The organism is Roseobacter litoralis Och 149 (genome assembly GCF_000154785.2).
Lineage (GTDB): Bacteria > Pseudomonadota > Alphaproteobacteria > Rhodobacterales > Rhodobacteraceae > Roseobacter > Roseobacter litoralis.
This window is the reverse complement of sequence record NC_015730.1, coordinates 2,007,495-2,119,990: the sequence shown is the minus strand read 5'-3', so window position 1 is coordinate 2,119,990 and position 112,496 is coordinate 2,007,495. Positions and strand designations below refer to the sequence as shown.

Here is a 112,496-nt window from a genome sequence, read left to right as displayed (position 1 = left end):
GTTGATCTCGCTGACGAAACGCTCGATTGAGGGGAAATAGCGGTCAAGTGCCTGCGCAATCATGCTGAAAACGCCAGAAACCGTTGCATGACCAAGTCACGTCAACCGGTCGTATGCTTCGCCCCGAAGTGCAGTATTTGCGCCCCGGTCGTTGGCGAAACGCCCTTCTATGCCGAAACGTCGCAGCAAGGCTTGGTCGATCATCGCCGCGAAATACCCACTGGTTTGTGCCTATCTAAAACACAGGCTAGTTCCTCGCGAAGCGGGCACTCAGGTGCTTTAACTTCGGGGAATTATTTCCATTCGATTATCAACGGATCTTTTTTGAATCTGATATTAACAGACGAGTATATTTTTCCATTCACATTTACTGTCAAAGAGGTCGTCAAAAGGGGCGGTTTTTGTAATCATTGGATTTTTCGTCTTTTTCTCGTGCACGCTACGGTCTGAAACTATTGGTAAGCAACACGATTCATCGAGTTGCGAGACTGAAGTGCAACATGAACTGAAGTTGCCAACAAAATAACTGGCCAAAGGACAAACTGGGCGACGGAAAACGATACTCCAACTGAAATGAGACTTTAATTCAGCCAGATTGATCGTTGTCTTTGGGTGCGGATGCCATGGTGCAGCACAATCCGATGCCTGTTAACTTGCTGATGACGTGAATGCGCAAGATGTCGTTTGCTCTATTCGCCCTTTCCAGGCGGTGAACTACCACTTGTTCCTTGGTGTCGCAGCTTCGCGAAGCATCGATCCGTTGCCATGAAGCGTTCAACCATCGGTACGATCAGTTTTGCCGGTTCTGCAATCGTCCGGCCGTTTTGTCGCTCCAGCACTTTCGCGTAGGCGACAAGGTCGCGGTGGATTTGAGCAGGCAATGCCACTGTCACTTTCACCGGTTTGTCGTCCGGCAACGCGTCCAGTTTCAATTTGGTCATCAGTGGCCTCCTTGCGGTTCAAGGATCAGATCGCGGGTCACGATCACGCGCACAGGAAACCCCGGCCGGATCGTGAGTGTTGGCGGAATATCAATCTGACGACGCACGATCTCGCGACCCGCGTCGCCTATGGTGTCCTGCGCGCCATCGCGGATGGCGCTGGCGATCGGATCGTCATCGTCGGCCCCCAGTTCGGCACCGATGTTGAGCAGTGTAGAAAGAAGCGCCGCCCTCAATACACCGCCCCAATGGTGATCGACACCGTCCTCGAGTCCTGCATAGCCTGTGCTATCCGCTCCGGGCTGTCTTTCCAGGACAATGGATTGGCCATCGGGCAGGATGATCCGCGTCCAGACCAGCAGGATGCGACGTAGGCCGAAACCCACGCCATTGTCATATTCGCCGATGAGGCGGGATCCTTGCGGCAGCAGGAGATAGCGCTCCGAGGGGCTGTCATAGATGTTCTGGGTCACTTGAGCCACGATCTGGCCGGGGAGGTCAGAGCGAATGCCAGTGACGAGGGCGGCGGGAATGATGGACCCGGCCTAAAGGACATAAGGCGAGGCAGGCTGTGTGACCCTGTCGGGCGCGAAGATGCGTCGGTTGACGGCGGCATTGAAGAAAGCGAGTTGGCTGTCTTGGTCCGTCTGTGCGCCACCGCCGGATTGTGGCGTGATGAAGCGACCTGGAGCTGCGAGACTTGGTGCAGCGAAGCCCGATGGAACGGTCGGTGTTTGTGTTGCGAAGAGCACTTAGCTTGTGCGGGCGGCCTCTTCTTCGGCCATGCGGCGCGGCTCGTCGGCCGTGGGGCGGTTTTCCGTGGTGAAGAGCTCGCCAGGGCCGCCCCGGGCCGGGCGATCTTGCAAGGCAAAGATCAGCGCGCCGCCGATGCCGATAGCCGTGATGACGGCGAGGACTTTGCAGGACATGATACCGGACAAGCTCGTTGGCGATACTAGCTACGGATCAGCAGCGATCTTGGGTTGGTTGGTAGAAGAGCGCGGCATCGCCCCACACATTCAGGTCTGGGACAAACCCAAGCGTACCGATGGCACATTCTCACGCGAAGACTTCGTCTACGACCCCGCAGCCGATAGCTACACATGCCCCGGCAAGAAGGTACTGTGGACATACTGCCGGAACTTCTCCAAACCGCGAAAACCCAACGGCGGTAAAGACGGGTTCACCCGATACCGCGCATCAAAACATGACTGCGATTCTTACACGCTAAAGCCGCAATGCTGCCCCGGGGACCCTGGCCGACGCGTGATGCGATCAGTTCACGAAGCGGCTCGGGACGTCGCCCGCGATATCCGCAAAACGGATGCTTACATGACTTCATTCATTCAGAGATGGAAAGTCGAAATGCTGTTTGCTCACCTGAAGCGATACATCGGCCTGCCGATGATGCGGTTCCGAGGACCAAAAGGCGCATATGAACAGTTCCAGCTCGCAGCCACAGCCCTGAACCTCAGAAAACTTGCAAAACCGGTTCCGCAATCGGAACCAACAGGCTGACAGAAACAGCCCAGCTAATCTGGGCTTCACCCATCGGCAGCTCCAATGCCGACTTTTTCAACACTATCCGGACTCTCCCGACATACGTTTTCACGCCTTTGCTGACGCGGCATATGCATGCTGCTGGATCCAACTCATCATTGAACGCAGTGCCCCGGTTGGCAGTTTCTTTCAGCCGTCGTCACCCCGTGGAGGTCGGTCGCCATCCGGCGGGGGCCGATCGCCATCTCGCAACGGCCGATCGCCGCGCCCCCCGATAAAGTCGCTCGACACCGAGCCTTTGAAACAGCGTGGAAAGAACGGGTAGGTATCGGTTACGAAATAGGCATACTGCCCATCGCGCACTGCGCCGTTGCATTCATCCAAAGTTCCGGAGCCCGCAACGAATTCGTAATCCTGCACGTAGGTGCCATCATGTGCGCCACCTGGACCAGACTCGCGCTCCCCGCTTTTCAGTTGCCAGGATGATTGCGCTTGGTCGCCCACGTAGTGGATTTCGAACCCATCTGCAGCAAAGCCAAAGAGGGTACTTTCCAGCGCGTCTGTTACTGCAAAGGGAATGCCGTGATAGTGGTACATGCCCTGACCGTCCACATGGGCATTCTGTGCGTCCATAACGAGCCCGCCCATGCCTTCAACATTCCATCCTGAGGACCGGTCGCGGGAATAGCCGCGCTCTGACGTGGGATCATAGTATTCCGCGGTGCCCGGACGCAGTGGAATCCCGGTCAGCGTAATACCCGAGATACGAGCGCGCCGGGTGATGGTATCCGTAAGCTCGGGCGTTGCATCCATACAAAACCTATGGTTCTGCTCTTCCACCGTCGCCCCGGCTCGCCATGGGCCGGTTTCGTGATCGGGCACGCCATCGGATGCGATACAGCGCTGATCCCCATCCACAGTAATAGTCACATGTGCCTGAGCCGCACCGGCGGTCAAAAGCGTCAGCGCGAGCGTGGTACTAAGTGTTTTCATGATACCCTCCAGATGCTTGGATAAAAGTTTAACGGGCACCAACGGAGTTTCCGTCGTTCTTTTTATCGGAGGGTATGGGCGCGCAATCAATCTCATGGACCATATGCCACCTTAAGCCCCTGCCGATTGACCAAAATACATTCTAGGCTGGCATCCACCTCACGGAAGCTGGCATTCCTCGCTCAACGGAAAATTGGCGGCGTGTGTTCGGAATACTCTAGGGGAAAGTTTTGCGCTTGCGCACTATGTCGCTCGCTTCTGCGGAAACCAGCCATCCGCGCTGTCAAGCTCATCCAATCCTCCAAAGCAGAATGTACTGTTGACGAATTCCAAAAACAGTTGCGCAACAAAGGCTTTGAACTGGTTTCGCTTAGGTACTCGCCGGCGCGAAAAACCACCGCCATCAGGCGAGGCCCGCACCGTACTGAACAAACCGACTCCGCAGTTCGACGGAAAGTCATACTTCTAACGTTTAATGAACCAAATGACGAAAGGGTGCTTCCACTGATGCGTATGTTCTTAACGCTTATTACTGCCGTCGGGATCTTGATGGGAGCTTACGTTTTAACGTTCGGCATACCTGCGCTTGCCACAGCGCTATTTGGCGTTGAGGTAGAAAATAGTGATGCTGCGGACGCGCTTCGGGGTGATGCGCTCGGGGCAGGAAGAGGCCGACGCGGCAGTACCTCGACCACCGTCGTGACCGCACCGCTAACCATGATGCCCTACGAGAGCACCTTAAACGCGGTCGGTAGCGCAGAGGCCCTGCGTAGTGTGAGCGTGCTTTCAGATGCAGCGGGAGAAGTGATCGAAGCGCATTTGCCCTCCAATGGCGAGATCGAGGCAGGCGACGTTCTTGTGACCCTTGATGCGCGTACCGAAACGCTGAACTTGGAAATTGCGCAGGCCGAACTCGAGCAGGCCCGCGATACCGTCAACCGCTATGCGCGTTTGCAGGCAAACGGGAATTCAACAATCACGGCTGTGACACTTTCGGATGCCGTTGTCGCACAGCGATTGGCGCAAGCAAACGTTGGGCTGATGGAAGTGGCACTTGATGACCGTACGATCCGCGCCCCAATTTCAGGACGGCTGGGCTTAAGCGATGTCGAGGTCGGCGACGTTTTGGCGGCGGGAGCAGAGATCGTGACGATTGATGATGCCGACGCATTGTTGGTTTCATTTGAGTTACCGGAACGTGCGATTGGCATGTTGTCTGAGGTCGATACCGTTTTGGCGAGCACACCTTCGTTCACAGGGCGGGTTTTTGATGGCAATATCGTCGCGTTTGACAGCCGCCTTGATAGTGTGACCCGCAGCGTGACCGTCGAAGCGCGTATCGAAAACCCCGGCGGCGTGCTTTGGCCGGGCATGACGTTTGAGGTGCGTATCATTCACGAAAGCGCACCGATGGCTGCCGTACCCTCAACGGCGATAACATGGTCTCGCGAGGGATCGAAGGTTTGGATTGACGCTGACGGGATCGCCGAACCGGTTCCCGTCACGATCCTGTTTCGACGTGATGAGTTGGTCTGGATCGACGCTGATGTCGCTGAAGGCACGCTCGTTGTGACCGAAGGAGCGCAGAAATTGCGTGAAGGCGCTCGGATCGCAACAGTGGGTGACGATGCCCCAAAAAGGTCGCGAGACGGCGAAGAGGACGGTGGTGGCGCACCCGGGCGTAGTCCTGCGGCAGATGCGAATTCTGAAACCGAGCAAAGTCAGGCACCAACATGACCACCCCTCAGACGGCTCCCCTGAACCGAAAAACCGGCTTTGCTGATCTATTTGTTGCCCGCCCCGTTTTCGGGCTTGTTATCAACCTCTTAATTTTGATCGCAGGGCTCGCGGCGATCGCGGCTGTAGATGTGCGTGAAATGCCGGACGTGGACCAGCCGGTTTTATCGGTACGGACTGACTATGAAGGGGCGGTGCCAGCGACGGTTGAACAAGGAATCACACGGCCGCTTGAAGACGCACTGAGCGCCCTGGAGGGGCTTTCGTACATCGAATCCAGTTCGGAAACGGGTTCAAGCCGCATCACGATTGACCTGTCCGAAGGCACCGATGTTGATGTTGCAGCAAACGAGGCCCGCGAGATTGTATCGGCCACCCTCCGTCAGCTTCCAGATGATCTGGACGACGACCCGAGCGTGTCGAAAAGTGATAGCAACGCCGATGCCATCATCCGTTTGGCGATCTTGGGTGACGCCAGTTTTGACGAACTGACGGAGCTTGCTGAAGGCGTCATATATGACCGTTTGATGCTGATTGACGGTATCGCCGAGGTCACGGTGCGCGGCAATCGCGCAAATGAATTTCGCGTGACGCTTGATATGCCATCGCTGCTGAGCCGGGGATTGACGGTGTTTGATGTGTCGGACGCATTGGCTGCCTTGCGGGATGACACGCCACTTGGATCGCTGGAGACGTCGGCGCAATCGATTGCGCTTCGAGTTGGCAACGCCAACGTGACTACCGATACGGTTGGCCAGCTCTTGATTGATGAGACGACGCGGGTGTCTGATGTGGCCTTTGTGCAGTTAACACCGGAGGACAGCTCCGTTTTTGCCCGGGTCAATGGCGAAACTGCGGTTGGGCTGGACATCAGCCGGCAATCCGTTGGGAACACGCTCAAAATTTCCAGAGAGGTTGGCGTAGCGGTTGCTGATTTACAGGAGTATTTGCCGGAAGGCGTGTCGCTTCTCATTGTGTCTGACGATGGGGTGTTCATCGAAGGATCTATCAATGAGGTCGTAAAATCCATTGGACTTGCGACGATCATTGTCATTGTGGTCATCTTCGCTTTCCTGCGGTCGCCGCGCGCAACGATCATCCCTGCGGTCACGATACCGGTCGCGTTGGTTGGTACAGTTGGTGCGATCTGGTTGACGGATTTTTCTGTTAACACCATCAGCCTTTTGGCGTTGGTTTTGGCGACCGGAATGGTCGTAGATGACGCCATTGTTGTGATCGAAAACATCGTTCGCAAGCGCAAGCAGGGTATGGGCGCCTTTGCCGCTGCTGCCGCCGGGACCAACGAGGTTTTTTTTGCTGTCATTTCGACCACCGCTACGCTGGCTGCGGTGTTCATTCCGATCTCGTTTTTACCTGGCCAAGCGGGCGGCGTGTTTAGCGAATTCGGATTTGTCCTGGCCTTTGCCGTGACCCTGTCATCGATGACCGCTTTGACCTTGACGCCGGTGCTGGCCGCATTTTTGGACCCCGGAAAACCAAAAGCGGAAAGCGCGCCAGACACACCAGGCCGGCTTGTACGCACATTCGACTTCGTCATGGACCACGCAATCCGTGCACCTCTGATCGTATTGGCGATTGCGGGTGGGTTTGCAATAATTGCTGCCGGTGCTGCGAGCACCTTGTCGTCCAGCATCACACCCGAGGAAGATAGAGGCTTTTTCCTAATTCAAGCCCGGGGCGCGACCGATACGACGGTTGATTATCTCGAAACGCAGGTGGTCTTGGTTGAAGACATTCTCACACCCTACCGCGCAACCGGTCAGATTGAGGTGGTGCAAAGTATCATCGGTGTTGGGGGAGGGAACGATGCTTTTATCATTGTGCGCTTGCCCGACTGGGCAGAGCGCGATTGGTCGCAGTCTGATCTGATCGCTGATTTGACGGACGAGCTTGCGTCTGTGCCCGGTGTTCAGGTCAGTACGCGGTTTACCAATAGCTTGAATATTCGTGGTGCAGGGCGCGGATTACAGTTTGCTGTGACCGGTACGAACCTTGAGGAAATTACCGCTGCTGCTGAAGATGTGATTGAGGTCATGTCAGCAGACAGCGTCTTTACCACACCGCAACTGTCTGGTGAAAGCGCCGAGGTTCAGTTTGAGGTGAAGGTCGATCCAGACATGGCCCGCGTTTTTGGACTGACGGAAGCAGAGATTACAGAGACGGTCAGTGCAATGGTGCAGGGGAACGTTGCCGTCACGGTCTTTGAAGATGACACGGAAACCGAGGTCATTGTGGTGCCCGGAGGGCGCCCGATCGATGATCCCTCCGACATCGACTCTATTTATCTACGATTGCCTGGTGGAGCTTACGTTCCGCTTTCCTCTGCTGCGACGCTTGAAGCGGTGGTCAGTCAATCCGTCATTGAACGTCAAGCCGGATCGCTTGCGGTTTCGGTCCAGAGCAATCTCAACGAAGGCGTTGATCTTGGCACGGCGATGACACGTCTGACCGAAATCGCGGACGAGACCTTGCCCAATGGTATGGGCATCACATTCACCGGTGAGGCCGCAACCCTGACAAACAGTCAGACGGGAATGTATTTGGTCTTTGGCGTAGCGTTTTTTATCGTATTCCTCGTGCTCGCGGCCCAATTCGAGAGCTTTGCCAGCGCGGTGGTCATCATGTTGACCGTGCCGTTTGGATTGGCGGCGGCGTTGTTTGCGATCTCGCTGACAGGGGGATCGTTAAACTACTACAGCCAGATCGGTCTGGTGATGCTGATTGGTGTCATGGCAAAGAACGGAATCCTAATTGTCGAATTCGCAAACCAGTTGCGCGAGGCAGGCCAAGACATCGATACCGCAATCCGTGATGCGCTGCGCCTGCGGATCAGGCCCGTGATGATGACCATGGTATCGACCGTGTTTGGTGGTATACCGTTGGTTCTCACGTCTGGGGCAGGTGCCGAGGCGCGCATCGCAGTGGGATGGGTGATTGTTGGCGGCTTGGGCTTTGCCACGGTTTTCACACTCTTCCTTACCCCTGTTTTCTATCGATTGATTGCGGCTTGGGGGGCGGCACCGGGCATGGCATCAAAGCGGTTGCATCGCGAAAATACGCAGCAAATAGTGGGGGCCGAGTAACAATCGACTACTCTATTCAGTACGAGCGTCGATCTTGACGCTTTGTTGTTTGTTCCGTTGAGATCATTAAGCGCCAAAACCTGCGGCTGAAGTAGAAAGGGGGCAAGTTTGGCCAAGCCCGCGACTTGATTGTTGCTTGTGCTCGAAGCGAATGGACGGTTCGGAACTACACGCTTCTGCCCCCATGAACGTCCGGTCAGGCAAAATCCGCAGAGCTACAAAACAAGCGACCCTGCGTTTGCGATGAAATGCTCCGTCAGCAATGGCCGCTGCTGTCGCGGAAGTCAGGTTTGTCATGCGACACGTGCATTGCCTGCTCCAACTTCGCTGCAAACAACATCAATGGCCGGTTGTCCCTCCGCACAGCGGCATCGCTTTTCGAGCATGTGCAGCGATTTTCTTGCTGCGCGCGCTCGCAGCTAAAAAAGTGAATTCACAGGTTGGGCTCTCAGCGGCCATCGTATGCGGCGCAGCATCTGTCAAATCACGGCCTGGACCCATGTCACAGACGGCCCTCACCAGCCATTTATCGTGCCAGACTACACCGCAATGCAGCTTCACCTAACCTGCCATTCGCTGCTCCCGCGAGATTGTGGCGTTGCCCGAGGTCGGCAGTGCGGGACTTTGCGTCATTTCGCTGGAGCTGCGCCCACGTCTGCTGGAGAGGGTTCAAAACGCACTAGCGCCGAGGAAATTGCGCAAGAAGCTTTATCGTTTTCTTTATTATTGAGAAACTCTCTTGGCTACGCCGAGTTCGTCCCAATCCTTCCACGTGGCGTACGCAATCGAATTGGTTGTAGGAATCGCCCGCAGCCGATCAATCAAGCTCTGTTTATGGCCTTCTAAACGAAGTTTATTCGTCTCTGCACTGTCCGTGGCATATCCATGCCCTTGAACGCTATCTGCCAGAAATGGAGGAAGAACGGAAAACCCCATGTAATGAAGGGAATACTGGGTCGACCAAAAGATCTGCTCAATGGTTCCACCCCGACCACCAGGTTGCATCACGATAGCAGGCGCGCCAATCGTCGCGGCGCACATTGCAACCTTGCCGCTGAAGTGACCCCGATCATACCGTTTGGTGCTGGTGTAAAGGCCGCCGCTCACAAACACACGATCGATCCACCCTTTCATCATTGCAGGAACGCTGTGCCACCAGATTGGGAACTGCAACAGCACAAAGTCGGCCTCTTCCAAAAGCGCTATTTGACGCTCCACATCCGTTGAAAGCCGACCAGTCTGAAATGCGTGCCGTTGCTCTCCCAGAACCGAAAATTCATCTGGATTTTCGCGGTGCAAAAAGTGCTTCTCAGACTCGACCGGGTCAAAGCCTTCTTGGTACAGATCGGTTATTCTCACTGTGTAGCCTTGCGCTTCGAGCGTTGCTTTCGCCAGTTTTGCCAGCGCGCCATTGAAAGAGTTACGCTCTGGGTGGCAAAGGACGATCAGGGCTTTCATCAAAGTGATCCATTCGAAAGTTGCTTTCAAACAGAGATATCATGTACGTTTGTGACGTGGTTAGGAAAAATATTGGCGAGTTGACTTACAAAAATGTACAATCGACTATCTTGGGACGACATATGCCTTATCCATGCAATTCGCTCGACAGAAACGTTAAGTGGCGCAGCACGTGCTTTAGGCGTTAGCCACCCAACCATTTACAGAAAACTCAATTTCATCGAAGACAAACTCGGCGCGGTGTTCTTTCAGCGGTCAAGGACAGGCTACACGCCAACTGCCGCGGCCATCGAAATTTGCGACTTGTTTGATAAGCTGCGGCACGAAGTCGATATCACGGAACGGCAGATAACCGGACAGGATTTTCGCCCTTTTGGCAGCGTACGGTTGACGACAACAGATTCACTGCTGTTCGGCTGGCTCAGCCCAGTTCTTGCCAGCTTCGGCAAGAAGTACCCCGATATCGATCTGTCAGTTGTGGTTTCGAACGACTTTCTAAACCTGACGAGACGAGAGGCAGACCTCGCGATAAGACCTTCAAGTACGTCCCCAAATTCAATGTCTGTTAAGAAAGTTGGAGTGATCAAGCAGGCCGTGTATGCGTCACAAGACAAAGTGTCTCCCAACCTTGGCGATGTAGATCTTTCCCGTCTGGCGTGGATCGGACCCGATGACAGCATTCACTACCCCACGTTGCAGAACTGGATGCGTATCAATGGCTACGACCAGTTATGCCGGTATCGGAGCAATTCTGTTCTGGACATGTTTTGGGCGACGAAGTGGGGAGTTGGCGTATCAGTATTGCCATGCTAGCTGAACCGTCCGGGCCCGTCTTTGAGCGACCATGCCGCTTCCGGGTCGGTCTCCGAGATATACTTGGGCGGTTTCTTCTTCGGGCCGGATTGTACCGTGCCTTCAGCGTCGGCCAACTTTTCCAGATATTCAGCCACCGGGTGCTGCACCTGTTCCTGGCGCGACCAGATTTTCTGAACCGCTTCCGGCACATTCTTGCGGTCCCGGTTGGCATCCGCCTCGATGGTGCTGCCGTCGATAGCCGCATCCGTGCCGCCGACAATGCCGAAGCCGATGCACTTCTCGACCACGCTTTCGAACAGGCGACGCAGCACATCGCCATCGGCAAAGCGCCCGTGGCGGTTCTTGGAAAAGGTCGAACGATCCGGCACTCGACCTTCCAAACCCAGTTTGCAGAACCACCGGTATGCCAGATTGAGATGCACCTCCTCGACAAGCCGTCGTTCCGAGCGGATGCCGTACAAATAGCCAATCAGCAGCATGCGCAGCATCAACTCGGGATCGATAGACGGGCGGCCTGTATGGCTGTAGAGCGCAGCCAGCTCCTGGCGGATCGCGTCGAAGTCCAACAGCCGGTCAATCCGACGCAAAAGGTGGTCCTGCGGGACATGATCCTCGATCCGAAACCGGTAAAACAGGTTCTCCTGCGTCTCCAGCCGTCCCATCATCGTCTGATCCTCCCCCGTGATAAGGCAAGTGAATCAGGCGGCTGGGCCTCGATCAAGGCCGGAGTTTTTCCATCAGCATCGGCAGTTTTAAGCACATAAGTTGTGGCAGGAGGTGTGTCCGCAGTGCGGGACAAAACTGCCGTTGCCACAGACTAGCTTTCAGCCGAGAAAGGCTAGCCAAAAGCATTATCGAGAGGCGTAAGATGGCAGAGATTCAGATTAGGGCATTCATTGCATCGCTAGTCGCTATCCGCAGGGGGCGAGGATTTCCCAGAGGAACACTGGGGCAAGCGGGTCTTTACACTGGCTTGCGTGTACAACGGTGACGCAGCTGAAGGTGAAACGCTTCTGCAGCCCCTTCGCGAGCTGGGCGAAATGTCGACCGATTTTTCCGGGCGAATGAATTACTGCGATGTGCAACAACTTTTCGATAGTCTTATGCCTGCTGGAGATTTTCGCTGCTACTGGAAAGCCCGCTATCTGACAGACCTTACAGTTAAGATGATTGAACTTGCCATGGCAAACGCGTTGGCGGCGCCTTCGGACAACTCACTCTCATCGCTTTGGAACTTTGGTGGAGCGACCGCCAAGGTTGCAGCGGACGCCACCGCTTTTGGCGACCGATCCATGGGGTGGATGTATTCACTGGATGGTGTCTGGACCGATCCCGCTGACGATGATGCAAACATTGCCTGGTCCCGCGAAGGTTGGTCCAATTCTGAACGCTTTGGCCATCATGGGCGCGCCTACCTGAATTTTGCGGGACATGGTGAGGACAATGCGGCGCTGACACAGACAAGTTTCGGACGAAACTATGAACGGCTTGTCGAGATAAAGACCAAATACGATCCGCAAAACCGGTTTTGCTTCAATCAGAACATTGCCGCTGAAGCGTAAGACCCACGATCCATTTTTCCAGAGATACACAGCAATATCATCGACAGGAGCGTAAAATGTCCCAGCCGACACCCCGATTGCCACACCAAACGGACGAGATTTTTCTCACCGATGGCGGAACGGAAACCTGGCTTATGTATAAACGTGGCTTTGCGCTGCCGGAATTCAGCGCCTTTCACCTACTAAATAATGACTGGTCAGCCGAGGCATTGCGGGAATACTACACCGCCTTTGCTGATATCGCCGTAAAGCTTGGAACGCCTTTCATCTTTGACAGCCTGACCTATCGCGCAAGTCGGGACTGGGGGGCATTGCTTGGATATTCTCCGGAAGGCCTCGCTGAAATGAACCACAAGTGTTTTGAACTTTACCGAGAATGTGCTGCTGACGCTGGGTTGACGGCCGAAAAAACGGTGATCAGCGGCTGCATCGGACCGAAAGGTGATGCCTATCAAACCAATCAAGACTTAACCGCCGAAAGTGCCAGAGCCTACCACGCAGAGCAGATTGATACGTTCAAAGCTGCCGGTGCTGATATCGTTACAGCACTGACCTTGAATACAACCGCCGAGGCAATTGGCATCGCAAGGGCCTCAGCCGAAGCAGGTTTGCTGTCGGTTATCTCGTTTACGGTTGAAAAAGACCGCAAACTTCGCAGTGGCGAGACGTTGAGGCAGGCCATAGAGACGGTTGATGCTGCGACGTCCAGCGCACCCGCCTATTACATGATCAATTGCTCTCATCCCGTTGATTTCGGTCCTGCACTTGCGACCGAACCCTGGGCAAATCGCATCCAAGGACTTCGGGCCAACGCGTCCTCTTTGGACCATGGCACCTTGTGCCAGTTGGGTCATCTCGAAGAGGGCGACCCCGATGAATTGGCGAGCCAATACGTTGATCTGCGGGTGGCCCATCCGAATATGAATGTCTTTGGCGGATGTTGCGGCACGGACTATGTGCATGTCGAGAAAATCGGTCGTGCCCTGTTGGCTGCTGCATAAGAGGCCCGCACCAACCGATTTGAGACAAATAGCTGCTATTCGTGCATGGCGCAGCACTAAACAAAGTAGCTCGGACGCCTCATTCGCTGCTGTCAGCGTAAAGGTCCGGTTTTGGTAATTGACCATGAGTCGAACGCCCGGGCCCGATGGAGGATCGGATCGACTCCGTAGCAAACTGAGGCAGGTAGGGCGGACCGATGTGCGAACCGTGTGCAATGCGATCTGCCAAGAGACTTACGATTTCACAGATACTTAGCCATGATCGGTATCCAGTGGCTTCGATGGATCTGGTTTCTTGCGGTGCGCCCTCGATCCTGTTTTGCGCGCTGCGGCGAACCCGCGGTCCGTGGCCATGAAGCGATCGAGCATCCCAGACCTGCTCCTGCCGCGCGTGATCGGGATTGACCGTGAAGGCCATGAGCTGGTCGAGGGTCATCTCTTCCTCGGCATAGGCGTCGAGCAGCGAGGGCGCCACGGCGGCGAGCTTCAGCCGCTGTTTGACCACGCTGGCTGAGACGAAGAAGGCCGCGGCGATCTCCTCCTCAGTGCGACCCTTCTCGCGCATCGCCTGAAACGCGCGGAACTGGTCGAGCGGATGCAGCGGCGCGCGCTGGACGTTCTCGGCCAGGCTGTCCTCCTCGGCGAGCCCGTCGGTGCGCACGATGCAGGGCACAAGTGCAGTCTTGTTCATGCGCTTCTGTTTCACAAGCAGTTCCAGCGCCCGGAACCGCCGCCCGCCGGCGGGGATCGTGTACATGCCGGTCTCGGCACCACTGTCGTCCAGCACCGGCCGCACCGTGATGGAGCTGAGCAGCGTCCGCCGCGCGATGTCCTCGGCCAGCTCCTCGATCGACACGCCGGCCTTGACGTGGCGCACGTTCGACTGGCTGAGCATCAGCTTATTGAAGGGGATGTCGCGCGAGGCGCTGAGGGTGATTTTCTGTTGCTTGGTCATCGGGATATCTCCGTGACAGGCCAGCCGGGAGCCTCTCTCCCGACCTCCAAACCCGTCACGGAAAACCCGGCCCCCCTCTTACTCTGGAGACACCGACTAGGCCATATGGACTTGCAATGCAATCCATATGGCCTTATATCATCAGTCAAGCTAGGAAGGAGCGTCAACACATGGAAAACGTTGTTCTGGAACGTCCTGCGCCGGATCGGCAGGGTGTCGCTCTTAAGGCCTTCGCCCGGATCGCGGACGCCTGGTCGCTCACCCTGCGGGAGGCGGCGGCGCTGGCGGATATGTCGGACTCGACCTGGAAGCGGGCGAAGAAGCCCGATTTTGCGGGGGATTTGACGCGAGACCAGATGCTGCGCCTGAGCGCGCTGATCGGCCTCTACAAGTCGCTCGAGCTCTATTTCAATGAGCCGATCTCGCGGGACTGGGTGAAGCTGCCTAACCGGGGTCCGGAGTTCGACGGCGCGCGGCCCGTGGACGCGATGATCGAAGGGGGATTGCCCAAGATCCTGCGCGTGCGGGGCTATGTCGATGCGCTGCGGGGCGGGGTTTGAGGATCACGTCGGTCAACGATCGCGCCCTTGTCCGGCTGATCTCCGAGACCCATCACAAGCCCCCAGTGCTGCGGGGGCTGGTCGACAGTGACGAGGAGGCCGCGATTCTCGCCGAGATCGAAGGCGAGACCAGCGCCCGCCTGATCGCCGAAGCGCAGGGCAGTCCCGCGCTTGACCGTCGCGAACTCGCTTTCGCTCGGCGGTCGCATGACCTGTCCCTTTACGGTCAGAGCCATATCAACGCGGCCTTCACCTACACGCGACCTTCGGGCAACCGGTTCAACACCGGCGACCGCGGTGCGTGGTACTGCGCCTGGGACATGCTGACGAGCGCGCAAGAGGTCGGGTTTCACCGGACCCGTGAATTGGGCTTCATCGGCCGCTACGAGGACGAGGCTCGCTACGTGGAACTGCTGGCGGACTTCATCGGGGATTTCCCCGATCTGAACGGGGAAGCGCATCCCGCGCTCGATCCGGTCCCCGAGCGGGGCTATCCGGCCGGGCAGCGTCTCGCCGCGGACTTGAGGGCAGAGGGGCATCGCGGGCTGATCTACCCATCCGTGCGTCACCCGGGCGGGCGGTGCTTCGTCGCTTTCGATCCCGGCATCATCCAGAATGTCCGCCCGGGCGCGAGCTGGAAGCTGGTCTGGCAAGGTGTGCCCGAGTTCACGATCGAGGGGCTATAACGCCCCTCGACATCTTCATTCAGTACTTGAGATTATCCCGATAGGACGTTGATCGGAATTCATATTCAACGCATTTAGGCTTTCTCCAACAACGCTTTCGCCTTGCCCTCCATCACCAGCCGCGCATCCTGCTGCGGCTTGGACCGGGCCACCGCGGTGATCCCCTGCACGAAGTCGAAGACGCTCTCGGGCGGGCGGCCTTCCTCGGCCAGGACCGTCTCGACGATCCGCCCCGTCTCCGCCTTCGAGAACCCGCGCTTGCGGAGGAAATCCTGACGGTCCTCGTCCGTTCGCGCGACGATTTTCTCCCGCGCCGCGCGGATGCCGTCGATGAAGGGCGCGGGTGAGGATTCGGCAAAGCGGCTGAGCGCAGGCGCGGCCTCGTGGGCGAAACGGGAGGCCGCGTATTTCGAGTGCCGGATGGTGATCTCCTGGAAATCTTCGACGCCCCAGAGGTTGCGGTTCTGGCAGACCGCCCGCAGGTAGAAGCTGGCGATGCCGAGCGTCTTGGCGCCCACCTCGGAATTCCAGCAGTAGAACCCACGGAAAAAAGGTCGGGCGAGCCATCGGGCAACAGCCCCGCCTCGATGGGGTTCATGTCATCGACGAGGAACAGGAACACGTCGCGGTCCGATGCGTAGAGCGTCGTCGTTTCCTTCGTCACGTCCACGCGCGGATTGTAGATGCCGGTCGACCAGTCGAGCACGCCGGGGACCTTCCAGCACGTGTCGCCCGTGCCGTTGCCCGCGATGCGCTGCACGGCGGAGACCAACTCAAAGTCGTAGATGCGCCCGTAGTCGGGGCCGGTCACGGCGCGCAGTTCCGTGCGACCATCCGCGACCTCCATGGTCTTGATCTGCTCGACCCGGTGGTTGGTAAGGCCGTACTGAAGGTTAATGCCCGCCAGCGGCGCGGGCAGTTGGCGCAGATAGGCTGCAGGCGCGCCGACGAGGCTCGAGAGCTGGCCAAAGGACCAATGTGTCGGCGCGATGGGTTCGTCCGCGCCGGGCAGGACCAGCCCCAGCTTTTCCGGGTTGTCGCGATGCGCCTCGACCCGGATCGCCGCGCTTTCCACAGTGCGCGTCCGGCTCCGCTCCGCCCGACCTTTTACGGATGAAAAGAGATCGTCGAGGGACAGATACCGCTCGTCATCCGGCCGCGAGAACCATTCGGACGAAACGCGGTCCACGTTCGTGCCGCGCGACACGTCCACCTTGTAGCCGCCGCTTGTGTCACGCCCGGCATCGATAATCTCGGTATTCATGGGTTTTCTCCCGCGACGGGCGGCCGAAAGCCTCTCTCTCGACCTCCAAACCCGTCACGGGCCGGGACGGCACCCCTCTGACTCTCCGGTCACTCGGCTGCGCGGGTCTCGAGCGGGGAAGGGGCGCGCGACGCGGCAAGCCGGTGCAGCGTTTCCGGGCGGATATGCGTGTACCGGCGCAGCATTTTCCAATCCTTGTGGCCAGTGACCAGCGAGACCTGTTCAATGGCGAAGCCGGCCTCGAACAGGCGGCTTGTGCCCTCATGGCGTAGATCGTGGAAATGCAGGTCCTTCACGCTGACCTCGACGCAGGCGCGCCGGAAGGCCGTTCCGACCGATTTCGAGTTGTAGGGAAAGATCCGGCCCCTTGCGTGCCCGAGTTCCTTGGCCTGTTCGGTGACCAATGCCCAGGCATCGAACCCCGTGGCAGCGAAGAGTGGGATCCGCTGGTCGTTCCCGGTCTTGTTGCGCGGGTCCTTCCTATCGCGGATCATGAGCATCCGGCGGTCGACGTCGAGATCGGTCCATGCGACGCGGCAGATCTCATCGAGCCGCATCGCCGTGGCCACCGCGAACTTCACGATCCGTGTCATCGGCAGGGTCAGGCGTTCGTTGTCATCGAAGCAACGGAAGAGGCGGTTCAGCTCGTCCGTGGTGGGGCGGCGGTCCCGCTCGGTGCCTTTGCCGATGAGGCCGAGCCGCTTGAGCGCGACACGTGCCAGATCAACGGGTTCGGGAGAAATGTCGAGCCCGTGTACGGCTGCCGCATGGGTGATGATCATCTTGATCACGCCGATATCGATGCTGAGGGTCACCGGACCGGCGCCTTGATCAGCGCGCATCTTGCCGTAGTCGATCAGCTTTTGCCGGTCGAGGTGCCCGATCTTCTCCTTGCCCAGATCGCGCTTGAGCGTCTTGAGCGTGGCGGCCTTGCTGCGACGCGGCGGTTTGCCTACCTCGCACATATCGATTATGTGGAGATCGATGAGATCGCCGAAGGTGGTCAGGCGGGAAACGGACGACTTGTTCGGCGCCAACCCCTGATCCACCCGGGTCTCCGCTTGGCGGGCCCAGCGATGGGCATCGTCGCGACGGAGAAACGTCTCGCTCGCGTAGCGGCCCTTTCGTCTGATCTGAACCCGGTAGGCACCGGAGGGGAGTTTGGTGATGGAGGCCATTTTCGTGTGCGCTGTGTGTGCAATGAGTCGTCGTAGAGGGGCAAATTCGGGGATATTGGGGCGTATTCCAGCGTAGCAGCATCCGCCGCCAACAGTTTGAAGATACACAAAAAATGCAAATAAATCAACACGCTAGATTGTCTACTGCGCCTATGATGGATTGGACCGACCGCCATTGCCGCATGCTGCACCGCCAATTGACGCGTCAAACGTTGCTTTACACGGAAATGGTGACATCTGCGGCTTTGGTGCGGGGGGGGGCTTTGCACTTACTGGAGTTTTCGCCGGATGAGCATCCGGTCGCGCTTCAGCTGGGGGGCTCTGACCCAAAGGAACTTGCTCAGGCTGCCGTGCTTGGGCAAACCGCTGGCTATGATGAGATCAATCTTAACGTGGGCTGCCCGTCTGATCGGGTCCAATCGGGCTGTTTTGGCGCGGTACTCATGGAAAGCCCGGCGCTGGTTGCAGATTGCGTTGCAGCCATGCGCGACGCGGTCGAGGTGCCGGTCACCGTAAAATGCCGCATCGGTGTTGATGACCAAAACCCCGAAGAGGTCTTGCCAGAGTTTCTCGCGCGCATCGTTGCCGCGGGGTGCGAACGGGTCGCGATCCATGCGCGCAAAGCCTGGCTGCAAGGACTAAGCCCAAAGGAAAACCGGGATATTCCCCCGTTGGATTACCCTTTGGTATTGCGGATGAAAGAGTATTTTCCAAATCTTCATATTTCGGTCAATGGAGGGATCACATCGCTGGACGAGGCGCGCGCTTTTCTTGAGGCCGGGCTTGATGGCGTGATGATCGGACGCGCGGCATACCATACGCCGACGGACATTTTGGCCGCCGTCGATCCTGTCATCTTTGGCACAGGCGAAGTTGTGGCCGCCGAAGATGCCGTTCATGCGATGCTGCCCTATATCGAAGGGCACGTCACCGGCGGCGGTCGGTTGGGGCAGATCACACGCCACATGCTGGGCCTGTTTGCGGGGCGTCCGGGTGCGCGGGTGTGGCGACGCATGTTATCAGAAGGTGCGCATCTACCAAATGCGGGGTCCTCGCTGGTGTTGGAGGCATTGACGCAGGTGGCGCAGCAGCAGGAAATGGCGCGACAATGTGAGTAACAAATCGTGCGGGGTGATGCTTTTTGTGCCGTCGTTGCGTCTGCATTCGCCTTTACTGCGCTGTTGCGGTCTTGAGAATCTCAGCGTCTGCAATACTGTCAGGCAGCGCGCAAAGTGCGTTTGGTGGGTCAGGTCATGAATACTGAGTTCTTTGAAAAAGGCTGGGCGGTGTTTGCCCCCGAAACCGCTACGCTTGAGTGGGCTCAAGACGCCCAGACGGACGCCATGCATGCGCTGAAAAACCCGGACTACAGTCAGTGGTATCAATGTGAAAACACGTGGTTTGTCGGGCTTGACGTGCTGAACAACGACGCGCGTGGCTGTATTTCGGGATCGGCGCAGCTTTCAGGTGCTGCGGTGGATTTCATCACACAGACCTGCGGTGGCTGGCCAGCATTGCACCGGGGCCAGCTTTCAGGGGTTTTTCCCGGCTATCCCCGTCCGCGCGCGGGCGAAACGGAGGCAGGGTTCAGGTATCGCGCACGTCGTGATGCAGCACACGTGGATGGTGTTCTGGGTGTTGGGACGCCCAAACGTCGGTTTGTGCAGGAGCCACATGCTTTTATCCTTGGGCTGCCGCTGACCCGCGCCGACCGGGGTGCAGCCCCGCTTGTGGTGTGGGAGGGCAGCCACGAGATCATGAAGGACGCATTTCGCGTCGCATTTGCACAGACGCAGACGACAGATATGCCCCGCACAGACGTCACTGAGGTCTATAAGGCGGCCCGGCGCGAGGTATTTGAGACCTGTCCGCGCGTTGTTGTGCATGCAGCACCGGGGGCGGCCATTGTCGTACACCGTCTGGCGCTGCACGGAGTTGCCCCTTGGTCGGATGGGGCCACGGCTGATCCCGAAGGCAGGTTGATTGCGTATTTCCGACCGCCAATCGCGGGTGGCGTGCGGGCGTGGATCGACATGCCTTAGGGTCAGAACGAAGATATGGAAACGAATGCAGCGACGGCGCGCAAAGTCCTCTTGGCAAGAGGGCGATCTGCAACTATACGCGCATCCTTATCTCCCGAAGGAACAAGAACATGGTTGGCAGCGCAAATCTCAATATCATGATGAAAGCCGCGCGGCGGGCGGGTCGATCATTGGTCAAGGACTTCCGCGAGGTGGAAAACCTTCAGGTGTCCATGAAAGGTGCGGGCGATTTCGTCAGCCGCGCTGATCTCAATTCCGAGAAAGTCCTCAAAGAAGACCTGATGGGCGCGCGTCCGACATATGGTTGGCTCGCTGAGGAGAGTGGCGAGGAAGAGGGGCAGGACCCGACCCGCCGCTGGATTGTTGATCCGCTCGATGGCTCTACGAATTTTCTGCACGGGCTCCCGCATTGGGCTGTTTCAATCGCGCTTGAGCACAAAGGTCAGGTGGTCGCTGGCGTTGTCTATGATCCGGCCAAGGATGAATTGTTCTTTGCTGAAAAAGGGGCAGGGGCGTGGATGAACGACAGCCGGTTGCGCGTGTCAGGGCGCAGCCAGATGATCGAAAGCATTTTCGCAACCGGGCTTCCTTTTGGAGGCAGCACGGATCTGCCTGACACGCTGCGCGATCTGGGCCGTGTTTTGCCCGGATGCGCCGGAGTGCGGCGGTGGGGGGCGGCGTCCCTTGATCTGTCTTATGTCGCAGCGGGCAGATATGATGGCTTTTGGGAGCGTCGCCTCAAGGCGTGGGATATTGCAGCTGGTTTGATCATCGTGCGTGAGGCAGGCGGGTTTTTGGAACCCTTCGATCCACGCGGTGATATTCTGGGATCGGGCTCGCTGATTTGCACGAATGAAAAGCTGTTTTCACCCTTTGCCAAATTGGTACGCGGCTAACGGTTCCCGTTTCGCCAGGCTTGCGCGCTCTGCCTAGCGCCGCGTTACTTTGGGAATGCGGCTCGGGGCGATGCGATAGGTGGCCTCCGGATGGGGCGGGTGGCCATCTGTGCGTTGCCAGAACGCCGGGCCGCCCTGCCGCAGCCAGAACGGAAGCAACAGGATCAAACCTGCGATAAACCCACCCGCATGCGCCCAATAGGCCACGCCCGCTTCGTCTGAGCTTGAGCCGATGCCGCCAATAACCTGCATGCCCAGCCAAAGCATCAGCATAATCCACGACGGAATGGGTAGAATGCGGAAGATCACAATCAGGATGATCAGAATATCCACCTTTGCCTTGGGAAAAAGCAGCAAATAGCCCCCCATCACACCGGCAATGGCCCCGGATGCACCCACCGTCGGGATCATCGCCATCGGGTCAACGGCGTATTGCGCGAGGGAGGCGATGACCCCGCAGCACAGATAGAACAAAATGAACTTGCCATGCCCCAACTCGTCTTCAATATTGTCGCCGAAAATCCATAAAAACAGCATGTTTCCTGCCAGGTGGAAAAAGCCGCCATGCAAAAACATGGATGAAATCAGCGTGTAATACCCATCCCCTTGCGACAGCCGGGCAGGGATCATGGCCCATTGCAGCCAGAATGCATTCATCGCGCGCACGTCTTCCATAATCCCGAAATAACTCAGGAAAATGCCAATGTTGGCGGCCATCAGCATATAGGTCACATAGGGGATGCGCCCGGAGGGATTGTGATCTCGGATTGGAAACATGGCGATAAGCTGTGCGATTGTACCGCACAGGTCAAGGCGTTGTTTTTGCCCAGTGTTAACGCATTATGTTACGCCGCCGCCCCCAGAAGAGCAGCATTCCCGCCCGAAGCCGTCGTATCCACGCAGACGTGCCGTTCTGCCAGCACCCGCGCAACATCCGGTGCGCCGGGTATCAGGGGGATGATGGGACCTGTGCGCGCGGCGAGCGCGACCTCAATGGCACGCCCGGTCGCCGCATCCCCCCACCACAGGACGCCACCATATTCAGGCCCATGGCTCAAAGCGGCGGGGGCAATCTGACCTTGCGCCTCGATTGCAATGCCTCCGAATGCGCGGACGAGACGCGCCTGCTCTCGGCTTGCCTCCGTACCGGGGCCCATGCACAACAGGGCCTGGCGCGGCAGCGTGCTGAGGCGATTGGATTCCCCTGTTGGGCCCGGCAAGCTCAGCGAGCTTCGGGGCGCGTCCAAGGGCGGGGGCGCAAGCGGCGCCAGCGTTTCCTGTGGCTTTGGCCATTGTGCTGTGACCTGTTGGCGATCAGGTTGTGAAAAGCGCGTCATGTAATGCGGCCCGCCCGCTTTGGGTCCGGTCCCTGACAGCCCTTCGCCGCCAAAGGGCTGGCTGCCGACAATAGCACCAATCTGATTGCGGTTGATATAGACGTTACCCGCTGCGATGCGTTCGCAGACATGTTGAACGCGATCATCAATACGCGTGTGCAGGCCAAAGGTCAGACCGTAACCTGTCGCGTTTATGTCATCGATCACCGCATCAAGCTGATGCGCCTTGAAGGTGGCCAAATGCAGCACCGGGCCAAAGATTTCCCGCTCCAACGCAGCAATGCCGGGCACGGAAATCAGGGTCGGGGCGATAAAGGTGCCGGTTGTAGGCGCGGTGGTTTCGGCAATAACGCGCCCCTCGGCGCGCGCCTGCGCGATGTGTTGTGCGATGCCGTCGCGGGCCGCTTGGTCGATCACCGGACCGACGTCGGTTGACAGGTGCCACGGGTCCGCCACGCTCAGGCATTGCATGGCGCCCACCAGCATTTTGGTGAATTCGGGCGCGATATCCTCCTGAACGTACAGGCATCGCAGGGCAGAACACCGCTGCCCCGCAGATTGAAAGGCGCTTTCGACAATTGCCTGAACGGCTTGTTCGGGCAGGGCGGTACTGTCTACGATCATCGCGTTCAATCCCCCCGTTTCCGCGATCAGCGGAGTGCCGGGGCGGCAATTTTCAGCCATGGCGCTGCGGATGCGCAGGGCGGTTGCGGTCGAGCCGGTAAAGGCCACGCCGCCAACCCGAGCATCGCAGGTCACAAGCGCCCCGATGTCCCCGGCGCCCGGCAACAGCTGCACCGCGCCGCGCGGCACGCCTGCTTCGTACATGAGGCTGATCGCGCGGTGAGCGATCAAAGGGGTCTGCTGGGCTGGCTTGGCCAGAACGGCGTTCCCTGCGGCCAACGCTGCGCTGATCTGCCCCAGAAAGATCGCCAGCGGAAAGTTCCACGGGGAAATGCAGGTAAAGATGCCCGCGGGCGGCGTATCTGTGGCGCGGTTTGCGTAATAGCGCAGAAAATCCACCGCCTCCCGCAGTTCTGCGACGCAGTCGGGCAGGCTTTTACCCGCTTCACGCGTGAGGAGGGTAAAGAGTTGCGCATAATCAGCTTCCAACAGATCAGCCGCATGCAACAGGATGCGGCATCGTTCCGTATCAGGGGCTGCCCATGGCGTTGCGTTGCTGAAAGCGTTTTCGACATCGCCGGGCGTGGCCCAAACGACTGCGCCAACCCTATCTGACGGATCGGCCGGGTTGGTTATAACGGCGCGCGGCGCGTCATCGGCTGCAGTACTGGCGCTCAGCAGCGGTGTGGCCTGCCACTGATGTTTGGCAAAGGCATCACGGGCGTCGAACAACGCCTCCAGCGTTTGGCTATGCGTCAGATCGAACCCGCGCGCATTGACGCGTTCCAGCGCAAAGAGTTCCGGGCCGGTCGGGATCTGTGTCGCAGGGTCTGTCAGCACCTTTTCAAAAGGGTCAGCGGCGACCACCTCAGCCGGGACATCCTCATCCACGATCTGATTCACAAAGCTTGAATTGGCCCCGTTTTCCAACAGCCTGCGCACCAGATAGGCCAAGAGGTCGCGATGCGCACCGACAGGGGCATAAATCCGGCATCGTGTCTTGTTTTGCTGCAAAACCAACGTGTGCAGCGTTTCGCCCATCCCATGCAGACGCTGGAACTCATAGGCCTGCGGATCATCTGCCATATGCAGGATAGCCGCGACTGTATGCGCGTTGTGGGTCGCGAATTGCGGATAGATGCGATCTGTCATGCCGAGCAGTTTGCGGGCGTTGCAAATGTAGGACACATCGGTCTGTGCTTTTTGCGTGAAAACCGGAAAGCCCTCGACGCCCTCGACCTGTGCGCGTTTGATCTCGGTGTCCCAATAGGCCCCTTTGACGAGGCGGACCATGATTTTGCGATCGTGCCGTTCGGCCATTTCATACAGGGTTTCAATCACGCTGCCTGCGCGCGGTCCAAAGGCCTGTACCACAATGCCAAACCCATCCCACCCCCTGAGCGCGGGGTCCGCCATGACACAGTCAATGACATCGAGCGACAGGCCAAGTCTATCTGCTTCCTCGGCGTCTATATTGAGGCCCATGCCTGCGGATTTCGCCAACAGCGCAAGCGCACGCAGTCGCGGAACAAGGTCCGACATCACGGCCTCTTGCTGCGCGACTTCATAGCGTGGGTGCAGTGCTGACAGTTTGACGGATATGCCGGGGTTTTTGCGAATGTCATCTTCGGTGCAGGCCGTGGCAATCGCTGAAATCGCCCGGCTGTAGCTCAGATGATAGCGTTTTGCATCGGCTTCGGTGCGGGCGGCTTCCCCCAGCATGTCATAGGAATAGGTAAACCCCTTTTTCTCCATGCCTGCAGCACGTTCCATGGCGGCGTTAATGTTCTCTCCCAGAACAAACTGGCGCCCCATTTCTTTCATGGCGCGGCTGACGGCGGTGCGGATCACAGGTTCGCCCAGACGTTTGAGTGCCGCGCGCAACTGGCGCACGGGCCCTGGATGGCTGTCATCCAGAACCCGCCCTGTAAGCATCAATGCCCATGTGGATGCATTGACCAGACTGGAGGCAGAGTGCCCCAGATGACGCCCCCAATCGGAGGGCGCAATCTTGTCTTCAATCAGCGCATCAATTGTTTCGGGATCAGGCACGCGCAATAATGCTTCAGCCAGACACATCAGAGCGACCCCCTCGTCGGTGGACAAGCCATATTCCGCCAGAAAAACCTCCATCAGACCGGGGCTGGTCGTATTTCTGATGTCATGCACGAGTTTGGCAGCGCAGCCGCTGATATGTTCACGGTCGGATTTGGACAGGGCCGCGTCCTTTATCATCTGCTGGATGATACTGTCAGGGTCGGCATAAGTCCGTTCGTCAACGCTGTGGCGCAAGGCAGAAATCATGAGGCGAACCTATTCATGTAGGGGGTGCGTATTTTCACTAGATTACCATCCTTTGATAAGTCATATTGCCTTTTCAGATGGTCAGTATGAGAAAAAAGATGGAATTTTTGCCAAGTGACGGGACAAACGAGCAGATGGATATCGACCGCTTTGACCGTGCGATCCTGTCTGTATTAGCCGAAGACGGCCGGATCAGCATCACGGACCTGTCCAAGCGGATCGGGTTGTCCAAATCGCCCACGCAAGCGCGTCTGCGGCGGCTTGAGCAAAGCGGTGTTGTGATTGGCTATCGGGCGCTGCTGGACCCGATCCGTTTGGGGCTGGATCATGTCGCCTTTGTTGAGGTGCGGTTGAGCGATACACGCGAGGCCGCGTTGAACGCATTCAATCTGGCGATTGCACGCGTGCCTCAGATCGAGCAAGCCCATATGATTGCTGGGAATTTTGACTATTTGCTCAAGGTGCGCACGCGCGACATGTCAGATTACCGCCGTTTTCTGGGGGAGACGATCTCGGAACTGCCGCATGTCGAAAACACCTCTACCTATGTGGCAATGCAGGCGGTGAAAGAGACAATGTTGGCGGAAAAGGGTTGACCCCGGGCAGCGTCAGGCCATTCTGAAGGGCATGAGACTGAAAATTATCGCCTTTTGCTTGTTCACCGTACCCGCTTACGCACAATGTCCGCCGTCAGCGGATATCACCGCGCGTCTTGACCAGCTGGTGTCCGAGGCCCGTGCCGCGCAGACCGAAATGGCAGGGCGTGAAGTCTCCGATAAGATGTGGCAGCTGTGGCTTGTCGCACCTGATGAGCCAGCGCAGGAATTGTTGGACACCGGCATGCGTGCCCGCACCAGCTACGACTACCTCGCAGCGACGGATGCCTTCTCAAAACTGATCGACTACTGCCCTGATTACGCGGAAGGCTACAATCAAAGGGCCTTCATTCAGTTTTTGCGGCAGGATTATGAAGCAGCCTTGGTGGATCTGGATGCGGCATTGGCGCGGTCTTCGAAACATGTGGGTGCGCAATCCGGGCGGGCGCTGACGCTTATGAACCTTGGTCGAATTGACGAAGCGCGCGTGCAACTACGCGAAGCGCTGGAAAACAATCCCTGGCTGTCTGAGCGTGCCTTGCTCAACAAGGGGGCACCGCTTGCACCGCGTGGTCAAGATATCTGACACCCTGCCATGGTGCGGCATCTGCAGACAGAGGTTTTACCATAAGCCTCCGGAAATTTTTCCTTGGATGCGCCTGAAAGCGCGTTGTTTTTGATGTCATGGGGCGCTACGAAGATGTCGCGCGCCTGATCAGGCCGCGCGGCGCCATGCGGGCGTGATGGAATGGTAGACATATCAGACTTAAAATCTGAAGGGCGTATGCCCGTGTGGGTTCGAGTCCCACCGCCCGCACCAGAGCCTTGGAATTGCTTCAGAAAACACATGAACTGTGACGTGTACTATCCGTTGTCTCTATGGTGAGCGGCCGCTTTGCATATGCAAGAACGTGGAGTGACGTTTAAGTTGACGATGGTGCGCCCGAAAACACGTTGTTTTATCACAGATTCATTGTTGTTCACTGCGGTAGGCTACACCCTGTCGCCGTGCCGCGTGGGCTTTCAAAAGCGACACGAGATACCTAAAAATCATTGCCCTGTTCCTGCGTGATTTAGCGGATTGTTTCAGCGTCTGAGCGATTTTGAATTCTGACGTTCGCGCAGCTCAGTTTCCCGTCCCTGTTAAGTGCTCTGTAACACCTGTGATGTAATTGTTTCTCGAAAGGGACAGAGGGTGAACACCTCTGCTGTTCGGTACACTGCTTTTACTGGGGTTGCATAATGCCATTTATTAAACGTCTGAATACCCACGGAAATCCACTTAACACTCTGTTTGTCAAATGTACGTTCATGGTCATTTTATGCGTTTTGGGGGTGGTTGCCACCATCTCCGTGAATGAAGCGCGAAGCAAGACAAAGCTGACCGAAAAAGCGTTGGGCGAACGGGCTTCCGAAGTCACGGGTTTGATGTCCACACAATTGGGCGGTGCAATTAAATTCGGCAATTCCGACGTGATCAGCGAAATTGTAACAGGTGTTATCGAAGCTGCCAGCCCCGATGCGACAGGCGCTCGTGTCATTACGGCCAACGGGGATGTGCTCTACGACAGTTTGCCAGACACGGATGATGAAGCAATGATAGAAGCCCTGATGTCTCAGGTCATTGCCGAGGGTGAGCGCGTGGCCTCGCCGGATGGTTTTACCAAAGCGGTTCCGGTATTTTTCGGTGACGATAACGCTCTGGCGGGTGTAGTTGTCACCCATTGGGACGAGACACATCAGTTGGCTCTTCTGCGCTTGACACAGAATAAGAATCTGATGCTGGGAGCTGTGGCAATGCTTGTCGGTTTGATCTTGTCCGGCTTGTTTTTGCGCACGCAAATGTCAAACCCACTCTCTCGGATTGAGGGCGCGATGACCAATATCGCCGATGGAAATTATGACGATGAGGTGCCTTTTACCAGACGCGGAGATGAGATTGGCAAGATTTCACGTCGCTTGGACAGCTTTCGCATGTCGCTTTCAGAGGCGAAGGCGGCAGAACTAGAAAGCGCCTTCAAAAGTGCTGCTTTCGGTGGATCGAGTGCGCCGATGATGATGGCGGACGACAAGCTATCGGTGATCTTTATCAATCCGAGCTGCGAAGCGTTGCTTGACGTATTGGATGCGGACCTTTCAAAGGTCTGGACTGGTTTCAGTGCTGGTGCGGCACTTGGATCGAATTTGACAGATTTTGCACCTCTCAAGCCAATTACTGATCAGGTTATGGCATCCGGACGATCGGCATTTCCCTTGTCGGAAATTGTAAAAATTGGCGATCATTTGGTGGAATTGTCCCTCAATGCTGCCCTTGATGAGCAAGGCAATATGATTGGTGCCGTTATCCAATGGAGCGACCGCACGACAGCCGTCCGGAATGCAGCAGTTCTTGATGCGATCGACGGAAACCAGCTTCGCGTGGAATTCAACGCCAAGGGCCAGGTTGTGGGTGCAAATGCAAACGTCGAGACCCTTGTTGGGGCAAATGCTGAGGCGCTGATGCACAAAGCGTTTGGTGAGTTCTTTGTGTCTGATGCCGAGGCTTCTCTGACTGGCGCACAAATGCTTGAGGTCGTTTTGCGAGGAGAGTCGCTCTTTGGGCAATTCAAGCTATCGGCGTCTGGGGGCGAACCGGACAAGCAGGTGGATGGCAGCTTTGCAGCAGTTTTGAACCCCGAAGGCTCTGTTGAGCGGGTTATTTTTCTGGGAACGGATGTTTCGGAAAACGCTGCTTTGATCCGTGAAGCTGAAGAGGAACGTCTGCGGATTTCAGAACAGCAAGCGGACGTCGTGGACGCTTTGGGTGTCGCGCTGAAGGGTTTGGCTGACGGTGATCTGTCAAAGGAAATCACTTCTACCTTCCCAACAGATTACGAGAGCCTTCGCCGAGATTTCAACTTGGCTGTGGAATCGCTGCGCAGTGCCGTAGCAGCCGTCACACAAAACGCTGACTCGATTAGAAATGAAGCTCAGGAAATTACAAGCGCGGCGGATGATTTGTCCCGCCGAACAGAAAAGCAGGCAGCGACCCTTGAAGAAACGGCAGCCGCGCTTGACGAACTTACCAGCTCTGTGCGCTCCGCTGCGCAAGGCGCTGATGAAGCATCGAGGATGTCCGCCGAAGCCCAAACAAACGCAGAAACTGGAGGCGAAATATCGCGACAAACTGTTATCGCCATGAATGGTATCAAAAACTCGTCAGAAGAGATTTCGAAGATCACTTCGGTTATTGATGATATTGCCTTCCAGACAAATCTCTTGGCCCTCAATGCCGGCGTGGAGGCCGCGCGCGCGGGGGAAGCGGGACGGGGCTTTGCCGTCGTTGCGACTGAGGTTCGTGCGCTTGCTCAAAGGTCTTCTGACGCCGCTCGTGAGATCAACACTTTAATCACGGACTCAGGTGAGCAAGTAAAGCTGGGTGTCGATCTCGTTGATAAAACTGGCGATGCTTTGGGCGCAATTGTCAGCTCCGTAGCAGAGATTTCGCAGCGGGTATCCGGAATTGCTTCATCGTCAAAAGAACAGTCTGTTGGATTGAATGAAATCAATTCCGCGGTCAATGACTTGGACCACGTGACCCAACAGAATGCAGCAATGTTCGAAGAGACAACGGCTGCCAGCCACGCTCTGACCAGTGAAGCAGACGCACTTGTCTCTGCAGTCACCAAATTTGAACTTGGCAACAACAGCCAACCAGTACGAGGAAACGCGGAGCCAAAACCAGCGAAGGTAGAGCGCGCTGCACAATCAAGACCCATGTCGGACGGTAATGCGGCCTTGGCTGTTGATCAGAATCCGATGCAGGAACTTGATAAAGGTTGGGAAGAGTTTTGATGGAGTCGATGAGAATCTGTCATTGAACTAGTAGACAATGAGCCGAACCCCATGATCCTTATTTTAAGAACGGCGATCATGGGGTCATCTTGATGTATCATGTCCACCTGCCAGTGCCGCATTGTCGTGAGTATTGTTGCGGTTAATCTTGAACAGTTGAAGTGCAAAGCTTGCATCATTCAAACTAATGCTGCCGGATGTGCGCAGGATGACGCACTTGCAGCCTCAGTTAAACGAACGGTAAGCCATCTTCGCGTGGCTTAGTTGCGCAGGATTCTGTTCACCGTTGTCAATTCAATGTGGTTCTGATGGCTTTTTCAGTTTCTCTTGCCTGAAAATTGCTCGCTATATCGCGCGCAGTCTTCATCCGTTATCTTTGCAAAGAGCACTTCGGGAACCTCGAATGCTTCACCTGCTGTCAAGTTGATGAGGAAGTCCTCACATTTGTTCGGCCAAGGCGCGGCGGGGTGCCCAAGGCAGTTCAGTATTTTCTCAGACGCCTCGGGCACGAATGGCGAGGATAAAACGCCAAACAACAGAGCCAGATTTAGTCCCAATCTGGTTTGCATTGCTGCAGTTTCAGGGTCCGTTTTGAAAACTGTCCAAGGGGCAACCGTTTGCAGGTATTCGTTTCCGCTGGCCCATATGGCGCGAAGCTCCTGTGCCGATTTTCGAACTTCCATAGCGCTCATGTTGTCTTGGTAGCGGGTCAGGCTCTCATCAAGCCTGTTCAGCAGGTCCAATTCCGTCGGCCCGTAATGACCGCCAGCAGGAACCTGATCTCCGAATTTGGCAGAACAGAACTTTGTGATCCGGCTCACGAAATTGCCCAAAACGTCCGCGAGATCCTTGTTTACGGATGTTTGGAAGTTTTCCCAAGTAAACTCCGCGTCGCTGTTTTCCGGCGCGTGGCTGAGCAGCCACCAGCGCCAATAATCAGCCGGCAAAATGTCCAAAGCCTGATCCATGAAAATGCCGCGGCCCTGCGAGGTCGAAAACTGTCCGCCGTCATAATTCAGATAATTGAAAGACTTGAGGTGGTCGACCATTTTCCATGGCTCGCCTGAGCCAAGAAGGGTCGCAGGAAAGCTCAACGTATGAAAGGGCACATTGTCTTTGCCCATAAATTGCGTGTAGCGCACGTCTTCGGCGCCTTTGTCCGTGCGCCACCACCTTTCCCACTCTGACGGTTCGAGGCCATTTGCCTCAGCCCACTCCGACGCACAGGCTATGTATTCGATCGGCGCATCAAACCAAACATAGAACACTTTGCCTTCCATGCCCGGCCAGTCCTGCGTGCCCTTCTTGACGGGGATGCCCCAATCAAGGTCTCTTGTGATGCCACGGTCGCGCAAACCATCGCCGTCATGGAGCCATTTTTTCGCGATCGAAGTCGTGAGAATCGGCCAATCCGTTTTGCTGTCAATCCAGGCATCCAGCTGGTCTTTGAGAACCGACTGCTTGAGATATAGGTGCTTTGTTTGACGCACTTCGAGGTCTGTAGATCCCGATATGGCCGAGCGTGGTTCTATCAGATCAGTTGGGTCCAATTGTTTGGTGCAATTCTCACATTGATCACCGCGCGCCTTATCATAACCACAGTTGGGGCAGGTTCCCTCGATATAGCGGTCCGGTAAAAACCGACCATCAGCATGTGAATACACCTGCTTTTCGACTACCTCATCGATCAGGTTTGCAGCATCGAGCTTGCCTGCGAAGTGTTGTGTCAACGCGTGGTTTTGCGGGCTTGAGGAGCGTCCGAAATGATCGAACGACAGCTGGAACCCCTTGGCGATCTCAGATTGAATAGCATGCATTTCCGCGCAGTATTGGTCCACAGGCTTGCCAGCTTTGGCCGCTGCCAATTCGGCAGGCGTGCCGTGTTCGTCGGTTGCGCATAGGAATAGAACCTCGTGCCCACGTGCGCGCAGATACCGTGCATAGAGGTCAGCAGGCAGCTGGCTGCCAACCAGATTTCCCAAGTGTTTGATACCATTGATATAAGGAATCGCGGAAGTGATGAGGTGACGTTCCAAAACATGGCTCCGTAGGCTGATTTCTGGCACCCGGTCTACCTCAGGTGATCCGCGAGGGCTACGGCGAAATTAACTGTCTTTGTCACGTTTGCGGCTTTTCCCGGTGAGCCTGCCGATCAAGAACGATGTCCGCGGTGCGTAGGTATAACGGGTTCTGTCCAAGGGAGATGGGCGTGCGCGCATGCGGGTCAGACCGAACACGACAAGCAAAACATGCCCGGCAGCGATCATCATGAACAGCGCGCCGGGCCCATAGCTTTCGATCAGAAGGGAGGCGAGATAGGGGGCCGCAATTGCGCCGAGGGCAAAGTAAAACATCAAGGCAGCGGACAGTTCCACCCGTTCATCGTCAGTTGCAAAATCATGCGCATGTGCAGCGGCAACGGAGTATATCGGAAATGTTGTCAATCCAAACAAACCCGCCGCGAGCATAATGCCGATGGTGCCGAGACCGGCAGAGCTGATGGTGACGGCAGAGCTGGCAATGGCGGCGATGGAAAGCCAGATCAGGACCCAGCGCCGGTCATATTTATCCGCCAGCCAACCCATAGGATATTGCGCCAAAGCGCCGCCAAGCACAAAGGCTGAAAGAAAGTAGGCGATTTGTTCAGTGTTTAAGCCAACTTGTTGTCCATAAACGGGACCGACCATTCGAAACGAGGCGCTGGACAAGGCCGCGACGATGACGGCTGCTGCCGCCAGGGGGGATCGATCCCACGCAAGTCTGGGGCGCAACCGGGGGGAGCCGGGTGTCTCGGGCTGCTTTACGGTGGACAGGGTGATGGGCAAAAGGGCGGCACAGCAAATGATCGCCAGAATATTGTAAGAGACATAGGATGCAGGCTCCAGCACGCTGATGACCATCTGGGCGGCGAGCGATCCTGTCATATCGACAATGCGGTAGACGCCCATTGCGCGCCCGCGGGTTTGGTTGGTGACCTTCGCTTGCAGCCATGCTTCGATTACGGTGTAGCATCCGGCGACACACATGCCCGAGGCGATGCGCATCAAGGCCCAGGCATAGGGATCGACCACAAGCATATGGCTCATCAGGCCAATGGCACCCGCAGCCGTGAAGGCGGCGAAAGCGCGGGAATGACCGACGCTGCCCATCAGACGCGGGGCCCACCAGCATCCGATAAAGAAACCCAGAAAATGAGCGGATCCCAGCAAACCAATCTGCTGTTTCGAAAAGTCGAGGGTCAACCCTGAGAGCGCGTCAAGCGGCCCAACACCGCCGGACGAAAGCTGCAGCAGGAGTACGGACAGAAACAGAGCGGCAAAAGAAATCAGGAGGCGCATAACACCTGCAACTTACGCTCTTGCGCGATGCCACCTTGCGCTTATTCGACAAATGGCGTCGTTTTTATGCACGGGCACGGATTTCTGCGCGGATGTCCAGCCGCACAATGTCATCTGCGAGATCGGGGTATCCGCTGGCGCCATAAGCCGAGCGACTAAGCTGTCCGTCTAGTTGAATAAAGAGCACGGAGAGATCATCAGGGGGCGTTCCTGCGGGGCGGCTTAAGACGGCGTCCAGAGTTATCGGTCGCGTGACACCGCGCAGCGTAAGCTGGCCATCAATCTGCGCACCTTCGGAAATGCGACCCTTGGCGCCTAGTCGGATGCGCGTCGATTCGAAGGTCACCAGAGGATGGGTGGCGGCATCCAGTAATTCACGGCTTTTTATCGCCTGCGTGATGAACACAAGTCCCGAGCGGATCTCGCGAATGTCAGCAGTCACCCGCGCTGTGGAATTGGAGAGAGCTCGACGGTCGACCAATATGTCTGCTTGTTGAACGGGAACGGTGCCGGATTGGCTCGCGCCATTGGCCGTAAAGATGAAGGCAACGCGGGAGCCTTGCGCAACCAGTTCATAGCTCTGGCTGCTGGTGTGCCCCACGGTTGCAAAAGCGCTCAGCGCACTGGCGATCAGCAATCGTCGTGTAATAGGTGAGGTCATACGGCGCTGCTCCTGTTGGTATACAAGATAGGGCAGTTTGCTCAGCTGTCTCGAAATTCACGGCCTCTTGATAGAGAGTGTTCCTGCGTCTTTCGATTTACGGACCGTCCAGTCTTTGGGAGGGGCCGCGCGGGCCCGTAGCCTTTCCAGCCGCCAGCATTCATACTCGCTTGCGTGCTGCGGGTTCAGATGCCAGCGTGTTTCAACACCCGCTGCACCACCTTGTCCCGGCGTCATCAGCAGCCCGGATGAAGATCCCGTAGCAATTTTGCTGCCTGTTTCTGCGGCCAGATGCATACGTCTGACCTGCGTCAGATTGGGCAGGTCGGGCAGATCCACAATGCTCAAGGTGACAGCGCCCGAGCGCAAAACCTCCTCCATCGTCCACAGCAGGTCTTCTGTGCGTTTGGGGGATACAAAAATAAGGCGTGCAGGGTTTATCCAGGCACAAACACCATCACTGTTCAACTTTTCCTGACCCCAGGCCGGGGCGATCCAAAGCACCGGACCCTCTGTTTGCGCGGCCAGCCACATCGCAAAACTGCGTCGCGCAGGGCCACTGACCTCATGCACGCGCCCCTGCACCAGAGCCATTTCCGGTGCATCGGGGATAAACGCTAACGCCGGGGCTGTATATGCCGGACGGCGCGCCAGAAGAGGATGAGAGATCGCCATACCAAAATGTATAGTGTTCTATTTTTGTTCTCAACGCTAAATTTGCCAAACCGCAAGAAACCCGGATCATTTAGAGACCTTGTAAACCTACTTGCGGTAATCGCAGCCCTGATTACTGTGAGGCGAGCAGGAAAAGGAAATACACGATGAAGATGAAGTCACTGGGGCACTCCAGAATTGAAGTATCGGAATTTTGTTTGGGGTCCATGACTTGGGGGACGCAAACCAACACAAACGAGGCGCATGACCAGATTGACCGTGCGTTGGACGCGGGCATCAATTTTATCGACACTGCCGAAATGTACCCGGTGAACCCGGTCTCGGAAGAGACAATCGGGCGGACGGAACGCATCATCGGATTGTGGTTTGAACGCGATGAGCGGCGCGAGGATGTGATCCTTGCCACCAAACACTCGGGCGAGGGGTTGGCAGCTGTTCGGGACGGCGCGCCCATTTCATCCGCGACAATTGCCGAAGCGATTGAGGGGGCGCTGCGCCGTCTGAAAACCGACTACATCGATCTCTACCAGTTTCACTGGCCGAACCGTGGCAGCTATATGTTTCGCAAGAACTGGACCTATGACCCTTCGTCGCAATTGATGCTGGACACCAAACACCACATGGAAGACGCATTGGAGGCGCTGCAAAAGCAGGTCAAACGTGGCACGATCCGCGCCTTTGGGCTCAGCAACGAAAGTGCGTGGGGCACGACGAAATGGATCGAGGCGGCGGAACGTGTCGGCGGGCCGCGGGTTGCATCCGTCCAAAACGAGTATTCGTTGCTGTGCCGCCTTTACGACACCGACATGGCCGAGATGTCGCTTCAGGAAGATGTGCCGCTGCTGGCCTTTTCCCCCTTGGCTGCCGGATTGCTGACCGGGAAATATCAGGATGGCGCAGTGCCTGCGCACTCGCGCATGTCGCTGAGCAGTAATCTTGGTGGGCGCAAGACAGAGCGCGCGTTTGACGCGGTTCAGGCCTATCTTGAGATCGCGCAGAAACACGACCTTGATCCCACACAGATGGCATTGGCATGGTGCAAAACCAGACCTTTCATGGGCTCCATCATTTTTGGCGCGACCACAATGGAGCAGCTGGAGGTTTGTCTCGGCGCGATTGATCTGGAATTATCAGCTGAGGTCGTGGCGGATATTGACGCGGCCCATCGGACGCATCCTATGCCCTACTAGCCTTACATTTATGCGGTATCCTTTGCGGCAGAATCGGATTATCCCGGCTTTGCCGGGCACTTCATTTGTCCGTGTTGTGCGTTAGAAAGGGATGAAAGATGCCGCTGGCCATGAACAAAGACGTTTTTATCACCTGTGCTGTGACCGGTTCAGGGGCCACGCAAGACCGCAGCGCGAAAGTGCCAAGATCACCACAAAGCATTGCCGAAAGCGCCATTGACGCGGCCAAAGCAGGGGCCGCCATTGTTCATTGCCATGTGCGCGATCCGGAAACGGGCGCGCCAAGCCGTGATCTGGCCTATTACCGCGAGGTGACGGACCGCATTCGGGATGCTGAGGTTGATGTGATCCTGAACCTCACGGCCGGTATGGGGGGCGATATGGTTTTTGGGGGCACGGAAAGCCCGTTGCCCCTGAGCGATGCCGGAACTGACATGATCGGCGCGACCGAGCGGGTGGCACATGTCGCTGCCTGTCTGCCGGAGATATGTACTCTGGATTGCGGCACGATGAACTTTGCTGAATCTGATTACGTCATGACAAACACACCGGGTATGCTCACGGCGATGGGTCGCATGATGACCGAGATGGGCGTCAAACCAGAGATCGAAGCCTTTGACACCGGGCATCTTTGGTATGCAAAACAACTGGTTGCGGATGGTGTTCTGGATAGTCCGGCGTTGGTGCAGCTTTGCATGGGCGTGCCTTGGGGCGCGCCGGATGATCTGAACACATTCATGGCGATGGCGAATAACGTACCACCCGATTGGACGTTTTCGGCCTTTGGTCTTGGGCGCAATCAAATGGCCTATGTCGCCGCAGCCGTGCTGGCTGGTGGAAATGTGCGGGTTGGACTGGAAGACAACCTCTGGCTTGAAAAAGGGGTGCTGGCCGAGAACTGGCAACTGGTGGAACGTGCGCACAGCATTATTGAAAATATGGGGGCGCGCGTCATCGGCCCTGCCGACGTGCGCGCACAACTTGGTCTCGAAAAACGCGCGCCACGCGGATGATCTTTGCGGGCAAGGTCCTGTTGGCGCTGGTTGCATCCCCCTTGCTTGCGTCCTGCGCGGTTCAATCCGAGGGACCGTACCGGGACACCACAGCCCCGATTGGGGTGACAACGCGCTTTGACGCTGCACTTTTTTCCGGATCATGGACCCTTTGGGAAGCTTTTGGTCCGGCACAGGCGGGCACTGTCGTCTTTGAACAAGTGGACGGATCGCTGCGCATGTCGGGATCTGCTGCACAGGCTCTGGCCGGAGACTATAGCCCTGGCGTACAGGGCGAATTGATCCCTGACAGCACCGCGCGCGAAACACTTGTGGTTATGTGGGTGGATGAAGACTTTGAAACGGCGGCCATCGGAACGGTTTCAGGCAGCTTTGGCGCGATACTTGATCGGGACGGTATCGTGCCGCCTGATCGTGCAAAGGCCGCGCGCGATATTTTGTCGTTTTACGGATGGGACGTCAGCGCATTGGAAAGGACAGCTTTGTGACACATACAGCAGCCATCATCGGTGGTGGTGTGATTGGCGGCGGTTGGGCCGCGCGCTTTTTGTTGAACGGCTGGGATGTCCATGTGTTTGATCCGGACCCTGAGGCGGAGCGCAAACTAGGACAAGTGCTTGCCAATGCCCGGCGCAGCCTGCCGGGGCTTACGGACGTGGCGCTTCCGACGGAAGGACGTTTGCAATTCTGTACCACGCTTCAAGGCGCTGTAGAGCACGCAGACTGGATACAGGAAAGCGTGCCTGAAAGGCTTGAAATCAAACATAAAACAATGGCGGCAATACAGCAGGTATGCCGCCCAGAGGCCGTCATCGGGTCGTCAACATCAGGATTTAAACCCTCCGAGTTGCAAGCAGGAGCCGCACGACCAGAGCAGATCATGGTCTGCCATCCGTTCAACCCGGTGTATCTTTTGCCCTTGGTCGAAGTCGTCACGACGCCGCAAAACGGCTCCGAACGAATTGATGTCGTCAAAACGCTTTTACAGGGTGTGGGTATGTATCCGCTGCATCTGAAAAAAGAAATTGACGCGCATGTGGCAGATCGTTTTCTGGAAGCGGTCTGGCGCGAGGCACTCTGGCTGGTGAAAGACGGGATCGCCACGACCGAGGAAATTGACGACGCGATCCGCTACGGGTTTGGGATACGCTGGGCGCAGATGGGACTGTTCGAAACCTATAGGGTTGCCGGTGGCGAGGCTGGTATGAAGCACTTCATGGCCCAGTTCGGACCCGCGCTTAAATGGCCCTGGACCAAGCTGATGGATGTGCCGGACTTCAACGATGATCTCGTTGATCTTATCGCCGGGCAGTCTGATGATCAGTCTGGCGCCTACACGATCACTGAGCTGGAACAGATCAGGGACAACAATTTGGTTGCTATGATGCGCGCGCTCAAAACCCAAGATTGGGGTGTCGGCGCGTTGCTGACGAAACACGAAGATCATTTGCGCGAGTCTGGTACAGAGCCGCAGCCTGTGGATCACACGGCACCCGTTGTGACCGGAAACCGCGTGGTGCCGCTGGACTGGACCGACTACAACGGGCACATGAACGAGGCGCGGTATTTGCAGGCATTTGCGGATGCGACGGATCAGTTCATGGCCATAATTGGGTGTGATGCCGCCTATATTGCAGCAGGTGGCAGCTATTTCACCGCGGAGACGCATATTCGACATCTGGATGAGGTCAATGCAGGCCAGATCATTCGGATTGAGACAACTGCGTTAGGCGGTGGCGGCAAGAAACTGCATTTGTGGCATGAGATGTATGTGGCCGAAAAGATGATCGCCACGGGGGAGCATTTTCTGTTGCATGTGGATCTCAAGACGCGAAAACCTTCGCCTGCAAGTCCCGCCGTGGATAGCGCGTTGAAAGAATGGGTTGAGGCACATGGCGAGCGGCCACGTCCGGAAGGGGCGGGGCGCGCAATTGTTTCATCACCGCCGCGCTGAAACAAAGCGCTGTGATCCGGCGGAGCGAGCTGGCGCTCGCATTACATTTTTTGTCTGCATCGCGGCTGAGTTGGGAGACAGGGTTTTGAGGGATGAGGCAGCATGAACCTGTTCCAATCCGAATTATGGATTTTGGTCTCTTTCGCCGCGGCGGGATTTCAGACGGTGCGGTTCTTGCTGCAAAAGGTTCTTTCGACAGCACTACTCACCCCGACAGGGGCCACTTTTGCGCGCTTTGTCTACTCAGCGCCAATCATTGTTGTTGCGATGGCGGGGTATGTAAAAGTCAGCGGTGCGCAGGTTGCGTTTCCGTCCGTCGATTTCTGGGCTTATGCGGTCATGGGCGGCTTGGCGCAGGTGCTTGCAACGATCTGCGTTGTGACACTGTTTAAAACACGGAACTTTGCGGTCGGAATCACTTTCAAGAAGACCGAGGTCATCTTGTCCGTCGCTGTGGGGCTGATTTTGCTGGGGGAAGGTGTCAGCCTAGCGGCCTTTGGGGCCATTGCCCTCGGCCTTGTCGGGGTGCTGCTGTTGTCCAAACCACCGGATGTTGCCGGGTGGGGTTTGGGACAGATGTGGAACAAAGGCGTGGCTTTGGGGCTGAGTGCCGGTGCGTTGTTTGCGGTTTCTGCGGTAAGTTATCGGGGTGCGTCCCTTGAGATCGCGGTGGCGGACCCGATTGTTCGCGCCGGTGTCACCCTTGGCGCTGTGACGACGATGCAGATGATTGGCATGGGAATGTGGCTTTGGTGGCAGGACAGAGCACAGATTTCCGCCGTTTGGCGGGTCCGTCGGGTCGCGGTTTGGATTGGATTGTTATCCTTGGGCGGTTCATTTTGCTGGTTTTTGGCCTTTACGCTGCAAACTGCGGCTTATGTCAAAGCCGTCGGTCAGGTGGAACTGGTTCTGAGCCTGCTGGTGTCCATTCTTTTCTTTTCCGAGCGTGTTTCCTGGCGTGAACTGACCGGGATCGCCGTGCTTTGCACGTCTATCGTCTTGTTGATCCTCGTCACCTAGGCTGCGTTATCGCATCTCTGTTGCCTTGCAGGCGCAGAAACAGGCTCTCTTCATCGTTGTTTTTGAAAAAGGGAACGCTGTCCGGCGGGGAAGGTTGGTCCACGCGCGCTTGTATCTCAGACAGAACGACTTCAGTTATGAACGGCATGTCAAAGCTGCGCGCGTCTTCAAGGCTCACCCATTGCAGGTGAGACAATTCATCGGATGCGGCGGAAAAATCGTCCAGGTCGCTGACAACTGACGCCGCATCGACGAGAAAAAAACGCGCATCAAAACGTCGGGGCCGTCCCGGGGGCGTGATCGCACGAAATACGAACTGCAGCGCGCGCGCGTCAGGTATAAAACCTGTGGCCGCGAAATCCCGCCAATCCTCATGTGGTGTCGATGCCCATGTGCCGGGCGTGCCGAGCACAAGCCCGGTTTCTTCCCATAGCTCACGGATGGCGGCTACGGCCAAGGCATGCGCCAACCCGGCGGGTGCGTCTTCTTGCAGTCGATCAAGGCAGGGGCTTGGAGGTCGCGCTTTCAGGTGGATATCGCCATCAGTGTGATCCACGGCCCCCCCGGGAAAGACAAACTTGTTCGGCATGAATGCGGCTTTTGCCCCGCGTTGCCCCATCAGCACGCGCGGCGTCGTTTCGCGGTCGCGTAAAACAATAACCGTTGAAGCGTTGCGCACGGCTGTTTTGTCTATGGGCGGGTGTTCAGTCACTGAGCGTGCCCCCTTGTTGACGATCGTCGACGTTCAGAAACGGCCTAAGCGCCAAAGCCACCCATACCACGGGCCCATTGGTACCCGACAATGGCACCTTTCAGCCGGGGTAACAAATACAGCGACAGCGCCACACATCCAACCGCGAATATGGTAAAAAGCGTCAGAGGTTCGGGGCGCCATGTCACAAAGGCAACGTGCAAAAGCGGTGCCATCAGGTGGCCCACGAAAAGGATTGTAAGGTAGGCCGGGCCATCATCTGCGCGATGGTGGTAGAGTTCCTCACGGCAGACGGAACACACATCATTTACTTTGAGGTATGATTTCATCAATGGACCACTGCCACAGTGGGGACATTTACCGCGCCACCCGCGCAGCATGGAACGCTTTGTGTCGCGGTCCTGTTCAGGCGCGGAATCGCTGTTTTCGAAACTTGCGTGTTGATCTGTCACTCTGTTCATATCGTTCATCGACGTGCCTGCGGGTTTTAGAAGTTCTGACTTGTGCGCCCTCAATGTGTCGATTGAAAGATGGTCTACGGTCACTGCGGCGGGATGTCGCGAAAAAGAATGTAAATTTGCGACGGAAACATGCAGGTGCTGCGTTTGAGTAAGTGTCGGTACAAAAAAAGAGCGCTGACGCATCGAAAATAAACAGGAGATGACAATGAAACGACTCACATCTACAGCAGGTGTTGCGCTGTGCGCGATTGTTCTGGCGTCTGGCATGGCAGTGGCAAAATCTGGACATGATCGCAGCCCGGTGACTTTTGAAAGCCTTGATGCAGACCAAAACGGTGAGATATCACGCGCAGAGATGCAGGCGAGCCGTGCTTCTCATTTGTTGCGTGCAGATACGAATGGGGATGGGCAGCTCAGTCTTGAGGAGCTGGAAGCACAAGGAGCGGAGCGCGCAAAAGCACGCGCAGAACGCATGATGTCACAGTTAGACACAAATGAGGATGGAGCATTGTCGCAAGAAGAAATGCTGGGTGGACAACGTGCGACGCGTCGTTTTGACAGAGTTGACCGTGACGGTGATGGTGTGATTTCGCAAAGCGAGTTTGAAGCCGCGCAAGACCGGATGGCCAAACGGCGCCCTGTGGACGAATGATGGGCCTTTGGCGGTCATCATGATCGTCAGCAAGTAGTGCGCCGCACCCAGTGTCCGGTGTGGCGCATTACTTCAATTGCATGGATGTAACCTTGAGTGATCACTCAAATACCGAGGCCGAACAGTTGCTGCGCCGCTATGCAGACGGTGATCCGTTGGCGGCTCAGGCGCTGACGAAACGGTTTCTGCCACAGGTGTACGGACACGCAAAGCGGCTCTTGAATGATGAAGCAGAGGCGCAGGACGTCGCGCAAGAAGCGATGTTGCGGCTTTGGAAAATTGCGTCCGTCTGGCGCAGTGGTGAGGCACAGGTATCGACGTGGCTGTATCGCGTGACCGCAAACCTGTGTACGGATGTTTTGCGAAGGCGGCGTTCCGTGGGCTTGGAGGAAATTGCCGAACCTGCTGATGCACGGGCCAGTGCTACGCATCAAATCCAGCAAAAGACACGGACAGAGGCGTTGCAGTCTGCATTGAACCAGTTGCCAGCCCGTCAACGCGAGGCCGTCGTGTTGCGCCATCTTGAAGGACTGGGAAATACAGAAATTGCACAGATCATGGAGATCAGCCCACGCGCGGTTGAAAGTTTGACCGCGCGTGGAAAACGGGAACTAACGGTGCGCCTGAAGGGGCACCGTGCAGAACTTGGGTATGTCGATGACCAGGAATGACGAACAGAGGATGAAAGAAGTTGACCAACTTCTGGCTGCCGCACAATCCGAAGAGCATACGCCGCCGCATGCGTTGATGGCACGCGTGTTGTTGGATGCAGACCGTATTCAGCAGGCACGCACAAAGCCTGCAAGGAGAGGTTTTTTCAGGCAATTGTCGGATGAGCTCAACTTATGGCCTATGCTGGGCGGCCTGGCCGTTGCCTGCAGTCTTGGTTTCTGGGTTGGCATTGATCCACCCATGGGCCTGTTTGACCCGATCGAAACAGTTTTCTGGAATGACAGTTTTACCGAGCTGGAAGAGGCTGCCGAATTGTCCGGATTCGGTTGGGACCTTGGGGAGATTTAGCGCGTGGATAAAGATAAGGCGGAAACCAAAATGGGTAACACAGCATGGCTGAAAATCTTGCTCGGCGTGTCGCTGGCACTAAACCTCGCCGTCGCGGGTTTTTTTGTCGGCGCGTTTTTGCGTGATGGCACGGAAGGGGGAAAGGGGCAAAGAGGTCCCGGTCTGGGGGCCTTTGGGGCGCCTTACATGATGGCTTTGCCGCGCGAGGACCGCCGCGATATCCGTCGTGAAATGAAGGCATCACACGATGCATCCGTCCCGTCTCGCGTTGAGCGCCGCGCCTTGTTTGATGCGGTTCTGGCCACGTTACGGGCATCACCCTTTGATGCAGCAGCTTTGCAGGACGCGGCATCCCAACAAGCTGAGATCACGGTTTTGGTTCAGCAGCGCGCACAGGCGGCCTGGATTTCAGCAGTAAGCAGGATGACGGATGCCGAGCGGATGGCCTATGCGGCAGCGGTCGAAGATATTCTGAACCACGGTCCAAAAAAACGCAAACCTTGAAAGTGTTTACGCAGCGGGGCGGGCAAGATTGACCTGATTTCGCCCCTGCAGCTTGGCCTCGTAGAGTGCTTTATCCGCAGCATCGAGCAGTTCATTCGCGTCTGGCGCCGGGCCTTGCACGCCACGCATCTTTCGGACGCCGCCCATTGTCACGCCGATGGAAATTGTCACTTGAACGAGCTCATTTGAGCCCGGTATCTTGAAGCCTTGCCCGCCGATTTTCCGGCACAGCCTGCTGGCAGAGACGCGGGCTTCGCTGAACGGCGTTGCGGGCATGACGATCAGGAATTCTTCGCCACCGATACGCGCCAGCAGATCCACGCCGCGCAGGTTCTCGCGCAGGCGCCGCGCCGCTTCCACCAACACAGCATCGCCTGATGCATGGCCATAAACGTCATTGATCTGCTTGAAGTGATCCAAGTCCGCGACCATGACAGCGAAACTGCGTCCGGTGGCTGCCGAATGTTCGGCAACGCGCGACAGATGGGGCAGGGCGTAGCGGCGGTTGTGTAAACCCGTCAGCGGGTCCGAAACGGCGGCCTTTAATCCGGTGCGCACAGTTGCGCGCAACTGATCTGCGATGCGCTTGCGCCGCATCAACGCCTTGATACGCAACACCAGTTCTTCTTTGTCAAACCCGTCGGTCATCAGATCATCCGCACCAAGATCGAGCGCATAAGCGCCAAGCCCGGGGTCGGGGCGTGGTTGTATCACCAGAATACCGGCATGGCGGGTAATCGCGGTTGCCCGCACCGCCGCGAGCAGGCGCAGGATCTCTCCGCTGACTTTATCTCCATCATCGAGAACCAGAATGAAGACATCGGGAATGCGTCCCGGCGTCAGATCGCGCAACGCTGTTTCTGGTGAGGCTTGTGTCAAAGACGACCTTAGATGCGGGCGCAACTGTTCCAGCTTTGTGCCGTTTTCAGACCAGAGCACACCATGACGGTACGTCCCGCCGGGCCGAAGTCGGTGGAATCTTCGGCAAAACCAAGGGCTCTGGATGTATCATCGCGCATTTGCCACTCCGCAGCAGTGTTGTGGGCCCTGATCAAGCTGCGCACCCGTGCGAGCAGCAATGTGTCATCAATGGGTTTGACCATGACGTCTTGCACGCCAGCCTCCAACGCTGCCAGCCGGCTTTGCGTGTCGGGTCGGCACGCCACAACCATCATGGGAATGGATCGTGTTTGCGGGTTTCTGTTCAATCTGCCGCACAGGTCGGCTGCATCACCGTCGGGCAAAGCCATGGCTGAGATGATGAGGTCAGGTGCATGTCTCAGAGCAGCAACACAAGCTTCATCCGCGGTTGAGGCTTGCAGGACTTCGTAGAAAGCAGACGCAAGTTTTACCTTTAAAACAATGCGATTAGTGGATATCGCATCTACTATGAGAATTTTGCCCTGCACGCTGATTGCGACCTTTCTTAAGGAAATTCGGGTAGGCGACTTTGATCGCAGATTGGTTAACAAACCGTTTCAAATAGTTTTAAAATTAGAGGTGTCGCATGTCCTATACGCAAGAGTCCGCCGAAGTCATCGCCCTGCAGGCGTTGGGGTGGCTGGCGGGTGATGAGGAATTATTGCCGGTATTTCAGGGCTCTAGCGGGGCCTCTGAAGCTGACCTGCGGGCGGGGGCCAGCGACGCCGTTTTTCTGGCGTCCGTTTTGGATTTCATCATGATGGATGATGCATGGGTGGTTCGGTGTTGTGACCATCTGAAAATTGAATATGCAAGTTTGATGATGGCCCGTCAGTGTTTACCCGGTGGTGCGCAGGTGAATTGGACATGAAAGCGCTGAAAGCCGTTATTTTTGACAAGGATGGCACCTTGTTTGATTTCTCCACAACGTGGGAGGCATGGGCCGCGGCATTTCTGCGGCGAATCGCGGTAAGCGATGCGCAGGCAGAATTGCTGGGGCGCCGGGTCGGTTTTGACATAGGGCGGCAAAGATTCGCGCCCGACAGCGTCGTGATCGCGGGCACGCCAATGGAAGTGGCTTTGGCGTTGGCTTCGGAGTTGCCAGAGTTGACGGTTGACGAATTGGTAGACGTATTGAACGAAGAGGCCGCCTCTGCACCACAGGCCGAAGTTGTGCCCCTGACGCCCTTTCTGAGCCTGTTGCGGGGCATGGATTTGAAGCTCGGGGTGGTGACAAATGACGCAGAGGCACCGGCACGCGCGCATCTCGCGGCTGCAAACGTCGAAGACGGCTTTGATTTCATCGCGGGTTTCGACAGTGGCTTTGGGGCAAAACCAGCGCCGGGCCAGTTGCTGGCCTGCGCGCAGGCCATGAACATCGCGCCTGAGCAAATTGTCATGGTCGGTGACAGCACGCATGATCTGCTTGCCGCACAGCGTGCGGGAATGCGCGCCGTTGGCGTTCTTACCGGTCTTGCAGGTCATGAAACCCTTGCGCCCTACGCAGATGAAGTCCTGCCCGATATATCCGCGCTGCCCGATTGGATATTGTCGCAGTAAAACGGCAAAGAGCCGAAAACGACGAAAGTCGTCGCGAATAAGACGGTCTGAGCCGTAGCTCTCTGTGTTCTTTAAGGAGCAGGAGAGCGGAGAAGGAACACGTCAATGTCTGATCGCGCAACTAAACGCCGGTCACGCACGGGGGGGCGCGCAGGGGCTGCTACTCGGCGTGGCACGGCTGTTATCGAACAAATGCCGTGGAAGCCGCCGGTGAACATGGATCGCCCGACGGAGCCTCTTTCGGAGGAAGGCGTCGCCGCGATCCACGATGGTGCGATGCGCATTCTGGAAGAGATCGGCATCGAGTTCCTCAATCACGAGGCCTTGGGTATTCTGAAAAAGGCAGGGTGCACGGTCTCGGGTGAAAATGTGCGCATGGGGCGCGAATTTGTGATGGAGTGGATCGCCAAAGCACCGTCCGAATTAACGCTGACCCCGCGAAACACGGATCGCAAGATCACCATCGGCGGTAAAAACCTCGTCTTCGGCAATGTGTCGTCGCCACCGAATTACTGGGATATGGCGCTTGGCACGAAAGTGCCGGGAACACGCGAGATGTGCCGCAACCTGCTCAAACTCACACAATATTTCAATTGTATTCACTTTGCAGGCGGATACCCGGTTGAGCCGGTGGACGTGCATGCCTCCGTCCGCCATCTGGACGTGCTGTTCGATAAACTCACCGTGACAGATAAGGTCATGCATGCCTATTCGCTTGGCAAAGAACGTGTCGAAGATGTGATGGAAATGGTACGTATCGCCGGGGGCCTGTCACATGAAGAGTTTGACGCAAGTCCAAGAATGTACACGAATATCAATTCTACCTCACCGCTTAAGCATGACATTCCGATGCTCGATGGCTGGATGCGTCTGGCGCGCCGGGGACAGGGATTGGTGGTAACACCATTTACGCTCGCGGGCGCGATGGCACCCGTCACCATGGCCGGGGCTGTCGCGCAATCGCTGGCCGAAGCATTGTGTGCCGTTGTGCTGGCACAGATCATCCGCCCGGGATGTCCGGTGGCGATTGGCACGTTCACGTCCAATGTTGATATGAAGTCCGGTGCGCCGGCCTTTGGCACACCGGAATACATGCGTGCCACGCAGATGACAGGGCAGCTTTGTCGGTTCTACAATCTGCCGATGCGCTCTTCCGGTGTGTGCGCGGCGAATGTGCCGGACGGGCAGGCCATGTGGGAAACGTCCAACAGCCTTTGGGCGGCGGTCCAATCCGGGACAAATATGGTCTATCACGCGGCGGGCTGGCTGGAAGGTGGTTTGATCGCGAGCCCCGAAAAATTCATCATGGATTGTGAGGTGTTGCAGCACATTCAGCGGTATATGGAACCTGAGATTGTGGCAACTGGACCTGATGAGATCGCGATTGATGCGATTAAGTCTGTCGGAAATGCGGGGCATTTCTTTGGCATTCAACATACGCAGGATCGCTATGCGACCGCCTTTTATCAGCCCTTTTTGAGTGATTGGAAAAACTACGAGGGTTGGGAGGCTGCTGGTGGTGTTTGGACACCGGAGCGCGCACATGTAATGTTCAAGGAGATTATCGCCAGCTTTGAAGAGCCGCATATGGATCCTGACATCCGCGCGGAATTGGCGGCTTTTGTGGAGCGGCGCAAACAGGAGGGCGGTGCGCCCACCGATTTTTGAGCGGCGCTGAAATTAACCGTTAAAATTTGAGCTGTTGGACAATTATTAACTGCTCTGAGGCATGTTAACGCCATGCACGGTTTAATTAATTGCGGAATTCAACGATTCGTCATCGATAGTTATGGTGACGCGAAATGGCGTGAGGTCACACACCACGCCAGGTTGCCATTTACCGATTTCGAAGCGATGTGGATCTATGATGATGAATTGACGCCGCGCGTTTTGGCGTCTGTTTGTCAGGTTTTGGACCGCCCCCAAGACGATTTGTTGGAAGACATCGGCACGTATCTCGTTTCCCACACCAATGTGCAGGCTTTGCGACGTTTGCTGCGGTTTGGTGGCGTCACCTTTGTGGAGTTTTTACATTCGCTGGACTATTTGCCGGATCGCGCGCGTCTGGCCGTTTCAAATCTTGAATTGCCACGATTGGAACTTTTTGAAGAAACTGACGAGCGATATAGTCTGCACTGTTACAGCGTGAATGCGGGATGGGGTTTTTTGTTCATGGGCGTCCTGCGCGCCATGGCGGATGATTACGGTGTTCTGGCCTATCTTGAGCACAAGGGCGTTCAGGACGGCTGCGAAGTTGTCGAGATCACGCTGCTGGAAACTGAGTTTGCCGCTGGGCGCGATTTCGACTTGGGGGCAAAGCGGGCATGAGCGGGAATTTGTGTCATGAAATGCTGAGCGTGCTCTGCCCGATGCATATTGTGTTCAATCGCAACGGCGAGATAACGTCTTGTGGTCCAACAGCGCAAAAGATTTTTCCTCAGGGGCTGATCGGGCGCCGCTTTCTGGACGTGTTTAGCATTAAGAGGCCCAGAAAAATATCTACTCTGGTCGCGTTGACAGCAAATACCGGTGTGCGCCTGAAACTGCAGTTTCAAGATATGCCTGACAGCCAGTTGCAAGGGGTGGTTATGCCGGGCCCTGATGCCGGGCAGATGGTGGTAAACCTGTCTCTCGGGATTTCCATAATAGATGCGGTAAGTGATCATAACCTGACAGCTGCCGATTTTGCAGCGACGGATTTGACGGTTGAAATGCTATATCTGGTGGAAGCCAAATCCGCAGCGATGGAGGCATCACGGCGTCTGAACGAAAGGCTACAAGTTGCACGTGTCGAGGCTGAAGAACTGGCACTGACCGACACGCTCACTGGCCTCAAAAACCGGCGTGCGGTCGATCAGGAACTCTCCACGGTTTTGAACCTTGGCACTCCTTTTGCCTTGATGCATATTGATCTGGATTTTTTCAAGGCTGTGAATGATACCCTTGGCCACGCGGCGGGCGACTATGTACTTCAACGTGTGGCTGGCATCATGAACAATGAAACGCGCAAAGTGGACGTGGTCGCACGTGTGGGTGGCGATGAATTTGTTATTCTGATCAAGGGCACGGAGGAGCACGCGCATATTGAGCGTATTGCTGATCGGATCATTACAAAATTGCAGAGTCCGATTTTCTTTGAAAACGAGGTCTGTCAGATATCAGGAAGTATCGGGACGGTCGTCGCGGGCGATTACAGTGAACCAACCGCTGATGTGCTCCTCGGTGATGCGGATGCGGCACTTTATGCGGCAAAGCATTCTGGCCGGGGGTGTCACCTGTTCTTCTCACCAATGATGCGAGACATGCCGCAAACCGCTTGAGGCGTGCAGATCGCAAACCATCTGCTTGACCGAAACCGCAAACTGCTGACGGGACGAAGGGGATGGCCGACCAAATTCTGCCTGCGACACGCATTGTCGTGCAACGCAAAGCGGATCAGTTGGCTGGCGCATCCTTTCGTTTGAATGTCCCTTTGATCTTCTCCCGCAACGACTGCAGCAGAACATATAGCACTGGCACAACAATGACGCCGATCACCGTTGCGGCCAACATGCCACCGAAGACGGCGATACCGATCGCTTTTTGGCTCGCAGCACCTGCGCCGGATGCCACCAGAAGCGGTACAACGCCCAAAAGGAAGGACAGGGCGGTCATCATAACAGCGCGGAACCGCTGGCGCGCGGCTTGCAGGGCTGCTTCGCGGATGCTGGCGCCAGCCGCGCGTTGCTCCATTGCAAACTCCACGATCAGGATAGCATTCTTGGACGCGAGCCCAATCAGCATGATCATCCCGATCTGCGTATAAAGATTGACGTCGCCTGCCGTCACAAGAACGGCTGCGAGTGCGCCAAACAACGCAACAGTAACCGATAGCAGAATGCCCAGCGGCATTGTCCAGCTTTCATATTGAGCAACCAAAAACAGATACCCGAATATGATCGCAGCGGCCAAAACGATAATAACCGTGCCGCCTGCATCGAGTTGTTGCTGCGCAGTCCCGGTCCACTCATAAGCGTAGCCGGGCGGCAGCGCTGTGAGGGCTTCTTCTTGCAGCACAGCGATGGCATCCCCTGTGGAATAGCCCGCCGCGGGAACAGCGGTCACGGTCGCGGCGCGAAACAGATTGTAGCGATTAAGAAGGACTGGTCCCAGCACTTTTTCAACGTTGATCAACGTGGACAACGGCGCCATCTCACCGCTTTGTGTACGGACATGGAGCCGTCCGATATCTTCAACCGTGTCACGGAAGGACACGTCGGCCTGTATCATCACGCGGTAGACCTTACCAAAAAGGTTCAGATCGTTCACATAGATCGAGCCGAGATGCGCCTGCAGGGTTTCAAAAACATCACTTACCGGGATGCCTAGGGTTCTGGTTTTCTCGCGATCAAGGTCCACAAAGAGCTTGGGGACATTGGCGCTAAAGCTTGTATAGGCCTGCGCGATTTCAGGGCGTTGATTGGCCGCAAAAACAAGCGAATTGACAGCGGCTGACAGATCATTGGCCGCCCCGCCGCCGGTCTGCTGTACCTTCATCTCGACACCGGCGCTGACACCAAGACCCGTGATCGGAGGGGGGTTAAAGGCGAGAACCTTTGCAGAAGCCTCCTGCGACGCAATCCCGAATATCTGCGTAAGAATGCCGTCGGCACTGAGGCTCGGTTCTTGCCGTTCCTCCCAATTGTCGAGATTCACAATGATCATTGCCCCGTTCGAGCCGACACCGTTCAAAAGGCTGAAACCGTTGACCTGAACCGTATTTGCAACGCCGTCCAATGCCCGGATCTGAGCGTTGAGGCGGTCAGATACAACTTCGGTGCGCTGCACGGTTGAGGCGTCGGGCAATTGAACGTCGACAAAGACATAGCCGTTGTCCTCCAGCGGCAGGAAACCCTTGGGTAAAGAACCCATCATGGAGCTTGACCCGATACCAAGCGCGATCAGAATGGCGAGCCCAAGGATCGGCAGGCGAATGAGACGGCCAACGATGCCCGCATACCCATCCCTGAGACCACCGATGACTTTCTCAAAAGCCGCAAGCAGCCCCTTTGGCGGCCCACTGCGTTTCTTCAAGACAATCGCACAGAGGGCAGGCGAAAGCGTCAGCGCATTGATGGAAGAAATCACAACAGCAACAGAAATGGTGACTGCGAATTGGGAAAACAGTTGCCCGGAGATACCCGGCATGAAGGTGACGGGCACAAAGACGGCCAGAAGAACCAGTGTCGTCGCGATGACAGGTGTTGTGATCTGCGTCATCGCTTTCGCGGTCGCTTCTGCCGGGCTGAGACCCTCTTCGGCAATCACGCGTTCGACGTTTTCGACCACGATGATGGCATCATCCACAACGATACCAATGGCGAGTACGAGCGCAAATAGCGATATCGTGTTCAAGGTCATGCCCATGAGCAATAAGAAGGCAAACGTACCAATCAGCGACACGGGTATGGCCACGGCGGGGATCAGCGTGGCGCGCGCGCTACCCAGAAAAACAAACACCACGGACATGACCAGAACGAATGTCAGGATCAGCGTGCTCACAACATCATTCAACGATTGTTCGACGAAATCTGTACTGTCAAACGGCACTTCGTAGGTCACGTCTTGCGGAAAGGCCTGTGAAAGCCGTTCAAGTTCGGAATAGACACCTGCGGCCACGGTCAGCGCGTTCTCGCCCGGTGCCTGATAGACCGCGAGCACGGTTGCGGGCTGCCCTTCATAACGGCCGGAGACGCCGTAGGAACTGGCCCCCAGTTCGATGCGCGCGATATCTTTCATACGCAGCACACCGCCCGAGTCGCCGGTGCGTATGATGATGTTTTCAAATTCAGCGACCGTCGCCAGACGCCCTTGCGCCGTGACAGAGTATTGAAATTGTTGATTGTCAGGGGCAGGAGGCGCGCCTATCTGCCCGGCAGAAACAGTCAGGTTCTGATCGCGAATAGCAGACATGACGTCGGCTTGTGTGACCCCTAGGCCGGTCATGCGATCCGGGTCCATCCAGATGCGCATCGCATAGGCGAAATCCGTCAGCACCTCTGCTTTACCGACCCCCGGCACCCGAGCCAGTGCGTCTTTTAAGTTGATTGAGGCATAGTTTGACAAAAACACTTCATCATATGTGCCATTGGGCGAGAACAGCGTGGCGACCAGAAGCATGCTGGTCGACGATTTTTCCGTAACAACGCCGGTTGACGTAACCTCAACGGGTAGGCCTGACATCGCCTGTGACACACGGTTTTGCACATTGACCGTTGCGATGGTGGGGTCGGTGCCGACATCGAATGTCACTGACAAGGAATAGCTGCCCGTGTCGCTGCTGTCAGAGGACATGTAGATCATGTCCTCCACGCCGTTGACCTCAGCCTCGATCGGGGCGGCGACGGTGCTTTCCACCGTTTCGGCATTCGCACCGATATAGCTTGCGGTCACGTTGACCACGGGGGGGGTGATGTTTGGAAACTGTTCGACCGGGATCACCGAATAAGCAACCAGACCCATGAGCGTGAGGACCGTTGAAATCACAATGGCCATCTTGGGACGCTTGATAAAAACTGTTGAAAGCATCAGGTCAGTTCACATCGCTTGTGCCGGTCAACACTGCGTTGACCTCGACGCCGGGGCGCACGCGTTGCAAACCCTCGACGATCACGCTTTCACCCTCGCGCAGACCCTCGGATACGACGACCGCGGTTTCCGCCTGCGGCCCCAGCACCACGTATCTTTGTTCGACCAGTTGTTGATCTGTCACGACGAGAACGAAATCGCCGCGTTGGTCACGCTGAACCGCATTTTGAGGAATGAGAACGCTCAGGGTTGGCTCCAGCGCTTCGATGACGACCGAAATAAACCCTCCATCAAGGATCATGCGTCGAGTATTCTCAAATTCCGCCCGCAGCGAAATTGTGCCGGTTGCGGGATTGATCCGGTTGTCGAGAAAAACCACCTTGCCGGGTTCCTCCAGCAAGGTGCCGTCGGGAAGCCTGACAAAAACATTGGGTGAGGCGCCATTGGAAATCAACTCGTCCATGCCCGTTTCCAACCGCTCAAGCACGCCTAAAAGCTGCGGTTCTGACAGCGAAAACGTCACATAAATCGGGGTTTCCTGAACCAGAGTTGCAAGTGGGCCCGTCGACGGGCCGACCAAAGCACCAAGACTGATGGTTGAACGACCGATACGCCCGTCAAACGGCGCGGTGATATTGGTACGTTCCAGGTTCAGCTCGGCTTCTCTGAGTGCTGCCTGAGCTGCAAGGAGATCTGCCTCGGCCACGGCGGCATTCGCCTGCGCGATATCAAGCTCGGATTCGGCAATAGCTTCCCGTCTCAGCAATTCCGTTTTGCGCACCAGTTCAATTTCGGCGAGTTTCACATTGGCATCCGCCCGCTGAACGGCTGCCTGTTGCGCCTGAAGCTCGGCTTGATACGTATCGGGTTCTATTCTGAAGATCACATCGCCTTCATTCACGGATGCCCCGTCTTCGACAACCATCTCAGTGATAATGCCGGTGACGCGGGCGATCAGGTCTGTTTTTGCAGATGCCTCCCCACGACCTACGAAAGTGGCTTCGCGTGTTAACTCCTCGCTGTAGGCGGCAGCGATGACAACTTTTGGCGCTGGGTTCGTTCCGTCTTGCGATTGCGCAGCCTTCGTCGAATAGCCGATGGTCAATGCGATACATACGGCAAGATAAACCGACGCACGTGCCGCACGTGAAAATGACGTCTGATGTGTCATGGATTCTCCGAATTCTACCAACGAAGTGCAATGTGATCACATCGGCGCATTAACGCAAGGCGCAACAGTTATCTCTCGCGCCGCGTGACGGGTGATTTCCGGCAATAGGGTGCTGCAACCATGAGCGCGGCAAAAAACGTCTTGATGGTTTCAAGCTGAGCCTTTGATGTTGTTTTTTGTGCAGATAGCACAGGCCAAATCCTCACGCCGCCTTGTCCTTGCTCAGTCGGGAAAGGCGCGCAGTCTTGACCGACAATCAAGGTCTCAAGATGGCGCTTGAGTGTACTTATAGTGTGTCCACAAAAACCAAAGGATCATTAATGCGTCTCGAAAGAAGGCCGGTGGTGAGTTTCCTCATCATCAAGGCCGAGAACGCAGGCATTGGAATGTTCCCCGACGGGCAACTCAAGAGAAACCGTCGGCTCTAAATGGCATCCGATGAACGACCAGTATGAAAGCACAGGTTTTAAGACGACCTGTTGCGGTGCTCAGAATCAAGAAAGCCTGCGTCTTGGGCCCTCTTCATTTTTTGAATTATAAGATCAGGTATTGGTGCATATCCGACAGACGTCGGAACTCAATAAATTTTTCATTAAGAATATGAATGAAGTGGTAGCCCGTAGGGGAATCGAACCCCTCTTTCCAGGTTGAAAACCTGGCGTCCTAACCGATAGACGAACGGGCCACTGGCGCTGTGAGGGCTGATTAGGCAATCCGTGCCATCGGCGCAAGCGGAAATTTAGGACGAGGTGCAGAAATTTTGCGCCGCTCACATTGCAGCGGGTGCTGCATCCTCAAGTCGCAACTGCACGGATTGGCGTCCGCGCCACGTGTTGATGTCAAGTCGCCCGGCCAAATGAAAGCGCGCGCCGCCATGCGTTTCGAGGGTTGGGCCCAAATCGGTGTCGTATGCGCCAAAACAAATCGCGTCCATCGAGCCAGCATCGCTGCCAAAGCTCAGCTTGAGGTGATTTTCGCCAACACGTTTCGCGAATCTTACGGCCACATTCGCAAAGACATAGCGCGGGGCGGGGGCGGCGGCACCAAAGGGGCCCGCTTGCTCAATCTTTTGCACCAATTCAACGGCGGCGGCTTCGGGCATGAGCATCCCATCGATATGCAGATCGGCCGCGCCAATGGAAGAGGCCCCCTGTTTTTCGAGCAATTCAGACAAGCGGGCCATAGCCGTTTCGATCTTGCTTTCCTCCACGGTGAGCCCGGCCGCCATTTTATGCCCACCGCCTTTCAAAAGCAGACCCTCGGCTGCAAGGCGCTGGATGGGCTGACCAAGATCAATGCCCGAAACGGATCGCCCGGATCCTTTGCCGATGCCATCTGAAATCCCGATGACGATACTGGGCCGGCCCGCAGCCTCCTTGAGGCGCGATGCGACAATTCCAACAACGCCCGGATGCCAGTCCGCTCCGGCGGCCCAGACAAGAGGGCGATCGAGGCCGCGTTCCTCGGCCTGCGCGAGGGCTGTGGCGCGCACTGCGGCTTCGATTTCGCGACGTTCCGTGTTCAGCTTGTCCAGCCGTTCAGCCAGTGCGGCAGCCTCATGGGGGTCATTTGTTGCCAACAAACGCGCGCCGAGGTCCGCTGCACCTATTCGCCCTCCCGCATTCACGCGCGGCCCAAGTATAAACCCGAGGTGATATGCGTTCGGTTCCGTGTCCACACCCGCCACGTCAGCGAGAGCCGTCAATCCAATCCGCTCGCGGCGGGCCAGAACCTTGAGCCCCTGACGCACAAAGGCGCGGTTTATCCCGACCAAAGGGGCGACATCCGCCACCGTCGCCAGCGCGACAAGGTCCAGAAAACTCATCAGGTCCGGACTTGTTTGACCAGCCTCGCGCAGCAACCGGCGCAGTTCCACCAGTAAGAGGAACACAACACCTGCGGCACATAAATGCCCAAGGTCGCCGCTTTCATCCTGCCGGTTCGGGTTGACCACGGCAAGGGCGGCTGGCAATTCTTCGGTGCCGAGGTGATGGTCCAGAACAAGCACGTCTGCACCAACGGCGGCGGCGATCGGACCATGGGAGAGCGTGCCACAATCGACGCAAACGATCAGATCATGTGCGCGGGCAAGCTGCGCCATCGCCTCGTCATTCGGGCCGTACCCTTCATCAATCCTGTCGGGAATATAAAGCGTGGCCTCGCGTCCCGTTTGCCGTAACCATGACAACAAAAGCGCGGCAGAACTGCCGCCATCCACATCATAATCTGCAAAGATGGCAATTTTTTCGCGCTTGCGAACGGCGTCCAGAAAGCGGGTCGCCGCCTTGGTCATGTCTTTCAGGCTGCGCGGGTCGGGCATCAGGTCCCGCAAGGCAGGCGCAAGAAAGCTTTGCGCATCTTCGGCCTGCACCCCGCGTCGCGCCAATACCTGACATACCGGGGCTGGCAGGTCGGCGCGTTGTTCAAGCGTTTGTGCGGCGCGCTCCATTTCTGCGGTTGGGCCCACCCAACGCCTGCCTGTCAGAGAGCGTTCAATACCCAGAAAGCTCATACCAACGCCTCACCAATCACAGCCGACGGGACGTTCAAACCTGTGGTGACGAGACAGGTGTGCGGTAGTTCATGCGCCGTACTGATCCGGTTTTTGACCGCATAATCAACGTTTCGGTTGTCATCCAACCCGGTTCGCGGTGGACACCGGCCAGAATACTGCCGCCTGTCACACCGGTTGCTGCAAAAATGACGTCTTCGGTCACCATGTCATCGCGCGCATAGATACGGTCCAGATCGGTTATGCCAGCTTTGGCCGCGCGACCGCGCTCGTCATCGTTGCGAAACAAAAGCCGTCCGAACATCTGGCCACCCATGCATTTCAAAGCCGCGGCTGCGAGCACGCCTTCTGGTGCGCCGCCTTCGCCCATATACATGTCGATACCTGTTTCAGGTTCAGCGCAGTGCATTACGCCAGCCACATCGCCGTCGGTGATCAGGCGGATCGATGCGCCGGTTGCGCGCACTTCGCTGATCATGGCTTCGTGGCGGGGGCGTTCAAGAATACAAACCGTTATATCCGAAGGGGCGCAGCCTTTGGCCGCCGCAAGTGCCGCGACGCGCGCGCCCGGGCTCATGGCGAGTGTAACGACGTTTTCGGCAAACCCCGGCCCGATCGCCAGCTTGTCCATGTAAACGTCCGGTGCGTGCAGCATCGAGCCGCGTGGCCCCATGGCGATCACCGTAAGCGCATTTGGCATGTCCTTTGCCGTCAGGGTCGTACCCTCAAGCGGGTCAAGCGCGATATCAACACCGGGTCCGTTGCCGGTGCCAACCTCTTCGCCGATGAACAGCATCGGGGCCTCGTCGCGTTCGCCTTCACCGATGACGACCACACCGGCAATGTCCAGCATGTTGAGCTGTTCGCGCATGGCGTTCACCGCCGCCTGATCGGCGGCTTTCTCATCTCCGTGACCCACAAGGCGGGCAGAGGCCAGCGCTGCTGCTTCAGAGACGCGGGCAAGGCCCAGAGATAACATGCGATCGTGAAATTCGGCGGTGGCAGGCATTACAAATTCCTTTTGGTCCTAGAGAGTGAGCGTCCGGACGGGTTGTAGCCGCCCCTGAGGGTGAGAACAATGTTGCTGTCTGTGTCAGACGTCTTCGATGCGCAGGGCGACAGGATCGCCAGACAGCACCGCCGTATCCTGCATGGCCGCCAAAGCGTCGGCGATGGCGGCGGGGGTGGTTTTGTGGGTAACGATCAAGACCGGCGCTGCCGTTTCGTCGTGTCCATACTGACGCATGCGATCAATCGAGACGCCAGCTTCACCCAAAACGGTCGCGATCTTGGCCAATGCGCCGGGTTTGTCATGCAATGACATGCGCAGATAGTAAGAGGCGGGCAGGGCGGCAGTGGCAGGTTGTGATGTTTCCAGCGTTGTTGCGGGCAGGCCAAATACCGGCCCCGAGAACCCGCGCGCCAGATCGCAGATATCGCTCAGCACGGCACTGGCCGTGGGGCCTTCACCCGCACCGGGGCCACGCAGCACGATCTGCCCGACGGCATCGCCCTCAAGGACGACCATATTGGTGCCCCCGTCAAGCTGACCCAAAGGTGACGTGGCAGGCACAAGGCAGGGCTGCATGCGCTGTTCGAGGCCGCGCGCGGTCTGTTGCGCGACGCCCAGCAGTTTGATCTTATAGCCCATATCGGCAGCGGCGCGGATGTCATCAATGCTGACGCGGTCGATGCCTTCCAGCGTGATGCCTGCAAAATCAACCTTGGTGCCAAAGGCGAGAGAGGACAGGATGGCCAGCTTGTGCGCGGCATCAATCCCGCCCACGTCCAATTGTGGGTCCGCTTCGAGATATCCCAGTGCATCCGCTTCGGCAAAGACCTCATCATAGCTCAGACCGGCGGTTTCCATCCGCGTCAGGATGTAATTGCAGGATCCGTTCATCACGCCCATGACGCGGGTGACGGCATTGCCTGCCAACCCCTCGGTCAGCGCTTTGATCACGGGGATACCGCCCGCAACGGCGGCCTCGTAGCGCAGGGCGCGCCCATCCGCTTCGGCTTTTTCGGCCAGCGCCTGACCGTGGATCGCCAATAGCGCCTTGTTGGCGGTCACGACATCCTTGCCCTTGGACAGCGCCGCTTCGACAGCGTCTTTTGCAGGCCCTTCCTCGCCACCGATCAGTTCGACAAAAACGTCGATGTCATCGCGCTGCGCCAGAGCAACCGGGTCCGCTTCCCATGCATAAGACGCCAGGGATATGCCGCGATCCTTGGATTTGTCCCGTGCCGAGACGGCGGTGATTTCAAGGCGGCGACCGGTGCGCGCCTCAAGCAAGGCGGCATGCTGCCTCAGAATGCGCAGGACGCCAATGCCAACCGTACCAAGACCTGCGATACCGAGACGAAGAGGCTGAGACATCGGGGTGATTCCTTTGCGCGTGTGGATGTGGTGTCTGCGCGGCGTTTATCCTGTCAGCTTAAAGCGTGCAACGCGCAAGCGACCGCCCGACAGCGTTATTCGACCGACGTGCTGCGTAAATCGGCTGCGCGCGCGCGCAGCCGTGCGATCCGCCCGGCCAGTGCCGCCTCTGCCTCTATTTCGTCGGCCTGCTGTTCGGGGGAGGGCAGGCTGGCCTTATCGAGCGGCACAAATACAGGGTATTTGGACCCTTTGTTACTGCTTCCGGCTGCCTCGGGGAGGTCTGGCCAAAATCCACAGGCCGTCAAAGCCGTCGTGATGATAAGCAAAGGCAAAAATCGTAACTGCATCAAGGGAACCTTTTCGGGATGTGAAAACAATGCCGCAAGCCGCTTGCGCGCGCAAGCGTGGTTTGTTTGCTGCGCGAGGTGGGCCGCGGCGATGTCAGAGCTGGGCAGCGTGAGCGCCGTTCTCGAGATAAATTCGGTTACATCCGACAATCTACCAACACAGTGCCCGTGATTTAGGTGTGGCCCGTGGCTCGAAAGGCCCCCATCATTCGATCCGTCGTCGCAAACAGGCGCGACATGTCGTGTGCGCCCCATAGCTTTGCGCGAAATACTAGGCAGGAGCGTGGAATGAAAGTCGGGTTTATCGGGTTGGGTAATGTGGGCGGCAAGCTTAGCGGGTCATTGTTGCGAAATGGTACGGACCTCTGGGTGCATGACCTGAACCCGGATTTTGTGGCGGCAAAGGTTGCATTGGGTGCAAAAGATGGTGGTACGCCTGCGAATATGATGCAGAGCTGCGACGCTGTGATCACCTGTCTGCCAAGTCCTGCGGCCTCTGCCGCCGTGCTGGAACAGATGTTGCCCCATGTTGGGGCGGGCAAGATCTGGATGGAGATGTCCACAACCGATGAGGCCGAGGTTAAAAAAATCGGTGCAGAGGTGATCAAGGCGGGTGGGGCGGCGGTCGATTGTCCTGTTTCAGGCGGGTGTCACCGGGCGGACACGGGCAATATTTCTATTTATGCCGGATGCGACCGCCCGACGTTTGAGCGCATCTTGCCGTTGCTGACGCTCATGGGCCGACGCGTTCTGCATACCGGACCGTTGGGCAGTGCGAGTGTTTTGAAAGTCATGACAAACTATCTGGCGACTGCCAATCTGCTGACCCTGTGCGAAGCGTTGACGGTGATGAAAGCCGCCGGGATGGACCTGGCCACCACCTTTGACGCAATCAGCATCTCGTCGGGAACGTCGTTCGTGCATGAAACCGAAAGCCAGCTGCTGTTGTCGGGATCGCGTGATGTGAATTTCACCATGGACCTTGTGCAAAAAGACATCGGCCTGTTTCAGAAACTGGCCGAGGCACATGACGTGCCGCTGGAAATTTCACCGCTGATCATCGAGATGATGCGCGACGGGCAGCGCCGCTATGGGGAGCGGGCGCAATCGGACCGCATGATCGAACGCCTCGAAGAGGCGACGGGCCTTGATGTCCGCGCGCCGGGTTTTCCCGACACGCTGATTGATGATGAACCCGAAGAACGCGGCTATGAAATCCACCCGACCCGGTAGCGGTAGGGGTGATCAGACCAGAGTGCCCTCAGCACTCAGCACGGTTTTGCCGCCGAGATAGCTGGCTAGGACCGGCGGCAGAACCACGGACCCATCCGCCTGCTGCCCGTTTTCCAACACTGCAATCAGGCAACGCCCCACGGCCAGACCTGAGCCGTTCAGCGTATGCACGAACTGTGGCTTGCCCCCATCGGCGGGTTTGTAGCGCGCATTCATGCGCCGTGCCTGAAAATCTCCGGTCGTCGAAACCGAAGATATTTCGCGATAGTTGTTCTGACCGGGCAGCCAGGCTTCGATGTCAAAGGTGCGCCGCGCTCCGAACCCCATGTCGCCCGTGCAAAGCAGCACGGTGCGATAGGGCAGGCCGAGGCGTTCCAGAATATCCTCGGCACAGCGCAGCATGCGTTGTTGTTCCGCCTCGGACTGGTCCGGTTCGGTGATCGAGACCATCTCGACCTTCTCGAACTGGTGCTGGCGCAGCATACCCGCGGTGTCGCGCCCCGCACTGCCCGCTTCGGAACGAAAGCACAACGTGTGCGCGGTCATCCGGATTGGCAGGGCGGCAGCGTCCAGAATATCACCCGCGACCGTATAGGTCAGGGGAATTTCCGATGTGGACACGAGCCACCAGCCATTGGTGGTCTGGTAGCTGTCCTCGGCAAATTTCGGCAGTTTGTCCGTGCCATACATCGCATCGTCGCGCACCAGAACAGGGCTGTTGATTTCGGTCAGCCCGTTGTGATCCACATGGGTGTCGATCATGAATTGCGACAAGGCACGATGAATACGGGCAACCGCACCCTTCAGCATCACAAAACGTGCGCCGGATGTTTTTGCGGCCGTGTCAAAGTCCATCGAGGCGGCAACGCCCCCGATTTCGTAGTGTTCTTTGGGCGTGAATTCAAAATCGGGCAGATGCCCCCAGCGGCGCACCTCGACGTTGTCATCTTCGTCGGCGCCATCGGGCACATCATCAGCCGGGATGTTGGCAATCCAGGACAGTTTTTCTGTCAATTCTGCGTCCAGCGTTTTGGCATCCGCCTGCATTTGCGCGATCAGCGCCTTCTTTTCAGAGACCAGCGCGCGCAATTGTTCAAACGTCGCCTCATCGCCCTTTGCCTTGGCCTGTCCGACCTCCTTTGAGGCTTTGTTCTGTTCGGCCTGAGCGTTTTCCGCTGCGTTGATCTTGGCGCGCCGTGCTGTGTCCAGTGCGAGTATCGCCTGCGACATCGGTGCCTCCCCACGTCGCGCCAATGCTGCGTCAAAGGCTGCCGGGTTCTCTCGGATTGCGCGGATATCGTGCATGTCTTATCCTCGGATCTGAATCGTTTCTGGCTCTGCTTATGACCGAAGTTTAAGTGGATCGTAAGCGTCGCATGGCCTGTCGGAGGGTGTTATTTGCGTAAATCCTCTCGTTTTTGCGCTTCTTTCACGGCGTCGCGTATCCAATCGTTGACCGGAACGGCAAGTGCTTCGCCCGCCGCGCCTTGGCGCGCGACGATGACAGCGCCAAGTTTCCACCCCGTTTGTGTTTCAACCATCACCGCCCCGCCTGACGTGCCGCTGATCACTTCGCATCCGTAAATGACCCATTTCGACGCGCGCAACGGCTTTCGGGGGCATCCGGCGGCACCGCTCAATGCGTGCGGACGCGTGTTCTGATACCCGAGCAACAGACCCGTTGAACCAGAGACTGCATTTCGCGGCAGCAGATCAACGGGCGGCAGGAGCGCGCGTTCGATAGGTTCCAACAACCGGATCATCGCAATGTCATAGGCGAATTTGGGCGCCCCCGTGGTCAGTGCATAAAGAGGGTGTATTTGGATATCTTTTGAAACACGGTGCGCGGTGAACTCGCCTCGAAACCACCCGGCCAGAAAATGGCGTTCCGACCACAAGCGCCCGTCAGACGTAACGCAATGTGCAGCGGTCAACACCAGATCAGGGGCCACCAATGTGCCAGAACAGCCGCTCGTGTTGCGAAAACCCGCGCCGTTTACACGTCCAACGGCCTGCCATTGCTGACGCGACTCCGCGTCCAGCATCGGCAGAGGACCGGCGATACCTTGCGGGACCTGAGAAAAGCACAGTGCGCAAATGGCAGACATCGCGCCAAGGTTTACCCGCCATGTCCGGCGCTGAGCGGTTTTGTGTCTGAACGCGGTTGTGATGGGCCGCGGCAGGCGCTTTTTCACGTCGCGAGACCAAGCGCGCATTTCATTTGCGATCGCCCTACGGTCTGTCTTGCAAAGCGCGCCATCAGACCATAGGTTCCGCCAAAATTCGCGTGTCGCGGAAGTGACGCGGTACGCCATCATGTAAAGGACCCTGTTCATGGAAGCATTCGCCCAGTTCGTACCACTTATCCTGATCTTTGCGATCATGTATTTCCTGCTGATACGGCCACAGCAAAAGAAAGTGAAAGAACATCAGGCAATGGTTTCGGCTCTGCGTCGGGGCGATCAGGTTGTCACGCAGGGTGGTATTCTTGGTAAAGTTGTCAAGGTCAAAGACGATGGCGAGCTTGAGCTTGAAATCGCAGAAGGCGTGAAGGTCAGAGTGATCCAAAGCACAATCGCCACAGTGGTCTCGAAAACTGAACCGGCGAAGTAAGACCGCCTTACAACGGCTTGAAAAGGCGTCACTATGCTGCAGATTGATCTTTGGAAACGGATCACGATCCTTTTGACATGTGTGGCCGGGCTTTGGCTTGCGATGCCAAACTTCTTTTACACGACCGTCGAGCAGCACAATGATGCGGTTCAGGCCATTGAACTTGGGGCGGACACGCCGGAAAACGCCGCGCTGCGGGCCGGTTGGCCGGAATGGATGCCATCGGGTCTGGTGAACCTTGGACTGGATTTGCGCGGTGGCGCGCATTTGCTGGCCGAAGTCAGGGTGGCGGATGTCTACGCCAACCGGATGGAATCGTATTGGCCCGAGATACGGGATTCGTTGCGCCCAGAGCGCGAAACAATCGGTACAATTCGTCTGCAGCCTTCCCCGAGTGATGAGGTGCATGTCCGCATTTCGCAACCTGAGGGAATGCCGCGCGCGTTGGAAATCGTGCGCGGGTTGGCGCGACCCATCCAGACGATTACGGGCGTAGGCGCGAATGACATCGAGGTGCGCGCGGAGGGTGATCTGCTGATCGTGACCATGTCGGAGGCGGAAAAACTGGCCTCCGATGAGCGTACTGTGCAGCAAAGCCTTGAGATCATCCGCAGGCGGATTGACGAGGTTGGCACACGCGAGCCCACGATCCAACGGCAAGGATCCGACCGTATCCTGATACAGGTGCCGGGGATCGGCTCGGCTGCGGAACTCAAGGACATCATCGGCACCACAGCGCAATTGACGTTTAACCCGGTTGTCAGCCGTGGATCAGATGCCAATGCCAGCCCGGGTCTGGGCAACAAGCTCGTGCCATCCGTGGATGAACCCGGTGCCTTTTACACGATCGAAGCCGCAGCGGTCGTCACGGGCGAAGAACTCGTCGATGCGCAACCCGCCTTTGACCAGAATGGACGGCCTGCGGTCAACTTCAGGTTTAACACATCCGGCGCGCGGAAATTCGGGGATTATACGGCGGAAAATATCGGTTCGCCCTTTGCCATCGTCTTGGATGACGAGGTCGTGAGCGCGCCCACAATCCAAAGCCATATTCCCGGTGGGTCGGGTATCATTACGGGGCGGTTCACGGTCGAGGAATCAACCAACCTCGCGATTTTGCTGCGTGCAGGTGCGTTGCCAGCGGGCCTTGAGTTTCTCGAAGAGCGTACAATCGGTCCCGAACTCGGACAGGACAGCATTGACGCAGGCAAGATCGCGACGATCATAGCCTTTGTGGGCGTGCTTGTCTTTATGTTCCTGAGCTATGGCATGTTCGGATTGTTTGCGAACGTGGCGCTGATCATAAACATTGGTCTCATCTTTGGTCTGCTCAGTATGATCGGCGGTACGCTGACCCTGCCGGGTATTGCGGGGATCGTGCTGACCGTCGGTATGGCGGTGGACGCGAATGTGCTGGTTTTTGAACGCATCCGGGAAGAGTTGAAAACCTCCAAAGGGCCAGCGCGTGCCATTGAACTGGGCTATGAAAAAGCGCTCTCTGCCATTCTGGATGCGAACATCACGACCTTTATCACAGCGGTGATCCTGTTTGCGATGGGGTCAGGGCCGGTGCGTGGCTTTGCCATCACGCTGGGCCTTGGGATCCTCACGTCTGTCTTCACGGCGATCTTTGTCACGCGGTTGATGATCGTTATCTGGTTCGAGCGTAAGCGCCCGAAGAAAATCGAGGTCTGATATGCGTCTGCGTCTGGTTAAACAGAATACCAACTTCGATTTCTTCAAGCGCTGGAAGCTCTGGCTGGGGATTTCCGGTGTGATGATGGTCGTGGCATTCGCTTCCTTTATGCTGCAGGGCCTGAACTACGGCATCGACTTTCGTGGCGGGACAACCATCAGGACGGAAAGCACGCAGCCGGTGGACATCGGCGTTTATCGTGAGGCGCTGGCTTCGTTGGAACTGGGCGACATTTCCATTACCGAGGTTTTTGATCCGCAATTCGAAGCCGACCAGAACGTCGCAATGATCCGCATCGAGGCGCAAGAGGGTGGCGAGGCGGTCGAGGGCCAGTTGATCAGCGATATAGGTGCGGCCCTTCAAGCGGCGGATCCGGGTCTGAAACTGCCCTTTGCTTCGGTGGAATCGGTTGGGCCAAAGGTGTCTGGCGAGTTGATCCAAACCGCTGTGATTGCTGTGGTTTTGGCCATCGGCGCTGTCCTGATTTACATCTGGTTACGGTTTGAATGGCAGTTCGCAGCCGGGGCGGTGCTTGCGCTTGTGCATGACGTCATTCTGACGATTGGTGTCTTTTCCGAGCTTCAGATCCGCTTTGATCTGGCCATCATCGCCGCCTTGCTGACCATCGTTGGCTATTCTCTGAACGACACAGTCGTTGTGTTTGACCGAGTGCGCGAGAATCTTCGAAAATACAAAAAGCGTCCGTTGAACGAGGTTTTGAACATTTCGATCAACGAAACACTGAGCCGAACCTTCATGACCTCTGTGACGACGCTTTTGGCGTTGATCGCGCTCTTTGTGCTGGGAGGTGATGTGATCCGAGGCTTTGTTTTCGCCATGATCTGGGGGGTCATCGTCGGGACATATAGTTCGATATTTGTCGCCTCGGCTGCATTGCTCTATCTTGGGGTCAAACGGGACTGGTCCAAGCCGGATGCCAATTCGGGCAACCAGTACGCCAATATCGATCCCAAAACCTGAGATTAGGCACGCCATGCGACTGAACGAGATCAGCTTTACAGACGCCAAACCGATCGAAGGCTACGGGCCGGGTTTCTTCCGTATCGGGGGCGAGGTGATCCATGGTCCCGTTGTGGCGGGTCCGGACGGAACGCTGCCTTGGGCAGGTTTTGACGATGATGCGGTTCTGCTCGCCTTGGCAGGCAAGATAGATGTGCTCTTTGTCGGTACGGGCAGTGAAATTGCGCATCTTCCGACCGCTCTCAAAGACAGCCTTGAAGAGGCCGGGCTTGGCGTTGAGGTCATGGCGTCGCCCGCCGCTTGCCGGACCTATAACGTCCTGCTGAGCGAAGGGCGGCGTATCGCACTGGCCCTTATCCCCATCGCGTCATGAAATCGTGCTTTTGTGCCGTGGCGCAATAGGTTAACGATCTGGGCATGACAGTTTCGGTACATGACCTTTGCGTGGCCCGCGGTGGCGTTCCCATCCTTGTCGATGTGACTTTTGATCTGGCTGCAGGGTCTGCACTTATCCTGCAAGGGCCCAATGGGTCCGGGAAGACCACCTTGTTGCGCACGCTGGCCGGGTTACAGCCGCCACTGGCAGGTCACATAGAGGGATGCGAAGACCGCATTGCCTACGCCGCCCATTCAGACGGTTTGAAGTCCATGCTGTCGGTTCAAGAGAACCTGCGGTTCTGGGCCGCCGTCTTTGGACGCTCGGACATCGCGCCCGCGCTGGATGCATTTAATCTACATGACCTCACGGATCGACTTGCCGGGACGCTCTCGGCAGGGCAGAAACGGCGCCTTGGCCTTGCGCGCTTGCTGGTCACCGGACGCCCGATCTGGATGCTGGATGAGCCGACGGTATCGCTGGACAAAAATGCGGTACAGATGTTTGCCGCTGCTGTTGAGGCGCATATGGCGTCGGGTGGATCAGCATTGATCGCCACGCATATCGATCTGGGCCTGCGTGACGCGCAGGTGCTGGATGTAGGTCAGTTCAAGGCATCCTCGGACGCGCTTGCGGGTGCCAGTGATGAGGCATTCTTATGAAGGCGCTGCTGGCACGCGATCTGGCCCTTGCGCTGCGGGCAGGGGGCGGTTTTGGATTGGGGCTGGCCTTTTTCCTGATCGTGACCGTTCTGGTCCCGCTTGGCGTTGGGCCGCAGGCTGAACTGTTGTCGCGGATCGCCCCCGGTATCTTATGGCTCGGCGCATTGCTGGCCTGCCTGTTGTCACTGGACCGGTTGCTGGCGCTCGATTGGGAAGACGGTACGCTGGATCTTTTGGCGACATCGCCTTTGCCACTTGAGGCTGCGCTCAGCATCAAGGCGCTCGCCCATTGGATCACGACTGGCTTGCCCCTTGTGCTGGCCGCACCGGTTCTGGCTATTCTGCTGAACCTGCCGGGCCCCGGGTTCTTCTGGCTGGTGTTGTCGCTCGCGCTGGGGACGCCTGCGCTCTCCGTGATCGGGACGTTTGGCGCGGCATTGACCGTCGGTGTCAAACGCGGGGGACTTTTGATGTCGCTGCTGGTCTTGCCGCTTTATGTTCCGACGCTGATTTTCGGCGCCGAAGTCGCCCGTCGCGGCGCTGTGGGCATGGACACGCAAACCCCTGCACTGATGCTGGCCGGGATCACGCTGGGGGTGATCGCGGTCATGCCCTTTGCATCGGCTGCCGCCCTGCGCGTAAATCTGCGATAAGCGTGGCGTTTTGCCCATTGAGGCCCATGAAGCGAGTGACTAAATACGAGATATGACATTAGCCAACGAAAAACCCGCGCCCAAACGGCCCAGTACGTTCTGGAGCTACGCCAACCCGGTCAAGTTTCTGGCGCTCAGCGAACGGGTATTGCCGACACTCTGGGTGCTTGCCGTAGCCTGTCTGGTGGTTGGTTTGGTCTGGGGGTTTTTCTTTACACCGGATGATTTCCGGCAGGGCTCGACCGTAAAGATCATCTATCTTCACGTGCCCTCCGCGATGATGGCGATTAATATCTGGGTGATGATGCTCGTCACGTCTCTTATCTGGATAATAAGGCGGCACCATGTCAGCGCCTTGGCGGCCAAGGCCGCGGCACCGATCGGGGTGGTGATGACCGTTATCGCGCTGTTGACCGGCGCGATCTGGGGGCAGCCCATGTGGGGGACATGGTGGGCGTGGGATCCGCGTTTGACCTCATTCCTCATCCTGTTTCTGTTTTATCTGGGCTACATTGCGCTCTGGGAAGCGATTGAGGATCCTGATACGGCGGCTGATCTCACGGCTGTCCTGTGTTTGGTCGGGTCCGTTTTTGCGGTCCTGTCACGCTATGCGGTGAATTTCTGGAACCAGGGCCTGCATCAGGGCGCATCCCTGAGCCTCGACAAGGAAGAGAACGTGGCGGATGTATTCTACTTTCCGCTGCTGGTATCCATTGCAGGCTTTGTGTTGCTGTTTCTGGCGCTTGTGTTGTACCGCACAGGCACCGAAATCAGACTGCGCCGCGCCAAGGCCCTTTTGGCGCGGGAGGCGCGCTCATGATGCCTGATCTTGGAAAGTACAGCGAGGCGGTTTTGTCCTCCTATGCTGCAACGTTATTGTTATTGGCCTTGTTGGTTTTCATCACGTTACATAGAGGGCGCAAAGCGCGCCGTGCCTTGGATGAAATCGAACGCAAAAGAGACAGAGATGCCTAAGATATCACCGCTGATGATCGCACCGCCGCTGATATTTGCGGGATTTATTGCATTGGCGGGTGTGGGCATGTTTCGCAACGACCCCAACGAACTGCGGTCGACCCTGATTGGCAAACCCGCGCCGCCGATTACGGAGGTGGGTCTGCAGGGGTTTGAACCGGTCACCCCCGAGGCGATGGCAACAGGTGAGGTCACGCTGGTCAACTTCTGGGCATCCTGGTGCCCGCCCTGCCATGCGGAGCATCCAAAGTTGCTGGAAATGGCCGCAGAGGGCATGCCGATCATCGGCGTGAATTTCAAGGACAACGCGGGTCCCGCCGGGAGTTACCTGACCGAAGATGGAAACCCGTTCCGGGCGGTTGCCTTTGACCCTCCCGGGCGGACGGCCATCGATTGGGGTGTGACTGCGCCACCGGAAACATTCATCCTTGATGCTGAGGGCACTGTTCTATTTCGCTTCGCCGGTCCCTTGATCGGCAGCGACTATGAACAGCGGTTCCTGCCGCAACTGGAAAAAGCGCTTGCCCAATAAAAAACGCCCCTGAGGGGCGTTTTTCAAACTTCAAGGTCTGGTTCAGGCCTGTTTGCGGCGCTTCATCCATGCGAACGCACCCAGACCACCGATGAGCAGCGGCAGACCTGCAGGAAGCGGTACAACGCTCGCCTTGAACTCGCCAATGGCACCTGATCCGCCGAACTCTACAGTGAAGGAAAGGATCGGGCCGGAGTTTGCCGTGACGAAATCAAAAGTATTGTCTGCTCCACCAAGGCCTGAAAGCGTCGTCAGACCATATGTCAGCGAAATGCCTTCTTCGCCGTCCAGCAAAAAGATCGAGTCCAAAATAATCGCTGTGTCGAAGGTAAAGGTAATCGAACCGCCACTTCTTTCATCGTTCGGAATTGACACACCGGCATCGTCGCTTTGCACGATCAGAACGTTACCAAAGCCTCTGTCAGCTAAAACGCGGTCAGCATCGCTGAACGGGGACGCCAGATCGGGGTCATTCGTCACACCAAGACCATTGCCCGATTCAGAATCCAGTACGCGAGCCTCTGCCGTACCACCGGTTACGGTCAAAGAACCTGTCAACCCAGCCCCAAAATCAAAGGTGGTGATTTCAGTGCCCTCAGTCAGCGCACCCCCAAAGTTTTCGTCGAAGCTAACAACTGCTGCCTGTGCCAAGCCTGCCGAACACACCAGTGCCGCTGCGAGTGTGATATTTTTCAGTGAACCCATCTTCGTAATTCCCGTTACCATTAATTTGGACGCCTGCACGTTCATACAGATTAACGGTGTGTAAAATATAATTAAAATGTCGCCAACACAAAATGCCCGATTTTCCCGTATAAGTGGATGAAAAAGCGGAACGTTTTGTATTTTGCAATCTAACATTGCACAGTCAAAGAAACACCATTTGTGCGCCGCACAATTTTTAAGCGCGCAACCGAAAAAGCTGCGCGCTTCATAAAAAAAACTGTCGTTACAATGTGTTCTAAGGTTGAAGCGCCCCCTCCCAAATTTTGATTCTTCGGGAGGGGCAGTTAGGGGATCAGGCCGCCTTTGCCAGATTGCGCAAGACGTAGTGCAGCACACCGCCATGCTCGATATATTCGATCTCGATGGCCGTATCGATGCGGCACTTCAAGGTGATCTGCTTGCTCGTGCGATCTGCCATGGTAATGGTACATGTGACTTCTTGCAAAGGCTGTATCGTATCCAGACCGGATATCGATACTTTCTCATCCCCGGTCAGACCGAGCGATTTGCGGGTATCCCCACCGGTAAACTCAAACGGGATCACCCCCATACCTACAAGGTTTGAGCGGTGAATACGCTCAAAACTTTCGGCGATGACGGCTTTGACCCCAAGCAAGGCCGTACCCTTGGCTGCCCAGTCGCGTGAGGATCCGGCCCCGTATTGCTCACCGCCAAAGATCACGAGCGGTGTACCTGCTTCCTGATGCGTCATTGCAGCGTCATAGATCGATGCCTGCTCACCGTTGGGGCCCTTGGTATAGCCGCCTTCAACACCGTCCAGCATTTCGTTCTTGATGCGGATGTTTGCAAAAGTGCCCCGCATCATGACTTCGTGGTTGCCACGACGCGAACCATAAGAGTTGAACTCGCGCACGGGCACCTGACGTTCGATCAGATACTGCCCCGCAGGTGTCGTATCCTTGAAGGATCCGGCCGGTGAAATGTGGTCCGTCGTGATCATATCCCCGAGAATGGCCAACACAGAGGCGTTCTCGATATTGCTGATCGTTCCCGGTTCCTGACCCATACCCTGGAAATAGGGTGGGTTCTGGACATAGGTCGACGAGACGGGCCAGTCATAGACCTTGCTGTCCGTGGTGCTGACGCCCTGCCATTTTTCGTCGCCCTTGAAGACGTCGGCATATTTGGTCAGGAATGCCTCACGGGTCACGGTTCTCTCGACCAGTTCTGCGACTTCCTGGCTGGAAGGCCAGATGTCCTTGAGGAAAACATCATTGCCATTCTGGTCCTGTCCGATGGCATCCGTGGCCAGATTGATGTCCAGCGTACCCGCCAAGGCATAAGCGACCACAAGCGGTGGGGAGGCCAGATAGTTGGCGCGCACATCCGGGCTGATACGCCCTTCGAAATTGCGGTTGCCCGACAGAACAGAGGTTGCCACGAGATCGCCTTCAGCAATCGCTTCGGAGATTTCTTTTTGCAGCGGACCGGAATTCCCGATGCATGTGGTGCAACCATAGCCCACGAGGTTAAAGCCGATGCTGTCCAGATCGTCCTGCAGCCCAGCGGCTTCCAGATAGGCCGAAACCACCTGACTGCCGGGCGCGAGGGAGGTCTTTACCCAAGGCTTCCTGTTTAATCCCAGCGCGGCTGCTTTGCGCGCCACGAGACCCGCGCCAATCATGACGTAAGGGTTCGACGTATTGGTGCAGGAGGTGATCGAGGCGATGACAACCTTGCCCGATTCCATGGTGTATTCTTCACCGGCGACAGCGACCTCTTTGCCCATGGGACGCTTGAACGTCTCTTCCATCTCTTTGCGGAAGGCGGTTTGTCCGTCTGTCAGAGCCACAAAGTCCTGCGGACGTTTCGGTCCTGAAATCGCAGGAACAATCGTTCCCATGTCCAGATGCAAGGTATCTGTATAAATCGGCGCGTAGTCCGCATCCCGCCAGAAGCCATTTTCCTTGGCATAGGCTTCGACCAGAACGACACGGTCTTCGTCCCGTCCGGTATTGCGCAGATAGCGCAGGGTTTCGGCGTCAATGGGGAAGAACCCGCACGTTGCCCCATATTCAGGAGCCATGTTGGCAATCGTTGCGCGGTCAGCAAGAGGCAGGCGATCCAACCCTTCGCCGTAGAATTCCACGAATTTTCCGACCACACCCTTGGCACGCAGAAGCTCAACAACCTTGAGCACAAGGTCAGTGCCGGTGGTGCCTTCCATCATGGTACCTGTCAGCTCAAATCCGATCACTTCGGGGATCAGCATGGAAATCGGCTGGCCCAGCATTGCCGCTTCAGCTTCAATACCGCCGACGCCCCAGCCCAGAACAGCGGCACCATTGACCATCGTAGTGTGGCTGTCGGTGCCGACAAGCGTGTCAGGATAGGCCACTTCGGCCCCGTTCTGGTCGGTATCCGTCCAGACGGTTTGGGCCAGATACTCAAGGTTGACCTGATGGCAGATGCCGGTTCCCGGTGGCACAACGCGGAAGTTGTTGAACGCTTTCTGTCCCCATTTCAAGAAGGTGTAACGCTCCATGTTCCGCTCATATTCGCGGTCCACATTCATCTGGAAGGCACGCGGGTTGCCGAATTCATCGATCATCACCGAGTGGTCAATCACCAGATCGACCGGGTTCAGCGGGTTGATCTTTTCAGCGTCACCACCAAGGCTGATGATGGCGTCGCGCATCGCCGCCAAGTCCACAACCGCTGGCACGCCGGTGAAATCCTGCAACAGCACGCGGGCAGGGCGGTAGGCGATCTCGCGTGGATTTTTGCCGCCCTGTGCACCCCATTGCGCAAAGGCCTTGATGTCATCGACGGTGACGGTCTTGCCGTCTTCAAAGCGCAGCATGTTTTCAAGAACAACCTTGAGTGCGGCGGGCAATTTTGAAAAGTCACCCAGACCCGCAGCGGTTGCCGCCGGAATAGAATAGTAATCAATAGTTTGCGCGCCTGCTGACAGTGTCTTGCGTGTTTTTGAAGTGTCGTGACCAACGGTAATGGGCATGAGGGGCTCCCTTCGGCTGAAAAGTGGTCCTGAGTGGCTCTCGGGTTGAATGCCGTAACGCCTTGCAAAACACAACCGCTTTGAAGGCGTCTGCGTCAAAATGTATACCATTGTGTACAAAAGTGATCACGAAAGGCGCCGATGTCTTTCAACAAAGCTTGATTGGTGTTTCTGCGCGGGAAATTCTAAGGTCATCGAATAGCTCACGGATAGACGACACGGGGATACAAATGAAGAGATTATTGCGCGTATTTGCGGCGTGCTGGCTCGTGGCGTCGCCGGTGCTGGCTGAAAACGCGCCTGTCGTGGTAGAACTATTTACCTCTCAGGGATGTTCATCCTGCCCCCCGGCGGATGAGTTCATGCAGGTGCTGGCCGAACGTGACGATGTCATCGCGCTGTCGGTGCATGTGGACTACTGGGATTACATCGGTTGGAAGGATGAGTTCGCAGACCCAAAGCACGCCGAACGTCAGCGCGCTTACGCCACATTGGCAGGTCGGCGGTCTGTGTACACGCCTGAGATGATCGTGAATGGTGTCAGTGATATCTTAGGTGCGAAGCCAATGGCCGTCGCGACGGCGATTGAAGCACATAAATCACAAGCGCGCGCCGTTGCGATCACTGTGTCTCGCTCAGGTCGTTCTGTTTCGATACAGGCGGTGGTTCTGCAGAACGGCCTCGGTCCGATGACTGTTCAGATGGTGGGCTATCAGCCGCAGCGTATTGCAAAGATCACGCGGGGCGAGAACGCCGGAAAAACGATACCCTATGTAAATGTCGCGCAGGATTGGCAGGTGATCACATCCTGGGATGGTTTGGCCCCACTGGATATTAAAGCCGAGGCCCCCGGTGCGCACCCGGTTGTGGTTCTCATTCAGGCAGACACCCATGGGCCAATCCTTGCTGCGGCACGGGCAGAGTAGGGCGTTTAGCGCTTGACCTTGGCGCGCCACCGTCGGTGCACCCAGAACCATTGGCTCGGGTCCTGTTCAATCCGCTTATTCAGCGTATCTGTGATGGCCTGCGTCATTTCTTCGGGTGTTGACGGAGGTATTGGAGCTTCAAGGACCGTTTCAAAACTCAATCCGTCCGCCTGTCTGATGCCGTAAAAGGGCAAAAGCAGGGCGTCATACCTGAGACTCAACTCGGCCGCCGAGGTCGCCGTATGCGCGGGACGCCCAAGGAAATTCATCGTCGGGGCCCATCTGACGTGCTGATCAAACAAGAGTACCAGCTGCCCCCCTTGTTTGAGGTGGCGTACAAAACCTTTCGTCCCTTTTCGCCCCTGCGCGAAGACCGGCCCACCGAAGGTTTCCATTGTTTTTACGTAGTGCGCGTTGAAATAGGGGTTTGTCATATTGCGGTACAGACCACCAACCGAATGACCGCGCCCGGCGAGAGCGGCTCGCACTGCTTCATAGTTACCGTAGTGACCGGTGACCAAAATCACTGGCCGCTGCTCTGCGATCGCCGTTTCCCAAGCCGCAACGCCCGCCCCAGTAAGTGGGTTATTTGCCAGCCGGGCCGGAAAGTCCTTTTGAGAGTAGTTTTCAATAAGGGTGCGGCCCATGTTGTTCATACATCCGGCCGCAATCCGTTTGCGTTCCGCCAAGGGTCGGTCGGGCCAGATCAGTTCCAGATTGGAAAGGGCGCGTTGGCGGTATCCGGCAATCGGACCAATGATGTGTTGCATCAGCCGCCCGACCATTCTGACGCGGAACTGATATGGCAACGCGAGAGCGATGCGGATGACAGATGCAACAATGAGGTTTGTCGCGTATTGGATCACACGGTCGACATCGCTCGGTGGCGCTTTCGGCATAGTGGCAGGGCACCCTTTTGATGAGCAGGTGGCTTTTTGCAAAGCGACCGCAACAGCTGAGACAAATAACGCCGTCCCACTGTAATCTCAAGGCTTAGGAGTCCTGAACAATTCGGTTCCGTCAGTGTTTACAGATCAAAAACGATGCCCGTATTCGAGTGCGTGAAGCGCAGCGAGGTGCTTTGTCGGATCACCAAGGTGGATCCGTTGCGACACGACGGCCTTTTATTCTGGCTCACTCTCTTCAACGATCAGCAACAGGTCGCCTGACGCTTCCAACTCGCGGATGGCCTGAACGATAAGCGCCGAGGCTTCTTCCATGTCCGCGGATTTTACGGTTTCACGTTCTTGCACCTCTTCCTTGAGCTGATCGGCCATGCGCCCGGACATGTTTTCGAGGATAAAGTCCGCGGAGGCTTGCATCCCTGCCGCTTGCGCACCGGCGAGGGCGGTGACAAGCGCTTCCTGATCGAGTGCGCGCACCACCCGGGGAATATCTCGTGCGGCAATTCGTTGCGGGATGTTCGCAAAGGTAAAGATGGCCCGTCGGACCATTTCTGCAAAACCAGCGTCCGTTTCATCCAGACCTTCAAGAACATCGTCACGCGTGATTGTCGTTGTTGAATTCAAGATAGCGCCGACCCGTTCAACGGGGCCATTGTCAAAGGCGCGCAGTGGTTCAGCATCAAGCTGTGCGGCAAGCGACAGGCCAATACGGTCCACCGCATCCGGGGTCACGGCGCTGGTAAGTGAAACGGCGTATGTAATGCGCCGGGCATGCGGGCCGGGCAGTTTGCCGAGCAATTCCGCCGCGCGTTTCACATCGAGTTTCGACAGCAGAACCGCGGCCACTTCGGTGCTTTCATTTTGCAAAACCGGCAGCAATTTTTCCACACCGAGATCGCGCAACCGTTCCCAAGGGTTACCATATCGGCGCACGCCCGCTTCCTTGCGCAAACGATCCGCCGTCTGTTTCGAAATCCGCCCTTCAAGCGCATCGAGGGCCCCGGCGATGCCGCCGGTGAAGGACAGGCCGATGCTTTCCAGTTCTTGCGCAAATTCATCCACGACGCTGGCTAGTGTTGTGCGGTCAACAGTGCGCATGGAGCCCATTTGATGCGTGAGCCGTGCTTGCAACTCTTCTGGCAGATCTTCCAATGGAATATCAGCGCCTTCATTGATCAGCAGCCGCACGACGATGGCAGCTTTCGCTTTGCGGCTCAACGAAACGGGTGCTGAGGCAGGGCTGCCGGGAAGTGCGGGAAAAGAACCAATGGGCACCATTTCAGTCATTATTACCTACCTGTGTATGATCTTGGTTTGTTCTCGCATGGAAAGGTAAATTTAGGCTGAAATACGCCACAGAATGAATTGAAATAAATGGTGCGTGTTTTCGTTCCGTTCTATTGTTGGGTTCAACGCATATTTGCCTTCGTGAGCCAGCGCGATATCCGGACGCTGATAAGAGTACTCCCGGAGCGAAACGCACAGAATGCAGCGCATAAAAAAAGGCGCTCAGTAAAGAGCGCCTTTAATCCGGATATCTTTTCGTAAGTCCTACCCGGTTGTGGGCACGCAAGCACCAGATTGCGCGTCATAAACGCTGCCCTCAGCGCAAGACATGGACGCTTGCTTCTGTTTCGAAGAATTGCATTCATAGGCGAATGCCATTGCAGGCAGTATCGTAAGGGCCACCGCGGCGGCCAAGGTCTTGATCGTCATTGCGGTTCTCCTGTCCAAATCGATGAACTTAAGGTAGCAGCCGCGCGCCATGGGTCAACAAAAATACCGCGCGCGGCAAGTGCCGCGACGACCCTGCCTATTCCTTGAACACACGCGCAAAAATCGTATCTACATGTTTGGTGTGATATCCGAGGTCAAATTTCTCTTCTATGTCCTCGGCGCTCAGGGCTGCGAGCACATCCTGATCGCCCAGCAGTTCGGTTTTAAAATCCTTGCCTTCTTCCCACACTTTCATCGCGTTGCGCTGTACCATTTTGTAGCTGTCCTCGCGGCTCACACCGGCCTGTGTCAAAGCGAGCAGAACACGCTGGCTCATCACCAGACCCCGGAACTTATTCATATTGGCGAGCATATTGTCGGGATAGATCACCAGCTTGTCCACCACCGAGATCAAGCGGGCCAGCGCAAAATCCAGCGTGATGGTCGTGTCAGGGCCAATGTTGCGCTCAACCGAGGAATGCGAAATATCGCGCTCGTGCCACAGGGCAACATTTTCCATCGCGGGCACCACGGCCATACGCACCAGCCGCGCAAGCCCGGTGAGGTTTTCCGTCAGAACCGGATTGCGTTTATGCGGCATGGCGGAGGAACCTTTTTGCCCGGCGGAAAAGAACTCCTCCGCTTCCAGCACTTCGGTGCGCTGCATGTGGCGAATTTCAGTGGCGATGTTCTCGATGGAGGACCCGATGACCCCAAGGGTTGCGAAAAATGCGGCGTGGCGGTCGCGCGGGATCACCTGCGTGCTGATCGGTTCGGGCTCAAGGCCGAGCTGTGCGCAGACATGTTCCTCAATACGCGGATCGATATTTGCAAAAGTGCCCACCGCGCCGGAAACCGCACCGGTCGCAATCTCGAAACGCGCCTTTTCCATACGGTTCAGGTTACGGTCCATTTCCGCGTAAAAGCGCGCAAAGGTGAGGCCCATGGTCGTGGGTTCTGCGTGAATGCCGTGGCTGCGCCCTATCCTGACGGTGTCCTTATGTTCATAGGCACGCCGCTTGAGGGCCGCCAGCAGAGCCTTGATATCCTCAATCAGGATGTCCGACGCGCGCACAAGCTGCACGTTGAAACATGTATCTAGCACGTCGGATGACGTCATGCCCTGATGCACGAAACGCGCCTCTTCACTGCCGATATGTTCCGCCAGGTGGGTCAAAAAGGCGATGACGTCATGTTTTGTCACGGCTTCAATCTCGTCGATGCGGGCGACATCGAATTCCACGTCCTTGGCTTTCCAGACGGCATCCGCGTTTTCGCGCGGGATCACGCCCAGATTGGCCATGGCTTCGCAGGCATGGGCTTCGATTTCATACCAGATGCGGAACTTTGTTTCCGGGCTCCAGATGGCGACCATTTCGGGGCGGGAGTATCGAGGGATCATGAAATGCGTCCTTATTTGCGATTGCGTCCGGGCTCAGGCGGCTCATAGACTGACGCGCGGTGCATCACAAGACAGGAGCGGCAAAATGCAGGTCTTATGGAAAGCAATGCGCTGCCATGCGACAGGCGTGCAGGCGGGGCCGGGGTACATGTCGTATGAAACAACTGCCGATGACTGATCCGCGCCAATTGGCAGATTTCGAAGGGTCATGGTCTCTTTACCGGCGCATCACACCCCAGCGTGGCCCCGGTGCGATCTTTGAAGGCACTGCCGTGTGGTCGCCTGTCAAAGACGGCCTCGATTACCTCGAACAAGGGGTCATGCAACTGGAGGGGCAACCTGCCATGCAGGCAGAGCGAAGGTATCTCTGGTCTGACGATCTGTCGGTGTTTTTCGAGGATGGTCGGTTTTTTCACGCTGTGCCCGCACAGGGTGGCGAGACCGATCATTGGTGCGATCCGGACATGTACAAAGGTAGTTATGACTTCACGCAATGGCCGCAATTTGAAGTAAAATGGCGTGTTACAGGCCCCAGAAAGGATTACCTGTCGCAAACGCTTTACACCCGCTCATAGCGTTTGAGCCCTTGCGCGGCGCGCGCACCTGCGGCATTCATGGGGAAAGACAATCGAAACAGGAGACATCAACCGATGCAATTGTCCGCTTCTCACTCTGTTCTGGCAGATCATTTCGGGCCTACGGCCGGTACCGCGCGGCGGATAAAGCAGGCTGTTCTGGTGGTGCTGGGCATTACTGTTTTGGCACTGGCCGCCAACATCAAAGTGCCGGTGCCGGGCTCGCCTGTACTGATGAACATGGGCACCTTTGCGGTTCTGACCATCGGGGCGGCCTATGGCGCGCGCCTCGGTCTGGCAACCATTCTGGGCTATATGATTATCGGTGCCCTTGGATTTGATATTTTCCAAGGCTCAACAGCCGAGTTGAATGGCATCTCCTATATGATGGGCAGCACGGGTGGCTATCTGGTGGGCTATGTCATGGCCACTGTTCTGCTGGGCGCACTGGCGCAACGCGGTTGGGACCGCTCCATGGTCTGGATGGCGGTCGCCATGCTGATCGGGAACATCGTGCTCTATGTACCGGGCCTGTTGTGGCTGGGGCAGCTTTACGGTTGGGATCAGCCGATCCTCGCGTGGGGTCTGACACCGTTCCTGTTGGGCGACGCTCTCAAGCTTCTGCTGGCGGCAATCCTGCTGCCGCTGGTTTGGAAACTGGTCGGCGACGCGCGGCGCTGAGCGCCGGATGCACAAGATAATGAAAACAGGGGCTGGCGCAATGCGCTGGCCCTTTTTGTTTATTAAGAATAATACCATGCCGGTCTGCGTTAAGCCAATGCAGCAAAAGAACCGGTGAGGTAAGAGAGGGAGATGAATGCGTAAAATGATCTTCGAACATGTCAGGCGGTACGCGATTGTCGCTGTCGCCTCTGTGTTTCCTTTTGCGGGAATGGCCGGGACGCCTGTGATTTACACAGACGGGACAAAACCGCTTTTCGAGATTGAGGTTCCGGATTTCTGGTCGCTGCGCACCGGTGGCCTGCGCGATCTGGCCAGTCCGGAGCAATCTGATGATTTCAGGGATATATCGCGCCTGTTTGGCATCACCCCGGACGCGCATGATGGTATCTGGGTCGGTCTCATTTCGCCCTTTGGGGTCACGACCTTGCCCGAGGCGCGCGCATACCTGCGCGATATCGGCCCGTTTCTGGTGCAGGACGCATCGGTCGAACCGCCCAAGGCGCGCCGCATCAATGGTCTGAACGCCAGCAGCATATCCGGCACGGGCCGTCGGGAGGGACGAAATGTGTCATTTACGGTGCTGGCGATTGATTTGCCAGGCGCGCGCGTGGCCATCGCTGCAGTTGTGATCGAGGCCGGGGCCTATCTCGACCCCCTTGGCGATGTCAATGCGATGCTGGCGTCCATTCAGGCCGTTCGGTGAAGGAAACGTTATGACATTGAAATCAAGAACACTGTTTATGTCGTTAGGCCTGATGGGGGCATTGGCCGTCTCCGGTTGTACCCCTGTCAGCTACAGCACAAGCGGGTCGGCCTATTACGATTCCATGATGTGGAACGACTATTATTATGGCAGCTACCGACCCGGATATCGCCCGCCTGACCGACCTGACCGACCTGACAGGCCTGAGCGCCCTGATCGCCCGAACAAACCGGACCGGCCAGTGCGCCCGCCCGGCGGCATTGATCCCGGTTTTTCCCGACCTCCGATTGCCAACAAGCCGATCCATCGCCCGTCCCACCGTGGGGCCGGGGTGCGCGGCAGGCGCTAGACTTGGGTCCGCTTACGGGTTGACCAGTTCGGTTATAACGGTGGAGCTACGCTCAAGCGTGCGATGCACGGGGCATTTGTCTGCAATCTCCAACAGCCGCGCACGCTGTTCTGCGTCCAACGCACCTGTCAGCGTGATTCTGCGCCGCCAGGTGTCGATCTTGTCCCCAACACCGGTTTCGGCATCCTGTGCATGCACCTTGTCGTGGTTTACATCCACAGATATCTGATCCAGCGGCCAGCCCTTGCGGCGCGCGTACATGCGGATTGTCATGGAGGTACAGGCGCCCAGACCGGCGGACAACAACCCATAGGGCGACAAGCCCTTGTTGGTGCCGCCGTAGGCCAGTGGTTCATCCGCCACAAGGTGATGCCCTTCACCTGAGGTGATATCGGTCAAGAACCCCTTCGGGTCCGCCTCCGCCACGCGCAGCACGCCTTCGGGCGCACCGGGAGGCGGAGCCGGGCGTGCGATATCCAGATAGCGCGCAGACCATGTGGCGATCAGGCTGGCCACATATTCCGCATCCGCCGCGGCACTGACCAAATGATCCGCACCATCAAGCGTGATGAAACTTTTGGGATGTTTTGCGGCGCTGAAAATCTGGCCTGCATTCTCAACCCCGACGATGTCGTCGAGCGGCGCATGCAACACGAGCAAAGCTGCGTTCAGATTGGCCACGCAAGCGGACAGCTCGGTCGTTGCAACATCTTCAACAAACGCTTTGCTGATTTGGAAAGGCCGCCCGCCGAGGCTGACTTCGGCCACGCCTTTGGAGCTGATTTCGGGCAAGGCCTGCGCAAAGTTGTGGGTGACGTGACCGGGGTCAAAGGGGGCCCCAATGGTCACAACAGCCTTGATGCTCTCAAGCGCTGCTGCCGCCTTGAGCACCGCCGCACCGCCAAGCGAATGACCAATGATCAGCGACGGCGTTTTGTTCTGCTCGGACAGATAGCGATGCGCCGCAATCAGATCGTCCACGTTCGAGGTAAAGGATGTATTCGCAAACTCCCCGTCTGAATGACCCAGCCCGGTGAAATCAAAACGCAACACCGCAATTCCCAGTGCAGCAAGGCGTGCGGCGATCCGGCGCGCTGCCGGGATATCCTTTCCGCAGGTAAAGCAATGCGCAAAAATAGCTGTCGCCACCAACGGCCCTTGGGGCAGGTCAAGCCGCGCGGCAAGTTGACCACCATCATGCCCGGCAAAGACAATTCGTTCTGTTGGCATCACGCTACTCCTTCTTTCGCACCAAGAGTGGGATGCTGAGCCCGCACAGGCAACCCATGTGTCAGTAAGATCACGCGGTCGTGCTTATTCTGGTCGGGGTTGTTTCAAGAGGCACGTCGCGAAAGTGGCTGTAACGTCAGATCACAACCATGTTTGGGGCCGTGGGATTGCCTTATCGCTAAATCTTGGAAACTGTAACGACACGGTGCCCATATTTTCAGAGCAGCACCGTATCTGCGCGGGGAGGCGTTGAATGCGAAAAACACGAGGGTGGGCGGTTGTCTTGGGGCGGTGCATGGCCGTTATGGGGGGGCTCGCGACTGGGCCGGTGGCGGCAGAGAATTTCAAATCACCTGATATTCTTGTGCTCGGGGATAGTCAGATTTCTTTTGGTTCCGGTCCGGTGTTCGTTGATTTTCTGTCAGACCTTGAGACGCGCTGCGCGCCAACTGGGCGTGACAAGCGACGCCTGAGAAATCTTGATCCGCATAACACCGGCGTGATCGGGGTACGCTCAAGTTCCATTCATTCCTGGATGGCACGTTCTGGTGCTGCAAAGGGTTCTATCTGCGATATTGATCAAAAGTGGAAGGTCAATGCAGGCACCTATGGTGTTGTGAATGAAACAGATAACCCGTTCAAACAGATGGGGCAGGGGCGAAATTACCAGTTCTGCACGGCGGGAAAATCGCCCTTCGAAGCAATGTTTCGCGAGGGGTATTATGATCCCGATCTGTTGATCCTCAGCTTTCTGGGCAACGCGGCGCGTAGGTGGGCCGACAATCCCGACCTTGCTGTCAAAGACGCGCAGCGACTAAGCGCGCATCTGCCCAAAGACTTGCCCTGCGTCTTCATGACCACCGCGCCCGCGCATACCAATAAAGTCGCAAATCTGCGTGAACGCGCTCAGACCAATATCAAAAATGCCTTTGCCAAAACAGGCAATCGCTGCGTTTTTGTGGAAGGTATCACGCCCGACACGGTTGCCGCCAATCAATCCACACCGCGTTTTTTCCGCCGTAACGATGCAGGCAAGGTCAAAGACCCGTATCATCCGAATGAACGTGGCGCGCGTCACTTCTTTGATTTGCGCGGACCTGCGATCTGCAAGGCTGTGTTTTCCGCGCTCGACGGGACTGGGTCAGGGTCCTGAACATAGGAAAAACGCGACCCGAGGGCCGCGTTTCATAGTGAAGTCGCTCTTGTTGATTACTTCTGCGCTTTTTTGCGGCGCATGGCAGCAAATGCACCCAGTCCACCAAGCAGCAGCAGCGAAGACGCAGGCAGCGGAACCGCTGGGACGCCAGCACCTTCGACTAGCAACTGCGACGGGTTACCGTTTGCCGCAGCATAGACCAGTTTGAATTCACCACCGGTGAAGGCAATCGTGCCGGTTCTTGGCGTGGTGCGGATGCCAGTCGGGTTTGCGAAAGACACCAGAGTCGCGCCATCGTCATAGATCGTAAAGCCATCATCATGAGTCACGCGGGTGTCGAATGCGTTGCTGTAGACTTCGGTGAACTCGAAAAGCGTTGTGGTTTTGAACGTTGGCTTGCTGAGCTGCAACGCTCCGACTGTCGCGTCGAGATCCTGCACCAGACCGATCGGCAATCCGGTGGTGTTGTGCAAAAAGAAATCCGCAATAGACTCTGCGTCGCCGTTTACAGGCCCCAGATTGTCGATGAAGAAATTCAACTCGCCGGTATAGGTGAACACATCACGGTCGACGCCATCTGTCGCGGCATCAAAGCGCGTGTCAAAGTTGCTTTGCGAGGCGATGGCCACGGAACTGCTTTGGTTGGTGCTATAGGCAAAGTTGACCACACGCACATCAAAGGTTCCGGAAAGCGTGGCAGCCTGCGCGCCAATGCCTGCGGCGAAAAAGGCGATGGCTGTTGCGGCAAGTGTATTTGTGATTTTCATGTTGCGTTCCTTACGAGTTACTAAACTAAATTGTCACTAAACGCCCGTCCATGGGGTTGTCGTTGAGCCGGGTTTAGCACAGCAGCGCGGTGCTGCGATCAAAAGGTAAAGCTATGGTTAACATTCGGATCGGGAGATGACGGGCCAGTCGGCAATCGCCGCGCGTCCAAAAAACACACTTAATTCAATGTCTTGCGAAACGTTTGTTACTAGAATACGCCAGCGCGCAACCGTGAAACGCGCTAGGTGGTGCCCATCAATGCCGGATCAAACGGATACTGCGTGAGGTTTTCATACCCATCTTCTGTAATCAGAACCTGATCTTCCAGCTTAATTGAGAAATCCGCACCTTCCTCGCTGACCAATGCCTCAACACATAGCGTCATGCCGGGCTCAAGTGGATAGTCATACGCACCCTCGACAGCGTGATCCGGATAGGCGACCAGCGGCCATTCATCACACAGACCAACCCCATGCATCAGACATCCGTATTTGAGCTTCTGAAACTTCGCGTCCAGCACATGCGTATTCGCAGACAGTTCCGGAATCATCACGCCGGGTTTGAGCATCTCCATATTGGTCTGGATATGCTCGACACCATGCTGCATCGCATAGATCATGTCAGCGCGTGGTTTTTGATCCCCAATCCACCAGCTGCGCGAAATATCCGTGCAGATACCATAGACGCCGACCAGATCGGTATCGAAAGAGATAATCTCGTTCATCTGGCATATGCGCGGGCCACATTCCTGAAACCACGGGTTTGAGCGCGGCCCGGACGCCAGCAGGCGGGTCTCGATCCATTCGCCGCCCCGGCGCACGTTCTCGCTGTGCAAAATGGCCCAGATGTCGTTTTCACAGGTGACGCCATCGCCGACGTTGCTGCGGGCGAAATCCTCCATTTTACGCACGGCAACTTCGCAGGCATGTGACGCACAGCGCATCGCGCGGATCTCGTCAGGGCCTTTGACGGAACGGGCCTTTTCGGTGACCTCTTCGCCATCCATGATCTCGAACCCCTGCGCTTGGAGCGCGCGCAATCCGTGCAACATGACCTTATCGACCGCCAGCCTTCGCAATTCCGGCGCATGGTTACGCAAAAGTACACGCACTTCGTTCGCAAAGACGTCTGCGGCCACATCTACTTTGTCGCCCCGGTCAAAATAGAACAGATCAGCGCCGGAGCGCTGTTCATTCACGAGGGGATTGAATTCACTTAGAAAAGGAGAGTTCTTGTAATCCCACATGACCATATAGCCATCCGCACACAGCAGCGTCGCCCGGAACGGATTATGCGTGTTCCAAAGCTGCATATTGGTGCTGTCGGTGGCATACCGGATGTTAAGCGGGTCAAACATCAGCAAACCCGCATACCCGCGTGCAACGATATGCGCGGTCAGGCGTTCGTGACGAAAACGGCGCATTGCGGCCAAATCGGGCAGTTCCAGACCTGCTTCTTGCCATTCTGCAAAGGCCAGCTGCGTCGGTCCGATTTCGACCCTGTCCATGTCATTTGGCGATCCGTCACCCAATGTCGCACCCCGGCTGGGGTCAATTTTACGCGTCGCGTTGAAATGGCTGTTCATCGCTGCTGTCCTGTCACTTGTCTAACAATCAGGTTTCCAGCAATCGTTTTTGTTTGGTTGTAAGATACCGACATGTCGAAGTGTCGTTTTTTACTGACAGGATTTGTGTGCACGCGCATATTTGCACCGTGGTTGAAATTTTGCACAAAGCTCTGCCCGACGATTTAAGGGCAACAAACCCGTTGCCCGGCATGCGCCCTCTGGCAGATGACCAGTGGCTGCGCGTCGATGATGCCTATCCAGCGCAGATGTCATATCGGCGTAAACTGCTGCGCAGACGTCGCGATGAGGTCCTGTGGCAAAGCGATGTGGCCCTTGAGGCCATTGCAGAACTCTCAGACAGGGTGTGTGAAAAATTGCCTTCTTTGGGGTTTAGCATCACATCAGGTGCTATTGTCTGTCCCGATGGCGAAGCGATTGAGCGTGACGCAGATGGCCCGCTCGCCGTATTGGGGCAGTCCATACAGGAGGACATCTGCATTCTGCAAAAAGACGGGGACGAGCATTTGCTGAGTGCCGCACTACTGTGTTTTCCGGCAAGCTGGACGCTCGCTGAGAAGGCAGGGCGGCCCTTGTCGGTCATTCACGCACCTGTGCAGGGCTACACCGTCGACATCGCGAAACGGGTCCAGCGAATGTTTAATGCTGTGCGCCCGGAGCAACCACTTTGGCGCAACAACATGCTGGGCTATACGGACCCTGACCTGTTTCAGCCGCGCGCGGAAAACGATCCGGCGCGGCAGGCTGACCCTGTTGATGTTGCCCCTTTCGTTCGCGCGGAAAGACAGTGCATTTTGCGGCTACCCAAAAGCGACGCGTTGGTTTTTACCATTCATAGTTATGTGGTTAGAGCTGAATAAAAGTGTTCCAAAATAAGGATCTAAGAGGTGTAATTAACACATGACATGAAAAAGGCGCCCCGAGAGGCGCCTTTGAAACGTTAGTTAATGCGAGGCAAATCGCCTCGGTTTGCTTTAGCAGCTATAGTACATACCGAATTCAACCGGGTGTGGCGTGTGCTCGTAGGTCTCGATCTCTTCCATTTTCAGTTCGATATACCCTTCGATCTGATCTTTGGTAAAGACGTCGCCCGCCAACAAGAAGTCCATGTCAGCCTGCAACTCTTCGACCGCTTCGCGCAGCGACCCGCAGACTGTCGGGATACCGGCCAGTTCTTCTGCAGGAAGGTCATAGAGGTTCTTGTCCATGGCTTCACCAGGGTCGATTTTATTCATGATGCCGTCAAGACCGGCCATCAGCAACGCGGCAAAGCACAGATATGGGTTCGCTGCAGGGTCCGGGAAACGCGCCTCGACCCGCTTGGCTTTTGGGTTCTCGGTCCACGGGATCCGCACGCAGCCTGACCGGTTACGCGCGGAATAGGCGCGCAAAACAGGGGCTTCAAAGCCAGGAATCAACCGCTTGTAGCTGTTCGTTGCGGGGTTGGTGAACGCGTTCAGCGCCTTGGCGTGTTTGAGGATACCACCAATGAAATAGAGCGCTTCCTGGCTGAGGTCCGCATATTTGTCGCCCGCAAAGAGAGGCTTGCCGTCTTTCCAGATCGACATGTTGCAGTGCATGCCTGTGCCGTTATCGCCGTAGATCGGCTTTGGCATGAAGGTCGCGGATTTACCGTAGGCGTGGGCTACGTTGTGGATCACGTATTTGTACTTTTGCAGCTCGTCCGCCTGCTTGGTCAGGCTGCCAAAGATCAGACCCAGTTCATGTTGGCAGGACGCAACTTCATGGTGGTGCTTGTCAACTTTCATGCCCAGACGTTTCATCGTCGACAGCATTTCAGAGCGCAAGTCCTGCGACTCGTCAATCGGGTTGACAGGGAAATAGCCGCCCTTGACGCCGGGGCGGTGGCCCATGTTCCCCATTTCGTAATCAGTATCTGTGTTCCATGACGCATCTACTGCATCAACTTCGTAGGATACCTTGTTGATTGAGTTGGAATATTTGACGTTGTCGAACAAAAAGAATTCGGCCTCTGGACCCCAGTAGGACACATCGCCAATACCGGAGGATTTCAAGAAAGCCTCGGCTTTCTGCGCGGTCGAACGCGGATCACGCTCATAGGGCTCGCCCGTGTCAGGCTCCACGATTGAGCAATGCAGGCAGACGGTCTTTTCCGCATAGAACGGGTCAATATACGCGCTTTCCACGTCCGGCATCAATTTCATATCGGAGTTTTCAATCGATTTCCAACCGGCAATGGAAGAGCCGTCAAACATGAAGCCTTCTTCGAGGAAGTCTTCGTCCACTTCGTCTGCAATCACTGTGACGTGCTGCAGTTTGCCGCGTGGGTCGGTAAAGCGGATGTCGACGTATTCGACGCCTTCATCTGCAATCATCTTGAGTAGTTCTTTGCTCATTCTCGGATATCCCTTTTTTCTGGAATGGTTGTTTGGGGCCGCTTCTGGCTCAGAGCGCGTCTGAGCCTGTTTCGCCGGTGCGGATGCGGATGGTTTGTTCAACGGGCGTCACAAAGATCTTTCCGTCGCCGATCTTTTCTGTCTTTGCGGCGGAAACGATTGCTTCAATGGCGCTCTCCACCATGTCATCGTCCAGAACAATCTCGATTTTGACCTTTGGAAGAAAATCGACAACGTATTCGGCGCCGCGATATAATTCGGTGTGGCCCTTCTGGCGACCGAACCCTTTGACCTCGATGACGGACAGACCTTGTACGCCGACTTCTTGCAGCGCTTCTTTGACTTCGTCCAATTTGAACGGTTTAATGACTGCCTCGATCTTTTTCATTGGGGGCCTCCCTTATCGGTTTCCAGAAAGTCTCAGATCATCTTGATATAAGACGGTCCATGCATAGACCTGATTAGGCCAAGAAAGCATGCAAGAATCCACCAATGCCGCCCAACATTTTGGCTCTGTGCATAATAAATAGGCGAAACTGAATCTTTTGGAGGTTTTCCATGCCCGATATCCTTACGGCTTCACAAATGCGCGCCTTGGAGACCGCTGCATTCAACTCGGGCGCTGTGACTGGTCTGGAGTTGATGGAGCGGGCCGGTCAAAGCGTGATTGACGCGCTGTTTTCCAGTAAAGCTGAGCTTGCGACAGGTGAACATCGCGCCGTTATTCTGTGTGGTCCCGGTAACAATGGCGGCGATGGATTCGTGATCGCACGTTTGCTGTTTGTGCTGGGCTGGCAGGTGCGTGTCTACCTCTATGCCGATCCGGAAAAGATGCCGCGGGATGCCCACGCGAACCATGACAGTTGGGTTGATCTGGTCCCCGAATGCACGCAGCGCATTTCTTTTCCGTCCGTCTTGCCCGCCGAAGCGGAGCGCTTTGGAGACGAAGCTTTTGGGAATGGCGAGGTGGATGTCATCGTGGATGCGCTGTTTGGCATTGGCCTGAACAGACCGCTGAGCGGGTTGCATCCCATCCTTGCGACCTGTCATGCAAACAGGCATGAGGCATATTTCGTGGCTGTTGATGTCCCCTCGGGTCTGGGGGAGAACGGCCCGCTTGAGGCTGCTGATTGGTCTGTATTTCCAGCAGACCTCACAGTTACCTTTCACAGACCCAAACAAGCGCATCAAAATGGTCTGTCATTTTGCGGCAAGATCATGGTCCAATACATTGGCCTTTGATCCGTATTTCTATATTCTTGTGACGGAGTTCGGGACATGTGATGGCCATCAGTATTTTGAATAGATCCAATCTGCCGCTTGATTTACTGCAGAAAAAACAAGGGCATAAGTTCGATCATGGACATGCGCTGGTTCTTTCCGGTGGCGTCGGCAGAACCGGAGCTGCAAGGCTTGCGGCCATGGCCGCTTTGCGGATCGGAGCAGGGGTGGTGAGCATTGGCACACCGCCAGCAGCGATTTCCGAAGTCGCGGCACATATTTCTGCCTTGATGGTCAGAAAAATCAAAACGCCGCATGATTTGGAAATAGCTCTGTCGGACAAGCGGATATCGGCGCTCTGTGTTGGGCCGGGGTTTGGAACTTCGCCCGCCCAAATCGGCCTGATTGAGGAAATTCTGGCGGCAAAGCGTGCAACAGTGCTTGACGCTGATGCAATCACTTTGCTCGCTATGAACCGGGAGCTGTGCACTCTTTTACATCCAGCTTGCGTTTTGACGCCCCACGCGGGAGAGTTTGCCCGGCTGTTCCCGGACACATCCGCTGAAGCCTTCGCTGCGTCTATCGACAAGCGCGCCGAGGTGACGATCAATGCCGCACATGACATGGGCTGTATTGTGATTGCAAAAGGTGAAGACACGCTGGTCGCGGATCATAACGGGCATGTGTACTTGCATCAGGCCACCGGCGCGCGCGCGGCCCCCTGGCTGGCGACGGCGGGGTCTGGGGATGTATTGGCAGGCTTCATTACCGGCCTGATGGCGCGGGGTTTTACGCCCTTGGAAGCCGCGAAAGTCGCGGTCTGGTTACATGTGGAATGTGCAATCACATTCGGCCCTGGATTGATTGCAGAGGATTTGCCAGCGGTCTTGCCCAAGGTTTTACGAAAACTGCTCGTTTAAGTCAGCGCGTTCTCATACGCCATTATATCCGCAGTGCCCAATTCCATGCCATCCGCGTAAAGAACCTGTGGCGCGGCACAGAACACACTATAGAGGGTCAGGGTCTGCAACCCGATGTCTCTGACATATTCCCCATCAACCAACCTGTCGATCTTGACCATTGTTTCCTCGGCACCTGCAAAAGCATGGGCGCGCCAATCCCTTAATAAAACCGTCTGCGAGGCGGGCAGGAGGCTGTCCAGATCGGGTTGATGATGGCCCAGTGATCCGGCGACAATATAGACAGCTGGAACAACCATGCTCCTTTGTTCAATGAGGTGCACAGGCACTGCGCCATTGCCTCGGGTGATGACATGATCGCCGGGACGAAGGTGTTCGACCCTGCGCGCGCCTTTCATTGTCAAAATGCGCGCGCCGTGCACGAACCCGGGCTTTTCCCACAGCGAAAGCGGTCTTTCCAACCCTGATACCAAGGCAGCAGCGGGGCGATTGTCCTGTTCAGATCGATCGACCGTTTTATGCGTCATTGATGCACCCTTTGAGAATTCCATGGCCGCAATATCTCTAAAATTTGATACTAAAGCTTTAACGCCGACTTTGTATTTTCGGTCTCGCCACTCGCCCTGAGGTTTGCTAGTAGGTCGCGAAGACTTGCGAAAGCGGTCTCGTGCGGGTGTGGCGGAATTGGTAGACGCACCAGATTTAGGTTCTGGCGCCTATGGCGTGGGGGTTCGAGTCCCTTCACCCGCACCATTTTATCTCCAGACATTTTTGAACGGACCAAAGCGCAAGTGTTTGCGTAATGTTTTCTGGCGTTGAGACAACCAAAAAGGCCACCGGTTAGATGGCCTTTTGTGGGACCCATGATGTGGGTCGATAAACCGCCTGTTACCTCGCGGAGGCAAGGCGTGGTTTTACGTTATCGCACCCCAATAGTTTGGGCGCGTGGGCTTCCTGGTCGACCACGCGCATCTTACGAGCTACGCATGCCCAATAATGTCCCGGTGATTGTTGGATGTAACATTTCGCTCTGCGCGGGTTATTGTTGCGCCATAAAACCTCACTCAACAAACCGACCGACAGTTCCCCATCATGTTGGTATCAGGCCCCACAAAGAGCCTTTGTGTCAGAACGGGATTTCATCGTCCAGATCACGCGACGGTGCCGGGCTTGGCGTGTTGCTTGCGCCGCCGCCGTAACTATCGCCGCCCCGGTCGTCGTAACCCATGCGGTCCGCACCGCCGCCGCCACCGCCGCCGGAACTACCGCCGCCGCCATCACGACTGTCAAGCATCGTGAGAGTAGAGGTATAAGGCCTAAGAACGACTTCCGTGGAATATTTGTCCTGTCCGGATTGATCCTGCCATTTGCGCGTTTCGAGTTGCCCCTCGACGTAGATCTTTGAACCTTTGCGCAGATATTGTTCTGCGACACGCACCAGAGGTTCGGAAAAAATTGCTACCGAATGCCATTCTGTGCGTTCTTTCCGCTCGCCGGTATTTTTGTCCTTCCACGTCTCGGAGGTGGCAATCCGCAGGTTGCAGACTTTGCCTCCATTCTGAAAACTGCGCACTTCCGGATCGCGTCCCAGATTACCGATGAGGATTACTTTGTTCACAGAGCCGGCCATGATGCCCCCTTTTTTGCTCGTTATTATGGCTCTGCGCTGACCGGTGGTTTTCCGAATCTTAACGCAGAAAAATTTTGTAAAATCATAATTGTTTCGCGCGGGTTAAACCATGGTAAACGGTTGGATGAAACGGCCCAATATCAATGAACCCGTAAGGACTGGCAAAAGAAAGATAATTTGATATGTTCTGCGCAATTGGAAGAAGGTTGAGTAGCCACTTATGCTGAAATCTGTTTTGGTTTCGTCCGCGATCTTCATTTTTGTCGTGCAAGTGGCTCAGGCGCAGACTGTTTCCACAAAAAACCGCAGTAAGCTCTTTGACTCGCAAACCAGTGTGCTGGATAGCCGTGCGGCGGGGCAGTACAAAAACTCCGTGCGATTACAGCCACCCTCGGTCATCACGCCGAGCAAGTGGAACCTGCCGCAGTATACCGGCGCTTATCGGGGCGAATTTCTGGAAATGGCGCGCTCAGCGGCACGCAAACACCGCATTCCGGAGGATCTGTTTTTGCGGCTTGTCCAACAGGAATCCGGCTGGAACCCGACGGCCAAATCACACAAGGGCGCGCTGGGTCTGGCGCAGCTGATGCCTGCAACTGCGCGATCACTGCGTGTTGATCCGCTGGTGCCGCAGGAAAATCTGGAAGGGGGCGCGCGGTATCTTCGTCAACAGTTTGATCGTTTCAAATCATGGCGTCTCGCGCTGGCCGCGTATAATGCGGGCCCTAATGCCGTAAAACGCCACGGCGGCATTCCGCCTTATAAAGAAACACAGAATTACGTCAGGATTATCACAGGCGGTTGATTGTTGCGTCGCGCGCTTATTCTGCGGCAACGCCGACTTCGATTACGGGCTCCATGCTGGCAAGCTGTGCGTCACTCAGATGACATTTGAGCTGGTGGTTGCCGGGCAAAGTGCGAACGGGAGGCACCTCTTGTTCACACAGACCACCGGGCACTTGTGATTTCCAGCCACAGCGCGTCTGGAACGGGCAGCCCGAGGGTGGGTTCATCGCCGAGGGGATATCGCCTTCCAGCACGATGTGCTTTTTCTTGACGCTGGTGTCCGCAATCGGCACCGCAGAAAGCAGCGCTTCGGTATAGGGGTGGTAGGGGGGTGAGAAGACCTGATCGGTGGTGCCAAGCTCAACAACATGGCCCAGATACATGACCATCACCCGGTCGCTGAGGTAGCGCACGATGGACAAATCGTGGCTGATGAACAGCAGCGTGGTTTTATGCTCGCGCTGGATTTCCATCAGCAGATCAGTCACCGCCGCCTGCACTGACACATCGAGGGCAGACACCGGCTCATCTGCCACCACAATACGCGCGTCACCGGCAAAGGCACGGGCAATCCCCACGCGCTGCTTTTGTCCGCCCGACAATTGGCGGGGCATCCGGTTGGCGAACTCGCGTGGCAATTTCACCAGATCGAGCAGCTTGAGCATCCGTTCTGTCCGGTCGCGTTCGTTTTCCCCGATGCCGAAGATTTCTAGCGCGCGGATGATCTGGCGCCCGATCGTCATGGACGGGTTGAGCGTATCAAACGGGTTTTGAAATACCATCTGAATGTCGGCGACGGTTTGTGTATCGCGTTCTTCGATGGGGACGTCGTGGATGGGTTTGTTCCCTAGGGTGATTGACCCTTCGGTTGCAGTCTCAAGCCCCATCAGCACCTTGGCAAAGGTGGATTTGCCACAGCCGGATTCGCCAACAATGGCCAGCGTCTCGGACTCGCGTGCCTCAAAGGTCAGCGTTTCATTGGCTTTGACGACCTTTTTGTCGCCGCCGCCAAAGATCGCATTGGCGGCAACCTCATAGTATTTCTTGAGGTTGTCTATCTTCAGGACAACATCGCCGATCTCGCCCTTGGTCTTGACCTCGGCCAGTTCCAGCGGCGCATCCCAGTCGATTTCTCTGAACTTCAGGCAGCGTGTGGCATGGCGGTCATGGCCTTCCACCTCTTCCATTAGCAGCGTTCCCTGATCACAGCGACCCTGTTCGAAATAATCGCAGCGCGGGCCAAAGTTGCAGCCATTGGGCCGTTCATGGGGCAGGGGGAAGTTGCCGGGGATTGCCACAAGCGGGCGCGCGTTTTTATCTGCCCCCGGCAGCGGGATAGACCGGAACAGGGCCTGCGTATAAGGGTGCTGCATCCGGTCAAAGACGTCTTCGATTGAGCCGCGTTCGACCGCCTCACCGGAATACATGACGCAGATGCGGTCGCAGGTTTCCAGCACCAACCCGAGGTTGTGGCTGATGAACAGCATCGAGGTGCCGTATTTGCGCCCCAGATCCTTGACCAAGGCGACGATGGCCGCCTCGACAGTCACATCCAGCGCTGTGGTCGGCTCATCAAGGATCAACAACGACGGCTCTGACATCAATGCCATGGCGATCACGATGCGTTGTTGCTGCCCACCCGAAAGCTGGTGCGGATAGGAATTCAATATCCGCTTCGGGTCCGGCAGCTTTACGTCGGTCACAACCTGCAAAGCACGATCAAACGCATCCTTTTCCGAGGCGCCCTGATGGATCATCGGTACCTCCATCAACTGCCTGCCGATCTTCATCGCCGGGTTCAGAGAGGCCATCGGTTCCTGATAGATCATTGCGATTTCTGAGCCGCGAATGCCGCGCAACTCTTCATCGTTCATCTCTCCAAGGTCGCGGCCTTTGAACTTGATGGAGCCACCGACGACGCGGCCATTCTTGCCCAAATCCTGCATGACCCCCAAGGCCACAGTGGATTTACCGCAGCCGGATTCACCCACAAGGCCCACGGCCTCGCCGGGTTGCACATGCACGGAAAAATCCATGACAGCCGGGATTTCCCGCAACCGCGTGAAAAACGATATGGATAGCTTGTCTATCTCTAGAATTGGACCGCTGTAGTCAGGCTTTGGCATTTTGGTCTCCTTGTTGGAGTGAACCTTAAAGTGCGGCTCATCGTCTTTTATTCGGGGCGGGGGGCGCACCCCCCGCAACCGCTCATCAATCGCGCAAGCTTTCCTCGCGCAGGCCATCCGCCAGCAGGTTCAGGCCCAGCACGAGGGTCAGCAGTGCAACCGCAGGTGCAATTGCCGCATGCGGGTAAAGCGCCAGCAAGCGGCGCCCTGCGTTGATCGTGCTGCCCCAATCCGGGCTTTCCGACGCAAGACCAAGACCAAAGAACCCTAATGTGCCGAGCAAAATGGTCGTGTAGCCAATGCGCAGGCAGAAATCGACGATCAGAGGACCCCGTGCGTTGGGCAGGATTTCCCATAGCATGATGTACCACGGGCCTTCACCGCGCGTCTGTGCGGCAGCAACGTAGTCGCGTGTCTTGATGTCCATCGCAAGGCCGCGCACGATCCGAAAGACGGTGGGCGAGTTCACAAAGACGACCGAGACAAAGACCACGAGAATACCCGCGTCGATGTCAAACAGATCGAGAAACGCCGGTAGCCCGGGTATCGAATAGGTCGGTGTGGCAACGACGGCGCCATCCGAAGACACCAGTGACAGATACAACCACCCCAAAAGCCCCAACACGCCAATCAGCAGCGGCGTTCTGATCTTCGGCTGCGTGTAGTACCGCGAGTTGAGCAGAATACACACAAAGACCAGTGGAAAGATGAACAGGAACAGCGCCATGTAGTTGGGGATTCCTGTCAGGACTATCTCTGGCGTCACCAGAAGGTAGAACAGCAGGATCACCGGAAAGGCGAGGATCAGGTTCGCCAGAAACGACAACACCGTGTCCAGACGGCCACCATAGTAGCCTGCGGGCAGACCCAGCGTGATCCCGACCATAAAGGCGAATAGCGTGGCAATAGGGGCGATCTGCACCACGATCCACGCGCCCTTGATGATCCGGCTAAAGACATCGCGCGCAAGGTTGTCGCCGCCCAGCAGGAAATAGGCATATTCGCCATCCTCCGCGCCACGCATGGGTGTTCCGGGGATTTTGTTCTTCATCCCGGAAACCTGATCAAGCGGATTATGCGTGACCAGCAAATCGAAGGGGCCGCCAAAGACGCCGACGAAAACCCAGAACATGACAAGTGCGAAACCGATCATGCCAATCGTGCTGTCAAACAGTTTGCCATAAAGGCCAAGCCTGCGTTTATACACGATCGAAATAGTAAAAAGGGAAATCAGCGAGACCCAAACCGGCATAAGCTGAATGACCATGCGGACAATAATACTGCCCCAGGAAAGTTCTTCCATGACCAGCCCCCCTTAAGTGATGCGAATGCGTGGATTGAGGTAAACGTAGCCGATATCGGATATCAACTGCGTGACCAGAACCACGAAAACAGAAACAACAGAAACGGCGAGCAGTAATTCGATGTCGTTGTTAGACGCCGCCTGCACCAGCAACCACCCAAACCCCTTGTAGTTGAACAAGGTCTCGACGATGACGACCCCGTTCAGCAGCCATGGAAATTGCAGCATGATCACCGTGAAGGGCGCGATCAACGCGTTGCGCAGCGCGTGTTTGAGCACGATGTCAGAGAATTTTACCCCCTTGAGCCGTGCGGTTCGGATGTATTGTGCCGTCATGACTTCCGTCATCGAAGCCCGCGTCATCCGCGCGATGTAGCCCATGCCGTATAAGGAAATAGTGACGACCGGCAGGGTGAAATTTTCAAACGTGGCATTTTCCATCGCAGAAGTGGCCGAGCCTTTGAACCATTTCAGCCCAAAGGCGGAAGAGGCGAAAACGGCAATGAAGATGACCCCCGAGACATATTCCGGTGTCGCTGTCGAGGCGATTGAAAAGGTAGAGAGGGATCGATCAAGTTTTGATCCTTCGCGCATCCCCGCCAGAACCCCCACAATCAGCGCCATGGGCACCATCACCAGCATGACCGCAAACATCAGTTTGCCTGTCAGCGCCAGCCTCGTGGCGACAATGCTGCCCACCTCATCCTTGAACACCGTTGAGGAACCCCAGTCCCCCTGCAGCACCCCACAGAAACTCGGGCGTTCGGCTTCGGGCGTGTCCGCGGCAAAGCAGCGCCCGGTGATCATGCCGTCTTCTTCGTGGGTCCAACCGGGCAGAACGCCCAGCCACTGACCGAATTTGACGGGCAGGGGCTGAAGGTAGCCGTTCTTGTCGAGATAGCTTGTCACAGCCTCGTCCGACATCCGGAAATTGCCTTGTGTCTTCGCCAGTTTTTCGAGGTTCGGATAGAGATTTGTCAGCCAGAACACGATGAAGGTGAGGCAGAGTGCCGTCAGCAACATCACGCCCAACCGTCTGAGTATGAATAGTCCCATTAATACCCCTGTTGTCAGGATGTGGCGCGTGGGCCGCACCGGTTTTCAAGCAATTTTTTGCCTGTTTTTATATTTACTCGTGCATGAGGCATGAGTTTGGGGGGCGCGTCAATGGAAGCCAGCGCCCAAAAATGGTAAATTTGCGACATATCTCGCGTCGTAAATGAGACAGGTGGTTTGAAGCCCATTGCTCAGAAGTGAAACAGGTTCAGGCGGCGTCTTTGGGTTTTGTGGCGGTGCGCCGCAGGGCGGAGGGCGTTGACCGGGTGTGATGCACCATGAAGCGTGTGAAATACGCGGCGCTGCCAAACCCGAGAAAACGGGCGATATCCTGCGCTGGAACAGAAGTATTCGTCAGCAACTGGCGCGCCTCATATAAAATGCGGTCGGTCAGAAGTTCTGCAGCCGTTCTGCCGGTTGCAGCCTTGCATGCACGCGTGAGGTGGGTTGGCGTCACCTGCAACGCTTCCGCGTGATCTGCCATCGTCATCGGCTGATGGAAGTGTTGCGTGATGCGGGACGCGTAAGCCGAAGTCAGGCGTGCGGCTGCATTCGGACGCGGTGCGATATGTTCTTCAAGCGCAAGTTGGCGTTGCAGCCAGATTGAGATCAGGGTGCCATGCGCACTGAGTGCGGCCTCCATCAGGGGGCGGGCAGTTTGCTGTTCCCGCGCTGCACTTTCGATCAGCGCAGTCAACTCTCCCATTGCGCTGCCATCCCGAATGCGCAGTTGCGACGGTGTTTGCGGAAAATCCAGTGTCGAGCCATCGGGCAGGATCACAACCTGACCGACCGCTTGTCTGCCAAGGTCAAGCGCGAAAAGGTGCCGTGCCGGGACCAGAATGGCGTTATGCGCGCCAATCCCCCGCCGCTGACCATCCAGCAGCAATCGACCTTGTCCGCGTGTAACCCAGATAAGCAGCTGCTCAGGCCGATCGTGCGGCAGTGAAAGCCGCCACTCATGCCCAGCCGAAAGCTGTGATAAGGTTTGGATTCTCAGATCAGCAATCATTCCTGATTTTCGCGCAAGAGTTGAAAAGTGTCAATTGAGCGGCCAGTTTTTCCCAAGCAAACCGCGCCTCGGTTCTTTTTTTGAAAGTGACAGAGCGTGTTTCAGGGCACATAAGCGGACCATTGCCGCATTTTTGAGCGAAACCAGGTGCGCTGTCGTTTGGCGTATTGACGTGTTGCTGTGATGGCGGCTGTTCGCGCTTCATCCAGCGAAAGCTGGCCGTTTAGATGTGCGATCAACTCCGGTGCGCCAATGGCCCGGTGCGCGGGCAGCGTGGGATCATAATCCGGCAGGACGCGGCGCGCCTCGTCCAATGCGCCCGCCGCCAGCATCAGATCAAAGCGGCGTTCGATGCGCGCGTTCAACACCTCTTTGTCCACATCGAAAACGATGGGTTGCGCTGCTGTGAGCGTCAGGGCGGGAGGGCCGGTTTCTTCCTGCCATGCGCCTAATCCGCGCCCGGTTGCGGTCATGACTTCCCACGCGCGTTGCACCCGCGCCCGGTTCGCACTGTCGATCCTATTTCTAGTTTGATCACCCAACGCGGCCAGCATCTCGGACAATTCCAGACGATCCCCACGCGCCCGAATGTCTGGCGGCGTCGGCGGAATATCAGCCAAGCCCTGCGTCAGCACCGCGAAATACAACCCCGTGCCCCCTACGATGATGGGACGCGCACCGCCGGACAGGTAAGAGGTTACATCGCGCAACCAATGTCCCGCGGAATAACGCACCATGGCATCCAGATGGCCATATAACGCGTGAGGGTTCTTGCGTTCCTCTTCGCGCGACGGACGCGCTGTCAAAACCCGCCAGCACGCATAGACCTGACTGGCATCCGCATTCACGATCACCCCCCCTTGTTCGGCGGCAATCCGCAAGGCCAGCGCGGATTTGCCGGAGGCTGTCGGTCCGGCAATCAGCACGGGTTTGTCTGGCACCAACCGGTCCATCACGGTTTGATGGTTCAAAACGAGGCGTTCGTTCATTTTTTACGCGCCCTTGAAAGCTCGGTGCATTGCAGTTCCCGCGTTTTTGGGACATTTTGCGCACAAAGACAAATCACCAATCAGGAGCCGCCCATGACAACGCCCGAACCTCAGGCCGCCTTTAAGCGCGTTATGCTTAAAATCTCGGGGGAAGCGTTGATGGGGGATCAAGGATTTGGGCTACATCCGCCCACTGTCGAACGTATTGCGCGCGAGGTGCAGTCTGTCCACGCGCTGGGTGTCGAGATCTGCATGGTGATCGGGGGTGGCAATATCTTTCGCGGACTGCAAGGTTCGGCGCAGGGGATGGAGCGGACAACCGCCGATTACATGGGGATGCTCGCAACAGTGATGAACGCGCTGGCGATGCAGTCTTCACTTGAGGGACTGGGTATTCACACGCGGGTCATTTCAGCCATCACGATGAACGAGGTCGCTGAGCCCTACATCCGCCGCCGCGCCGTGCGCCACCTTGAGAAAAAACGTGTCTGCATCTTTGCGGCGGGCACCGGGAACCCCTATTTCACGACGGACACGGCAGCCACGTTGCGCGCCAACGAGATGTCGTGTGAGGCCATTTTCAAGGGCACCAAGGTGGATGGGGTCTATGACAAGGACCCTGCAAAGTTTGCCGATGCCAAACGCTATGACACCGTCTCCTATGATGATGTTCTGGCAAAACGACTGGGTGTAATGGATGCCTCTGCCATCGCGCTGGCGCGGGACAACAACCTGCCGATCATCGTATTCTCGTTGGATGAACCGGGCGGTTTTCGCGGTATTCTGGCGGGCGAGGGCACCTACACGCGGGTACAGGACTAGCCGGGCCCGCGCTTCAATCCCGGTTGACAGCAGCGCTGTACACTTAGCACCCGAGCAGATTATAACTCCCCAAAAGTACGAAAGGGCAGTGACCGATGTCAGAAGACTTCATGCTGGACACAGACGATATCGAGCGCCGGATGGATGGTGCGATATCATCTTTGAAGACGGAATTCGCATCCTTGCGGACCGGGCGGGCTTCCGCCTCGATGCTGGAGCCGGTGATGGTGGATGCCTATGGCCAGCGCACTCCGATCAATCAGGTGGGCACCGTCAACGTGCCGGAACCGCGCATGGTCACCATCAACGTCTGGGATAAGGGGCTGGTCGGGAAAGTCGAAAAGGCAATCCGTGAAAGCGGTCTTGGCATAAACCCGCAGTTGAATGGCACGATCATCATGTTGCCAATCCCTGAGTTGAATGAAGAGCGCCGCCGCGAATTAAGCAAAGTTGCCGGGCAATACGCCGAACATGCGCGTGTTTCCATTCGCAATATACGTCGTGACGGTATGGACCAGATCAAGAAAGCCAAAGCGGATGGCATGTCCGAAGACGATCAGAAAATCTGGGAAGGCGAGGTCCAAGAGATCACAGATCGCTACATAAAAGGCATCGACGAACAACTGGCCTCGAAGCAGTCGGAAATCATGCAAGTCTGAGGGGCGATGGTAAATACATGCCGCAGAATGTATAAAGATGCGGCCTTTCATTCCGAAACGTGGCCTGTTTGTGGCGGCGTTAAAGGCGATTTTAACGATTTTCAGTAGTCATGGCGACAGAAGTTGTGTCACAAGAGGGCACAGAAGTAAGATAAACGGAGCGCGGTGGCCTGAGGGCATACGTGTTCGGAGGAATTAGTCATCGAGCCCGAAAGACAGCCCGAACTCAATCAGGTCCCCGGATGCCCGCGACATGTTGCGATAATAATGGATGGAAATGGCAGGTGGGCCACGCAACGTGGGCGCCCACGTCTTTTCGGCCATCATGCGGGCGCGCGACGCGTGCGCGAAATTGTTGAAGCGTGCCCCTCCGTTGGCGTGAAATACCTCACGATATTTGCCTTTTCGACCGAAAACTGGAAGCGGACGCAGGCGGAAGTGGCCGGGCTGATGAGCCTGTTCAAGCGCTACATCATGCGTGAGACCCGCGAGCTGAATACCTATGGCGTCAGGGTACGTTTCATCGGTGATCGCACCCGGCTTGACAGCACACTTGCACGGCTCATGACCGAGCTGGAAAACGCGACGGCCGGAAACACGAATATGCATCTGACCATCGCGATCAATTACGGCGGGCGTGACGAGGTTGCGCGCGCAACCAAAAGACTGGCGCAGGATGTGGCCAACGGCATACTCAAACCGCAGGATGTGGATGAGGAAACGCTGCCAAAGTATCTTGATACCTATGTCCTGCCGGACCCGGATCTTGTGATCCGCACAAGCGGAGAAGCCCGGATATCCAATTTCCTGCTATGGCAGTCGGCTTATTCGGAGTACGAATTTATCGACACGCTCTGGCCGGACTTTACGCGCAATGAATTCGAAGAAGTCTGTGCGGCCTACGGCGGGCGTGAGCGGCGCTATGGCGGCGCGAAGGCATAGCCTGTCATGAAGGCGAAGACCGAAAAATGGGCTGATCTGGCAGTCCGCCTCACCTCAAGTGCCGCGATGGTTCTTGTTGGTCTGTGGGGGATCTGGATGGGTGGACATGTGTTCCACGCGCTGGTCGCCCTGATTTGTGGCCTGATGATCTGGGAACTGGTGCGTATGTTGCAGCCCCAGAACAGGAGCCTTGCTGTTCAGCTCGGGCTTCTGGGCGGCGCGGTGGCTGGGGCATCGATTTATCTGCCGGTGGGGTTCGCGCTGCCGATCCTGATTGCGCCTGCGCTGGTTGGTTTTGGACAGCTGACGCAAAACCGTGCGCTCTATATGGTGTTTACCGTATTGGTTCTCTTGGCGGGCTTTGGCATGATGTCGGTCCGGGATGATCTGGGCTTTGGCTGGATGCTGTGGCTTGTACTGGTGGTTGTTGCCACGGATGTCGTCGGGTATTTTGCTGGACGGATGATTGGCGGACCGAAATTCTGGCCGCGGGTCAGTCCCAAGAAAACATGGGCGGGTACCGCTTTTGGATGGGTCGGGGCTGCTGCGGTCGGTGGGTACTTTGTTGCCACAACAGGTGCCGGGGCCCAATTGATCGGGGTATCTGTTGCCGTCTCCATGGCCAGCCAGATGGGCGACATCGCGGAAAGCGCCATAAAGCGGCGCGTCGGCATCAAGGACAGTTCCAGCCTGATCCCCGGTCATGGCGGACTGCTTGACCGGTTCGATGGGATGCTGGGGGCAGCGGTTTTCCTTTTGATCATTGGACCGTTCATTGGCTTCCCGCCGGGACTTGGGTGACAAGGTCATGCGCAGCGTCAGTATATTTGGGGCAACGGGGTCGATTGGGCAAAACACGATTGACCTGATCGCGCGGGATCCTGAGGCGTATGATGTCGTGGCACTAACCGGTGCGCGCAATATCAAGCAACTGGCCCATGATGCCCGGCGTCTCAAGGCGGATATCGCGGTCACGGCGCATGAAGAGCTGCTGCCTGATTTGCGCGCGGCGCTTGATGGCTCGGGCGTGGAGGCCGCTGCAGGGGCCAAAGCGCTGGATGAAGCGGCGGGTCGGCCCGCCGATTGGGTGATGTCCGCGATTGTGGGGGCCGCCGGATTGGCGCCGGGCCTCAGGGCGCTGGAACAAGGCGCGACGCTCGCGCTGGCCAATAAGGAGTCGCTGGTCTGTGCCGGGGCGTTGATGCTGAAAATGGCGCAGGCGAACAAGGCGCGGCTCTTGCCGGTGGACAGCGAACATTCGGCTGTTTTTCAAGCATTGACCGGTGAAGATATCGCCTCGGTCGAACGCATTATCATCACGGCAAGTGGCGGGGCATTTCGCGATTGGCCCATCGAAAAGCTGGCGAGCGCCACGCTGGCTGAGGCGTCGAGCCACCCGAACTGGGACATGGGACAGCGGATCACCATCGATTCCGCATCCATGTTTAACAAAGCCATGGAGCTTATTGAAACAAAAGAATTCTTTGGCGTTGAATCTTCAAGTATCGAGGCGCTGGTGCATCCTGAATCGCTCATCCACGCCATGGTGGGGTTTCGCGATGGCGCCTTGATGGCCCATGTCGGGCCGCATGATATGCGCCACGCGATTGGTTTTGCCCTGCATTGGCCCATGCGCAAAGAATTGCCGGTCGAACGCCTTGATCTGGCCGCGATCGGGCAATTGACCTTTCGTGCGCCCTGCGAACAGCGATGGCCCGCGTTGCGCCTTGCCCGCGAGGTGATGGAAACGGGCGGCATGGCGGGCGCGATTTTCAACGCGTCAAAAGAGATCGCGCTCGACGGATTTATTGATGGACGCCTGCGATTTACAGAGATGGCAGGCATTGTTGAGGACGTCCTGACCAAGCTAACAGGCGAATCCGATCACATTAACGCCACCATGACCCTTGATAACGTCGCGCAGATAGACCATCTCGCCCGTATAGAAGCACAGGCATCTATCAATAAGAGAGCAGGCTGAATTTGGATATTATGACCTTGATCCCGCAGTTCGGCGGGTTGATCTGGACGGTTGCGGCTTTCATTCTGGCCTTGTCGGTCATCGTGGCGATCCATGAGTATGGCCATTACATCGTCGGGCGCTGGTCCGGCATCCACGCGGATGTGTTTTCCATCGGGTTCGGGCCTGTGCTTTTTGCACGCACGGACAAGCGGGGCACCCGGTGGCAGATAGCAGCACTTCCTTTCGGCGGCTACGTTAAATTCGCGGGCGATGCTGACGCGGCATCCGGTAAGGACGACGCGGCAATGGCTGAGGTTGAACATGACCCCGTGCGCCTTCGTGCGACAATGCATGGCGCTCCTCTGTGGGCGCGCACGGCGACCGTGGCGGCGGGCCCGGTCTTTAATTTCGCGTTGTCTATCCTCATCTTTGCGGCAGTGTTGCTGACCAGCGGTGTTGCGCGTGATCCGTTGACGGTCGGCGAAATGAGGCCGTTGCCTGTTGAAGCGGTCGGCCTGCAATCGGGCGATGAAATTCTCGGGATAAATGGCATTGATATGCCCAGTACCGAAGACCGAGATGCCTACCGCGCCTTTATTGAAGCTCTGCCGTTTGAGCCGGTGCTGACCTATGACGTTCTGCGGGACGGGCGCACTGTCACGGTCGATGGTCCTTATATGCTGCCGCCTCTGGTCAATTCACTGACACCTCAAAGTGCTGCGATGCGCGCAGGCATGGCGCAGGGGGATGTGATCAGCGCTATCAATGGCACTCCGATCTATGCCTTTGACGAGCTGAAAAATGCTGTTGAAGGCGGAGAGGGCGCAACGCTGGACCTGACCGTCTGGCGTGCGGGTGAGACGTTGGAAATGTCCATGACACCCAAACGTGTTGATGAGCCACAAAATGACGGGGGCTTTGCAACTCAGTGGCGGATCGGCATTGCCGGGGGCCTGGCTTTTGAACCCGCTACACAGCGGCCCGGTATTTTTGAAGCCGTTTCGGGCGGCGTGAGCCAGACGTGGCGCATCATCAACGGCTCGCTGTCTGGTTTGGGCCATATGATCACCGGCGCGATCAGTACATGCAACCTGAGCGGGCCCATTGGGATCGCGCAGACTTCCGGGGCGATGGCCAGCCAAGGAGCCGAGAGTTTCATCTGGTTCATTGCCGTGCTGAGCACTGCCGTGGGGCTGCTGAACCTTTTTCCTGTGCCTGCACTGGATGGGGGGCACCTTGTGTTTTACGCCTATGAAGCGGTGGCGGGCAAACCGCCCAGTGACAAGGCCCTGCGCGTGCTGATGACCTTTGGGCTGGCAACGGTGCTTACGTTAATGCTCTTTGCGCTTGGCAATGATCTCTTCTGTCCTTGAGTTGAAAGAAGTTGGCGGGCGGCCCTATTCGTGCCTGAATTGATCAAATTCATGCCACATTCCGCTGCTATACAAGTCTCACGAAACAAGTGAGGACGTCCTATGCAGAGCCTACAACGTGGATATCGCGGGCTGAGCCTGCTGTGTGATTTAAACTGGGATCGGGTGCTGTATGTGTCGACAGTGACGTTGTCGCTGGGCATTGGTGCTTGGCTGACCACATTGATCGCCTAGAGGCGCGCAGGCGGCCGGTTGCGCCGACCGATTTGTCGTCTGCCTCCGTATCTAGTAGATTTGCAAATATGACCCACATGGTTTTGACAAGTGGGGCTAAAATCGGTACTCAGGAAACAATAAAATTCTGAGGGTCGAGGCAGATCATGAAACCGGGCAAAACTGACGCGCAAAGCGTGCAGGGCGCGACGCGCCGCACTTTCACCAAACCATTGCAGGCCGGGGTCTTTTGTCTGGCGATATCAGCGACTTGGATTGCCCCGACTGGGGTCGCACTGGCGCAACAGATTGAAATCAACTCGGTAAACATCGAGGGTAATGCTCGTATTGGGGATTCCGCGATCCTGTCCCGCGCTGGAATCGTTCCAGGACAGAGCATTTCAGCCGGCGAACTCAATGCGGGCCTGCAGAGGCTTGTGGCCTCGGGGCTTTTTGAAAGTGTTGATTTTGAGCCACGAGGGAATTCGCTCAACATCACGGTTGTGGAATATCCGACGATCAACCGGATCAACTTTGAAGGCAATGCACGGATCGGCGACGAAACGCTTGCCGCCGCCATCAATTCCAATGAGCGTAGGGTGTTCAATCCCGCGCAAGCAGAGCGCGACGCGGCCCTGATCGCTGATGCCTATGCATCAGAGGGACGGATTGCCGCCAGAGTGACGCCGACAATCATCCGCCGCTCCGACAACCGTGTCGATTTGATTTTCGAGATTTTTGAGGGCGACAATATCGAGATTGAACGCCTCAGCTTTACGGGAAATCGTGTCTATTCCGACCGACGTCTGCGCCGCGTTCTTGAAACAAAGCAGGCCGGGTTGTTCCGCGCCTTTGTGCGCAGTGATACGCTGGTCGAGGACCGGATCGAGTTTGACAGGCAGATTTTGCGCGACTTCTATCTGTCGCGTGGCTACGTTGATTTCCGCACAAATTCGGTCAACGCGGAGCTGACCGAAGAACGCGATGGTTACTTCCTTGTGTTCGACGTTCAGGAAGGTCAGCAGTTCCGGGTCGGCGAGATTACCGTCGCAAGTGAACTGGCCGAAGCCGACAGCGACTTATACCGTGAAACCGTCAAGACGCGCAGCGGCGTGGTCTATTCGCCCACGCTGATCGAAGCAGATATTGCCAGAATGGAACGTCAGGCGATCATTGATGGCGTCGATTTCATGCGGGTTGAGCCGCGCATCACGCGCGATGAACGCAACCTCACGATCAATGTTGAATATGTGCTGAACCGGGGCCCGAGGGTCTTTGTCGAGCGGATCGACATCGAAGGCAACACGACGACGCTGGATCAGGTTATCCGTCGACAGTTCAACAGTGTGGAGGGCGATCCTTTCAACCCTCGCGAAATCCGGGAATCCGCTGAACGCATCCGTGCGCTCGGTTTTTTCACCGTGGCAGATGTGAACGCGCGCGAAGGGTCATCACCGGATCAGGTGATTATCGATGTGGATGTCGAAGAGCAACCGACGGGGTCATTGTCTTTTGGTGCGTCCTTCTCGACCAACGATGGTATCGGCTTTGCGATCCAGTTTACAGAGCGGAACTTCCTGGGACGGGGCCAGCGGCTGGGTCTGAGCCTATCAACGGCGGCAGATGATCAGCTTTACCGGGTCAACTTTTTCGAACCGGCATTTCTGGGACGAGATGTGGGCTTTGGGCTGCGGCTGGACATCTCTGAAAGCACAAGCTCGACTGTGACATACGACACAGAGCGCGCAGTGCTAACGCCATCGCTCAGTTTTCCGGTTGGGGCAAATTCTCGTCTCGAACTGAATTACAAATACGATCAGTCCGAGATGAAAGATCGCGGCAGCGATTCCGACAATGGCCCGATCATTGGCCGGGACATTGATGAGGGTGAATTGGTCAACAGTTCCATCGGTTACCGGTATATATACGATTCGCGCACAACCGGGCTTGACCCAAATGCAGGGTATCTCTTTGAATTTGGACAGGACTTCGCGGGTGTCGGCGGCGACAACACCTTTATTCGCACCAGCGCGAAAGCTGTCGGCGAACGTAAAGTCTTCAACGAAGATGTGACACTGCGCGCGACACTTGAGGGCGGGGCCTTGAACTACCAAAGCGGTGCCAACCGGGCCGTTGACAGGTTCCTGTTGTCCACGAACACGATCCGTGGCTTTGAGCCGGGCGGCATCGGACCACGCGACTTGTCTGAATCCAACGAAGACCCCTTGGGCGGTAACCTCTATGTTACGGCCCGCTTTGAAGCGGAGTTTCCAGTCGGTTTACCCGAGGAATACGGAATTACGGGCGGCCTGTTTTATGATGTGGGTAACCTGTGGGATCTGAATGACGTTAACCTGAGCGGCGGAAATGTTGTTGGGGAAAGCGGATCGTTCCGCCACGTTATTGGCGTCTCAATTCTGTGGGAAACGCCCGTGGGGCCGCTGCGGTTCAATTTTTCCGATGCAATCCGCAAGGAAGACTTTGACCGCGAGCAGACGTTCGAAGTCACTGTTAATACAACCTTCTGATCCGTGATGCCTCTGCGCCCCCTTGTCTACGGTTTGGCGCTTGCAGTATTCTGTGCTGTGTCTGCGCAGGCTCAACCTCTGGTGCGCGCGCCGATTGAGAGCCCTATTCTGACCATCGATTCTGATACGCTGTTTGAAGACAGCCGTTTTGGACGCCAGACCATCGAGGAATTCGAAAAACGCGGTGCCGCACTGGCATCTGAAAACCGTAGTATCGAAGAAGCGCTTGAGGCAGAGGAGAAAGATTTGACGGCCTTGCGCGCGACGATGACGCCAATCGAATTCAGAACATTGGCCGATGCCTTCGATCAGAAAGTACAGGAAACCCGGCGCACGCAAGAAGCAAAGAACCGCGAATTGAACAGCGAGCTGGAAAGCAGACGTGTGATGTTTCTGAATGCAGCGGCCCCTGTGCTGGAGCAGCTGATGCGCGAGGCGGGCGCCGCCGTGGTTCTGGAGCGGCGGTCTATTTTCATCAGCTCAAACGCGGTGGACATCACCCAGATCGCAATAAACCGGCTGAACGTGGTGCTAAATGGCGTGGAATTCGCGCCAGAACAACAATAAGCAAAACTGCCGACCTTGCTCCAGCACGCCAGAGTTGCTAGGCAAGGCGCCAAGCCCTTGAAGATTAAAGGACCTCTGAGATGTCGACCAGTATGGCCAGTGCGGATATTCAGCTCATCCAGCGTATTCTACCTCATCGTTACCCCTTTTTGTTGGTGGATAAGGTGGTTGAGATCGATGGAACGTCGTCCGCATTGGGCATCAAGAATGTCACCATGAATGAGCCGCATTTTCAGGGCCATTTCCCGGGAATGCCAATCATGCCCGGCGTCACCATCGTAGAGGCCATGGCGCAAACCGCTGCGGTCATGGTCGGTGTGACGCTGGAAATGGCGGATAAAGAAATGAAAGTGTATTTCATGGCCATCGACAAAGCCAAGTTTCGCCGCAAGGTCATCCCCGGTGATGTGCTTGAGATGCGGTTGAACACCCTGCGCGGCAAACCCGGTGGAAAAGTCTGGCGCTTTGGCGGTGTTGCATCTGTCGAAGGTGAAATGGCCGCCGAAGTGGAGTTTACGGCCATGATGGACATGGGCTGATTGTTGATGAGCAACATTCACCCCAGCGCTGTCATTGAACCCGGTGCGCAGATTGATCCAACGGCCAAGGTTGGCCCGTTTTGCCTGGTCGGATCGCAAGTAACTCTTTCTGCCGGTGTGGAGTTGAAAAGCCATGTGGTGGTCATTGGACAGACGACGATCGGGGATGAAACGGTCATTTTCCCCTTCGCGGTTGTTGGTGAAATCCCTCAGGATCTGAAATTCAAGGGCGAGGCGACGCGGCTGGTGATTGGGCAGCGTAACCGCATTCGTGAACATGTCACCATCAATTGCGGCACAGAGGGCGGCGGTGGGGTGACGCGTATCGGGGATGACGGGCTGTTCATGGCGGGATGCCATGTGGCACATGATGCCGTGATCGGTAATCGCGTTATTTTGGTCAATTCGGTGGCCATTGCCGGGCACTGCGTCCTTGAGGATGACGTGATCGTCGGTGGTTTATCCGGTGTGCATCAGTTTGTGCGTATCGGTCGGGGCGCAATCATTGGGGCGGTGACCATGGTGACGAATGACGTGATCCCTTATGGTCTGGTGCAGGCCCCGCGGGGTGAACTGGATGGTTTGAATCTGGTCGGCCTCAAGCGTCGCGGTGTGGAACGCGCGGATATCACAGCGTTGCGCGCGGCCTTTCAGATGCTGGCGCAGGGCGAGGGCACATTCCAGAGCCGTGCACGGCGTCTCAAAGATGAAACCTCGAGCGTATATGTGCGTGAGATTGTGGATTTCATCACATCCGACAGTGATCGTCATTTCCTGACGCCAAGCTGATGCTGGCGCTTGTAACAGGACGGGGTGGGCTTCCGGCGCGTGTTGCGGCCGCTCAGAGCACACAGCCGCTGATCTGCGTGCTGGATGGTTTCGCCCCGGAGGGCCTCACGGCGGATATCACCTTTCGGCTTGAGCATCTTGGCTCCTTCATGGCGCAGCTTCGGGAGCGTGGCGTCACGGCGGTGTGCTTTTGCGGCGCGATCGAGCGTCCTCCTTTTGATCCGGCGGCGCTTGACGGTGCAACCCTGCCACTTGTGCCGACATTGATGCAGGCCATGGGCGCGGGGGATGATGCAGCCCTGCGCGCGGTTATGGCGCTGTTTGAGCAACAGGGGTTTGAGATTGCGGCAGCGCATGTTCTTGCGCCCGATATTCTCGCCCCGGAGGGAGTTCTGAGCGATGCGCAGCCGGATGCGGCCATGCAGGCGGACATCGCGCGCGCGGATGCGGTTTTGCAAGCGCTGTCGCCCGTGGACGTGGGGCAGGGCTGCGTTGTCGGGCAGGGGCAGGTTTGGGGCATTGAGACTATTGGCGGTACGGATCATTTGTTGACAAGCCTTCCGACCGGGGTGCGCGGGGCACGCGCGGTTCTTGTGAAAGCGCCCAAAACCGGACAGGACGTGCGCGCGGATTTGCCCACCATCGGTCCTGACACGGTGCAAGCGGCAGCGGAGGCGGGTCTGGCGGGCCTGATCATTCAAGCCGGGCAGGTGATCCTGCTTGAACCGGACGCAACAATTGCGGGCGCGAATAAAGCAGGTCTGGTCCTGTGGTCGCGCGCGAGCGCGTGAAACGGGCGTTCATCATCGCGGGCGAACCGTCAGGGGACAAGCTGGGCGGTGCATTGATGGATGGGCTCAAGATACTGTCGCCCGGTGTCGCATTTGACGGTGTCGGCGGACCCTTGATGCAAGCGGAAGGGCTGGAAAGTCGCTTTCCCATGGATGAGCTCAGCGTCATGGGGATTGCAGAGATCCTGCCAAAGTACCGCGCCTTGAAAGCGCGCATACGCGAAACCGCGCAGGCGGTGATCGAGAGTAAGCCTGATGTTCTGATCACCATAGACTCGCCCGATTTTTGTTTTCGGGTGGCCAAGCTGGTGAAGAAATCCAGCAGCATTAGAACGGTCCATTATGTGGCCCCGACCGTCTGGGCGTGGCGGCCGGGTCGCGCGGCCAAGATATCAAAATATGTGGATCACCTGTTGGCGCTGTTTCCATTTGAGCCTCCACATTTTACGCCTCACGGTATGGCCTGCGATTTTGTGGGTCATCCGGTGGTTGCCGAACCCATAGCGACACAGCCAGAAGCAGATGCATTTCGGGCAGAATATGGGATCGGATCTGCACCGCTTTTGATGGTCCTACCCGGCTCTAGACAGGGGGAAGTGGGGCGATTGGCCGGCATTTTCGGCGATGCGGTCTCTCCGGTTTTGGCGCAGCATCCGGATTTGAGAGTTGTTGTTCCTGCCGCTGGACCGGTCTTGCGACAGGTGAAAGACGCGGTTTCGCGTTGGCCCGTCAACGCGCTTGTGCTTGATCCAAGTGAAAGCACGCCGGAGGCCGCTGCCAGCGTAAAAAGAGCGGCGTTTCGTGCGGCTGACATCGCCTTGGCCGCGTCCGGGACCGTTTCATTGGAACTAGCGGCCTCGCGAACGCCGATGGTCGTGGCCTATCGCATGCACTGGTTGAGTTACAGGTTGATCCGCGCAATGGCTTTGGTGGATACGGTGACGCTGGTCAATCTGGTGTCGGACACGCGCGTTGTTCCGGAGTTTCTTGGCCCGGAATGTGAAAGTGGAGCAATCGGGCAAGCTCTGAATGACGTTCTGCAAAATCCCCGCGCCCAGCTCGATGCCATGCGTATCACCATGGAACGGCTCGGACAGGGGGGGGAAGCACCCGGCTTGCGCGCCGCCCGTGCCATTCTTGATCGCACAGCGATTTAATCCCAAGGACACGCTGCGCGTGGCACGATTTGGGCCGCCCTCACGGGCGGCATCGGCGCGCGTTCAACCCTTGTGAATCCAACCGCCGCCGTAAATTCTGCTACTGTCGGTGTCATAAAAGACGCAGGCCTGACCGGGTGAAACGCCTTCCTCCGGCGAGGTCAATTCCACCGTTGCTTCAGTCTCGCTGATCGGGCGGATAATCGCGTCAGTTGGGGGGCGTGTGGAGCGTACTTTGACTGCTAAATGCCATTCATCACGGGACTGGAGTGGTTCATCGCCCAGCCAATTGATTTCGCGAACAGGCACCGTGCGTGTGGACAGCATTGATTTTGGACCAACCACAACCTGCCGCGTCTGCGCGTCGAGTTTGATCACGTATAGAGGTGTCGCAAGCCCGCCGATACCCAGACCGCGCCGTTGACCAATGGTGAAATTGATCACCCCGTCATGCGTCGCCAGAACGCGACCATCGACATCTACGATGTTGCCCGGCGCTGCGGCCTCAGGGCGCAGCTTTCGGATCACGCTTGCATAATCCCCGTTTGGCACAAAGCAGATGTCCTGGCTGTCCGGTTTGTTTGCGACGCTCAACCCGTATTTTTCGGCCAGAGCGCGCGTGTCTTCCTTCGACGGCAGGTGGCCGAGTGGGAACCTCAGAAATGCGAGTTGTTCCGGAGTTGTCGAAAACAGAAAATAACTCTGATCGCGATTTGCATCGGCTGCAGAATGCAGTTCAGCGCCGCAGGGGCCTGATTTGCGTTGAATGTAGTGCCCGGTGGCCATGCAGTCCGCATCCAGATCCTTTGCGGTTTCCAGCAGGTCCTTGAATTTGACGCGCTCGTTACAACGGATGCACGGGACCGGGGTCGCGCCGCCCAGATAGCTTTCTGCGAATTCGTCGATCACTGCATCTTTAAAAATGTTCTCATAATCCAGAACATAATGCGGAAAGCCCATTTTCTCTGAAACGCGCCGCGCATCGTGGATATCCAGCCCTGCACAACAAGCGCCTTTTTTCGCAAGCGCGGCACCATGATCATAAAGCTGCAGCGTGACGCCCACCACATCGTAGCCTTCCTCGGCGAGCATTGCGGCCACGACAGAGCTGTCCACACCACCGGACATCGCCACCACCACCCGCGTTTGCGCAGGAGGTTTTGCGAATCCAAGCGAGTTCAGCATCGGTGATGGGTCCAAGGGCATTCACAGTCTCCTAGATATATGAGGGAATATAGGAAAATCCTAATTACTCTCAAGAGCGCGCTTCATCGGTCTTTAAGGTGAATTCGTCAAGGTGTGGCAAACGAGTTGATTATAGGTAAGTGTATGTATCTCAAGAAAGTCGATGGTCCGCGCTCCGTCACCCTTGCGGATGGAACAGTAATGACGCAGGCGGATCTGCCGCCAGCATCCACACGGCGTTGGGTGGCATCGCGCAAAGCCGCCGTCGTGAGGGGTGTCGCATATGGGTTGATTCCCCAGAAAGATGCACTGTCGCGCTATCGGATCAGTGAAGATGAGTTTCACGAGTGGGTAAAAGCGGTCTCGGAACACGGCGAAGATGCCTTAAAAGCAACAACTTTACAAAAATATAGACAACCTTAAGTTGATAAGCTAGTTTTTGGTATCACGGTAACGTGCAGTTAACCTTTTAAGTTCACGGTTAACTCTAAGATAAAATGATTGGCCTTTGCGGAGATTAATATGCGCGTACTGCTCGTGGAAGATGACCCCACAACGTCGAAGAGTGTCGAGTTGATGCTGACCCATGCAAATCTGAATGTATATGCAACAGATTTGGGAGAAGAGGGGATCGATCTTGCCAAGTTGTACGACTACGATCTGATACTTCTGGACCTCGATTTGCCTGACATGAACGGACATGAAGTCCTTCGTCAATTGCGTCTTGCCCGGATAGAAACGCCAATCCTTATTCTTTCGGGCGCAGATGATACGGAAAACAAGATCAAAGGCTTCGGCTTTGGCGCAGACGATTATCTGACAAAACCATTCCACCGCGAAGAGTTGGTCGCGCGCATTCATGCGATTATCCGCCGCTCAAAAGGACATTCGCAATCCGTGATTGAAACGGGTTTGATTTCGGTGAACCTGGATGCCAAGACGGTCAGTGTCGACAACAAGACCGTGCATTTGACGGGCAAAGAATATCAGATGCTCGAGTTGTTGTCGCTGCGTAAGGGTACGACACTTACCAAAGAAATGTTCCTGAACCACCTCTATGGCGGCATGGACGAACCTGAACTCAAGATCATTGACGTGTTCATCTGCAAATTGCGTAAAAAGCTGAGCAATGCCACCGATGGTGAAAACTATATCGAAACGGTTTGGGGGCGTGGGTATGTACTGCGAGACCCCGAGCCTTCGCAGATAGACGACACGCATCGACTGGCCGTCGGGGCTTGATCACCTTAAGCAGGCGAGAAACCGATTTTCGCCTGCTTTCGCATATATATCTTTCTCCTAAAACGACTGGACCTCTCCGCAGCGGATGCCTAACTACGACTAAGTAATAGGCAATCGAATAGGTCCCATGGATTTTGTCCCCCTTGATAGTCTGAATGAAAAAGCAGCCGAGGAAGAACTGTCTCGGCTGGCAGAACTTCTGGAACAGGCAAATACGGCGTATCATACCAAGGATGCGCCGTTTATGTCGGATGCGGAGTATGACGCTTACAAGCGACGCAATCTTGCACTTGAAGACCGTTTCCCGCATCTCAAGCGTGCTGACAGCCCAACAGATGTGGTTGGTGCAGCACCTTCGGCTGGTTTTGCCAAAGTGTCCCATTCCATGGCAATGCTGTCTTTGGCCAACGCATTCGACGATGAGGATGTTTTTGACTTCGTTCAGCGTATTCGCAAACATCTCGGGTTGAGCGATGCAGAGCCGCTACATTTTACATCAGAGCCAAAAATTGATGGATTATCGCTGTCCCTGAGATACGAAAACGGTGCTCTCGTTCAGGCGGCGACACGTGGGGATGGGGCGGTCGGTGAAAACGTCACCGCAAACGCGCTGACAATCAATGATATTCCACAGCGGGTGCCGAACGCGCCTGATGTTCTCGAGGTTCGTGGCGAAGTGTACATGTCGCATACCGATTTTGAAGCGTTGAATGAAAAGCAAAATGCGGCGGGTGCAAAAGCATTCGCAAACCCTAGAAACGCCGCTGCAGGATCGTTGCGCCAACTTGACGCCCGTATTACGCAAAACAGACCGTTGAGGTTTTTCGCAT

At 56.6% G+C, this 112,496-nt stretch carries 108 protein-coding genes, 3 tRNA genes and 3 pseudogenes (1 of these 114 only partly in view); 67 read left to right on the top strand and 47 right to left on the bottom strand.

The features are described 5' to 3' along the window. Positions 1 to 689: 689 nt before the first annotated feature. The 3 genes from RLO149_RS10050 to RLO149_RS24490 all read right to left on the bottom strand — a co-directional run bounded on the left by RLO149_RS10050 (position 690) and on the right by RLO149_RS24490 (position 1,870). A complete protein-coding gene (locus RLO149_RS10050) occupies positions 690 to 941 on the bottom strand; it encodes a DUF2274 domain-containing protein (RefSeq protein WP_013961973.1) in 252 nt (83 codons plus the stop codon). Then, positions 941 to 1,474, bottom strand: a complete 534-nt coding sequence (locus RLO149_RS24495) for a TraB/TrbI/VirB10 family type IV secretion system protein (RefSeq protein ID WP_425357862.1) — start codon at positions 1,472 to 1,474, stop codon at positions 941 to 943. Before RLO149_RS24495 ends, RLO149_RS10050 begins: the two co-directional genes overlap by 1 nt. A gap of 219 nt (positions 1,475 to 1,693) precedes the next feature. Then, positions 1,694 to 1,870 (bottom strand): hypothetical protein, encoded by a 177-nt coding sequence (locus RLO149_RS24490; RefSeq protein ID WP_013961971.1) that lies wholly within the window; start codon positions 1,868 to 1,870, stop codon positions 1,694 to 1,696. Here RLO149_RS24490 and RLO149_RS23140 point away from each other — a divergent pair. Further along, positions 1,869 to 2,459: a transposase gene (locus RLO149_RS23140; RefSeq protein WP_158308150.1), complete on the top strand. Its 591-nt coding sequence runs from the start codon at positions 1,869 to 1,871 to the stop codon at positions 2,457 to 2,459. The genes RLO149_RS24490 and RLO149_RS23140 overlap by 2 nt on opposite strands. A gap of 171 nt (positions 2,460 to 2,630) precedes the next feature. Here the strand turns inward: RLO149_RS23140 and RLO149_RS10035 are convergent, their stop codons facing one another. After that, on the bottom strand, positions 2,631 to 3,434 hold the full coding sequence (locus RLO149_RS10035) for a YHYH protein (protein WP_158308149.1): 804 nt from the start codon (positions 3,432 to 3,434) through the stop codon (positions 2,631 to 2,633). A gap of 507 nt (positions 3,435 to 3,941) precedes the next feature. Here RLO149_RS10035 and RLO149_RS10030 point away from each other — a divergent pair. Both RLO149_RS10030 and RLO149_RS10025 read left to right on the top strand, forming a co-directional pair. Next, on the top strand, positions 3,942 to 5,171 hold the full coding sequence (locus RLO149_RS10030) for an efflux RND transporter periplasmic adaptor subunit (RefSeq protein WP_013961969.1): 1,230 nt from the start codon (positions 3,942 to 3,944) through the stop codon (positions 5,169 to 5,171). Further along, complete coding sequence (locus tag RLO149_RS10025) at positions 5,168 to 8,275, top strand: efflux RND transporter permease subunit (protein WP_013961968.1); 3,108 nt, start codon at positions 5,168 to 5,170, stop codon at positions 8,273 to 8,275. The genes RLO149_RS10030 and RLO149_RS10025 overlap by 4 nt, the downstream gene beginning before the upstream one ends. Before the next feature lie 723 nt (positions 8,276 to 8,998). Here the strand turns inward: RLO149_RS10025 and RLO149_RS10020 are convergent. Next, positions 8,999 to 9,733 carry an NAD(P)H-dependent oxidoreductase gene (locus RLO149_RS10020; RefSeq protein WP_013961967.1) on the bottom strand — a complete coding sequence of 245 codons (735 nt, stop codon included), beginning with the start codon at positions 9,731 to 9,733 and terminating at the stop codon, positions 8,999 to 9,001. Between the two features lie 93 nt (positions 9,734 to 9,826). On the opposite strand from RLO149_RS10020, the gene RLO149_RS10015 reads away from it, so the two are divergent. Further along, positions 9,827 to 10,546 carry a LysR family transcriptional regulator gene (locus tag RLO149_RS10015; RefSeq protein WP_013961966.1) on the top strand — a complete coding sequence of 240 codons (720 nt, stop codon included), beginning with the start codon at positions 9,827 to 9,829 and terminating at the stop codon, positions 10,544 to 10,546. Here RLO149_RS10015 and RLO149_RS10010 read toward each other — a convergent pair. Beyond that, positions 10,543 to 11,214 carry an IS1182 family transposase gene (locus tag RLO149_RS10010; RefSeq protein WP_044025617.1) on the bottom strand — a complete coding sequence of 224 codons (672 nt, stop codon included), beginning with the start codon at positions 11,212 to 11,214 and terminating at the stop codon, positions 10,543 to 10,545. The genes RLO149_RS10015 and RLO149_RS10010 overlap by 4 nt on opposite strands. Positions 11,215 to 11,730: 516 nt before the next feature. Between RLO149_RS10010 and RLO149_RS10005 the strand changes: the two genes are divergently transcribed. Further along, a complete protein-coding gene (locus RLO149_RS10005; protein WP_217517515.1) occupies positions 11,731 to 12,111 on the top strand; it encodes an FAD-binding oxidoreductase in 381 nt (126 codons plus the stop codon). Positions 12,112 to 12,167: 56 nt separating this feature from the next. Next, a complete protein-coding gene (locus RLO149_RS10000) occupies positions 12,168 to 13,112 on the top strand; it encodes a homocysteine S-methyltransferase family protein (RefSeq protein ID WP_013961964.1) in 945 nt (314 codons plus the stop codon). A 364-nt stretch (positions 13,113 to 13,476) separates the two neighbouring features. On the opposite strand, the pseudogene RLO149_RS09995 reads toward RLO149_RS10000, so the two are convergent. Next, positions 13,477 to 14,067, bottom strand: a pseudogene (locus RLO149_RS09995) (ParB/RepB/Spo0J family partition protein); the annotation flags it as partial. 170 nt (positions 14,068 to 14,237) lie between these two features. Here RLO149_RS09995 and RLO149_RS09990 point away from each other — a divergent pair. Together RLO149_RS09990 and RLO149_RS09985 are read left to right on the top strand one after the other, a co-directional pair. Then, a complete protein-coding gene (locus RLO149_RS09990) occupies positions 14,238 to 14,627 on the top strand; it encodes an antitoxin Xre-like helix-turn-helix domain-containing protein (RefSeq protein WP_013961962.1) in 390 nt (129 codons plus the stop codon). Further along, on the top strand, positions 14,624 to 15,313 hold the full coding sequence (locus tag RLO149_RS09985; RefSeq protein ID WP_013961961.1) for an RES family NAD+ phosphorylase: 690 nt from the start codon (positions 14,624 to 14,626) through the stop codon (positions 15,311 to 15,313). The genes RLO149_RS09990 and RLO149_RS09985 overlap by 4 nt, the downstream gene beginning before the upstream one ends. A 74-nt stretch (positions 15,314 to 15,387) precedes the next feature. Here RLO149_RS09985 and RLO149_RS09980 read toward each other — a convergent pair. Together RLO149_RS09980 and RLO149_RS09975 are read right to left on the bottom strand one after the other, a co-directional pair. Then, positions 15,388 to 16,577 (bottom strand): annotated as a pseudogene (locus RLO149_RS09980) (DUF932 domain-containing protein). An 89-nt stretch (positions 16,578 to 16,666) separates the two neighbouring features. Continuing rightward, positions 16,667 to 17,755, bottom strand: a complete 1,089-nt coding sequence (locus tag RLO149_RS09975) for a site-specific integrase (protein WP_013961960.1) — start codon at positions 17,753 to 17,755, stop codon at positions 16,667 to 16,669. 113 nt (positions 17,756 to 17,868) lie between these two features. Here RLO149_RS09975 and dusA point away from each other — a divergent pair, with 113 nt between their 5' ends. The 3 genes from dusA to RLO149_RS09960 all read left to right on the top strand — a co-directional run bounded on the left by dusA (position 17,869) and on the right by RLO149_RS09960 (position 20,693). Then, on the top strand, positions 17,869 to 18,873 hold the full coding sequence (gene dusA / locus RLO149_RS09970; protein ID WP_013961959.1) for a tRNA dihydrouridine(20/20a) synthase DusA: 1,005 nt from the start codon (positions 17,869 to 17,871) through the stop codon (positions 18,871 to 18,873). Between the two features lie 135 nt (positions 18,874 to 19,008). After that, entirely contained in the window at positions 19,009 to 19,797 is a 789-nt protein-coding gene (locus tag RLO149_RS09965; RefSeq protein ID WP_013961958.1) for a hypothetical protein, read from the top strand. A gap of 110 nt (positions 19,798 to 19,907) precedes the next feature. Further along, positions 19,908 to 20,693: an inositol monophosphatase family protein gene (locus RLO149_RS09960; RefSeq protein WP_013961957.1), complete on the top strand. Its 786-nt coding sequence runs from the start codon at positions 19,908 to 19,910 to the stop codon at positions 20,691 to 20,693. Positions 20,694 to 20,726: 33 nt separating this feature from the next. Here RLO149_RS09960 and RLO149_RS09955 read toward each other — a convergent pair whose 3' ends face one another. Together RLO149_RS09955 and putA are read right to left on the bottom strand one after the other, a co-directional pair. Next, positions 20,727 to 21,470 (bottom strand): rhomboid family intramembrane serine protease, encoded by a 744-nt coding sequence (locus tag RLO149_RS09955; protein WP_013961956.1) that lies wholly within the window; start codon positions 21,468 to 21,470, stop codon positions 20,727 to 20,729. Between the two features lie 68 nt (positions 21,471 to 21,538). Beyond that, a complete protein-coding gene (putA, locus tag RLO149_RS09950) occupies positions 21,539 to 24,958 on the bottom strand; it encodes a bifunctional proline dehydrogenase/L-glutamate gamma-semialdehyde dehydrogenase PutA (RefSeq protein WP_013961955.1) in 3,420 nt (1,139 codons plus the stop codon). A 98-nt stretch (positions 24,959 to 25,056) separates the two neighbouring features. Between putA and RLO149_RS09945 the strand changes: the two genes are divergently transcribed. The 4 genes from RLO149_RS09945 (at position 25,057) to RLO149_RS09930 (ending at position 29,388) form a co-directional block, all read left to right on the top strand. Then, positions 25,057 to 25,554: an Lrp/AsnC family transcriptional regulator gene (locus tag RLO149_RS09945; RefSeq protein ID WP_044025292.1), complete on the top strand. Its 498-nt coding sequence runs from the start codon at positions 25,057 to 25,059 to the stop codon at positions 25,552 to 25,554. Between the two features lie 31 nt (positions 25,555 to 25,585). Next, a complete protein-coding gene (locus RLO149_RS09940; RefSeq protein ID WP_013961954.1) occupies positions 25,586 to 26,140 on the top strand; it encodes a tetratricopeptide repeat protein in 555 nt (184 codons plus the stop codon). Between the two features lie 148 nt (positions 26,141 to 26,288). After that, positions 26,289 to 26,374 (top strand) — tRNA-Leu (locus RLO149_RS09935). Between the two features lie 422 nt (positions 26,375 to 26,796). After that, positions 26,797 to 29,388: a methyl-accepting chemotaxis protein gene (locus RLO149_RS09930; RefSeq protein WP_013961953.1), complete on the top strand. Its 2,592-nt coding sequence runs from the start codon at positions 26,797 to 26,799 to the stop codon at positions 29,386 to 29,388. 317 nt (positions 29,389 to 29,705) lie between these two features. Here RLO149_RS09930 and metG read toward each other — a convergent pair whose 3' ends face one another. The 4 genes from metG to RLO149_RS09910 all read right to left on the bottom strand — a co-directional run bounded on the left by metG (position 29,706) and on the right by RLO149_RS09910 (position 34,062). Next, positions 29,706 to 31,424 (bottom strand): methionine--tRNA ligase, encoded by a 1,719-nt coding sequence (gene metG, locus RLO149_RS09925; protein WP_044025291.1) that lies wholly within the window; start codon positions 31,422 to 31,424, stop codon positions 29,706 to 29,708. Between the two features lie 69 nt (positions 31,425 to 31,493). After that, entirely contained in the window at positions 31,494 to 32,726 is a 1,233-nt protein-coding gene (locus RLO149_RS09920) for an MFS transporter (protein WP_013961951.1), read from the bottom strand. A 64-nt stretch (positions 32,727 to 32,790) separates the two neighbouring features. After that, positions 32,791 to 33,387, bottom strand: coding sequence for a YceI family protein (locus RLO149_RS09915; RefSeq protein WP_013961950.1), 597 nt, complete (start codon positions 33,385 to 33,387; stop codon positions 32,791 to 32,793). 57 nt (positions 33,388 to 33,444) lie between these two features. Next, positions 33,445 to 34,062: an ImuA family protein gene (locus RLO149_RS09910; protein WP_013961949.1), complete on the bottom strand. Its 618-nt coding sequence runs from the start codon at positions 34,060 to 34,062 to the stop codon at positions 33,445 to 33,447. Positions 34,063 to 34,208: 146 nt separating this feature from the next. Between RLO149_RS09910 and RLO149_RS09905 the strand changes: the two genes are divergently transcribed. From RLO149_RS09905 to RLO149_RS09885, 5 genes are all read left to right on the top strand, one after another. Then, positions 34,209 to 35,252 (top strand): aldo/keto reductase, encoded by a 1,044-nt coding sequence (locus RLO149_RS09905; RefSeq protein WP_013961948.1) that lies wholly within the window; start codon positions 34,209 to 34,211, stop codon positions 35,250 to 35,252. Between the two features lie 98 nt (positions 35,253 to 35,350). Further along, positions 35,351 to 36,265, top strand: a complete 915-nt coding sequence (bcoG, locus tag RLO149_RS09900; RefSeq protein WP_013961947.1) for a 3-dehydrocarnitine:acetyl-CoA trimethylamine transferase BcoG — start codon at positions 35,351 to 35,353, stop codon at positions 36,263 to 36,265. Then, complete coding sequence (locus RLO149_RS09895; protein ID WP_013961946.1) at positions 36,262 to 36,753, top strand: lipocalin/fatty-acid binding family protein; 492 nt, start codon at positions 36,262 to 36,264, stop codon at positions 36,751 to 36,753. The genes bcoG and RLO149_RS09895 overlap by 4 nt, the downstream gene beginning before the upstream one ends. After that, entirely contained in the window at positions 36,750 to 38,219 is a 1,470-nt protein-coding gene (locus tag RLO149_RS09890; RefSeq protein ID WP_013961945.1) for a carnitine 3-dehydrogenase, read from the top strand. The genes RLO149_RS09895 and RLO149_RS09890 overlap by 4 nt, the downstream gene beginning before the upstream one ends. A gap of 102 nt (positions 38,220 to 38,321) precedes the next feature. Further along, complete coding sequence (locus RLO149_RS09885) at positions 38,322 to 39,239, top strand: EamA family transporter (protein WP_013961944.1); 918 nt, start codon at positions 38,322 to 38,324, stop codon at positions 39,237 to 39,239. On the opposite strand, the gene RLO149_RS09880 is transcribed toward RLO149_RS09885, so the two are convergent. Together RLO149_RS09880 and RLO149_RS09875 are read right to left on the bottom strand one after the other, a co-directional pair. After that, entirely contained in the window at positions 39,232 to 39,951 is a 720-nt protein-coding gene (locus tag RLO149_RS09880; RefSeq protein ID WP_013961943.1) for an NUDIX hydrolase, read from the bottom strand. The two genes, RLO149_RS09885 and RLO149_RS09880, sit on opposite strands and share 8 nt — an antisense overlap. 44 nt (positions 39,952 to 39,995) lie before the next feature. Further along, complete coding sequence (locus tag RLO149_RS09875) at positions 39,996 to 40,412, bottom strand: DUF983 domain-containing protein (RefSeq protein WP_085977370.1); 417 nt, start codon at positions 40,410 to 40,412, stop codon at positions 39,996 to 39,998. Positions 40,413 to 40,617: 205 nt separating this feature from the next. Here RLO149_RS09875 and RLO149_RS09870 point away from each other — a divergent pair, with 205 nt between their 5' ends. From RLO149_RS09870 to RLO149_RS09855, 4 genes are all read left to right on the top strand, one after another. After that, the gene (locus RLO149_RS09870; protein ID WP_013961941.1) at positions 40,618 to 41,064 is read left to right on the top strand and encodes an EF-hand domain-containing protein; all 447 of its coding nucleotides are present in this window, start codon (positions 40,618 to 40,620) and stop codon (positions 41,062 to 41,064) included. A gap of 80 nt (positions 41,065 to 41,144) precedes the next feature. Continuing rightward, a complete protein-coding gene (locus RLO149_RS09865) occupies positions 41,145 to 41,735 on the top strand; it encodes a sigma-70 family RNA polymerase sigma factor (RefSeq protein WP_013961940.1) in 591 nt (196 codons plus the stop codon). A gap of 10 nt (positions 41,736 to 41,745) precedes the next feature. Next, on the top strand, positions 41,746 to 42,084 hold the full coding sequence (locus tag RLO149_RS22885; RefSeq protein ID WP_013961939.1) for a hypothetical protein: 339 nt from the start codon (positions 41,746 to 41,748) through the stop codon (positions 42,082 to 42,084). Between the two features lie 3 nt (positions 42,085 to 42,087). Then, complete coding sequence (locus tag RLO149_RS09855; protein ID WP_013961938.1) at positions 42,088 to 42,588, top strand: periplasmic heavy metal sensor; 501 nt, start codon at positions 42,088 to 42,090, stop codon at positions 42,586 to 42,588. 6 nt (positions 42,589 to 42,594) lie between these two features. Here the strand turns inward: RLO149_RS09855 and RLO149_RS24125 are convergent, their stop codons facing one another. Next, complete coding sequence (locus RLO149_RS24125; RefSeq protein ID WP_245538158.1) at positions 42,595 to 43,467, bottom strand: diguanylate cyclase; 873 nt, start codon at positions 43,465 to 43,467, stop codon at positions 42,595 to 42,597. Positions 43,468 to 43,475: 8 nt separating this feature from the next. Then, positions 43,476 to 43,997: a response regulator gene (locus RLO149_RS24120; RefSeq protein ID WP_245538157.1), complete on the bottom strand. Its 522-nt coding sequence runs from the start codon at positions 43,995 to 43,997 to the stop codon at positions 43,476 to 43,478. A gap of 98 nt (positions 43,998 to 44,095) precedes the next feature. Between RLO149_RS24120 and RLO149_RS09845 the strand changes: the two genes are divergently transcribed. The 6 genes and pseudogenes from RLO149_RS09845 (at position 44,096) to RLO149_RS09825 (ending at position 48,389) form a co-directional block, all read left to right on the top strand. After that, a complete protein-coding gene (locus tag RLO149_RS09845; protein WP_013961937.1) occupies positions 44,096 to 44,380 on the top strand; it encodes a DUF3572 domain-containing protein in 285 nt (94 codons plus the stop codon). Then, complete coding sequence (locus RLO149_RS09840) at positions 44,377 to 45,069, top strand: HAD family hydrolase (protein ID WP_013961936.1); 693 nt, start codon at positions 44,377 to 44,379, stop codon at positions 45,067 to 45,069. The genes RLO149_RS09845 and RLO149_RS09840 overlap by 4 nt, the downstream gene beginning before the upstream one ends. A gap of 105 nt (positions 45,070 to 45,174) precedes the next feature. Further along, complete coding sequence (locus tag RLO149_RS09835) at positions 45,175 to 46,737, top strand: trimethylamine methyltransferase family protein (protein WP_013961935.1); 1,563 nt, start codon at positions 45,175 to 45,177, stop codon at positions 46,735 to 46,737. A 72-nt stretch (positions 46,738 to 46,809) separates the two neighbouring features. Next, the gene (locus RLO149_RS09830; protein ID WP_013961934.1) at positions 46,810 to 47,397 is read left to right on the top strand and encodes a heme NO-binding domain-containing protein; all 588 of its coding nucleotides are present in this window, start codon (positions 46,810 to 46,812) and stop codon (positions 47,395 to 47,397) included. Continuing rightward, positions 47,394 to 47,558, top strand: a pseudogene (locus RLO149_RS24365) (GGDEF domain-containing protein); the annotation flags it as partial. The gene RLO149_RS09830 and the pseudogene RLO149_RS24365, both read left to right, overlap by 4 nt. 99 nt (positions 47,559 to 47,657) lie before the next feature. Beyond that, positions 47,658 to 48,389: a GGDEF domain-containing protein gene (locus tag RLO149_RS09825; protein ID WP_245538170.1), complete on the top strand. Its 732-nt coding sequence runs from the start codon at positions 47,658 to 47,660 to the stop codon at positions 48,387 to 48,389. A gap of 115 nt (positions 48,390 to 48,504) precedes the next feature. Here the strand turns inward: RLO149_RS09825 and RLO149_RS09820 are convergent, their stop codons facing one another. From RLO149_RS09820 to RLO149_RS09785, 7 genes are all read right to left on the bottom strand, one after another. Then, positions 48,505 to 51,636: an efflux RND transporter permease subunit gene (locus RLO149_RS09820; RefSeq protein ID WP_013961932.1), complete on the bottom strand. Its 3,132-nt coding sequence runs from the start codon at positions 51,634 to 51,636 to the stop codon at positions 48,505 to 48,507. A 4-nt stretch (positions 51,637 to 51,640) separates the two neighbouring features. Continuing rightward, positions 51,641 to 52,807, bottom strand: coding sequence for an efflux RND transporter periplasmic adaptor subunit (locus RLO149_RS09815; RefSeq protein WP_013961931.1), 1,167 nt, complete (start codon positions 52,805 to 52,807; stop codon positions 51,641 to 51,643). A gap of 610 nt (positions 52,808 to 53,417) precedes the next feature. Next, positions 53,418 to 53,492 (bottom strand) — tRNA-Glu (locus tag RLO149_RS09805). An 84-nt stretch (positions 53,493 to 53,576) separates the two neighbouring features. Continuing rightward, complete coding sequence (recJ, locus tag RLO149_RS09800; RefSeq protein ID WP_013961928.1) at positions 53,577 to 55,319, bottom strand: single-stranded-DNA-specific exonuclease RecJ; 1,743 nt, start codon at positions 55,317 to 55,319, stop codon at positions 53,577 to 53,579. A gap of 34 nt (positions 55,320 to 55,353) precedes the next feature. Next, positions 55,354 to 56,328 carry a class II fructose-bisphosphatase gene (gene glpX, locus RLO149_RS09795; protein WP_013961927.1) on the bottom strand — a complete coding sequence of 325 codons (975 nt, stop codon included), beginning with the start codon at positions 56,326 to 56,328 and terminating at the stop codon, positions 55,354 to 55,356. 84 nt (positions 56,329 to 56,412) lie between these two features. After that, the gene (locus RLO149_RS09790; RefSeq protein ID WP_013961926.1) at positions 56,413 to 57,699 is read right to left on the bottom strand and encodes a homoserine dehydrogenase; all 1,287 of its coding nucleotides are present in this window, start codon (positions 57,697 to 57,699) and stop codon (positions 56,413 to 56,415) included. A 95-nt stretch (positions 57,700 to 57,794) separates the two neighbouring features. Further along, positions 57,795 to 58,049, bottom strand: coding sequence for a hypothetical protein (locus RLO149_RS09785; protein WP_174270217.1), 255 nt, complete (start codon positions 58,047 to 58,049; stop codon positions 57,795 to 57,797). 288 nt (positions 58,050 to 58,337) lie between these two features. Between RLO149_RS09785 and RLO149_RS09780 the strand changes: the two genes are divergently transcribed. Further along, complete coding sequence (locus RLO149_RS09780) at positions 58,338 to 59,282, top strand: NAD(P)-dependent oxidoreductase (RefSeq protein WP_013961924.1); 945 nt, start codon at positions 58,338 to 58,340, stop codon at positions 59,280 to 59,282. Positions 59,283 to 59,294: 12 nt separating this feature from the next. Here RLO149_RS09780 and serS read toward each other — a convergent pair whose 3' ends face one another. Both serS and RLO149_RS09770 read right to left on the bottom strand, forming a co-directional pair. Next, complete coding sequence (serS, locus tag RLO149_RS09775) at positions 59,295 to 60,587, bottom strand: serine--tRNA ligase (RefSeq protein WP_013961923.1); 1,293 nt, start codon at positions 60,585 to 60,587, stop codon at positions 59,295 to 59,297. A gap of 89 nt (positions 60,588 to 60,676) precedes the next feature. Next, a complete protein-coding gene (locus RLO149_RS09770; protein ID WP_013961922.1) occupies positions 60,677 to 61,498 on the bottom strand; it encodes a trypsin-like serine peptidase in 822 nt (273 codons plus the stop codon). A 118-nt stretch (positions 61,499 to 61,616) separates the two neighbouring features. Here RLO149_RS09770 and yajC point away from each other — a divergent pair, with 118 nt between their 5' ends. From yajC to RLO149_RS09725, 9 genes are read left to right on the top strand one after another with little or no spacing between them, the layout of a single operon-like run. Next, positions 61,617 to 61,895 (top strand): preprotein translocase subunit YajC, encoded by a 279-nt coding sequence (gene yajC, locus RLO149_RS09765; RefSeq protein ID WP_013961921.1) that lies wholly within the window; start codon positions 61,617 to 61,619, stop codon positions 61,893 to 61,895. Positions 61,896 to 61,928: 33 nt separating this feature from the next. Further along, a complete protein-coding gene (gene secD / locus RLO149_RS09760) occupies positions 61,929 to 63,590 on the top strand; it encodes a protein translocase subunit SecD (RefSeq protein WP_013961920.1) in 1,662 nt (553 codons plus the stop codon). Position 63,591: 1 nt separating this feature from the next. After that, on the top strand, positions 63,592 to 64,572 hold the full coding sequence (gene secF, locus RLO149_RS09755) for a protein translocase subunit SecF (RefSeq protein ID WP_013961919.1): 981 nt from the start codon (positions 63,592 to 63,594) through the stop codon (positions 64,570 to 64,572). Between the two features lie 13 nt (positions 64,573 to 64,585). Next, positions 64,586 to 64,945, top strand: coding sequence for an Mth938-like domain-containing protein (locus RLO149_RS09750; RefSeq protein ID WP_013961918.1), 360 nt, complete (start codon positions 64,586 to 64,588; stop codon positions 64,943 to 64,945). A gap of 44 nt (positions 64,946 to 64,989) precedes the next feature. Next, positions 64,990 to 65,610, top strand: a complete 621-nt coding sequence (ccmA, locus tag RLO149_RS09745) for a heme ABC exporter ATP-binding protein CcmA (RefSeq protein ID WP_013961917.1) — start codon at positions 64,990 to 64,992, stop codon at positions 65,608 to 65,610. Beyond that, a complete protein-coding gene (gene ccmB, locus RLO149_RS09740) occupies positions 65,607 to 66,263 on the top strand; it encodes a heme exporter protein CcmB (protein WP_013961916.1) in 657 nt (218 codons plus the stop codon). The genes ccmA and ccmB overlap by 4 nt, the downstream gene beginning before the upstream one ends. Before the next feature lie 52 nt (positions 66,264 to 66,315). Further along, entirely contained in the window at positions 66,316 to 67,083 is a 768-nt protein-coding gene (locus RLO149_RS09735; protein ID WP_013961915.1) for a heme ABC transporter permease, read from the top strand. Then, on the top strand, positions 67,080 to 67,238 hold the full coding sequence (ccmD, locus tag RLO149_RS09730; protein ID WP_013961914.1) for a heme exporter protein CcmD: 159 nt from the start codon (positions 67,080 to 67,082) through the stop codon (positions 67,236 to 67,238). The genes RLO149_RS09735 and ccmD overlap by 4 nt, the downstream gene beginning before the upstream one ends. After that, on the top strand, positions 67,231 to 67,770 hold the full coding sequence (locus RLO149_RS09725) for a DsbE family thiol:disulfide interchange protein (RefSeq protein ID WP_013961913.1): 540 nt from the start codon (positions 67,231 to 67,233) through the stop codon (positions 67,768 to 67,770). Before ccmD ends, RLO149_RS09725 begins: the two co-directional genes overlap by 8 nt. A gap of 42 nt (positions 67,771 to 67,812) precedes the next feature. Here the strand turns inward: RLO149_RS09725 and RLO149_RS23130 are convergent, their stop codons facing one another. Further along, positions 67,813 to 68,631 (bottom strand): VPLPA-CTERM sorting domain-containing protein, encoded by an 819-nt coding sequence (locus tag RLO149_RS23130; protein ID WP_158308147.1) that lies wholly within the window; start codon positions 68,629 to 68,631, stop codon positions 67,813 to 67,815. Between the two features lie 157 nt (positions 68,632 to 68,788). After that, positions 68,789 to 71,476: an aconitate hydratase AcnA gene (acnA, locus tag RLO149_RS09715; RefSeq protein WP_013961911.1), complete on the bottom strand. Its 2,688-nt coding sequence runs from the start codon at positions 71,474 to 71,476 to the stop codon at positions 68,789 to 68,791. 230 nt (positions 71,477 to 71,706) lie between these two features. Between acnA and RLO149_RS09710 the strand changes: the two genes are divergently transcribed. Further along, a complete protein-coding gene (locus RLO149_RS09710; RefSeq protein ID WP_013961910.1) occupies positions 71,707 to 72,402 on the top strand; it encodes a DUF1223 domain-containing protein in 696 nt (231 codons plus the stop codon). A gap of 5 nt (positions 72,403 to 72,407) precedes the next feature. Here the strand turns inward: RLO149_RS09710 and RLO149_RS09705 are convergent, their stop codons facing one another. The 4 genes from RLO149_RS09705 to purB form a co-directional block, all read right to left on the bottom strand. Then, positions 72,408 to 73,301, bottom strand: a complete 894-nt coding sequence (locus RLO149_RS09705; RefSeq protein ID WP_013961909.1) for a lysophospholipid acyltransferase family protein — start codon at positions 73,299 to 73,301, stop codon at positions 72,408 to 72,410. 225 nt (positions 73,302 to 73,526) lie between these two features. Next, entirely contained in the window at positions 73,527 to 74,594 is a 1,068-nt protein-coding gene (locus tag RLO149_RS09700) for a flagellar motor switch protein FliG (RefSeq protein ID WP_013961908.1), read from the bottom strand. A 264-nt stretch (positions 74,595 to 74,858) separates the two neighbouring features. Next, the gene (locus tag RLO149_RS23440; RefSeq protein WP_013961907.1) at positions 74,859 to 75,023 is read right to left on the bottom strand and encodes a hypothetical protein; all 165 of its coding nucleotides are present in this window, start codon (positions 75,021 to 75,023) and stop codon (positions 74,859 to 74,861) included. 97 nt (positions 75,024 to 75,120) lie between these two features. After that, the gene (gene purB / locus RLO149_RS09695; protein ID WP_013961906.1) at positions 75,121 to 76,425 is read right to left on the bottom strand and encodes an adenylosuccinate lyase; all 1,305 of its coding nucleotides are present in this window, start codon (positions 76,423 to 76,425) and stop codon (positions 75,121 to 75,123) included. 170 nt (positions 76,426 to 76,595) lie between these two features. Between purB and RLO149_RS09690 the strand changes: the two genes are divergently transcribed. The 4 genes from RLO149_RS09690 (at position 76,596) to RLO149_RS23535 (ending at position 78,736) form a co-directional block, all read left to right on the top strand. Continuing rightward, entirely contained in the window at positions 76,596 to 77,000 is a 405-nt protein-coding gene (locus RLO149_RS09690) for a DUF6314 family protein (protein WP_044025287.1), read from the top strand. A 75-nt stretch (positions 77,001 to 77,075) separates the two neighbouring features. After that, positions 77,076 to 77,681 carry a biotin transporter BioY gene (locus tag RLO149_RS09685; RefSeq protein WP_013961904.1) on the top strand — a complete coding sequence of 202 codons (606 nt, stop codon included), beginning with the start codon at positions 77,076 to 77,078 and terminating at the stop codon, positions 77,679 to 77,681. 136 nt (positions 77,682 to 77,817) lie between these two features. Further along, positions 77,818 to 78,387, top strand: coding sequence for a hypothetical protein (locus RLO149_RS09680; RefSeq protein ID WP_013961903.1), 570 nt, complete (start codon positions 77,818 to 77,820; stop codon positions 78,385 to 78,387). 10 nt (positions 78,388 to 78,397) lie between these two features. Next, positions 78,398 to 78,736 (top strand): hypothetical protein, encoded by a 339-nt coding sequence (locus RLO149_RS23535; RefSeq protein ID WP_083825451.1) that lies wholly within the window; start codon positions 78,398 to 78,400, stop codon positions 78,734 to 78,736. Positions 78,737 to 78,748: 12 nt separating this feature from the next. Here the strand turns inward: RLO149_RS23535 and RLO149_RS09675 are convergent, their stop codons facing one another. Next, on the bottom strand, positions 78,749 to 79,966 hold the full coding sequence (locus RLO149_RS09675) for a bifunctional alpha/beta hydrolase/OsmC family protein (RefSeq protein ID WP_013961902.1): 1,218 nt from the start codon (positions 79,964 to 79,966) through the stop codon (positions 78,749 to 78,751). A gap of 253 nt (positions 79,967 to 80,219) precedes the next feature. Between RLO149_RS09675 and RLO149_RS09670 the strand changes: the two genes are divergently transcribed. Next, positions 80,220 to 81,119 (top strand): SGNH/GDSL hydrolase family protein, encoded by a 900-nt coding sequence (locus RLO149_RS09670; protein WP_013961901.1) that lies wholly within the window; start codon positions 80,220 to 80,222, stop codon positions 81,117 to 81,119. A 56-nt stretch (positions 81,120 to 81,175) separates the two neighbouring features. Here the strand turns inward: RLO149_RS09670 and RLO149_RS09665 are convergent, their stop codons facing one another. Both RLO149_RS09665 and dddP read right to left on the bottom strand, forming a co-directional pair. Beyond that, positions 81,176 to 81,889 (bottom strand): VPLPA-CTERM sorting domain-containing protein, encoded by a 714-nt coding sequence (locus RLO149_RS09665; RefSeq protein WP_013961900.1) that lies wholly within the window; start codon positions 81,887 to 81,889, stop codon positions 81,176 to 81,178. Between the two features lie 242 nt (positions 81,890 to 82,131). After that, complete coding sequence (gene dddP, locus RLO149_RS09660) at positions 82,132 to 83,475, bottom strand: dimethylsulfonioproprionate lyase DddP (RefSeq protein WP_013961899.1); 1,344 nt, start codon at positions 83,473 to 83,475, stop codon at positions 82,132 to 82,134. Positions 83,476 to 83,582: 107 nt separating this feature from the next. Between dddP and RLO149_RS09655 the strand changes: the two genes are divergently transcribed. Further along, the gene (locus tag RLO149_RS09655; RefSeq protein WP_013961898.1) at positions 83,583 to 84,335 is read left to right on the top strand and encodes a heme-dependent oxidative N-demethylase family protein; all 753 of its coding nucleotides are present in this window, start codon (positions 83,583 to 83,585) and stop codon (positions 84,333 to 84,335) included. A gap of 114 nt (positions 84,336 to 84,449) precedes the next feature. Here the strand turns inward: RLO149_RS09655 and glnA are convergent, their stop codons facing one another. Further along, positions 84,450 to 85,853, bottom strand: coding sequence for a type I glutamate--ammonia ligase (gene glnA / locus RLO149_RS09650; RefSeq protein WP_013961897.1), 1,404 nt, complete (start codon positions 85,851 to 85,853; stop codon positions 84,450 to 84,452). Positions 85,854 to 85,902: 49 nt separating this feature from the next. Next, on the bottom strand, positions 85,903 to 86,241 hold the full coding sequence (locus RLO149_RS09645) for a P-II family nitrogen regulator (RefSeq protein ID WP_011568744.1): 339 nt from the start codon (positions 86,239 to 86,241) through the stop codon (positions 85,903 to 85,905). A gap of 170 nt (positions 86,242 to 86,411) precedes the next feature. On the opposite strand from RLO149_RS09645, the gene RLO149_RS09640 reads away from it, so the two are divergent. Together RLO149_RS09640 and RLO149_RS09635 are read left to right on the top strand one after the other, a co-directional pair. Continuing rightward, entirely contained in the window at positions 86,412 to 87,095 is a 684-nt protein-coding gene (locus tag RLO149_RS09640; protein WP_013961896.1) for an NAD(P)H-hydrate epimerase, read from the top strand. Between the two features lie 41 nt (positions 87,096 to 87,136). Continuing rightward, positions 87,137 to 87,994: an NAD(P)H-hydrate dehydratase gene (locus RLO149_RS09635; protein ID WP_013961895.1), complete on the top strand. Its 858-nt coding sequence runs from the start codon at positions 87,137 to 87,139 to the stop codon at positions 87,992 to 87,994. On the opposite strand, the gene RLO149_RS09630 is transcribed toward RLO149_RS09635, so the two are convergent. Further along, positions 87,991 to 88,521 (bottom strand): Hint domain-containing protein, encoded by a 531-nt coding sequence (locus RLO149_RS09630; RefSeq protein ID WP_013961894.1) that lies wholly within the window; start codon positions 88,519 to 88,521, stop codon positions 87,991 to 87,993. The genes RLO149_RS09635 and RLO149_RS09630 overlap by 4 nt on opposite strands. A gap of 142 nt (positions 88,522 to 88,663) precedes the next feature. On the opposite strand from RLO149_RS09630, the gene RLO149_RS09625 reads away from it, so the two are divergent. Beyond that, positions 88,664 to 88,747, top strand: a tRNA-Leu gene (locus RLO149_RS09625). Between the two features lie 373 nt (positions 88,748 to 89,120). On the opposite strand, the gene ssb is transcribed toward RLO149_RS09625, so the two are convergent. Further along, positions 89,121 to 89,624, bottom strand: a complete 504-nt coding sequence (gene ssb / locus RLO149_RS09620; protein ID WP_013961893.1) for a single-stranded DNA-binding protein — start codon at positions 89,622 to 89,624, stop codon at positions 89,121 to 89,123. A gap of 220 nt (positions 89,625 to 89,844) precedes the next feature. On the opposite strand from ssb, the gene RLO149_RS09615 reads away from it, so the two are divergent. Then, positions 89,845 to 90,429 (top strand): lytic transglycosylase domain-containing protein, encoded by a 585-nt coding sequence (locus RLO149_RS09615; RefSeq protein WP_013961891.1) that lies wholly within the window; start codon positions 89,845 to 89,847, stop codon positions 90,427 to 90,429. 16 nt (positions 90,430 to 90,445) lie between these two features. Here the strand turns inward: RLO149_RS09615 and RLO149_RS09610 are convergent, their stop codons facing one another. The 5 genes from RLO149_RS09610 to miaA form a co-directional block, all read right to left on the bottom strand. After that, positions 90,446 to 92,536, bottom strand: coding sequence for a dipeptide ABC transporter ATP-binding protein (locus RLO149_RS09610; RefSeq protein WP_013961890.1), 2,091 nt, complete (start codon positions 92,534 to 92,536; stop codon positions 90,446 to 90,448). Positions 92,537 to 92,621: 85 nt separating this feature from the next. Beyond that, entirely contained in the window at positions 92,622 to 93,839 is a 1,218-nt protein-coding gene (locus RLO149_RS09605; RefSeq protein WP_013961889.1) for an ABC transporter permease, read from the bottom strand. Positions 93,840 to 93,851: 12 nt separating this feature from the next. Further along, the gene (locus tag RLO149_RS09600; protein WP_013961888.1) at positions 93,852 to 94,895 is read right to left on the bottom strand and encodes an ABC transporter permease; all 1,044 of its coding nucleotides are present in this window, start codon (positions 94,893 to 94,895) and stop codon (positions 93,852 to 93,854) included. 208 nt (positions 94,896 to 95,103) lie between these two features. Continuing rightward, on the bottom strand, positions 95,104 to 95,784 hold the full coding sequence (locus tag RLO149_RS09595; protein WP_245538156.1) for a helix-turn-helix transcriptional regulator: 681 nt from the start codon (positions 95,782 to 95,784) through the stop codon (positions 95,104 to 95,106). Positions 95,785 to 96,008: 224 nt separating this feature from the next. After that, on the bottom strand, positions 96,009 to 96,896 hold the full coding sequence (miaA, locus tag RLO149_RS09590) for a tRNA (adenosine(37)-N6)-dimethylallyltransferase MiaA (RefSeq protein WP_013961886.1): 888 nt from the start codon (positions 96,894 to 96,896) through the stop codon (positions 96,009 to 96,011). A gap of 93 nt (positions 96,897 to 96,989) precedes the next feature. Between miaA and pyrH the strand changes: the two genes are divergently transcribed. The 13 genes from pyrH to lpxB all read left to right on the top strand — a co-directional run bounded on the left by pyrH (position 96,990) and on the right by lpxB (position 109,239). Next, the gene (gene pyrH / locus RLO149_RS09585; protein WP_013961885.1) at positions 96,990 to 97,718 is read left to right on the top strand and encodes a UMP kinase; all 729 of its coding nucleotides are present in this window, start codon (positions 96,990 to 96,992) and stop codon (positions 97,716 to 97,718) included. 95 nt (positions 97,719 to 97,813) lie between these two features. Then, positions 97,814 to 98,377, top strand: a complete 564-nt coding sequence (gene frr / locus RLO149_RS09580; protein ID WP_013961884.1) for a ribosome recycling factor — start codon at positions 97,814 to 97,816, stop codon at positions 98,375 to 98,377. A 201-nt stretch (positions 98,378 to 98,578) separates the two neighbouring features. After that, entirely contained in the window at positions 98,579 to 99,319 is a 741-nt protein-coding gene (locus RLO149_RS09575) for an undecaprenyl pyrophosphate synthase (RefSeq protein WP_083825450.1), read from the top strand. Between the two features lie 6 nt (positions 99,320 to 99,325). Beyond that, on the top strand, positions 99,326 to 100,120 hold the full coding sequence (locus tag RLO149_RS09570; RefSeq protein WP_044025286.1) for a phosphatidate cytidylyltransferase: 795 nt from the start codon (positions 99,326 to 99,328) through the stop codon (positions 100,118 to 100,120). 7 nt (positions 100,121 to 100,127) lie between these two features. Continuing rightward, positions 100,128 to 101,300: a 1-deoxy-D-xylulose-5-phosphate reductoisomerase gene (gene dxr / locus RLO149_RS09565; RefSeq protein WP_013961881.1), complete on the top strand. Its 1,173-nt coding sequence runs from the start codon at positions 100,128 to 100,130 to the stop codon at positions 101,298 to 101,300. A gap of 11 nt (positions 101,301 to 101,311) precedes the next feature. After that, positions 101,312 to 102,655 (top strand): RIP metalloprotease RseP, encoded by a 1,344-nt coding sequence (gene rseP / locus RLO149_RS09560; protein WP_013961880.1) that lies wholly within the window; start codon positions 101,312 to 101,314, stop codon positions 102,653 to 102,655. 102 nt (positions 102,656 to 102,757) lie between these two features. After that, positions 102,758 to 102,889 (top strand): hypothetical protein, encoded by a 132-nt coding sequence (locus tag RLO149_RS24360; protein WP_259650453.1) that lies wholly within the window; start codon positions 102,758 to 102,760, stop codon positions 102,887 to 102,889. Between the two features lie 146 nt (positions 102,890 to 103,035). Further along, positions 103,036 to 105,396, top strand: coding sequence for an outer membrane protein assembly factor BamA (bamA, locus tag RLO149_RS09555; protein WP_013961879.1), 2,361 nt, complete (start codon positions 103,036 to 103,038; stop codon positions 105,394 to 105,396). Positions 105,397 to 105,402: 6 nt separating this feature from the next. Further along, on the top strand, positions 105,403 to 105,963 hold the full coding sequence (locus tag RLO149_RS09550) for an OmpH/Skp family outer membrane protein (RefSeq protein ID WP_013961878.1): 561 nt from the start codon (positions 105,403 to 105,405) through the stop codon (positions 105,961 to 105,963). An 80-nt stretch (positions 105,964 to 106,043) separates the two neighbouring features. After that, positions 106,044 to 106,502 carry a 3-hydroxyacyl-ACP dehydratase FabZ gene (gene fabZ / locus RLO149_RS09545; RefSeq protein ID WP_013961877.1) on the top strand — a complete coding sequence of 153 codons (459 nt, stop codon included), beginning with the start codon at positions 106,044 to 106,046 and terminating at the stop codon, positions 106,500 to 106,502. 6 nt (positions 106,503 to 106,508) lie between these two features. After that, positions 106,509 to 107,291, top strand: coding sequence for an acyl-ACP--UDP-N-acetylglucosamine O-acyltransferase (gene lpxA / locus RLO149_RS09540; protein ID WP_013961876.1), 783 nt, complete (start codon positions 106,509 to 106,511; stop codon positions 107,289 to 107,291). Continuing rightward, complete coding sequence (locus RLO149_RS09535; RefSeq protein WP_013961875.1) at positions 107,291 to 108,082, top strand: LpxI family protein; 792 nt, start codon at positions 107,291 to 107,293, stop codon at positions 108,080 to 108,082. Before lpxA ends, RLO149_RS09535 begins: the two co-directional genes overlap by 1 nt. Next, entirely contained in the window at positions 108,061 to 109,239 is a 1,179-nt protein-coding gene (gene lpxB / locus RLO149_RS09530) for a lipid-A-disaccharide synthase (RefSeq protein WP_013961874.1), read from the top strand. Before RLO149_RS09535 ends, lpxB begins: the two co-directional genes overlap by 22 nt. A gap of 63 nt (positions 109,240 to 109,302) precedes the next feature. Here lpxB and mnmA read toward each other — a convergent pair whose 3' ends face one another. Continuing rightward, positions 109,303 to 110,445: a tRNA 2-thiouridine(34) synthase MnmA gene (gene mnmA, locus RLO149_RS09525; protein WP_013961873.1), complete on the bottom strand. Its 1,143-nt coding sequence runs from the start codon at positions 110,443 to 110,445 to the stop codon at positions 109,303 to 109,305. Between the two features lie 123 nt (positions 110,446 to 110,568). On the opposite strand from mnmA, the gene sciP reads away from it, so the two are divergent. From sciP to ligA, 3 genes are all read left to right on the top strand, one after another. Then, on the top strand, positions 110,569 to 110,847 hold the full coding sequence (gene sciP, locus RLO149_RS09520) for a CtrA inhibitor SciP (protein WP_013961872.1): 279 nt from the start codon (positions 110,569 to 110,571) through the stop codon (positions 110,845 to 110,847). Positions 110,848 to 110,946: 99 nt separating this feature from the next. Beyond that, a complete protein-coding gene (gene ctrA / locus RLO149_RS09515) occupies positions 110,947 to 111,666 on the top strand; it encodes a response regulator transcription factor CtrA (protein ID WP_013961871.1) in 720 nt (239 codons plus the stop codon). A gap of 127 nt (positions 111,667 to 111,793) precedes the next feature. Beyond that, a protein-coding gene (gene ligA, locus RLO149_RS09510; RefSeq protein ID WP_013961870.1) for an NAD-dependent DNA ligase LigA crosses the window boundary here: on the top strand, positions 111,794 to 112,496 show its 5' portion. 1,415 nt of this gene lie beyond the right edge of the window; only the first 703 of its 2,118 coding nucleotides appear in the window; the start codon lies at positions 111,794 to 111,796; its stop codon lies off the right edge, out of view.

What these genes read in the sequence shown, in the direction of transcription:
- RLO149_RS10050 (WP_013961973.1), bottom strand. Translation starts at nt 941, where the DNA reads ATGACCAAATTGAAACTGGACGCGTTGCCGGACGACAAACCGGTGAAA.
- RLO149_RS23140 (WP_158308150.1), top strand. Translation starts at nt 1,869, where the DNA reads ATGATACCGGACAAGCTCGTTGGCGATACTAGCTACGGATCAGCAGCG.
- RLO149_RS24490 (WP_013961971.1), bottom strand. Translation starts at nt 1,870, where the DNA reads ATGTCCTGCAAAGTCCTCGCCGTCATCACGGCTATCGGCATCGGCGGC.
- RLO149_RS10035 (WP_158308149.1), bottom strand. Translation starts at nt 3,434, where the DNA reads ATGAAAACACTTAGTACCACGCTCGCGCTGACGCTTTTGACCGCCGGT.
- RLO149_RS10030 (WP_013961969.1), top strand. Translation starts at nt 3,942, where the DNA reads ATGCGTATGTTCTTAACGCTTATTACTGCCGTCGGGATCTTGATGGGA.
- RLO149_RS10025 (WP_013961968.1), top strand. Translation starts at nt 5,168, where the DNA reads ATGACCACCCCTCAGACGGCTCCCCTGAACCGAAAAACCGGCTTTGCT.
- RLO149_RS10020 (WP_013961967.1), bottom strand. Translation starts at nt 9,733, where the DNA reads ATGAAAGCCCTGATCGTCCTTTGCCACCCAGAGCGTAACTCTTTCAAT.
- RLO149_RS10015 (WP_013961966.1), top strand. Translation starts at nt 9,827, where the DNA reads ATGTACAATCGACTATCTTGGGACGACATATGCCTTATCCATGCAATT.
- RLO149_RS10010 (WP_044025617.1), bottom strand. Translation starts at nt 11,214, where the DNA reads ATGATGGGACGGCTGGAGACGCAGGAGAACCTGTTTTACCGGTTTCGG.
- RLO149_RS10005 (WP_217517515.1), top strand. Translation starts at nt 11,731, where the DNA reads ATGGCAAACGCGTTGGCGGCGCCTTCGGACAACTCACTCTCATCGCTT.
- RLO149_RS10000 (WP_013961964.1), top strand. Translation starts at nt 12,168, where the DNA reads ATGTCCCAGCCGACACCCCGATTGCCACACCAAACGGACGAGATTTTT.
- RLO149_RS09990 (WP_013961962.1), top strand. Translation starts at nt 14,238, where the DNA reads ATGGAAAACGTTGTTCTGGAACGTCCTGCGCCGGATCGGCAGGGTGTC.
- RLO149_RS09975 (WP_013961960.1), bottom strand. Translation starts at nt 17,755, where the DNA reads ATGGCCTCCATCACCAAACTCCCCTCCGGTGCCTACCGGGTTCAGATC.
- dusA (WP_013961959.1), top strand. Translation starts at nt 17,869, where the DNA reads ATGCAAATAAATCAACACGCTAGATTGTCTACTGCGCCTATGATGGAT.
- RLO149_RS09965 (WP_013961958.1), top strand. Translation starts at nt 19,009, where the DNA reads ATGAATACTGAGTTCTTTGAAAAAGGCTGGGCGGTGTTTGCCCCCGAA.
- RLO149_RS09960 (WP_013961957.1), top strand. Translation starts at nt 19,908, where the DNA reads ATGGTTGGCAGCGCAAATCTCAATATCATGATGAAAGCCGCGCGGCGG.
- RLO149_RS09955 (WP_013961956.1), bottom strand. Translation starts at nt 21,470, where the DNA reads ATGTTTCCAATCCGAGATCACAATCCCTCCGGGCGCATCCCCTATGTG.
- putA (WP_013961955.1), bottom strand. Translation starts at nt 24,958, where the DNA reads ATGATTTCTGCCTTGCGCCACAGCGTTGACGAACGGACTTATGCCGAC.
- RLO149_RS09945 (WP_044025292.1), top strand. Translation starts at nt 25,057, where the DNA reads ATGGAATTTTTGCCAAGTGACGGGACAAACGAGCAGATGGATATCGAC.
- RLO149_RS09940 (WP_013961954.1), top strand. Translation starts at nt 25,586, where the DNA reads ATGAGACTGAAAATTATCGCCTTTTGCTTGTTCACCGTACCCGCTTAC.
- RLO149_RS09930 (WP_013961953.1), top strand. Translation starts at nt 26,797, where the DNA reads ATGCCATTTATTAAACGTCTGAATACCCACGGAAATCCACTTAACACT.
- RLO149_RS09920 (WP_013961951.1), bottom strand. Translation starts at nt 32,726, where the DNA reads ATGCGCCTCCTGATTTCTTTTGCCGCTCTGTTTCTGTCCGTACTCCTG.
- RLO149_RS09915 (WP_013961950.1), bottom strand. Translation starts at nt 33,387, where the DNA reads ATGACCTCACCTATTACACGACGATTGCTGATCGCCAGTGCGCTGAGC.
- RLO149_RS09910 (WP_013961949.1), bottom strand. Translation starts at nt 34,062, where the DNA reads ATGGCGATCTCTCATCCTCTTCTGGCGCGCCGTCCGGCATATACAGCC.
- RLO149_RS09905 (WP_013961948.1), top strand. Translation starts at nt 34,209, where the DNA reads ATGAAGATGAAGTCACTGGGGCACTCCAGAATTGAAGTATCGGAATTT.
- bcoG (WP_013961947.1), top strand. Translation starts at nt 35,351, where the DNA reads ATGCCGCTGGCCATGAACAAAGACGTTTTTATCACCTGTGCTGTGACC.
- RLO149_RS09895 (WP_013961946.1), top strand. Translation starts at nt 36,262, where the DNA reads ATGATCTTTGCGGGCAAGGTCCTGTTGGCGCTGGTTGCATCCCCCTTG.
- RLO149_RS09885 (WP_013961944.1), top strand. Translation starts at nt 38,322, where the DNA reads ATGAACCTGTTCCAATCCGAATTATGGATTTTGGTCTCTTTCGCCGCG.
- RLO149_RS09875 (WP_085977370.1), bottom strand. Translation starts at nt 40,412, where the DNA reads ATGAACAGAGTGACAGATCAACACGCAAGTTTCGAAAACAGCGATTCC.
- RLO149_RS09870 (WP_013961941.1), top strand. Translation starts at nt 40,618, where the DNA reads ATGAAACGACTCACATCTACAGCAGGTGTTGCGCTGTGCGCGATTGTT.
- RLO149_RS09865 (WP_013961940.1), top strand. Translation starts at nt 41,145, where the DNA reads ATGGATGTAACCTTGAGTGATCACTCAAATACCGAGGCCGAACAGTTG.
- RLO149_RS22885 (WP_013961939.1), top strand. Translation starts at nt 41,746, where the DNA reads ATGAAAGAAGTTGACCAACTTCTGGCTGCCGCACAATCCGAAGAGCAT.
- RLO149_RS09845 (WP_013961937.1), top strand. Translation starts at nt 44,096, where the DNA reads ATGTCCTATACGCAAGAGTCCGCCGAAGTCATCGCCCTGCAGGCGTTG.
- RLO149_RS09840 (WP_013961936.1), top strand. Translation starts at nt 44,377, where the DNA reads ATGAAAGCGCTGAAAGCCGTTATTTTTGACAAGGATGGCACCTTGTTT.
- RLO149_RS09835 (WP_013961935.1), top strand. Translation starts at nt 45,175, where the DNA reads ATGTCTGATCGCGCAACTAAACGCCGGTCACGCACGGGGGGGCGCGCA.
- RLO149_RS09830 (WP_013961934.1), top strand. Translation starts at nt 46,810, where the DNA reads ATGCACGGTTTAATTAATTGCGGAATTCAACGATTCGTCATCGATAGT.
- RLO149_RS09825 (WP_245538170.1), top strand. Translation starts at nt 47,658, where the DNA reads ATGCCGGGCCCTGATGCCGGGCAGATGGTGGTAAACCTGTCTCTCGGG.
- RLO149_RS09820 (WP_013961932.1), bottom strand. Translation starts at nt 51,636, where the DNA reads ATGCTTTCAACAGTTTTTATCAAGCGTCCCAAGATGGCCATTGTGATT.
- RLO149_RS09815 (WP_013961931.1), bottom strand. Translation starts at nt 52,807, where the DNA reads ATGACACATCAGACGTCATTTTCACGTGCGGCACGTGCGTCGGTTTAT.
- recJ (WP_013961928.1), bottom strand. Translation starts at nt 55,319, where the DNA reads ATGAGCTTTCTGGGTATTGAACGCTCTCTGACAGGCAGGCGTTGGGTG.
- glpX (WP_013961927.1), bottom strand. Translation starts at nt 56,328, where the DNA reads ATGCCTGCCACCGCCGAATTTCACGATCGCATGTTATCTCTGGGCCTT.
- RLO149_RS09790 (WP_013961926.1), bottom strand. Translation starts at nt 57,699, where the DNA reads ATGTCTCAGCCTCTTCGTCTCGGTATCGCAGGTCTTGGTACGGTTGGC.
- RLO149_RS09785 (WP_174270217.1), bottom strand. Translation starts at nt 58,049, where the DNA reads ATGCAGTTACGATTTTTGCCTTTGCTTATCATCACGACGGCTTTGACG.
- RLO149_RS09780 (WP_013961924.1), top strand. Translation starts at nt 58,338, where the DNA reads ATGAAAGTCGGGTTTATCGGGTTGGGTAATGTGGGCGGCAAGCTTAGC.
- serS (WP_013961923.1), bottom strand. Translation starts at nt 60,587, where the DNA reads ATGCACGATATCCGCGCAATCCGAGAGAACCCGGCAGCCTTTGACGCA.
- RLO149_RS09770 (WP_013961922.1), bottom strand. Translation starts at nt 61,498, where the DNA reads ATGCGCGCTTGGTCTCGCGACGTGAAAAAGCGCCTGCCGCGGCCCATC.
- yajC (WP_013961921.1), top strand. Translation starts at nt 61,617, where the DNA reads ATGGAAGCATTCGCCCAGTTCGTACCACTTATCCTGATCTTTGCGATC.
- secD (WP_013961920.1), top strand. Translation starts at nt 61,929, where the DNA reads ATGCTGCAGATTGATCTTTGGAAACGGATCACGATCCTTTTGACATGT.
- secF (WP_013961919.1), top strand. Translation starts at nt 63,592, where the DNA reads ATGCGTCTGCGTCTGGTTAAACAGAATACCAACTTCGATTTCTTCAAG.
- RLO149_RS09750 (WP_013961918.1), top strand. Translation starts at nt 64,586, where the DNA reads ATGCGACTGAACGAGATCAGCTTTACAGACGCCAAACCGATCGAAGGC.
- ccmA (WP_013961917.1), top strand. Translation starts at nt 64,990, where the DNA reads ATGACAGTTTCGGTACATGACCTTTGCGTGGCCCGCGGTGGCGTTCCC.
- ccmB (WP_013961916.1), top strand. Translation starts at nt 65,607, where the DNA reads ATGAAGGCGCTGCTGGCACGCGATCTGGCCCTTGCGCTGCGGGCAGGG.
- RLO149_RS09735 (WP_013961915.1), top strand. Translation starts at nt 66,316, where the DNA reads ATGACATTAGCCAACGAAAAACCCGCGCCCAAACGGCCCAGTACGTTC.
- ccmD (WP_013961914.1), top strand. Translation starts at nt 67,080, where the DNA reads ATGATGCCTGATCTTGGAAAGTACAGCGAGGCGGTTTTGTCCTCCTAT.
- RLO149_RS09725 (WP_013961913.1), top strand. Translation starts at nt 67,231, where the DNA reads ATGCCTAAGATATCACCGCTGATGATCGCACCGCCGCTGATATTTGCG.
- RLO149_RS23130 (WP_158308147.1), bottom strand. Translation starts at nt 68,631, where the DNA reads ATGTTAGATTGCAAAATACAAAACGTTCCGCTTTTTCATCCACTTATA.
- acnA (WP_013961911.1), bottom strand. Translation starts at nt 71,476, where the DNA reads ATGCCCATTACCGTTGGTCACGACACTTCAAAAACACGCAAGACACTG.
- RLO149_RS09710 (WP_013961910.1), top strand. Translation starts at nt 71,707, where the DNA reads ATGAAGAGATTATTGCGCGTATTTGCGGCGTGCTGGCTCGTGGCGTCG.
- RLO149_RS09705 (WP_013961909.1), bottom strand. Translation starts at nt 73,301, where the DNA reads ATGCCGAAAGCGCCACCGAGCGATGTCGACCGTGTGATCCAATACGCG.
- RLO149_RS09700 (WP_013961908.1), bottom strand. Translation starts at nt 74,594, where the DNA reads ATGACTGAAATGGTGCCCATTGGTTCTTTTCCCGCACTTCCCGGCAGC.
- RLO149_RS23440 (WP_013961907.1), bottom strand. Translation starts at nt 75,023, where the DNA reads ATGACGATCAAGACCTTGGCCGCCGCGGTGGCCCTTACGATACTGCCT.
- purB (WP_013961906.1), bottom strand. Translation starts at nt 76,425, where the DNA reads ATGATCCCTCGATACTCCCGCCCCGAAATGGTCGCCATCTGGAGCCCG.
- RLO149_RS09690 (WP_044025287.1), top strand. Translation starts at nt 76,596, where the DNA reads ATGACTGATCCGCGCCAATTGGCAGATTTCGAAGGGTCATGGTCTCTT.
- RLO149_RS09685 (WP_013961904.1), top strand. Translation starts at nt 77,076, where the DNA reads ATGCAATTGTCCGCTTCTCACTCTGTTCTGGCAGATCATTTCGGGCCT.
- RLO149_RS09680 (WP_013961903.1), top strand. Translation starts at nt 77,818, where the DNA reads ATGCGTAAAATGATCTTCGAACATGTCAGGCGGTACGCGATTGTCGCT.
- RLO149_RS23535 (WP_083825451.1), top strand. Translation starts at nt 78,398, where the DNA reads ATGACATTGAAATCAAGAACACTGTTTATGTCGTTAGGCCTGATGGGG.
- RLO149_RS09675 (WP_013961902.1), bottom strand. Translation starts at nt 79,966, where the DNA reads ATGCCAACAGAACGAATTGTCTTTGCCGGGCATGATGGTGGTCAACTT.
- RLO149_RS09670 (WP_013961901.1), top strand. Translation starts at nt 80,220, where the DNA reads ATGCGAAAAACACGAGGGTGGGCGGTTGTCTTGGGGCGGTGCATGGCC.
- RLO149_RS09665 (WP_013961900.1), bottom strand. Translation starts at nt 81,889, where the DNA reads ATGAAAATCACAAATACACTTGCCGCAACAGCCATCGCCTTTTTCGCC.
- dddP (WP_013961899.1), bottom strand. Translation starts at nt 83,475, where the DNA reads ATGAACAGCCATTTCAACGCGACGCGTAAAATTGACCCCAGCCGGGGT.
- glnA (WP_013961897.1), bottom strand. Translation starts at nt 85,853, where the DNA reads ATGAGCAAAGAACTACTCAAGATGATTGCAGATGAAGGCGTCGAATAC.
- RLO149_RS09645 (WP_011568744.1), bottom strand. Translation starts at nt 86,241, where the DNA reads ATGAAAAAGATCGAGGCAGTCATTAAACCGTTCAAATTGGACGAAGTC.
- RLO149_RS09640 (WP_013961896.1), top strand. Translation starts at nt 86,412, where the DNA reads ATGCCCGATATCCTTACGGCTTCACAAATGCGCGCCTTGGAGACCGCT.
- RLO149_RS09635 (WP_013961895.1), top strand. Translation starts at nt 87,137, where the DNA reads ATGGCCATCAGTATTTTGAATAGATCCAATCTGCCGCTTGATTTACTG.
- RLO149_RS09630 (WP_013961894.1), bottom strand. Translation starts at nt 88,521, where the DNA reads ATGACGCATAAAACGGTCGATCGATCTGAACAGGACAATCGCCCCGCT.
- ssb (WP_013961893.1), bottom strand. Translation starts at nt 89,624, where the DNA reads ATGGCCGGCTCTGTGAACAAAGTAATCCTCATCGGTAATCTGGGACGC.
- RLO149_RS09615 (WP_013961891.1), top strand. Translation starts at nt 89,845, where the DNA reads ATGCTGAAATCTGTTTTGGTTTCGTCCGCGATCTTCATTTTTGTCGTG.
- RLO149_RS09610 (WP_013961890.1), bottom strand. Translation starts at nt 92,536, where the DNA reads ATGCCAAAGCCTGACTACAGCGGTCCAATTCTAGAGATAGACAAGCTA.
- RLO149_RS09605 (WP_013961889.1), bottom strand. Translation starts at nt 93,839, where the DNA reads ATGGAAGAACTTTCCTGGGGCAGTATTATTGTCCGCATGGTCATTCAG.
- RLO149_RS09600 (WP_013961888.1), bottom strand. Translation starts at nt 94,895, where the DNA reads ATGGGACTATTCATACTCAGACGGTTGGGCGTGATGTTGCTGACGGCA.
- miaA (WP_013961886.1), bottom strand. Translation starts at nt 96,896, where the DNA reads ATGAACGAACGCCTCGTTTTGAACCATCAAACCGTGATGGACCGGTTG.
- pyrH (WP_013961885.1), top strand. Translation starts at nt 96,990, where the DNA reads ATGACAACGCCCGAACCTCAGGCCGCCTTTAAGCGCGTTATGCTTAAA.
- frr (WP_013961884.1), top strand. Translation starts at nt 97,814, where the DNA reads ATGTCAGAAGACTTCATGCTGGACACAGACGATATCGAGCGCCGGATG.
- RLO149_RS09570 (WP_044025286.1), top strand. Translation starts at nt 99,326, where the DNA reads ATGAAGGCGAAGACCGAAAAATGGGCTGATCTGGCAGTCCGCCTCACC.
- dxr (WP_013961881.1), top strand. Translation starts at nt 100,128, where the DNA reads ATGCGCAGCGTCAGTATATTTGGGGCAACGGGGTCGATTGGGCAAAAC.
- rseP (WP_013961880.1), top strand. Translation starts at nt 101,312, where the DNA reads ATGACCTTGATCCCGCAGTTCGGCGGGTTGATCTGGACGGTTGCGGCT.
- RLO149_RS24360 (WP_259650453.1), top strand. Translation starts at nt 102,758, where the DNA reads ATGCAGAGCCTACAACGTGGATATCGCGGGCTGAGCCTGCTGTGTGAT.
- bamA (WP_013961879.1), top strand. Translation starts at nt 103,036, where the DNA reads ATGAAACCGGGCAAAACTGACGCGCAAAGCGTGCAGGGCGCGACGCGC.
- RLO149_RS09550 (WP_013961878.1), top strand. Translation starts at nt 105,403, where the DNA reads ATGCCTCTGCGCCCCCTTGTCTACGGTTTGGCGCTTGCAGTATTCTGT.
- fabZ (WP_013961877.1), top strand. Translation starts at nt 106,044, where the DNA reads ATGTCGACCAGTATGGCCAGTGCGGATATTCAGCTCATCCAGCGTATT.
- lpxA (WP_013961876.1), top strand. Translation starts at nt 106,509, where the DNA reads ATGAGCAACATTCACCCCAGCGCTGTCATTGAACCCGGTGCGCAGATT.
- RLO149_RS09535 (WP_013961875.1), top strand. Translation starts at nt 107,291, where the DNA reads ATGCTGGCGCTTGTAACAGGACGGGGTGGGCTTCCGGCGCGTGTTGCG.
- mnmA (WP_013961873.1), bottom strand. Translation starts at nt 110,445, where the DNA reads ATGCCCTTGGACCCATCACCGATGCTGAACTCGCTTGGATTCGCAAAA.
- sciP (WP_013961872.1), top strand. Translation starts at nt 110,569, where the DNA reads ATGTATCTCAAGAAAGTCGATGGTCCGCGCTCCGTCACCCTTGCGGAT.
- ctrA (WP_013961871.1), top strand. Translation starts at nt 110,947, where the DNA reads ATGCGCGTACTGCTCGTGGAAGATGACCCCACAACGTCGAAGAGTGTC.